At 40.7% G+C, this 115,343-nt stretch carries 97 protein-coding genes and 9 pseudogenes (1 of these 106 running past the window's edge); 56 read left to right on the forward strand and 50 right to left on the reverse strand.

Translation table 11 applies throughout. The features are described from left to right. The first annotated feature begins 334 nt into the window (after positions 1-334). From ACE3JL_RS01745 to ACE3JL_RS01765, 5 genes are all read left to right on the forward strand, one after another. On the forward strand, positions 335-1,042 hold the full coding sequence (locus ACE3JL_RS01745) for a phage tail tip lysozyme (RefSeq protein WP_375328708.1): 708 nt from the start codon (positions 335-337) through the stop codon (positions 1,040-1,042). Between the two features lie 298 nt (positions 1,043-1,340). Next, positions 1,341-1,613: a hypothetical protein gene (locus ACE3JL_RS01750; RefSeq protein ID WP_375328709.1), complete on the forward strand. Its 273-nt coding sequence runs from the start codon at positions 1,341-1,343 to the stop codon at positions 1,611-1,613. 68 nt (positions 1,614-1,681) lie between these two features. Further along, positions 1,682-2,473 (forward strand): N-acetylmuramoyl-L-alanine amidase, encoded by a 792-nt coding sequence (locus ACE3JL_RS01755; protein WP_375328710.1) that lies wholly within the window; start codon positions 1,682-1,684, stop codon positions 2,471-2,473. A gap of 38 nt (positions 2,474-2,511) precedes the next feature. After that, positions 2,512-3,072: a hypothetical protein gene (locus ACE3JL_RS01760; RefSeq protein WP_271990297.1), complete on the forward strand. Its 561-nt coding sequence runs from the start codon at positions 2,512-2,514 to the stop codon at positions 3,070-3,072. A gap of 243 nt (positions 3,073-3,315) precedes the next feature. After that, positions 3,316-3,558: a hypothetical protein gene (locus ACE3JL_RS01765; RefSeq protein WP_375328711.1), complete on the forward strand. Its 243-nt coding sequence runs from the start codon at positions 3,316-3,318 to the stop codon at positions 3,556-3,558. Positions 3,559-3,618: 60 nt separating this feature from the next. On the opposite strand, the gene ACE3JL_RS01770 is transcribed toward ACE3JL_RS01765, so the two are convergent. Then, positions 3,619-4,311 carry a pirin family protein gene (locus ACE3JL_RS01770; protein WP_375328712.1) on the reverse strand — a complete coding sequence of 231 codons (693 nt, stop codon included), beginning with the start codon at positions 4,309-4,311 and terminating at the stop codon, positions 3,619-3,621. A 263-nt stretch (positions 4,312-4,574) separates the two neighbouring features. On the opposite strand from ACE3JL_RS01770, the gene ACE3JL_RS01775 reads away from it, so the two are divergent. The 7 genes and pseudogenes from ACE3JL_RS01775 to ACE3JL_RS01805 all read left to right on the forward strand — a co-directional run bounded on the left by ACE3JL_RS01775 (position 4,575) and on the right by ACE3JL_RS01805 (position 13,771). Then, positions 4,575-6,311: an IS1634 family transposase gene (locus ACE3JL_RS01775; protein WP_375329570.1), complete on the forward strand. Its 1,737-nt coding sequence runs from the start codon at positions 4,575-4,577 to the stop codon at positions 6,309-6,311. Positions 6,312-6,682: 371 nt separating this feature from the next. Continuing rightward, positions 6,683-8,034 (forward strand): annotated as a pseudogene (locus ACE3JL_RS01780) (ISNCY family transposase). An 808-nt stretch (positions 8,035-8,842) separates the two neighbouring features. Continuing rightward, positions 8,843-10,000 (forward strand): annotated as a pseudogene (locus ACE3JL_RS01785) (ISKra4 family transposase). A 310-nt stretch (positions 10,001-10,310) separates the two neighbouring features. Beyond that, complete coding sequence (locus tag ACE3JL_RS01790) at positions 10,311-11,903, forward strand: hypothetical protein (RefSeq protein WP_375328713.1); 1,593 nt, start codon at positions 10,311-10,313, stop codon at positions 11,901-11,903. 284 nt (positions 11,904-12,187) lie between these two features. Then, a complete protein-coding gene (locus ACE3JL_RS01795) occupies positions 12,188-12,826 on the forward strand; it encodes a DUF2834 domain-containing protein (protein ID WP_271989793.1) in 639 nt (212 codons plus the stop codon). Positions 12,827-12,956: 130 nt separating this feature from the next. After that, a complete protein-coding gene (locus ACE3JL_RS01800) occupies positions 12,957-13,250 on the forward strand; it encodes a hypothetical protein (RefSeq protein ID WP_002733401.1) in 294 nt (97 codons plus the stop codon). Positions 13,251-13,252: 2 nt separating this feature from the next. Beyond that, entirely contained in the window at positions 13,253-13,771 is a 519-nt protein-coding gene (locus ACE3JL_RS01805; protein ID WP_271989796.1) for a low molecular weight protein-tyrosine-phosphatase, read from the forward strand. A 14-nt stretch (positions 13,772-13,785) separates the two neighbouring features. Here the strand turns inward: ACE3JL_RS01805 and ACE3JL_RS01810 are convergent, their stop codons facing one another. After that, on the reverse strand, positions 13,786-14,442 hold the full coding sequence (locus ACE3JL_RS01810) for a response regulator transcription factor (protein ID WP_271989797.1): 657 nt from the start codon (positions 14,440-14,442) through the stop codon (positions 13,786-13,788). A gap of 261 nt (positions 14,443-14,703) precedes the next feature. Between ACE3JL_RS01810 and ACE3JL_RS01815 the strand changes: the two genes are divergently transcribed. Both ACE3JL_RS01815 and ACE3JL_RS01820 read left to right on the forward strand, forming a co-directional pair. After that, positions 14,704-15,819 carry a branched-chain amino acid ABC transporter permease gene (locus ACE3JL_RS01815; protein WP_375328714.1) on the forward strand — a complete coding sequence of 372 codons (1,116 nt, stop codon included), beginning with the start codon at positions 14,704-14,706 and terminating at the stop codon, positions 15,817-15,819. Between the two features lie 97 nt (positions 15,820-15,916). Next, positions 15,917-16,669: an ABC transporter ATP-binding protein gene (locus tag ACE3JL_RS01820; protein ID WP_375328715.1), complete on the forward strand. Its 753-nt coding sequence runs from the start codon at positions 15,917-15,919 to the stop codon at positions 16,667-16,669. On the opposite strand, the gene hisH is transcribed toward ACE3JL_RS01820, so the two are convergent. The 4 genes and pseudogenes from hisH to ACE3JL_RS01840 all read right to left on the reverse strand — a co-directional run bounded on the left by hisH (position 16,658) and on the right by ACE3JL_RS01840 (position 19,311). Then, a complete protein-coding gene (gene hisH, locus ACE3JL_RS01825) occupies positions 16,658-17,296 on the reverse strand; it encodes an imidazole glycerol phosphate synthase subunit HisH (RefSeq protein ID WP_271989804.1) in 639 nt (212 codons plus the stop codon). The genes ACE3JL_RS01820 and hisH overlap by 12 nt on opposite strands. Positions 17,297-17,448: 152 nt before the next feature. Beyond that, positions 17,449-18,417, reverse strand: a complete 969-nt coding sequence (gene thiL, locus ACE3JL_RS01830) for a thiamine-phosphate kinase (RefSeq protein WP_271989806.1) — start codon at positions 18,415-18,417, stop codon at positions 17,449-17,451. A 95-nt stretch (positions 18,418-18,512) separates the two neighbouring features. After that, positions 18,513-18,620: pseudogene (locus tag ACE3JL_RS01835) on the reverse strand (IS982 family transposase); the annotation flags it as partial. A 130-nt stretch (positions 18,621-18,750) separates the two neighbouring features. Continuing rightward, entirely contained in the window at positions 18,751-19,311 is a 561-nt protein-coding gene (locus tag ACE3JL_RS01840) for a hypothetical protein (RefSeq protein WP_271989808.1), read from the reverse strand. A gap of 111 nt (positions 19,312-19,422) precedes the next feature. Here ACE3JL_RS01840 and ACE3JL_RS01845 point away from each other — a divergent pair. Further along, positions 19,423-19,743 (forward strand): annotated as a pseudogene (locus ACE3JL_RS01845) (IS982 family transposase); the annotation flags it as partial. Here the strand turns inward: ACE3JL_RS01845 and ACE3JL_RS01850 are convergent. Continuing rightward, entirely contained in the window at positions 19,716-20,402 is a 687-nt protein-coding gene (locus ACE3JL_RS01850) for an MBL fold metallo-hydrolase (protein WP_375329571.1), read from the reverse strand. The pseudogene ACE3JL_RS01845 and the gene ACE3JL_RS01850 sit on opposite strands and share 28 nt — an antisense overlap. Positions 20,403-20,506: 104 nt before the next feature. Between ACE3JL_RS01850 and ACE3JL_RS01855 the strand changes: the two genes are divergently transcribed. The 3 genes from ACE3JL_RS01855 to cax all read left to right on the forward strand — a co-directional run bounded on the left by ACE3JL_RS01855 (position 20,507) and on the right by cax (position 23,888). Beyond that, positions 20,507-21,991: a site-2 protease family protein gene (locus tag ACE3JL_RS01855; protein WP_375328716.1), complete on the forward strand. Its 1,485-nt coding sequence runs from the start codon at positions 20,507-20,509 to the stop codon at positions 21,989-21,991. A gap of 157 nt (positions 21,992-22,148) precedes the next feature. After that, on the forward strand, positions 22,149-22,772 hold the full coding sequence (locus ACE3JL_RS01860) for a YdcF family protein (RefSeq protein WP_271989812.1): 624 nt from the start codon (positions 22,149-22,151) through the stop codon (positions 22,770-22,772). A 27-nt stretch (positions 22,773-22,799) separates the two neighbouring features. Continuing rightward, positions 22,800-23,888, forward strand: coding sequence for a calcium/proton exchanger (cax, locus tag ACE3JL_RS01865; protein WP_271989814.1), 1,089 nt, complete (start codon positions 22,800-22,802; stop codon positions 23,886-23,888). Positions 23,889-23,890: 2 nt separating this feature from the next. Here the strand turns inward: cax and rsmG are convergent, their stop codons facing one another. Further along, the gene (rsmG, locus tag ACE3JL_RS01870) at positions 23,891-24,568 is read right to left on the reverse strand and encodes a 16S rRNA (guanine(527)-N(7))-methyltransferase RsmG (protein WP_271989816.1); all 678 of its coding nucleotides are present in this window, start codon (positions 24,566-24,568) and stop codon (positions 23,891-23,893) included. Between the two features lie 114 nt (positions 24,569-24,682). Continuing rightward, a complete protein-coding gene (locus tag ACE3JL_RS01875) occupies positions 24,683-25,330 on the reverse strand; it encodes an ABC transporter ATP-binding protein (RefSeq protein WP_375328717.1) in 648 nt (215 codons plus the stop codon). Positions 25,331-25,415: 85 nt separating this feature from the next. On the opposite strand from ACE3JL_RS01875, the gene ACE3JL_RS01880 reads away from it, so the two are divergent. Next, a complete protein-coding gene (locus ACE3JL_RS01880) occupies positions 25,416-26,330 on the forward strand; it encodes a Sll0314/Alr1548 family TPR repeat-containing protein (RefSeq protein WP_271989821.1) in 915 nt (304 codons plus the stop codon). A gap of 610 nt (positions 26,331-26,940) precedes the next feature. Beyond that, positions 26,941-27,981: a fatty acid desaturase gene (locus ACE3JL_RS01885; protein ID WP_375328718.1), complete on the forward strand. Its 1,041-nt coding sequence runs from the start codon at positions 26,941-26,943 to the stop codon at positions 27,979-27,981. An 89-nt stretch (positions 27,982-28,070) separates the two neighbouring features. Here the strand turns inward: ACE3JL_RS01885 and ACE3JL_RS01890 are convergent, their stop codons facing one another. Then, a complete protein-coding gene (locus tag ACE3JL_RS01890) occupies positions 28,071-28,790 on the reverse strand; it encodes a heme oxygenase (biliverdin-producing) (protein ID WP_271989825.1) in 720 nt (239 codons plus the stop codon). A 511-nt stretch (positions 28,791-29,301) separates the two neighbouring features. Between ACE3JL_RS01890 and ACE3JL_RS01895 the strand changes: the two genes are divergently transcribed. Further along, positions 29,302-30,042, forward strand: coding sequence for a response regulator transcription factor (locus ACE3JL_RS01895; RefSeq protein ID WP_052278494.1), 741 nt, complete (start codon positions 29,302-29,304; stop codon positions 30,040-30,042). 180 nt (positions 30,043-30,222) lie between these two features. Here the strand turns inward: ACE3JL_RS01895 and ACE3JL_RS01900 are convergent, their stop codons facing one another. Together ACE3JL_RS01900 and ylqF are read right to left on the reverse strand one after the other, a co-directional pair. Then, a complete protein-coding gene (locus ACE3JL_RS01900; RefSeq protein WP_271989828.1) occupies positions 30,223-31,707 on the reverse strand; it encodes a glutamate synthase subunit beta in 1,485 nt (494 codons plus the stop codon). Positions 31,708-31,868: 161 nt separating this feature from the next. Continuing rightward, positions 31,869-32,708, reverse strand: a complete 840-nt coding sequence (gene ylqF, locus ACE3JL_RS01905) for a ribosome biogenesis GTPase YlqF (RefSeq protein ID WP_271989830.1) — start codon at positions 32,706-32,708, stop codon at positions 31,869-31,871. A 107-nt stretch (positions 32,709-32,815) separates the two neighbouring features. Here ylqF and ACE3JL_RS01910 point away from each other — a divergent pair, with 107 nt between their 5' ends. Beyond that, complete coding sequence (locus ACE3JL_RS01910; protein ID WP_375328719.1) at positions 32,816-33,358, forward strand: NUDIX hydrolase; 543 nt, start codon at positions 32,816-32,818, stop codon at positions 33,356-33,358. Between the two features lie 134 nt (positions 33,359-33,492). After that, the gene (locus ACE3JL_RS01915; RefSeq protein ID WP_375329572.1) at positions 33,493-34,434 is read left to right on the forward strand and encodes a hypothetical protein; all 942 of its coding nucleotides are present in this window, start codon (positions 33,493-33,495) and stop codon (positions 34,432-34,434) included. Positions 34,435-34,639: 205 nt separating this feature from the next. On the opposite strand, the gene ACE3JL_RS01920 is transcribed toward ACE3JL_RS01915, so the two are convergent. After that, a complete protein-coding gene (locus ACE3JL_RS01920; RefSeq protein ID WP_375328720.1) occupies positions 34,640-35,581 on the reverse strand; it encodes a TIGR04168 family protein in 942 nt (313 codons plus the stop codon). A gap of 383 nt (positions 35,582-35,964) precedes the next feature. On the opposite strand from ACE3JL_RS01920, the gene ACE3JL_RS01925 reads away from it, so the two are divergent. Further along, positions 35,965-36,162, forward strand: coding sequence for a hypothetical protein (locus tag ACE3JL_RS01925; protein ID WP_052277213.1), 198 nt, complete (start codon positions 35,965-35,967; stop codon positions 36,160-36,162). Position 36,163: 1 nt separating this feature from the next. On the opposite strand, the gene ACE3JL_RS01930 is transcribed toward ACE3JL_RS01925, so the two are convergent. After that, a complete protein-coding gene (locus ACE3JL_RS01930; protein WP_271991967.1) occupies positions 36,164-37,330 on the reverse strand; it encodes a cysteine desulfurase family protein in 1,167 nt (388 codons plus the stop codon). Positions 37,331-37,518: 188 nt separating this feature from the next. Here ACE3JL_RS01930 and ACE3JL_RS01935 point away from each other — a divergent pair, with 188 nt between their 5' ends. Continuing rightward, positions 37,519-39,624 (forward strand): NACHT domain-containing protein, encoded by a 2,106-nt coding sequence (locus ACE3JL_RS01935; RefSeq protein ID WP_375328721.1) that lies wholly within the window; start codon positions 37,519-37,521, stop codon positions 39,622-39,624. Between the two features lie 184 nt (positions 39,625-39,808). Here the strand turns inward: ACE3JL_RS01935 and ACE3JL_RS01940 are convergent, their stop codons facing one another. From ACE3JL_RS01940 to ACE3JL_RS01955, 4 genes and pseudogenes are all read right to left on the reverse strand, one after another. Beyond that, positions 39,809-40,063 (reverse strand): type II toxin-antitoxin system RelE/ParE family toxin, encoded by a 255-nt coding sequence (locus tag ACE3JL_RS01940; protein ID WP_271991964.1) that lies wholly within the window; start codon positions 40,061-40,063, stop codon positions 39,809-39,811. Positions 40,064-40,208: 145 nt separating this feature from the next. Then, positions 40,209-41,717 (reverse strand): IS1634 family transposase, encoded by a 1,509-nt coding sequence (locus tag ACE3JL_RS01945; RefSeq protein ID WP_375329573.1) that lies wholly within the window; start codon positions 41,715-41,717, stop codon positions 40,209-40,211. Between the two features lie 373 nt (positions 41,718-42,090). Continuing rightward, positions 42,091-43,339, reverse strand: a pseudogene (locus ACE3JL_RS01950) (ISNCY family transposase). A 38-nt stretch (positions 43,340-43,377) separates the two neighbouring features. Next, positions 43,378-44,592 carry an ISL3 family transposase gene (locus ACE3JL_RS01955; protein ID WP_375328722.1) on the reverse strand — a complete coding sequence of 405 codons (1,215 nt, stop codon included), beginning with the start codon at positions 44,590-44,592 and terminating at the stop codon, positions 43,378-43,380. Between the two features lie 475 nt (positions 44,593-45,067). On the opposite strand from ACE3JL_RS01955, the pseudogene ACE3JL_RS01960 reads away from it, so the two are divergent. The 4 genes and pseudogenes from ACE3JL_RS01960 to ACE3JL_RS01975 all read left to right on the forward strand — a co-directional run. After that, positions 45,068-45,629: pseudogene (locus tag ACE3JL_RS01960) on the forward strand (ISNCY family transposase); the annotation flags it as partial. A 1,140-nt stretch (positions 45,630-46,769) separates the two neighbouring features. After that, positions 46,770-48,018 (forward strand): annotated as a pseudogene (locus ACE3JL_RS01965) (ISNCY family transposase). 1,091 nt (positions 48,019-49,109) lie between these two features. Then, positions 49,110-50,228: a SpoIID/LytB domain-containing protein gene (locus ACE3JL_RS01970; RefSeq protein WP_375328723.1), complete on the forward strand. Its 1,119-nt coding sequence runs from the start codon at positions 49,110-49,112 to the stop codon at positions 50,226-50,228. Between the two features lie 605 nt (positions 50,229-50,833). Continuing rightward, a pseudogene (locus ACE3JL_RS01975) lies at positions 50,834-52,048 on the forward strand (ISL3 family transposase). Between the two features lie 631 nt (positions 52,049-52,679). Here ACE3JL_RS01975 and ACE3JL_RS01980 read toward each other — a convergent pair. After that, positions 52,680-53,231 carry a PEP-CTERM sorting domain-containing protein gene (locus tag ACE3JL_RS01980; protein WP_375328724.1) on the reverse strand — a complete coding sequence of 184 codons (552 nt, stop codon included), beginning with the start codon at positions 53,229-53,231 and terminating at the stop codon, positions 52,680-52,682. Between the two features lie 384 nt (positions 53,232-53,615). On the opposite strand from ACE3JL_RS01980, the gene ACE3JL_RS01985 reads away from it, so the two are divergent. From ACE3JL_RS01985 to ACE3JL_RS02005, 5 genes and pseudogenes are all read left to right on the forward strand, one after another. Beyond that, positions 53,616-53,786, forward strand: coding sequence for a hypothetical protein (locus ACE3JL_RS01985; RefSeq protein ID WP_271991943.1), 171 nt, complete (start codon positions 53,616-53,618; stop codon positions 53,784-53,786). Between the two features lie 45 nt (positions 53,787-53,831). Further along, positions 53,832-54,272, forward strand: a complete 441-nt coding sequence (locus tag ACE3JL_RS01990) for a Fur family transcriptional regulator (RefSeq protein WP_004268517.1) — start codon at positions 53,832-53,834, stop codon at positions 54,270-54,272. Between the two features lie 58 nt (positions 54,273-54,330). Beyond that, positions 54,331-55,971 carry a DUF3685 domain-containing protein gene (locus tag ACE3JL_RS01995; RefSeq protein WP_375328725.1) on the forward strand — a complete coding sequence of 547 codons (1,641 nt, stop codon included), beginning with the start codon at positions 54,331-54,333 and terminating at the stop codon, positions 55,969-55,971. Positions 55,972-57,028: 1,057 nt separating this feature from the next. Continuing rightward, positions 57,029-57,241: pseudogene (locus ACE3JL_RS02000) on the forward strand (DNA cytosine methyltransferase); the annotation flags it as partial. A 41-nt stretch (positions 57,242-57,282) separates the two neighbouring features. Further along, the gene (locus ACE3JL_RS02005) at positions 57,283-58,206 is read left to right on the forward strand and encodes a lysylphosphatidylglycerol synthase domain-containing protein (protein ID WP_375328726.1); all 924 of its coding nucleotides are present in this window, start codon (positions 57,283-57,285) and stop codon (positions 58,204-58,206) included. A 65-nt stretch (positions 58,207-58,271) separates the two neighbouring features. Here ACE3JL_RS02005 and ACE3JL_RS02010 read toward each other — a convergent pair whose 3' ends face one another. Together ACE3JL_RS02010 and ACE3JL_RS02015 are read right to left on the reverse strand one after the other, a co-directional pair. Beyond that, positions 58,272-58,508 (reverse strand): hypothetical protein, encoded by a 237-nt coding sequence (locus ACE3JL_RS02010; protein ID WP_271989659.1) that lies wholly within the window; start codon positions 58,506-58,508, stop codon positions 58,272-58,274. Between the two features lie 117 nt (positions 58,509-58,625). Beyond that, positions 58,626-58,982 (reverse strand): hypothetical protein, encoded by a 357-nt coding sequence (locus ACE3JL_RS02015; protein WP_271989658.1) that lies wholly within the window; start codon positions 58,980-58,982, stop codon positions 58,626-58,628. Positions 58,983-59,096: 114 nt separating this feature from the next. On the opposite strand from ACE3JL_RS02015, the gene ACE3JL_RS02020 reads away from it, so the two are divergent. Next, entirely contained in the window at positions 59,097-62,423 is a 3,327-nt protein-coding gene (locus ACE3JL_RS02020; protein ID WP_375328727.1) for an AAA-like domain-containing protein, read from the forward strand. A 267-nt stretch (positions 62,424-62,690) separates the two neighbouring features. Here ACE3JL_RS02020 and ACE3JL_RS02025 read toward each other — a convergent pair whose 3' ends face one another. The 18 genes from ACE3JL_RS02025 to lysA form a co-directional block, all read right to left on the reverse strand. Next, positions 62,691-63,824: a hypothetical protein gene (locus tag ACE3JL_RS02025; protein ID WP_375328728.1), complete on the reverse strand. Its 1,134-nt coding sequence runs from the start codon at positions 63,822-63,824 to the stop codon at positions 62,691-62,693. After that, a complete protein-coding gene (locus tag ACE3JL_RS02030) occupies positions 63,824-65,035 on the reverse strand; it encodes a hypothetical protein (protein WP_375328729.1) in 1,212 nt (403 codons plus the stop codon). Before ACE3JL_RS02030 ends, ACE3JL_RS02025 begins: the two co-directional genes overlap by 1 nt. A gap of 34 nt (positions 65,036-65,069) precedes the next feature. After that, a complete protein-coding gene (locus tag ACE3JL_RS02035; RefSeq protein WP_375328730.1) occupies positions 65,070-65,873 on the reverse strand; it encodes a hypothetical protein in 804 nt (267 codons plus the stop codon). Beyond that, the gene (locus tag ACE3JL_RS02040) at positions 65,870-67,567 is read right to left on the reverse strand and encodes a YfaP family protein (RefSeq protein ID WP_375328731.1); all 1,698 of its coding nucleotides are present in this window, start codon (positions 67,565-67,567) and stop codon (positions 65,870-65,872) included. The genes ACE3JL_RS02035 and ACE3JL_RS02040 overlap by 4 nt, the downstream gene beginning before the upstream one ends. Beyond that, a complete protein-coding gene (locus tag ACE3JL_RS02045; RefSeq protein ID WP_375328732.1) occupies positions 67,564-69,195 on the reverse strand; it encodes a PrsW family glutamic-type intramembrane protease in 1,632 nt (543 codons plus the stop codon). The genes ACE3JL_RS02040 and ACE3JL_RS02045 overlap by 4 nt, the downstream gene beginning before the upstream one ends. Before the next feature lie 40 nt (positions 69,196-69,235). Continuing rightward, entirely contained in the window at positions 69,236-69,415 is a 180-nt protein-coding gene (locus ACE3JL_RS02050; protein ID WP_375328733.1) for a hypothetical protein, read from the reverse strand. Between the two features lie 47 nt (positions 69,416-69,462). After that, a complete protein-coding gene (locus ACE3JL_RS02055; RefSeq protein WP_375328734.1) occupies positions 69,463-70,704 on the reverse strand; it encodes a DUF1036 domain-containing protein in 1,242 nt (413 codons plus the stop codon). Next, the gene (locus ACE3JL_RS02060; protein WP_375328735.1) at positions 70,701-70,913 is read right to left on the reverse strand and encodes a hypothetical protein; all 213 of its coding nucleotides are present in this window, start codon (positions 70,911-70,913) and stop codon (positions 70,701-70,703) included. Before ACE3JL_RS02060 ends, ACE3JL_RS02055 begins: the two co-directional genes overlap by 4 nt. A gap of 126 nt (positions 70,914-71,039) precedes the next feature. Then, entirely contained in the window at positions 71,040-72,347 is a 1,308-nt protein-coding gene (locus ACE3JL_RS02065; RefSeq protein ID WP_375328736.1) for a PP2C family serine/threonine-protein phosphatase, read from the reverse strand. Positions 72,348-72,359: 12 nt separating this feature from the next. Further along, a complete protein-coding gene (locus ACE3JL_RS02070; protein ID WP_375328737.1) occupies positions 72,360-73,055 on the reverse strand; it encodes a VWA domain-containing protein in 696 nt (231 codons plus the stop codon). 57 nt (positions 73,056-73,112) lie between these two features. Continuing rightward, a complete protein-coding gene (locus tag ACE3JL_RS02075) occupies positions 73,113-74,444 on the reverse strand; it encodes a protein kinase (RefSeq protein WP_149108043.1) in 1,332 nt (443 codons plus the stop codon). Positions 74,445-74,802: 358 nt separating this feature from the next. Beyond that, positions 74,803-75,633 (reverse strand): Ycf66 family protein, encoded by an 831-nt coding sequence (locus ACE3JL_RS02080; protein WP_375328738.1) that lies wholly within the window; start codon positions 75,631-75,633, stop codon positions 74,803-74,805. A gap of 34 nt (positions 75,634-75,667) precedes the next feature. Further along, entirely contained in the window at positions 75,668-76,852 is a 1,185-nt protein-coding gene (locus ACE3JL_RS02085) for a lipid-A-disaccharide synthase-related protein (RefSeq protein ID WP_375328739.1), read from the reverse strand. 7 nt (positions 76,853-76,859) lie between these two features. Continuing rightward, positions 76,860-77,372: a cobalamin biosynthesis protein gene (locus tag ACE3JL_RS02090; protein WP_271990015.1), complete on the reverse strand. Its 513-nt coding sequence runs from the start codon at positions 77,370-77,372 to the stop codon at positions 76,860-76,862. A gap of 131 nt (positions 77,373-77,503) precedes the next feature. Then, entirely contained in the window at positions 77,504-77,818 is a 315-nt protein-coding gene (locus ACE3JL_RS02095) for a DUF1825 family protein (protein WP_002738222.1), read from the reverse strand. A 240-nt stretch (positions 77,819-78,058) separates the two neighbouring features. Next, complete coding sequence (locus ACE3JL_RS02100) at positions 78,059-78,808, reverse strand: isoprenyl transferase (RefSeq protein ID WP_271990017.1); 750 nt, start codon at positions 78,806-78,808, stop codon at positions 78,059-78,061. Beyond that, the gene (gene cdaA, locus ACE3JL_RS02105; RefSeq protein WP_271990019.1) at positions 78,805-79,725 is read right to left on the reverse strand and encodes a diadenylate cyclase CdaA; all 921 of its coding nucleotides are present in this window, start codon (positions 79,723-79,725) and stop codon (positions 78,805-78,807) included. Before cdaA ends, ACE3JL_RS02100 begins: the two co-directional genes overlap by 4 nt. A 22-nt stretch (positions 79,726-79,747) precedes the next feature. Then, positions 79,748-81,151, reverse strand: a complete 1,404-nt coding sequence (gene lysA, locus ACE3JL_RS02110) for a diaminopimelate decarboxylase (protein ID WP_375328740.1) — start codon at positions 81,149-81,151, stop codon at positions 79,748-79,750. A 228-nt stretch (positions 81,152-81,379) separates the two neighbouring features. Here lysA and ACE3JL_RS02115 point away from each other — a divergent pair, with 228 nt between their 5' ends. Then, positions 81,380-82,105 (forward strand): GUN4 N-terminal ARM-like repeat domain-containing protein, encoded by a 726-nt coding sequence (locus tag ACE3JL_RS02115; protein ID WP_375328741.1) that lies wholly within the window; start codon positions 81,380-81,382, stop codon positions 82,103-82,105. A 35-nt stretch (positions 82,106-82,140) separates the two neighbouring features. Here ACE3JL_RS02115 and ACE3JL_RS02120 read toward each other — a convergent pair whose 3' ends face one another. The 3 genes from ACE3JL_RS02120 to ACE3JL_RS02130 all read right to left on the reverse strand — a co-directional run bounded on the left by ACE3JL_RS02120 (position 82,141) and on the right by ACE3JL_RS02130 (position 83,837). Next, positions 82,141-83,088, reverse strand: coding sequence for a TIGR01777 family oxidoreductase (locus tag ACE3JL_RS02120; protein WP_375328742.1), 948 nt, complete (start codon positions 83,086-83,088; stop codon positions 82,141-82,143). A 170-nt stretch (positions 83,089-83,258) separates the two neighbouring features. After that, positions 83,259-83,618 carry a photosystem II reaction center protein Psb28 gene (psb28, locus tag ACE3JL_RS02125; protein WP_002753287.1) on the reverse strand — a complete coding sequence of 120 codons (360 nt, stop codon included), beginning with the start codon at positions 83,616-83,618 and terminating at the stop codon, positions 83,259-83,261. Positions 83,619-83,723: 105 nt separating this feature from the next. After that, a complete protein-coding gene (locus ACE3JL_RS02130) occupies positions 83,724-83,837 on the reverse strand; it encodes a PetM family cytochrome b6-f complex subunit 7 (protein WP_002731506.1) in 114 nt (37 codons plus the stop codon). 293 nt (positions 83,838-84,130) lie between these two features. On the opposite strand from ACE3JL_RS02130, the gene ACE3JL_RS02135 reads away from it, so the two are divergent. From ACE3JL_RS02135 to ACE3JL_RS02185, 11 genes are all read left to right on the forward strand, one after another. Next, on the forward strand, positions 84,131-84,652 hold the full coding sequence (locus tag ACE3JL_RS02135) for a DUF192 domain-containing protein (protein ID WP_271990031.1): 522 nt from the start codon (positions 84,131-84,133) through the stop codon (positions 84,650-84,652). A gap of 363 nt (positions 84,653-85,015) precedes the next feature. Continuing rightward, positions 85,016-85,210, forward strand: coding sequence for a DUF2949 domain-containing protein (locus ACE3JL_RS02140; RefSeq protein WP_002732568.1), 195 nt, complete (start codon positions 85,016-85,018; stop codon positions 85,208-85,210). A gap of 175 nt (positions 85,211-85,385) precedes the next feature. After that, a complete protein-coding gene (locus tag ACE3JL_RS02145; RefSeq protein WP_375328743.1) occupies positions 85,386-86,258 on the forward strand; it encodes a flagellar assembly protein H in 873 nt (290 codons plus the stop codon). Beyond that, complete coding sequence (locus tag ACE3JL_RS02150) at positions 86,255-87,175, forward strand: flagellar assembly protein H (protein WP_375328744.1); 921 nt, start codon at positions 86,255-86,257, stop codon at positions 87,173-87,175. The genes ACE3JL_RS02145 and ACE3JL_RS02150 overlap by 4 nt, the downstream gene beginning before the upstream one ends. Continuing rightward, complete coding sequence (locus ACE3JL_RS02155) at positions 87,172-88,050, forward strand: flagellar assembly protein H (RefSeq protein ID WP_375328745.1); 879 nt, start codon at positions 87,172-87,174, stop codon at positions 88,048-88,050. The genes ACE3JL_RS02150 and ACE3JL_RS02155 overlap by 4 nt, the downstream gene beginning before the upstream one ends. A 71-nt stretch (positions 88,051-88,121) precedes the next feature. Then, on the forward strand, positions 88,122-90,746 hold the full coding sequence (alaS, locus tag ACE3JL_RS02160) for an alanine--tRNA ligase (RefSeq protein ID WP_375328746.1): 2,625 nt from the start codon (positions 88,122-88,124) through the stop codon (positions 90,744-90,746). A gap of 70 nt (positions 90,747-90,816) precedes the next feature. Then, positions 90,817-92,283, forward strand: a complete 1,467-nt coding sequence (locus ACE3JL_RS02165) for an AAA family ATPase (RefSeq protein WP_271992386.1) — start codon at positions 90,817-90,819, stop codon at positions 92,281-92,283. Then, positions 92,276-93,031: a hypothetical protein gene (locus tag ACE3JL_RS02170; RefSeq protein ID WP_271992388.1), complete on the forward strand. Its 756-nt coding sequence runs from the start codon at positions 92,276-92,278 to the stop codon at positions 93,029-93,031. The genes ACE3JL_RS02165 and ACE3JL_RS02170 overlap by 8 nt, the downstream gene beginning before the upstream one ends. Before the next feature lie 292 nt (positions 93,032-93,323). Next, positions 93,324-95,081, forward strand: a complete 1,758-nt coding sequence (dnaB, locus tag ACE3JL_RS02175; protein ID WP_271992448.1) for a replicative DNA helicase — start codon at positions 93,324-93,326, stop codon at positions 95,079-95,081. Between the two features lies 1 nt (position 95,082). Next, positions 95,083-96,660, forward strand: coding sequence for a glycosyltransferase family 39 protein (locus tag ACE3JL_RS02180; protein WP_271992389.1), 1,578 nt, complete (start codon positions 95,083-95,085; stop codon positions 96,658-96,660). A 92-nt stretch (positions 96,661-96,752) separates the two neighbouring features. Further along, the gene (locus ACE3JL_RS02185) at positions 96,753-98,069 is read left to right on the forward strand and encodes a family 10 glycosylhydrolase (RefSeq protein ID WP_375328747.1); all 1,317 of its coding nucleotides are present in this window, start codon (positions 96,753-96,755) and stop codon (positions 98,067-98,069) included. Between the two features lie 72 nt (positions 98,070-98,141). Here ACE3JL_RS02185 and ACE3JL_RS02190 read toward each other — a convergent pair whose 3' ends face one another. Further along, positions 98,142-98,303: a hypothetical protein gene (locus ACE3JL_RS02190; RefSeq protein WP_153245607.1), complete on the reverse strand. Its 162-nt coding sequence runs from the start codon at positions 98,301-98,303 to the stop codon at positions 98,142-98,144. Positions 98,304-98,646: 343 nt separating this feature from the next. Between ACE3JL_RS02190 and ACE3JL_RS02195 the strand changes: the two genes are divergently transcribed. Beyond that, positions 98,647-99,438, forward strand: a complete 792-nt coding sequence (locus ACE3JL_RS02195) for a hypothetical protein (RefSeq protein ID WP_375328748.1) — start codon at positions 98,647-98,649, stop codon at positions 99,436-99,438. Between the two features lie 484 nt (positions 99,439-99,922). Beyond that, complete coding sequence (locus ACE3JL_RS02200; protein ID WP_271992395.1) at positions 99,923-100,606, forward strand: DALR anticodon-binding domain-containing protein; 684 nt, start codon at positions 99,923-99,925, stop codon at positions 100,604-100,606. A 129-nt stretch (positions 100,607-100,735) separates the two neighbouring features. Here the strand turns inward: ACE3JL_RS02200 and ACE3JL_RS02205 are convergent, their stop codons facing one another. Next, a complete protein-coding gene (locus tag ACE3JL_RS02205) occupies positions 100,736-101,566 on the reverse strand; it encodes a hypothetical protein (RefSeq protein WP_271992396.1) in 831 nt (276 codons plus the stop codon). Positions 101,567-101,974: 408 nt separating this feature from the next. On the opposite strand from ACE3JL_RS02205, the gene ACE3JL_RS02210 reads away from it, so the two are divergent. After that, on the forward strand, positions 101,975-102,469 hold the full coding sequence (locus ACE3JL_RS02210) for a hypothetical protein (protein ID WP_271992398.1): 495 nt from the start codon (positions 101,975-101,977) through the stop codon (positions 102,467-102,469). A gap of 703 nt (positions 102,470-103,172) precedes the next feature. On the opposite strand, the gene ACE3JL_RS02215 is transcribed toward ACE3JL_RS02210, so the two are convergent. The 4 genes from ACE3JL_RS02215 to ACE3JL_RS02230 form a co-directional block, all read right to left on the reverse strand. Beyond that, positions 103,173-104,174 carry a pentapeptide repeat-containing protein gene (locus tag ACE3JL_RS02215; protein ID WP_271992400.1) on the reverse strand — a complete coding sequence of 334 codons (1,002 nt, stop codon included), beginning with the start codon at positions 104,172-104,174 and terminating at the stop codon, positions 103,173-103,175. A 198-nt stretch (positions 104,175-104,372) separates the two neighbouring features. Further along, on the reverse strand, positions 104,373-104,507 hold the full coding sequence (locus tag ACE3JL_RS02220) for a hypothetical protein (protein ID WP_375328749.1): 135 nt from the start codon (positions 104,505-104,507) through the stop codon (positions 104,373-104,375). Positions 104,508-104,566: 59 nt separating this feature from the next. Beyond that, a complete protein-coding gene (locus ACE3JL_RS02225) occupies positions 104,567-106,231 on the reverse strand; it encodes a hypothetical protein (protein ID WP_375328750.1) in 1,665 nt (554 codons plus the stop codon). Between the two features lie 24 nt (positions 106,232-106,255). Further along, the gene (locus ACE3JL_RS02230) at positions 106,256-108,493 is read right to left on the reverse strand and encodes an MASE1 domain-containing protein (RefSeq protein WP_271992404.1); all 2,238 of its coding nucleotides are present in this window, start codon (positions 108,491-108,493) and stop codon (positions 106,256-106,258) included. Between the two features lie 228 nt (positions 108,494-108,721). Here ACE3JL_RS02230 and ACE3JL_RS02235 point away from each other — a divergent pair, with 228 nt between their 5' ends. Together ACE3JL_RS02235 and ACE3JL_RS02240 are read left to right on the forward strand one after the other, a co-directional pair. Further along, a complete protein-coding gene (locus tag ACE3JL_RS02235; RefSeq protein ID WP_150977682.1) occupies positions 108,722-109,354 on the forward strand; it encodes a response regulator transcription factor in 633 nt (210 codons plus the stop codon). Between the two features lie 119 nt (positions 109,355-109,473). Further along, positions 109,474-110,226, forward strand: a complete 753-nt coding sequence (locus ACE3JL_RS02240) for a Uma2 family endonuclease (protein ID WP_375328751.1) — start codon at positions 109,474-109,476, stop codon at positions 110,224-110,226. 78 nt (positions 110,227-110,304) lie between these two features. Here the strand turns inward: ACE3JL_RS02240 and ACE3JL_RS02245 are convergent, their stop codons facing one another. Together ACE3JL_RS02245 and ACE3JL_RS02250 are read right to left on the reverse strand one after the other, a co-directional pair. After that, positions 110,305-111,369: a pentapeptide repeat-containing protein gene (locus ACE3JL_RS02245; RefSeq protein WP_375328752.1), complete on the reverse strand. Its 1,065-nt coding sequence runs from the start codon at positions 111,367-111,369 to the stop codon at positions 110,305-110,307. A 163-nt stretch (positions 111,370-111,532) separates the two neighbouring features. Then, positions 111,533-112,426 (reverse strand): ferritin-like domain-containing protein, encoded by an 894-nt coding sequence (locus ACE3JL_RS02250; protein ID WP_375328753.1) that lies wholly within the window; start codon positions 112,424-112,426, stop codon positions 111,533-111,535. 302 nt (positions 112,427-112,728) lie between these two features. Between ACE3JL_RS02250 and ACE3JL_RS02255 the strand changes: the two genes are divergently transcribed. The 4 genes from ACE3JL_RS02255 to argH all read left to right on the forward strand — a co-directional run. Next, positions 112,729-113,064 carry a hypothetical protein gene (locus ACE3JL_RS02255; protein WP_271992411.1) on the forward strand — a complete coding sequence of 112 codons (336 nt, stop codon included), beginning with the start codon at positions 112,729-112,731 and terminating at the stop codon, positions 113,062-113,064. Then, a complete protein-coding gene (locus ACE3JL_RS02260) occupies positions 113,061-113,672 on the forward strand; it encodes a class II aldolase/adducin family protein (RefSeq protein ID WP_271992413.1) in 612 nt (203 codons plus the stop codon). The genes ACE3JL_RS02255 and ACE3JL_RS02260 overlap by 4 nt, the downstream gene beginning before the upstream one ends. A 92-nt stretch (positions 113,673-113,764) precedes the next feature. Further along, complete coding sequence (locus ACE3JL_RS02265) at positions 113,765-113,968, forward strand: hypothetical protein (RefSeq protein WP_150977677.1); 204 nt, start codon at positions 113,765-113,767, stop codon at positions 113,966-113,968. 169 nt (positions 113,969-114,137) lie between these two features. Further along, a protein-coding gene (gene argH, locus ACE3JL_RS02270; protein ID WP_045361287.1) for an argininosuccinate lyase crosses the window boundary here: on the forward strand, positions 114,138-115,343 show its 5' portion. 183 nt of this gene lie beyond the right edge of the window; the window shows 1,206 of its 1,389 coding nt (coding positions 1-1,206); it begins with the start codon at positions 114,138-114,140; its stop codon lies beyond the right edge, outside the window.

The raw sequence follows: 115,343 nt of genomic DNA on the forward strand, positions 1-115,343 counted from the left end.
CGGTGAGAACAGTTTTTCTTGATTTTTCGTTACAAAGATTGACAAATTTATCCTTTTATTTTGGCGATAATAATAATGGCGTTGCTTAACCGAGGTATAAATACTATAGCAGTTCTCACACATGTGTGGCACAACTAAACCTTTGCTGAGTAAGCTTTTCAACATCGATAATGTACCTCTTGCAAACAGGAAACGCTATAATTTGGCACATATCCACAAGTTAGCTTAGTCCGAGGTTTTAAAAATTGCCTAGAGGACAATTCATAGTTAAAATCGGCAACACCTCCTCCCAATACTGATTTTCAATAATCTTTTCTTAAAGAGTTTATTTCTCATGACACATCAACATATCCTTCTCAAACTCAATGATGGAATTTTCGATACTAAACCAGAAGTCGTTAACGAAGTCAAACGCCTGCAACAAACCCTAAAAGATTGGGGAACTTTAGCGGCGAACGAATCAATAGATGGAAAGTTCGGACTTAAAACTGACGAAGCCGTTAAGCGTTTTCAAGAGAAACACTCTCTCACACAGGATGGTGTAGTGGGTCGAAATACCTGGGCGGCACTCTTGAAAGTTCCACTATCAGAAATAGATATTATCCCTCGCCCCAGTGGTGGCCCAGGTCAGGGGAATTCACCATTTTCAGGAAATAAAGGGATAATTCACAATGAGCTGATAAGTCATGGATTTTCTGCCGTACAATGTGCAGCAATTCTGGGTTGTGTACAGCAAGAATCTTCATTTAATCCCCATGCAAAAGAACAAGGACCTCCGCGTCAGGGGTTAGGATTATTTCAATGGAGTTTTGACCGAAAAAAAGGAATGCCTCCAATCACGAATAATGTTGCTACTGACATTCGCAATCAAGTCAATTATTTCATTCACGAATTAGAGACCACAGAAAAAAAAGCTGGAAACACTTTACGTTCTGCCACAACCCTACCGCAAGCAATGCAAGGAATGAAAGAATATGAACGATTCGGAATTGCGGGAAATCGCGAAAAGTTTGCACAACAAATCTTAAAGGAACTCACATAGTCATCAGTAAGCGATGATCTGTTTTTGAAATTTTCTAGATTTGATTTGCTGATAAAACTCTAGGAGAGGGAGATAATGACATTGTAGTTTACGAGGAAATTAACTCTAGTTTTAACAAGGTTATTATCATCTTCTCCTGATAAGCGAAAAGTCAGAATATTACTATGATATGAAATCAACATTCCCTTTAACGGCAATTCTCATTTTTTTGAGTGTTCCGACCTTTTCCCTCAAATCACAAGCTGCTCCTCCACCTACTAAAGTAGGACAGTGTAGCAACACTTTTGTTTCTAAGGTAATGACTAGATTACAAGATGCAGTTACCAAGAAACCGATCTTGGGATCGGGAACATCAATTGAATTTACTAACGGAATCTATCTGGTTTCTTATGACACGGTTCCTGAAGCCGAATCTTCTAAGCCTAGAGATCCCGTAAAATTGTGTTTAATTTCAATTCCCCAAAACTGCCCTCCCGGTGACAATCGAGGAAAAGTTTATACCGTAACTAACCTCAGAACCAAAAAAACATTCACGCTTCCAGATTCTCAGCATAGTTGTGGAGGAGCATAAACAGGTTTATTTTTCAATCCTCTAAACTATTCTAATTTTAACTTACTCTAACTAAGGAGAACAAAAAAATGCCTTTTACTGCCAAAGTGATTACAACTAATGAATGGGGATCAAGACCAGCCGGTCCCTTTGATAAAACAGTGCCTAAATTTATCGTGATTCACCATACCGATAATCAGAATCCCCCTAACGATTCCTCAAAGGGAACAATAGATGGAGCTAAACAATTAGCTCGTGATATTCAAAAATTTCACATGGATAATAGAGGCTGGAGTGATTCTGGACATAATTTTCTGAATACAACTGGAGGAATTCTTCTAGAAGGAAGACATGGAACTCTTGATGCAGTCAAACAAGGAATGTGCGTTCAATCTGCCCATGCTCGCCAAGACGGAAACCGACTTGCTGGCGGTAATAAGTGTCCTGGAATTGAAAATGAAGGCAACTTCATGACTTTTCACATGGGACAAAAACAGTGGGATAGTCTAGTAGAATTATGCGTTTCTTTATGTAGCTCTTGCAACATTAGCCCCAAGAATATTCGAGGACATCGAGAGTTTAGTAATACTGATTGTCCGGGGGATTGGTTATTTAGTCAATTACCTCGTTTACAACAGGAAGTTGCTAATAAATTAGGTAGCACAGTTGAAGAAGATGAACCCTTACTTAAACTAGGTTCAATTGGTCAAGATGTTATTGAACTTCAACAAAAACTAACAGATAAAAGCTTTTCTCCGGGCGCAATAGATGGAGATTTTGGAGAAAATACCAAGCAAGCTGTTATTGCTTTTCAACGTTCTGTTGGACTAACTGCTGATGGTATTGTTGGACCTCGTACTCGCAAAGCTTTAGGTTTATAGGCTTAATTTGATGTGTAATTAATTCTATCGAGGTACTTATGACTAGAAAATTTATCGCCTGTAAACAACAAGTCTTCAATCGTGGAGTACCCCCTGATTCGTTTCTGAATGAATTGATCGATTGGGCCAAGCAAGCTCCAGATGAGATCTTCACGCCGAATGATAAACACGACATTTACTCCAACGTCAAACCAGAACTCGGACCTTGGCAAGGTGTCCTACACCGCAAGGCAGTCATGCTGGAGGTACTGAGGGTGCTTGGCGGCTTCGAGAGTTCATGGAACTGGAACGAAGGAAGGGACACGACGAATCCTGACTCCAACACCCCCTGCTCGGAAGAAGCTGGAATTTTTCAATGCTCAGGCGATTCGATGGATTTTGACCCTAGCTTGAAAAAGTTGCTCAAAGATACTTCTGGCAAGACGGATTGCGAAACGTTTATCAAAGTCTCGAAAAGCAACCACAAATTCGCTATCGAGTATTGCGCCAGACTTCTGCGGTTTACCGTCAACCATCACGGACCTGTAAAACGAAAGGAAATTAATCCTTGGTTGAAACGCAATGCGGTGGTGGAGTTTCAGGGTTTTCTATCTGATTGAATTTCTGTAAGGGGGTACTAACCCCCCTCAATTTCAAGCTGACGACAAGGAGACTACTCCATGAAAAATCGGCGTTGCTGAATCAAGGTATGAATGCCAACTGTGCAGGTTCCCGTACAAAAGTTAGTTTGGCTCTAGGTTTTAAAAATACTAGAAAAGAAGATTCATATCTCAAATCAGCAACTCCAGAAGTGGTTTAGTAGTGCCGAATTCTCGTTCCCAATCATTTAGGAGGTAGGAAAGATGACAATTTATGTCACCCGCGAGGGAGATAAACTGGTGGCCGATTCCCCACTGGAATTGGTAGAAAAATTACAACAATGTCAGGGTAAAATGACGGAAACAAGACAGGAATTCATGACTCGGATGGCTGCACAGATGGTAGCCAGCCAAGGCGTTACTATTCCTATCACCGATGCGGAGAATTTTATCGCCGAGTTAATCCACAACGATTTTCTGAGTGTGGTGGACAGTATTGATGGCTGAAAGTCGGCCGGGGAATTGGCGGCAAAACTTCGCTCCTAGGGTTCCTAACATTCAACACCACTACCCTAGGTCAAAAAGCAAAATTTCCGAGTCTTCTAGAGATTGAATAGCCAAATAAGTTTCCTCGCTAATTGCCGCTCCATCCCCCGCTAGTAAATGCACACCATTTAGGGTTATTTGCCCTCTAGCCACCTGTAACCAGCCATAACGACTGGGAGCTAAGGAATGGCTGAGGGACTGGCTTGGGGGCAAAATTCCTGCGTAGAGATTAACGTCTTGATGGACTTTAACCGCATTACCGGCGCCGGTGGGAGAGGCGATTAGTTGTAAGGTATGGGGAGAAAATGCGATCACTTTTTGTTCATAACTGGGTTCTAGATTTTTTTGGTCGGGAATAATCCAAATTTGCAGAAGATGCAGAGTATTAGTGGCAGAATGATTAAATTCACTGTGTTTTATCCCTGTTCCTGCGCTCATCCGTTGAATTTCACCGTGTCGAATCACGGAACCCGTGCCTAGACTGTCTTGGTGTTCTAGTTCTCCCGCCAAAACATAGGTTAAAATCTCCATATCGTGGTGTCCGTGGGTGTGAAATCCTTTTCCCCCAATCACTTTATCCTCGTTAATAACTCTGAGACTTCTAAAATTAATCTGTTGCGGATCATAATATTGGGCAAAAGAAAAAGTATGATAGGTATCCAACCAACCATAGTTAGCGTGGCCTCTTTCCTCAGCTTTGCGTATAGTAATCATCAGTTTTCCTCTTTTTTATTTCTATATTCCTAGTCTATAAAATATTGCCAAAAATGATAAGTAGGCACTTAAAAGTCAGATAGTTAGGGAGCATCTCACCTTTGCAATAACTGAACTTCCCCCATACATATATACTATACCATAATAGCCGAAAATCCTTATCCATCAATGGATGCACCCCCTTAACCCTTCTCAATATACCCATGTAATTTGTAATATTTCTTAATGGACAAGAATTCTCTCTATTTGCTAAAATGATAGCCATGTATATAGAAAAAGTTCCTAACCGTAATTCTCCCCCCGCTGTTCTTCTTCGAGAGTCCTACCGAGAAGGAGATCAAGTCAAAAAAAGAACCCTGGCCAATCTCTCAAAATTACCCGATGATATTATCGACAATCTAAAACTGGCTCTTAAAGGAGCAACACTGTCCATGAATGAAGGCATTCCCAATCATTTTGAAGTGATTAGAAGTCTTCCTCATGGTCATGTGATGGCTATTTTAGAGACGATTAAAAAATTAGGTTTAGATAAAATAATCAGTGAAAAATCCTCACGAATCAGAAACTTAGTGGTGGCAATGATTGTGGCAAGAATCATCAATCCTAAATCGAAATTAGCCACAGCGAGAGGGTTTAATAGCGAAACTTGCAGTCAGAGTTTAGGACAATTGTTAGACTTAGAGAAAGCCGATGAAGACGAATTATATAACGCCTTAGATTGGTTATTAGAAAAACAAGAGAAAATTGAGAAGCACCTAGCACTTAAACACTTAGAATCAGGAACATTAGTCTTGTATGATGTCACTTCTAGTTACCTAGAAGGAGATGGTTGTGAACTGGGAAAATATGGTTATAACCGAGATAAAAAGAAAGGGAGAACTCAGATAGTTTTTGGTTTGTTGTGTTCAGCTAAGGGTTGTCCGATAGCGGTAGAAGTATTTGAAGGAAACACTTCAGATGGTGCTACTTTAGGCGGACAAATTGAGAAAGTCAGAAAGGGTTGGGGGATTGAGAATGTGGTCTGGATAAGCGATAGAGGAATTTTAACCAACTCGAAAATCAAGGAATTAGTAAAACCCATAGAAGGATTAGACTATATTACTGGTTTAACTAAGCCTCAAATTCGGAAACTGGCTGAGGTAGAAGTGATTCAATTAGGATTATTTGAGCAGGTAAACTTGGTGGAATTTGAGAGTGAAGATTATCCCGACGAAAGATTAATTGCTTGTCGGAATCCTTTAATCGCCCAGAAAAATCAACTACAAAGAGAGGCATTATTAGAGGCGGTAGAGAAGGAACTAGATTTGATTGTTCAGGCGACTCAAAGGGAGAAAAGAGCTTTAAAGGGTCAAGATAAGATAGCTTTGAGAGTCGGTAAGGTTCTTAATCAGTTTAAGGTCAATAAATACTATAACTTAGAGATAACAGAAGAAGGCTTTTCTTATCAGCGTCAGCTGGAATTAATCGCTCAAGAAACGGCTTTGGATGGTGTGTATGTGTTAGGAATTTCTCTGGAGTCAACCTTGATGGATGCAGCGACGACGGTTAAAGCTTATAAAAGTTTGTCTCAAGTGGAGGAGGCATTTCGCTGTTATAAGTCAATTGATTTAAAGGTACGTCCTATCTATCATTATAAGGGTGATAGAGTCAAGGCTCATATCTTTTTATGTATGTTGGCTTATTATGTGGAATGGCATTTAAAACAGTGCTTGGCTCCTTTGTTATTTGAGGATGAAGAAATTGATGATGGTTCTCTGAATGTGATTAAAGCGAGTCGCAGTGAATCCGCTCAGTCTAAAGAGAGAAAAAAACGGAATCAAGAGAACTTTCCTGTGCATAGTTTTCGGACTTTGTTGGAAGACTTGGGGACGATTTGCTTGAATACAGTGGAATGTACGATTAGGGAGGGAAGTTATCGTTTTTCTAAGATAACTCGACCGACCCAACTGCAACAAAAAGCGTTAGATTTATTGGAAGTTTCCCTGATTTGTAGCCAGTAACGGGGCGCTGGAAATTTTCTTAATCCTTTCTACAGCACAGGTTATGGCTTTTTGTCAACGGGGAAGTCCAGTTATCAGCAATTCTCATTTTGAAATAAATAGAGCATTAACCCCGATTTTGGCAGGGAAAATATAGTACGAAGCAACTATTTTCTAGAAGAGGCGAACAATAAAAAAAACAATTGGCTAGACAAATTAAGTATAAATACTCAAGCAATCAAAGAGGTTGGCTGAGAACGAACAGGGTTAAATCAGGAAGATAGTTCTGTTTTTAGAATAGAGAATTCAAGGGAAATAAAAATTTATAATTATTGTCAGCTAAGGTAAAATGGGTGAGATAGAAATCCACCAGCACGTCAAATTATTCCAAGATGGCTCAAAAAGCGGCAACCCTAGAAATTTCGGAATTAATGCAATTTTTCCATCAAGAATTAGATGATTTACCCGATGAGAGGAAACCTGGAAATAATAGAAAATATGAGATAAAAGATGCCGTGATGGCTGCATTTTCAGTCTTTTTTACTCAGTCGCCGTCTTTTTTAGACCATCAACGTTTAATGAAAAGCAATAAGGGAAAAGATAATGCTGAAAGTTTATTTTCAATTAAAAAAATTCCTGGGGATAATCAAATAAGAAATTTGCTAGATACAGTGCCAGCATCTAATATCTCTAGGACTTTTCAAAAAGTCTATGAATGGTTAAAAGAAAAGGGAGTTTTGAAAAAGTTTCTCTACTTAGATGGAGAAATATTAGTGGCGTTAGATGGCACAGAATATTTCTCATCCAAGAAAATTAATTGCCCTCATTGTAACTGTCGTAATCATCGAAATGGAACTACAACTTATTTTCATGGCTGTGTCACACCGATAGTAGTTTCTCCTAAGCAAAAACAAGTAATTAATTTAGAGCCAGAATTCATTAAAAAACAAGATGGACATCAAAAACAAGACTGTGAAAATGCGGCCGTTAAAAGATGGTTAAATAGGAATCATAAAAATAAGTACCTAAGCAAAATTAATTACACATATCTAACCCCCTCTTGCCTTTTGCCTCTTGCCTTTTGCCTATCTTTACTAGGAAATTAATTTTGCACGACTACTTAAGTATGGTTATCCTGTAACTCTTTTAGGAGACGACTTATATTCTCACGAACCTGTTTGTAAATTAGCGGTAAAACAAGGTTATAATTTTATTTTTGTTTGTTTGGAAACGTCGCATAAAACTTTATATGAATGGCTAGAATTTTTAGAAAAAAGTGGCGAAGTTAGGACCGTTGAAAAGAAACAATGGGATGGACGAAAAAATCTAATTTATCGTTATCGTTATGCTTCTAGAGTTCCCTTAAGAGAGGGGGACTCAAGTCTCGAAGTTAATTGGTGTGAAGTGACTGTTATTAATGAAAAAACCCAGAAAACTATCTACCAAAATAATTGGATAACTAATCATAAAATCACGGAAAATAATGTCGAAGAAATTGTCAAAGCTGGACGTAGCAGATGGAAAGTTGAAAATGAAGGCAATAACGTTCTTAAAAATCACGGTTATAATTTAGAGCATAACTTTGGTCATGGTCAGAATCATTTGTGCGAGTTCTTATTGTCTTTGAATTTACTAGCTTTTTTATTTCATACCGTGTTGGATTTAGTTAATTACACCTATCAAAAGATTCGTGAGCTATTAGTAACTAGGACTTCTTTCTTTAATGATATTCGTACCCTATTAAAATTTATTTGGTTTAAGAATTGGTCGGAATTTTTCTCATTTATTCTAACCGAATATGTCCCATTTAAAAAAGTAAATTCTAGTTAAAAATGTCAGAACTCTTGAAGAAAAAAAAGAAAGTTGTTCATAAAAAAAACTAAAAATTTTGTTAGAATTTTATCCAGATTTATGAGTTGAAATCGATTTTTTGTGGACAAATTTCTTAAAACCTGTCTATCTCCAGCTTTGGATGATAATTATCTGTCAAAAAATCATGCTTCTACACAAGTTCTCTATTTAAATAAGAGAATTTTATCTGATTTTTTTCAAAATGAGAATTGCTGTCCAGTTATACCAAATTTCTAAATCCATGACAGACATCCACGCTCGAATGCTTGCCAAGCCTGTATTCGTTGTGACCCAAATAAAGAAAAATGGTATTAGGCAATTCAGCGTATTTGAGAGTAAACCCGTAGGATTCCGCAGCCTTTTTCGCGGCAATGTTAGACTTCAGTAAATAGTCATGGATGGACGTGTATTCCTCCGACAATCTTGTTTGAGTTTTATCTTTTTCTTGCAAAATCTCTGAGCGGATCATAAGTTGTTCTCCTCTTTGAACAGTTCAAGTGGTGTGACAATTTCAGGTGTTGACAAGCTAAGACGGGCATTGATAAGGCAAATATGCTTGGGAGCATCTCACTTATGCAATAAGTATTAATACTTATAACCGTCAAAAACTAGAAAATCTTCAACTTGATCACAAAGAGAAATGAGATTATAATGGTTATAACTTACAATTCAGAATAGCTCTCGATGGGAGGAATAATTCAATGTTATCAGAAAATGAAAAAAGAATTAAAGAGTTATGTCAAGAGTTAGGGCAATGTCTCTATGAGCAATCCCAAATTAAGAAATTTAATAACTTGGGAGAGATAGAGGAGACTGTTAGAGATTTAATGATTCATTATGTTAACCCAGAAATCGGTATTTTTTTGTCAAAACAAGCACAGAAGAAACCGCCGGTCGGACGAGAAAAGTGAAAAGCATTTTGGGGGAATTACCAATTACAGAAAAACAAGCGAAGAAGTTAGAAGTAAAGCCTCGGACTCAGATGAGTCCAATGTTAGAGAAGAACTGTTTGCTATTAAGTGGCGATGAATCCTACGAGAAATCGGCGCAGAAAATCAAATCATTGACAGGGATTGCTGTTTCTCACAGTACCCAACAACGCCTCGTACATCGCTATGCTTTTGAAGAATTACCGTCTAACCCAGAAGTGGAAGTGGAAGAAATGAGCCTAGATGGCGGTAAGGTACGACTAAGAACTGCCAAGGGAAAAGCCTTAATTTGGCGTGATTATAAAGCAGTGAGTTTTCATCAACTGGGGGTAGCGGCTTTTTTTCAAGATAACTCAGCTTTATTATAGCGTTTCCTGTTCGCAAAAGGTACATTATCGATGTTGAAAAGCTTAATCAGCAAAGGTTAAACTGTACCAAACAGGTGTGAGAACCGCTATAGATTTGGTTAATTCTCAAGTTTTGGCCAAGCCTTTAATTTGTTTAGGAGATGGACATGATGGTATCTGGAATTTATTTCGTGAGATCGGAGAGAAACAGGAAAGAATTGAAATATTGGATTGGTATCATTTAATCGAAAACCTCTATAAAGTTGGCGGGTCATTCCAGCGAATTGAGGAGGTAAAATGTTTTCTATGGAAGGGGGACGTGGACGCCGCTATCTCTTGTTGTGAAGGATGGTCAGAGCCGCAAGTTGAGAATTTTATTACTTATTTGAACAAGCATAAACATCGAATTGTCAATTATGGTTATTTGCAGGCAGAGGGCATTTCTATCGGCTCTGGCTCTGTTGAATCAAAAATTAAACAAATTGCTCATCGTCTCAAAATTACTGGTGCAAGTTGGGAATCTGGTAATGTACCGCAAGTCCTTCGTCATCGCTGTGCTTATCTAAATGGTTGCCTTTTTTAACTTTTTTATTGATCTCATTAAGCATTTCTACTTATTGCAAAGGTGAGATGCTCCCAATATGCTTCCGTTTGTTAGCATTTGTGTTAATCTGCGACTTACCGACTTATAATAAAAATGTTCTTGCTAAAGAAGCTGTAGCTAACTACTTAACTGAATCTGCTAGGATGCTATCGCAGAATAGAAGACCACATCTCTTAATTGCCGAGGCAGAACTAAGTTTAACCGCTCTTTTTTAACCACTTCTATCGCTTTGGGTTCAAAAAATTAGGCGTTTTCGGTTTACTATAGTCAAAGTGTGCTTTCTAGGCTAATGACTTTGACTAAAACCCCCGTGATCAGAAACCGTCGTTTTTCCCTACGCAATCTCTTTGAGACTTGCATGGCCCTGTTGGTGTTATGTAATTATATTCTGGTTATTTTCGATTTAACCTACATTCCCCTGCGAGATTTTTGGTTACAGGGACGCTTGCAAATAACTTTATTAAGATTTAATGAACCAATAAAACTCGGGCCGATTTCCTTTCAAGAATTACAAATACCTCCCGACAACCCCCTAGAAATTCCCTTTGTTAAAGGAATCGCTAATTATGATGTGGTGAAAGGAATTAAACCCTATCGCAGTACCAGTGAATATTTAGCTACGGTTGATAAACTTAATGAAATAATTAATCAAAAGGTATTTAACCCAGAGTTTAATCTGCAAGAATATCGCCAAGAGATCGAGAAAATTTTAGCTAATTTACGCCAAAAAAGTGTCGATATGATCGATAATAATCCCTTTGCCTCGGCCGAGAAAACTGGGACTTTAGAGAAGATTAAAAATAGAATGCGCTTGCGGGTTTTTCAAACGGAAAATGTTTCCGCAAAAGCAGCCTTTCAGAAGTTTTGGAGTTGGGATTATCTCAGTCAAAATGGCTGGGAAAAAGAGTTGAAATTTTTCAATCAAGAAATTCAACCTTTAATAGAAACTAATTATTTTCGTCCCCTGGGAGAAGATGGGAGACCGATAGATAACTTTGAGGCGATCGATTTTTTATTTGGTACTATCTTTTTCTGGGAATTTATGCTGAGAACTTGGTGGATTGCCCGCACTCATAAAGGTCTGCGTTGGCGCGAGGCTATGTTATGGCGATGGTACGATATTTTTCTGTTTATTCCTATCTGGAGATGGCTGCGATTTATTCCTACCGTTATTCGCCTAGATCAGGTTAAAATTATTAACTTAAGGGTGATTAAAGAGCAGGCAGTTAAAGGCTTAGTTGCACTAATTTCTAAAGATATTACTGAGATAATATTCCTGAGAATTGTTAATCAAATACAGGAATATATTCGACGGGGACAAGTGGAGAAATTTCTTGATCGATCCCTTAATGGTGGCTATAATAATCTCAATGATACTAATGAAGTTATTGAAATTTTTCGGTTAGTAGTTAATAGCACCGTTGACAAGGTTTTACCGCAAGTTAAACCAGAAGCAGAAGCTTTAATTAAATACAATATCGAGAAAATTCTCAGTCAAACTCCCGCTTATCAGAGCTTATTGCTATTACCCGGCATGAAGGGGCTAAAAACTGACTTGAGCAATCGCTTATCTAGTCAATTATATCAATCCTTTGTTAATATAGCTGAAAAGATTACCCAAGAAGACGAAGTTTTTGAGCGTTTATTACAGCAATTAGTCCAACGTTTCGGGCAATCTCTCGCCGGGGAATTACAATCCCGTCACAGTCTAGAAAGAATTGAGATGTTATTAATTATCTTCCTAGAAGAGGTCAAATTAAACTATGTACAAGAATTCTCGGATGAAGACTTAGAAACTATCCTCGAACAAACTCGCTTACTCCACTCTAAAAGTGCAGAAATTACCCCAAGAGAAACCATAAATCCTCGTCGTCTTCCCTAAAAATTAAGTAGCTGGTTATAATTAAATTAAAAATGGATTTTAGGTTCGATCCCCCCTGCCCCCCTTGATAAGGGGGGTGCCGATAGGCGGGGGGATCTACCCTTGATAAGGGGGGTGCCGATAGGCGAGGGGATATCCCCTTAATAAGGGGGGCATCTGATAATTTTTAACGCCTAGCTACTTAGTGATCATTGATTAGGTAATCTTGCTTGATCTTTTGATCACTTTTCTACTAAAATATCTGCTGAACTGCCATTACTCAATTAACCTAATTATCCCCTCCCATGTTAACAAAAATTATTCTCGGTTTACTTTGGTTGTGCTTCGGATTATACGCTTTTTTACTAGCACCCCCCGACCAACCAGATACAATAAATTTAATTATCAATCTTTCCACTGGCAAATGGCAAGATATTAACCCGTTAATTATCGCTCTTTTCAACCTGATGGGAGTTTGGCCACTTATCTACACTAGCCTTTTAATTATCGATGGTCGTGACCAAAAAATCATCGCTTGGCCCTTTGCTTTTGCCTCCTTTGCTGTGGGTGCTTTCGCTATTTTACCCTATCTAACCCTCCGTCAACCCAACAGCAATTTTACCGGTAAAAAAAATCTGGTCATTAAACTTTTAGACTCACCTTGGTTAGGAGTAATTGCCCTAATTACTGCGGCAATTTTAATCGCTTACGGATTAATTAACGGCAATTGGTCTGATTTTTGGTATCAGTGGCAAACTAGCCGTTTTATTCATGTTATGAGTTTAGATTTCTGTCTTTTAACCCTATTATGTCCAATTTTGCTGCAAGATGATCTAACCCGACGGGGATTAAAAAATCCTTTCCTGTTGCCGGTAATTTCCCTTTTGCCTCTAATCGGTCCGGCAATTTATTTAATTATTCGTCCTCGCTTAGGGGAGAATTAAGGGTAAATTGTCTTGAGCAAACTTAACTATTTCTTGACAAGAGAAGTTCATATTTGACAGAAATTATGCTGGGGTTCCCCTAAAATATCAGGAAACAGATTAATGTCCAGATTAGAAGGAGTGTTTAACCTTGTTAGAGAGTCAAAAACCACCTCGGATTTACTGCTTTCAAGCTGATTATCTTGCCTCCCAACAATTTAACCCCCAAGAGATTCCCGCTTGGTTATCCTTAGAGGTAAACTGGCAGGGTTATAGAATTCATACCCTACCCTGGGTAGCAGACGTAGCTAGGGTATTAGGATTATTAGCGATTGAAGATACCCCCCAAGGGTGGCAAGATTATTTAGAAAGCTTGGGATTAGCCAAAATTAGGTTAATGGACAGCGAGGAGTTTTTTGAGGATAAATCTTTATCGGGATGTTAAAAATGCCCTATAATTGGCAATTTAGTGATGATTCTACTGGTCAATTTATGCCCTACAAACTACTCTTTGTCTGTTTAGGAAATATCTGTCGTTCTCCCGCTGCCGAGAATATCATGACTTATCTGATTGAACAAGAAGGATTAGACAATAAAATCCTCTGTGATTCTGCGGGGACTGCTGGTTATCATATCGGTTCTCCTCCCGATTCTCGCATGAATACGGCCGCCAAAAAACGCGGTATTCCTCTGCAAGGGACAGCTAGACAATTTACCCGCGAAGATTTCGAGAATTTTGATCTAATCCTAGCCATGGATAAAGCCAATTATCAAGATATTTTATCCCTAGATCGGACAGGAAAATATCAAGAAAAGGTCAAATTAATGTGTGACTATGCTCGTTATCACCCAGAAAAAGAAGTTCCCGATCCCTACTACGGTGGTCGTGAAGGTTTTGACCGCGTAATCGAGCTACTTTTAGACTCCTGTGGCAGTCTTTTGGAGGAAGTAAAAAACAAAATTTAAGTTTTTTATTTCAGCTAATCGATTAATCTATGTTCGAGGGAAAAACGAACCAATTCGGCACGATTGTTAGTAGTTGTTTTTCTGAGTAAACTACTAACATATTTTTCGATCGTGCGAGAACTGAGATGCAGTTTTTGCCCAATTTCACTGTTAGAAAGTCCCCGGGCTAAATGTTCTAACACTTCCCGCTCGCGATTAGTTAACTTAAAATCGTCCTGTAAAGAAGAAGTTAAAACATCCCTAGTTGCGGGGCTTTCTTCTGGTTTTAATTTCTGATATTGACGTTCACTTTGCACCATTTGTGATCGCTCTAAAAGATTGCGAATAACTGCTTTTAATTCCTCCATCTCAAAAGGTTTAGGAAGATAGATATCACAACCCACTTGATAACCGCGAATTCTTTCCTCTGTTGACCCTCTTTCGGTTAAAAAAATTACTGGTAATAACCTAAATTCTGGCTGTTGCCGCACCTTAGTCACCAAAGAATAACCGTCTAAACGCGGCATTTTGATATCCGATACCAAAAGATGGGGATGATAGGTATCCAATAAATTTAAAGCTTCCAAACCATTACTCGCCGCTACCACACTATAACCTGCTAATTCTAAATAGTCTTTGACCGCTAGGCGGATACCGGGGTCATCATCGGCAATTAGAATCAAAAGAGGCATAGAAATTAACAGGACAAGGTTTTTTCGGTATTAATAGCCTAGCACCCTCCGCTCGTCACAATTGTCCATCAAGCTACAGAGGCCGTTTTAACTGATATTATACTAGCAGTAACCAGCTTGTTCAGTGATCAGATGTGAGTTTTTAGCTTTTTTCTCCTCCTCTCCCCACTCCCCCCACTCCCTCACTCCCGACTTCATAATTCATAATTCATAATTGATAATTCCCACTCCCCCCAACCCCTTTTTTACTTTTTACTTAAGATGACAGACTATTTGGTTTCCCTGACAATTTGGGCGGGTATTTACGCAATTTTTGCCCTCGGTTTAAATCTACAATGGGGATTTACTGGCTTAATTAACTTTGGTCACGTTGCTTTTGCCACTTTAGGGGCTTATGCCACGGTTTTATTGACTTTACAGGGTGTGCCGATGATTTTTGCCGCCATTGTCGGGGCGATACTAGGGGCATTGTTGGGATTAGCCATCGGTTTTTCCACCCTGAGATTAAGAGCCGATTATCTAGCGATTGTCACCATCGGGGTGTCTGAGTTAATTCGTTTGCTGGTGCTTAACGAGGATTGGTTAACGAAAGGCAGTTTCGGACTACAACGTTATCCCCTACCTTTGGATATAAATCCCGGTTTTCCCGTCAAATTGTTAATTATTGCCCTGTTTACCCTGCTTGCTATCTTTGCTCTCTGGCAATTGGGGCGCAATCTGCAACGACAATGGCGAGAAGCGGGGCAAATTAGCGGCAAAAGCTATCAACCGACGCAAAAGAGAGCTTTAATCTTTTGGGGGTTGTTAGGGGCGATAATCCTGCTTTTTCTGTATATAAACGGTGTAATTGCCCTGAATGACTATAATTACAAAGCTGGGTTGATGGTGGTAGTTTTAGTCCTCCTCGCTCTCGTTTATACTGGTTTAGAATTACTTTTGCGATCGCCTTGGGGACGCATCCTCAAAGCTATCCGGGAAGATGAAGAAATTCCCCGGGCCTTGGGAAAAAATGTCTTTTGGTATAAGTTACAATCTTTGATGTTAGGCGGTGCGATCGCTGGTTTAGCCGGGGCTTTTTTAGCATGGCAATTAACCACTATTTACCCGACTAATTTTGAACCGTTATTGACTTTTAACGCTTGGATTATTATCATTCTCGGTGGCTCCGGTAGCAATGCTGGCACCTTACTAGGATCAATAATTTTCTGGGCTTACGATTCCCTGACTCGCTTTATTCTGCCCCAATTAGATATTTTTAATGATAGCCAATTAGGTGCTTTACGGATTATGATTATCGGTCTGCTGCTCATGGTTTTAATGATCTGGCGCCCCCAGGGTATACTCGGCAAAAAAGAGGAGTTAACTTTAGGAAAATAATTTCAGTTATCAGTTATCAGTTATCAGTTATCAGTTATCAGTTCACCGATTACTGTTAACTGATAACACTTCATAATTCATAATTCATAATTCATATATGTTACTTTCTGCCAAAGGATTATCGAAAAGTTTTGGAGGCATTCGCGCCGTCAATAATGCTTATTTGGAGGTGCCGCAGGGCAGCATCACCGGGTTAATCGGTCCCAATGGAGCCGGCAAAACCACACTTTTTAACCTTTTATCTAATTTTATTCGCCCAGATCAAGGAGAAGTTTTTCTTGATGGTCAGCCAATTCATCAGCTGCCTTCTTATCAAATTGCCCTGAAAGGATGTGTGAGAACTTTTCAAGTAGCACGGGTATTATCCCGATTAACGGTGTTAGAAAATATGCTCTTAGCTAGTCCGAGACAAACGGGAGAAAATTTTCTCAAAGTCTGGTTTCAGGGGGCAAAAATTCGCCAACAGGAACAGGAAAATCGTGCCAAAGCTTTGGACATATTAGATTCGATTGGTCTAGGGGAGAAAGCGCAGGATTATGCGGGAGCTTTATCGGGAGGACAGCGTAAATTATTAGAGATTGGCCGAGTGCTAATGACCGAGCCAAAATTAATTTTATTAGATGAACCGGCCGCCGGAGTTAATCCCACTTTAATCGGTCAAATCAGCGACCATATTATCGAGTGGAATCGTCAGGGAATTACCTTTTTGATTATCGAGCATAATATGGATGTGATTATGTCCCTTTGTCACCACGTTTGGGTATTAGCAGAAGGGACAAATTTAGCCGATGGCATTCCCAGCGAAATCCAAAAAAACGAGCGGGTTTTAAAGGCTTATTTAGGAGACTAAAGCTAATTTTTGCACCTGTTCAACAAAGTTAGCCAGAATTTTTAAGCCATTAGTGGAGGATTTTTCGGGGTGAAACTGCACCGCCACCAAACGCTCACGGGCGATCGCTGCCGTCACCGTTTGACTGCCGTGGGTGACGGTGGCGGCAGTTAGATGACTATCAAGGGGATCGACATAATAGGAATGGACAAAATAGACGTGAGGGTGCGGGGGTAATCCCTGCCAAAGAGCATGATCTGGCTGGGTGAAGTCTAATTGATTCCAACCCATGTGGGGAATGGTAATGCCCGGTTCTGAGCGAAAACGGCGCACTGTCCCCGGAATAACCCCTAAACCCGCCTCTTGACCCTCCTCTGATGAGTCAAAGAGAATTTGTAAACCGAGACAGATACCGAGAAAGGGTTTACCATTAGCGATCGCAACTTTGATCGGTTTTTCGAGATGACGGCTGCGAATTTGCCGGACAGCAGGATCAAAAGAACCGACTCCGGGTAAGACAATAGCGTCAGCTTTTTCGATATCCAGGGGAGAATCGGTAATTTTCGGCACTGCACCCACGGTTTCCAGTCCTTTACAGGCAGAGTGCAGATTTCCCATGTCATAATCGATGACAGCGATTAAGGTCATTGCTATATACTGATCAGGCGATGACCTTATTTTAGAGCAATCACGCTGTTAAATTAGGTCTTCACCCAAAGGTCGTCAATTCAAAAAGGAAACGCACCACCGCTCAAAAGTTGATGAAAAAGGCTGATCAGGTCATATCTGGTCATTATCCACTAAAAATGTTGAAATCCAGAGCTTAAACTGAGGTTTCTCCCGTCGGCTAATTTTATCTCTTTCCCCCGGACAATTTGACCAATTATCGCCCCCTCTTCCCCCACTTTCTCCAGCAATTCTCTGGCACTGTCCGGGGGCAAACACAAAACTAACTCAAAGTCTTCACCGCCGTATAAAGCCCATTCTAGAGCTTTTTCGGCTCCTACATATTCTTTCAGGCTTGGATGCAGGGGAATCCTCTCGATTTCAGCACCAACCCCACTACAGCGACAAATTTGGATGATGGCATCTGCTAACCCGTCACTGCTATCCATGCCCGCGATGGGAAATTGCTTGACAATTTTTTGTAAATGTGGTATGCAATCGAGTCTCGGTCGCGGCCGTTGATGAGCTTGGATTAAGCGCTTTTTTTGGGCGGAATTTAAATTACTCCCGGTTTCAGGGTGGAAGAGTAACTCTAATCCAGCCCGCGATAAACCGTGATAACCTGTAATAACGATACTATCGCCCACTTTTGCATTAAAACGTCTAATTTCTTCATTTTTTGCCACTTGTCCCAGGGCGGTGATGCTGATGTTAATCTCCGTGGCCCGACAGACATCGCCACCAACGATCGCCGTCTGATATACTTGCAGACAAGAGCTAAGACCCCGATAGAGTCCTTCTAGCCAATCGATGGCTAGATTGGGAGTTAAAGCCAATCCTACCGTAATTCCCAGGGGTTCTGCCCCCATAGCCGCTAAATCGGATAAATTAGCCGCCGCCGCTCGCCAGCCCACATCTTCGGGAGAGGTAGTAAGATCGCTAAAGTGGACGTTATTGACTAAAACATCAGTGGTGACAACGAGAGAGTAACCCTCTTTGAGGGATAAAATCGCCCCATCATCACCGATAATCTCCGCAGGACAATATTTTTGCAGAATCGGTAGCAATCCCTGTTCACCCAAGTCTTTAACGGTTAAATTCATAATTTCTGGGAATTGAACGATGCAGCTTCTAAAAAGTCTTTAGTTACGGCTGGCTGAATAATGGTAAAACCCTTTTAAAATAACCCCAGTTCGGGTTAAGCAGCGGGGAGTAAAGACCATTCCATCTTCAAGGAGGGTTTTTTCGTCTGGTGATAGTAAGCAATCAAACCACAGAGAAGATTAACGCAAAAATAGTTTAGGGGTTTCTGATTTTATCAAAAAGTCCGATCAGTACCATCAAGAGTTAATGGACAGAGCGATTAATGATTTACGATCATAATCTCTTTCAATCTTTGACGATCAAAACGAATATTATGAAAAAAACGATGGCGCTTAAATAGGCTCAGTCAGAGTTACACAGTACAATTGTGAGCTAATTTCTGAGCGTTCAGGTATCCAAGGCTCGGGCGTTGGAGAAGGTGATGAGGTGTCACCTAATAATTTTTTTGCATCATTAATTGTTTGATCACTAGATTTTATTACTTGATTAACATCATCTGCAAAACGTTTTTGAGATTCAAATAATTCATTAGAATTCCAGACAACAAATTTCCATGTTTTGACAATTGAAAAATTAGATGAACTTAAGTATTTTATTTTAACTAAAAACTCGATGTAAGATGAATCTGGATCGGAATCATAAGTTTTGTGCGTTTTTTCGATAATCTTCCAATCTATTATCTTTTTAATTTGTGATAAATAACTATCTGAAACCGAAACTTCTTTCAAGCATTTAAACTCTTGTTGCCTTTGAGTATTATTTTCCTGTATAGCTACTAAATAGTTTTTTAGCGCACGTTCGGGAGAATTATATATTTGCAAGGCTAGACTGCACGATGGAAGGAATCCTAGAAACAACAAAATAGATAAGTGTCTAATTATAGTTTTGTTCATCGCTCTAAAATCTCAAATTATTAAATAACGTCAGTTCGGGATAAGGGTGGAAAGAAAAGGCGGGGGCTAGTAAGCTGAAAAATATATAAACTAAGCACCCCCAACACATCTATGTCTAGTCTAGAAGCTCTTTTCTGTTATGTCGATGACTTCTGCCGTGTATTTGAACCTAAATTAGAACAGACAAGGCTTTCAGCCGATAATAAAGCTCGTAAACGTGGCAAAATCTTGACTTTAAGCGAAATTATGACCATCTTGATCGCTTTCCATCAAAACCACTACCGCAATTTTCAACATTTCTACCTCGACCATGTTTGTGTCCATTGGCGACAAGAGTTTCCCCAACTGCCTAGCTATCAACGTTTTATCGAATGGATACCCTCGACTCTCATCCCTTTGTGCGTTTACTGGAAGCATTGTTTTGATTTTTGCAGGAGATCTATTTTTTCGTAGGCGCGATCGATAATTCCCCGACCGCGCAAAAAGCCGGTATTAGCCCCCGGACAAAGATAGGAGAGGGTTTCCGGGCTAAAACGGTCTAAAATGGCCTTTTGCGATCGCAATTGCCGCAGCCAGTGGAAAGTTTTCGCAGTCTGTAGGGGTTGCGGTTGACCCTTAGTGTCGGGGAGAAGATGACGACCGGTAAATAAAACCCCCCCGTGACGCTGCCAGTAGAGACAGGAGGAGCCGGGAGAATGGCCAGGAGTCCAAAAACCGCTACAAGTGGGAGATAACTGGATTTGCTGCTGAAAAACGGTAATTTGACGGTGAGGAAGCAGATAGGCTTCCTGTTCCTGTAGAATAATCTCACAATCAAGTAAACTTTGCAGAGAATCGCTCTGTTTACCCTGACCCCCGCGATGGGTAAAAAATAGGTAACGGACACCCTTTTCTAGGAGAAAATCTCGCTCGCTCTCCTCACAGCTAGGACAATCCACCAGAATATTGCCGGTATTTTCTACAATAAGATAAGAGGTTCCCCCTAGGGTTTCCCGATTAGGCGAGAAAGCGTATAAACCTTCTAGAATTAATCGAGGGGGTTTTGTGGTTTTGCTAACCTCTAAAGGAGACGATTCGGTTTCCGATCGCATGGTTTGCCTATCCAAATCACAATCAATGCGGTTTATAACTTAGCACGATCGATGACCGGACCGGCTGAAATTAGCCGCTTTTTATTCAAGAGAAAAGAGCCGATATGGAAATGTGGTTGTTATTAGGGATTCTTGGCGGTTTTACTTATTTTATCGTCAAGCGTAGCGTGGCCAAAATCACGACAACACCAATATGGTTAATTTGGTTAGTCCTGATGACTCCGGCTCTAATTTGGACCGGCTGGACGTTAATCTATGGGGAGGATACTCCCATACCAGCATTTTTGCTCATCGGTCCTTTTGTCATCTGCCCTTTTTTGTATTGGTGGCTAGTACAGGCGGGTCGGGTTACTCCCCAAGAAAGTCCCCCATCACCACCAGAAAAGGTGAATTTAGTCCTAGAAAATATCGATAGTCCTGCACCTAAAAATGATTTAAAACCGATCACTGCCGAAGAGGAAAAATCCCTAAGAGATTGTTTTCCTTGGGGTGTTTATTATCTGCAAAATATCGATTATCGTCCCCAAGCAATTCTCTGTCGGGGGAAATTGCGAGCAGTTCCCGAAGAAGCTTATCAAGTGATTAAAAACAATGTAGAAAAGGTTTTTGGCGATCGCTTTTTATTGCTTTTCCAAGAAAGTTTTCAGGGACAACCTTTTTTCGCTCTTGTGGCTAATCCCTGGCAGCAAAAAACAGAAACTATAGAAACTGAAAAAGTTACTCGCCCCCTTCTTGCCCTGGGTTTATTGTTATTAACTATCTTAACCACCACAGTGGTCGGTGCGGGATTAAGTGGCATTACTGCCCAACAATTAGAAAATAATCCTAGTTTATTATTACAAGGTTTACCCTACAGTTTAGGCTTAATTGCTATTTTAGGACTGCACGAATTCAGTCATTATTTTACAGCAGTTAAATATAAAATTAAAACTACTTTGCCCTATTTTATCCCCTTTCCCTTCTTCCTCGGAACCTTCGGGGCTTTCATTCAAATGCGCTCCCCAGTCCCCACCCGCAAAGCTTTATTTGATGTGGCGGTAGCCGGTCCTTTGGGGGGTATAATCATCGCTATTCCTTTACTATTTTGGGGATTGTCCCTCTCGGAAATCGTTCCCCTAACTAATCAAAGCAGTTTATTAAATTTTCAGGCCTTAAATCCGCAGTTTTCTTTTTTCTTGTCTATCGTAGCTAAACTAGCTCTCGGCAGTGATTTAATCGCAGGAAAAGCCATCCATTTACATCCTTTAGCGGTGGCCGGTTATGTGGGAATTATCGTTACAGCCCTAAATTTAATGCCCGTAGGTCAATTGGATGGTGGTCATATTGTTCACGCTATGTATGGACAGAAAACCGCCATAATTATCGGTCAATTAACTCGATTATTCATGTTTATTTTAGCCCTAGTGCAGCCAGATTTTTTACTCTGGGCGATTATTCTCTTATTAATGCCAGTCAGTGATCAACCTGCTTTAAATGATGTGACGGAATTGGATAATAAACGAGATTTATTAGGTCTATTTTCCCTAGCTTTGTTATTAAGTATTTTGCTACCCCTTCCCGAAGCGGTGGCCCGTTGGTGGGGAATGTAAGCGACCGCATCAATCAACCTGAGGTCTAGGAAAATTATCGGTCAGTTAGGGAATAAAATCCCCATCTCCCACGTCAATGTGAGTTCAATGATCCTCACCCTCGATCACTTTAATCCACAAAGCTGAAGGCTGACAACTGCTCACCGATCACTGTTATATGGTTCTCAAGGCTAATTCTCAGAGAAAAAAGCGAGTTTCTCCGCAAGGGAAGTTAGGCAAATCTAGGTTAAAATTGCTGGCTATTCCGCTAATTTTGGCGAGTTTAGGCTGGTTATACCTCGATTTACGTCAGCAGTGGCTAAAACCGGAAGCGATTTTTGTTTTGGGAGGTCATGCCGATCGAGAACGTTTTGCGGCAAAATTAGCTAAGGAATATCCCGATCTACCGATTTGGGTGTCTTCCGGTAGTCCGCGACGATATGTGAAAAAGATTTTTAAAAAAGCGGGAATTCCCCCAGAACGTCTTCATCTAGATTACAATGCGCGAGATACTGTCACTAACTTTACTAGCCTAGCCGATCAACTGAAAGCCCAAGGTATTGATAGCGTCTATCTAGTCACTTCCGATAATCACATGAGAAGGGCGCGATTAGTGGGAGAAATTATTTTTGGTAGTCGCGGAATCGTGATTAAACCGGTGACTGTTCCCTCCCAATCACCCCCCGAACCCCTAGAAAAGTCGCTCAGAGACGGTTTTAGGGCAATATTATGGATAATAACCGGTTCTACTGGGGAATTTTGGCTAGAATCCGATTCTAGTCCCCATCTCCGATCAAAATAAAATTATCTTGACAAAATTACCCACTTTATGTTAAACAAAAACACCATTTTCGCCATCTTATTAATTTTTGTACCGCTATCGATCGCCGGTTCCCTGTTACACTGGGGCGGAACAGTTGTTTTTATCACCGCTTGTCTAGCCATTATCCCCCTAGCGGCCTACATGGGGGAAGCCACGGAAGCGATTGCGGTGGTGGTTGGGCCAAATATTGGCGGTTTGATGAATGCCACTTTTGGCAATGCCACAGAATTAATTCTCGCCTATGTCGCCTTGCGGGAAGGTTTTATCGATGTGGTAAAAGCGACGATTACTGGCTCAATTATCGGTAATTTACTCTTAGTTATGGGATTATCGATGTTTTTAGGCGGTTTACGCTTCAAAGAACAGGAATTTCAACCGATAACCGCTCGTTTAAATGCTTCAGCGATGAATTTAGCGGTAGTGGCGCTCCTTTTACCCACTGCTGTGCAATTTACCTCCACGGGAGTCGGGGAAATAGTCCTACAGCGTCTATCCGTGGCCGTGGCAGCGGTGTTAATTTTCGTCTATGGTTTAAGTCTCTTATTCTCCATGAAAACCCACACCTATCTCTACGATGTCGGGGTTGCTGGTATCGAGGAGGAAAGCGCTGGAGAAAACCCCGCAAAGCCGAAAATCTGGTTTTGGTCTTTGATTTTATTGATCGTTACCATCGCTGTGGCCGTAGAATCAGAATTATTAGTGGCATCCCTAGAGGAGGCTACGGAACAGTTAGGTTTAACGGCGCTGTTTACCGGGGTGATTCTTTTGCCTATTATCGGTAATGCGGCCGAACACGCTACGGCCGTCACCGTCGCCCTTAAGAATAAAATGGATCTATCGGTATCTGTGGCCGTCGGTTCCAGTATGCAGATCGCCCTGTTTGTGGCTCCGGTTTTGGTTATCATGGGTTATATTATCGGTCAGCCCATGGATCTAAATTTTAATCCCTTTGAGTTGGTGGCAGTGGCTGTGGCGGTGTGGTTAGCTAATTCGATTAGTAGTGATGGGCGATCGAATTGGTTGGAAGGAATGTTACTCTTAGCTACCTATACTATCCTGGCCTTGGCTTTCTTTTTCCATCCTCTCACCGCTTAGAGTTATCCCTTGCCGATATATAGACAATGACGGATGCTTTGGCTCAAGGGAGTGGTAAAACTGGCAATTTCGAGGATTTTACCGCCAGCTTTCCCCAGATTCTCCTCTAAACTTAAACTATCCTCCGACGACCACTGACCACGATAGAGAATAGTGATTCCGGTCTTTTTCAGGAAAGGCAAAGCATAGTTAACACAGATATCCACATTACCTACCGCTCGCAAACAGACGATATCGTAAGCAGAGTTATGTTTAAGGTTTTTCCCGACGATTTCCGCCCGACCTAAACGAGTTTTCGTGTTATTTAACTCTAATTTGTCAATAACTTCTTCCAGAAAATTAATCTTTTTTTGGGTGGAATCTAAGAGAGTCACCGACCAATGGGGATATGCGATCGCAATTGGCACCCCCGGAAACCCGGCCCCCGTCCCCAAATCAATGACTGATAGGGATTTTGTCAATAGATCTGGCTGGGATTTTTCTAACCAAGCTAAACCCGATAAAGAATCCCAAAGATGTTTTTCCCAAAACTCCTCCGGTTGGGTAATTCGGGTGAGATTAAAACGTTGATTACCCTCTAAAATCAACTCATAAAGTTGTTGAAATCGCGCTTGTCTGGCCCCATCGGGTTGCCATTCTAGGGTTTCTTGCCAAAGGTCAAATAATTCAGGAAGGATCATTAATTCAGTTATCAGTTATCAGTTATCAGTTATCAGTTATCAGTTATCAGTTATCAGTTATCAGGTATGAGGGGAGTGGGGAAATTTCAACTAATACCCCAAAACCCTAAAACCTCAACTATCTGTTTTTTCATTTTTCACTTCCCTCAAATGTCCTTGTTCAATTTTCCAGTGACGGTCAGCGATAGGCAATAATTCGCCAGCATCGTGACTAACTACTAATAAAGTCCAGTGTTGTTTGAGACTAGCGAGAAGTTTAGCCAATTGACGACGCATCGACCAATCTAAACCGGCCGTAGGTTCATCGAGAAGTAACAGATTAGGCTGCCGGATTAACTGAACAGCGAGGGATAAACGACGCTGTTGACCTCCACTAAGATTGTGGGGAGAAGTATCCAGAGGAGTATTTTCTAATCCTACCTCCTTTAAGGCCGCTGTTAGGCGATCGCTTTTAATTTCTGGATGACCGAGACGCAACTCCTCAAGGATGGTTTTACCGCAAAAATGACGTTCGGGAAACTGAAAAACGATTCCTCCTAATTGTTGCAGGTGCAGCACCGTTAATTCTTGGTCCCGCCAGTGAATCGTCCCTGCTGTTTTATCGGCAAAGCCTGCTAAAATTTCCAAAAGAGTCGTTTTTCCGGAACCACTGGGGCCAACAATCAGACCTAATTCCTGGGGTGCTAATTCGAGATTAATCCCCTGTAAAATGGGATTGAGGGCAGCGGGGGGATGATAAACCACATCTTTGAGATAAAGCATTGACAAGAAAATAACTGGAAATTAAGTCTAGAAACCCGTTTCTATTGTGACAGATTTTTTCATTCGCTCAAGGAGACTTTTGACCATGGTGCTGAGGTTAGGTTTAACGAAAAAAATGGCGATCGGTGCTTCGCTGGCTGTTATGGTAGTGGTTAACTGGATTAGTCCCGGGTTGGCCGGAGATCCTTTCCGCAAAACCAATCCCCGACCGATTGGTGATAAGACCGAGGCCGCTTTTAACGCTATTTTTAAACAAGGTAATTATCTAGAGGCAAAAAAATTAATTGTTGAGGCCACGGAAAAGGAACCCCAAGAACCTTTGTCCCATGCTATGCGCGCCTCTCTTGCTTTTACCGACCAGGATTGGAACACCCTCAAAACCTACTCCGAGAAAACTAAGGCAGCGGCCAAACAAATGCAGGACAGCGACCCTTTAAGGGGAAATTTGTATCTTGCGGTGGGGAGTTTTTTGGAGGGAACCTACGTTTTTCAAACCGAAGGAGCAGTATCGGCTATCCCCAGACTACAACAGGTGTTTCAGTATTTGGAAACCGCAGAAAAGGTTAGTCCTACGGATCCGGAATTGAACCTATTAAAGGGTTATATGGATTTGATTTTAGCGGTTAATCTGCCCTTTTCTAGTCCCCAAGAGGCAATTCAACGGCTAGAAACTTATGGAAGTCCTGATTACTTGGTCGATCGAGGTATCGCTCTAGCTTACCGGGATTTAAAGCAGTATGATCAGGCTTTGCGGTTTATCGATAACGCTCTGGAAGCGACCCCCGATAATCCAGAATTAATGTATCTAAAGGGTCAAATCCTGAGAATTCAAGGCAATACGGATAAAAATACTGGCTCTTTGAAACTGGCACTAGATTACTTTAATAATGCCCTAAAAAAACAGGAACAACTCCCCGAATCAGTTAAAAAACAGTTAAATCGCGAACACCGTAAGGTACAAGAGGAGATTAAATCCCTAGAAAGCACCGCTAATCGTTAAAAAACGCCTAAAAATAGTCAATATTTAGGGGTTTTTATCAGTTATCAGCTTCTGAAGGCAAAAGGCAAGAGGCAAAAGGCAGCCGTCAAGGCTGCATCTCAGATTTGCAGGAATACCGACAATCAGCAATTATCAGTGACTCTTAGATGATGACAAATGTATCAGCAGCTGCGTGTAAGCATCCCACCGAAAAACTAATGCGCTCCGGGGTTTGGGGGCGGCACTTCGACACATTTCGACAGGCTCAATGTAAAGGCTCAGTGACCGCGCCACGCCCCCAACGGGGGGTTTGGGGGGTAGAACCCCCCAAAAGCTTGGATTGAGTGGTAAAATCAGAAACAACACCCGATTTTAGCAGGGGGGTTTCCCCGTAAAAATCCCAATTGGTAGATTTACAAAAATGAGATGCACCCGCCGTCAAATTTTGCCAAAACAGAAAATCTCCTCTTATGGTATATAAAGTAAAGGATTATTAAGCTTCGCGGAAGTTTATTAATTAAAGTTAAAAATATATTGACAAAAAAGATGGCTTGTGGTAGTGGGCAGAATTTAGCCAAACCTCCTAGCTGATTTATTGTCAAGGGTTCACCTAAGTGTAATTGGAGATTTCATGACGGCAACGACGGATAAATTGCATGGGGAGTTGATCACCTCGATCGAGCCAGACTTTAAACTGAAAGATATTATTCAAAGCATTCCCAAAGAATATTTCCAGAAAGACCCGGTTAAAGCTTGGTTTGGTGTGATTACGAATATTTTGGCGGTCATTGCCGGTTATGTAATGCTAGTTTATTCTCCCTGGTATTTACTGCCTTTAGCTTGGATTTTCACAGGTACAGCTTTAACGGGATTTTTTGTGATCGCGCATGATGGCGGTCATCGGTCTTTTTCTAATCGACGCTGGGTTAATGATCTTGTCGGTCATATTTTACTCTTACCGCTTATCTATCCGTTCCACTGTTGGCGTTTCCTCCATGATCGCCATCATGCTAAAACTAACATGGTAACGATAGATAATGCTTGGGATCCGTGGGAATTAGAAGCTTTTAACTCGGCCAATCCCCTAGTGCGTCTCTTTTATCGCGGTATTCGCGGACGTTTCTGGTGGCTCGGTTCGATCGCCCACTGGGCTATTCTACACTTCAACATCGAACAATTCAAAGAGAACGAACGGGAAAAAGCCCGCTTTTCGATGATTGTCGTCCTAGTTTTTGCCGCTATTTTTTTCCCAACCCTCATTTTCTACACTGGTGTCTGGGGATTGGTTAAATTTTGGGTGGTGCCTTGGTTTGTCTATCATTTTTGGATGAGTACCTTTACCCTTGTCCATCACACAGACCCCGATATTCAATTTTACTATCCCGAAGAGTGGAATCAAGCTTTAGCGCAACTAGAAGGAACAGTTCACTGTAGCTATCCCCGTTGGGTAGAAATTCTCTGTCACGATATTAATGTCCATATCCCCCATCATATTTCGACGGCGATTCCCTCCTATAACCTCCGCAAAGTTCACGCTAGTCTCAAAGAAAATTGGGGTAGTCACCTGAAAGAAACTAAGTTTTCTTGGGCATTAATGCAGCGAATCGTTGATTATTGCCATATTTTCGACTCCGAAACCGCCTATAAAACCTTTAAGGAAACCCGCGGTTAAATCAGGAGACAGCCGAACGGAGTCAGTATTGACTACGGACTCTGTTCGGCTGACCCCACGAACAAACTTTTTGCCGCAAACCCTAACTACTATTCGGCCGTTGCTAATCCAGTTTCGGTGCCGCCGTTGCTGCGACGACGGGTAAGAGTATTAAAGAGCATAATTCCGATCGCTTTGATCAGATTACCTTCCAACTCTTGGAACATTTTCATGTTCATGCCAAAAGCGGCGTTAGCTTCGGCAACAATGCGATCGGCTATGACTTGATCTACTGGTAACTGGTCGAGGGTTTGACGATAGTGGTTTTTATAGGCTTTTTCGTCGGGAATATCTTTAAAATCATAGAAAGCTGTGCCGCCAGTTTCCAGATTCATCGCTTTTTCGGCGATTTTTTTCAAGATTTGCCCCCCGGACAGATCGCCGAGATAACGGGTATAGGAATGGGCGACTAATAATTCGGGTTCTGTTGTGGCGATTTCCCGAATCCTGTCAACGTAGGCCTGACCTGCGGGAGATAAAGCGATCTCGTTGCGCCAATTAGGACCGTAATAAAAATATAAATCCTGTTCCAGCGCATTTTTGCGATTGAGTTCGGGAAAACAGATTTTAGAAACGACGGGATGACTACGAAGTTTTTCCATCTCCTCTTCCATGGCCGAATAGACGAAGTAGAGGTTAGCCACCAGTTTGCGATAGGAAGTTTTTTCCACTACACCCTTGAGAAAACATTTGACAAAACCGACGTTTTCTGCCATGGTGTGGGATTTTTTCGTGCCTTCTCGCAGTTGAGTTGATAAATTAACGCTCATATTTATGATCACCTGTTGGGATGAGTAGAATGGATCGGGTTCGTTACAGATGCTTACTAAAACCGCCTATTTTGGTAGATTAAACTGAATCGATCGGTAATTTTATTAAGAATTTTTACAGTGCCGCTGGGGAAGCTTAGGGGGGAAATTTAGATATAGAAGGACTTAACCGCCAGTTAAAACCGGTATCCATCGAGATGGCGTAATTGTAAAGATTAGTGAAAAACTGCTCCCTAGTTGATCTTTAGGCAGGAGAGGGTGTAACTTAGCACCAATATCAATTTTCGACCAACACTGTTTACACTTCTTAAAAATTCTTAACATTTAGGAGACTTATATCGGCAAAATTTCACAAATTGAAACCGAATTTAGCAATCATGCTTATAATCAGTACAGGATTCTTTATGTTGTGCTAAACTCAAGCCCTTGAGAGACAAAGCCCTAGTCGCAATGTCAGTAAGAACACATTTAGTAACCCTCTACCCCAACCCTTAGTCATAACACTCTGGTAATGCCCCGAATACTTGTAATCGATGATGATCCTGCAATCGCGGAATTAGTCTCCATCAACTTGGAGATGGCGGGTTATGACGTTAACCCCGCAGAGGACGGGATTAAAGGCCAGGCCTTGGCCGTCCAGTTACAACCCGATTTAATTATGCTGGATTTAATGTTGCCCAAAGTCGATGGTTTTACCGTCTGTCAGCGTTTGCGACGAGATGAACGCACGTCCGACATCCCGATTTTGATGCTCACAGCCTTAGGACAAACCCAAGATAAAGTGGAAGGTTTTAACGCCGGTGCTGATGATTACCTGACCAAACCTTTCGAGGTGGAGGAAATGTTAGCTAGGGTACGCGCTCTCCTCAGACGCACCGATCGCATTCCCCAAGCAGCTAAACACTCAGAAATACTCAGTTTTGGACCTTTAACCCTGGTTCCCGAACGTTTTGAGGCGGTCTGGTTTGAAGGTGTGGTCAAGTTAACCCATCTAGAATTCGAGTTACTCCACTGTCTTCTCCAACGTCACGGTCAAACCGTTTCCCCCAGTGATATTCTCAAGGAAGTCTGGGGATATGATCCCGATGATGATATCGAGACTATTCGCGTTCATATTCGCCATCTGAGAACGAAACTAGAACCCGATCCCCGCCACCCTCGCTATATTAAAACCGTTTACGGTGCGGGTTATTGTCTGGAATTACCCACCAATGAACAGGTGGTGCTTGATTCATCGGTGGCAACAGTTTAAACAGGGAGCGGATAGGCAATAGGGACAATTGTTTCCTCGCTCCCCCTGCTGTTCAGATTGAGAAGGTTTGACTCGCGGTTGGGTTTTGATGGCTATGGCTGAGGCCTCTTTTTGTCCCTGACGATAACGAGGGGAAAACACCCCCAGCAAGTCAGGACAATGGTGGGAGTAACTACTGGTTTACGGTAAATCCGTCGCCCCCATCAAAAAGCGATCGCATTCTCTGGCGGCCCCGCGGCCTTCATTAATCGCCCAAACCACCAAACTTTGACCACGACGACAATCCCCCGCTGCAAAGACTTTCGGTAAGCTAGTGGCAAATTGACCGTGTTCGGCCTTGATATTGCTGCGGGCATCCTTTTCTAGTCCCAAATCATCGAGTAAAGGCTGTTCTGGTCCTAAAAATCCCATGGCCAATAGAACCAATTGCGTCGGGATGACTTTTTCCGTTCCTGCCACCGGTTGGGGGATAAACTGCCCTTTTTCGTTGCGTTGCCATTCCACTTGTACGGTATGAATCCCCGTCACGTTACCCTCGCTATCCCCCTCGAATTTGGTTGCTGTGGTGGTATAAACCCGGGGGTCATCGCCAAAACGGGCGGCTGCTTCCTCTTGTCCATAGTCCAGACGGTAAATTTTCGGCCATTCGGGCCAGGGATTATCGGTGGCCCGTTCCCGGGGCGGTTGCGGCATAATTTCTAATTGGGTGACGCTACGGCAGTTATGACGCAGGGAAGTCCCCACACAGTCGGTTCCCGTGTCGCCACCGCCGATAATTACCACGTCTTTACCCGCAGCCGAGATAAAATCCTCCCCAGGCTGTCCGTCTAATAGTGCTTTTGTATTAGCGGTGAGAAACTCCATGGCGAAGTGAATACCCTTTAATTGGCGACCTTCGATGTTTAAATCCCGGGGTTTGGTGGCTCCGGTACAGATAACCACGGCATCATATTCGTTTAATAGGTCTTGGCTGCTGATATCCTTACCCACTTCCGTGTTACAGACCATTTTTACCCCTTCCTGTTCGAGCATCTGGAGACGACGCAGAACCACTTCTTCCTTATCTAACTTCATGTTGGGGATACCGTACATCAACAGGCCCCCGGGGCGATCGGCCCGTTCGTAAACCGTCACCCAGTGACCAGCTTTATTTAACTGGTCGGCAGCCGCTAATCCAGCAGGTCCGGAACCGATTACGGCCACTTTTTTGCCGGTACGGATTGCGGGGGGATTGGCAGTAATCCACCCGGATTCCCAACCCTTGTCGATAATCGAACATTCAATATTTTTGATCGTAACGGGGGGATTATGAATACCGAGAACACAGGAACCCTCACAGGGAGCGGGGCAGACTCTACCGGTAAATTCGGGGAAATTATTGGTTTTATGGAGGCGATCGAGGGCTTCTCGCCACAATCCTCGATAGATTAAATCATTCCATTCGGGAATCAGGTTATTAATCGGGCAACCACTGGCCATGCCACTAATTAGGGTTCCCGTGTGACAAAATGGTGTACCACAATCCATACAACGGGCGGCCTGATTGCGGAGTTTATCTTCTGGCATGGGAAGATGAAACTCATCCCAATTATGAAGGCGATCGAGGGGGGTAAGTTCGGAAGGAAGTTCACGCAGGAATTCGATAAAGCCAGTCGGTTTGCCCATAGTCTTTTTTATCTCTGTCGTTTATCCCCTATCTTCCTTCAGAGTTCGATCGATCCCTGCAACTTTACCGATTTCTTTAATCTTATCGGCAGCTCAGTGGACTAACAGGCGGTAATTTTGACAAATTGGGTAATTAACTATTGAGTTAAAAACAGGAGATTTCAAGAGGAAGGGGGCAATTCTAAGGGGATAGCCCCGATTATTCCCTTACGAAAATCATTGAGTAACTGCATGGCTGCCCTTTCTTTATCTTCTTGATATTTGAGATTGGCCAATTTTTCGATAAAATCCTCCCCGGTTATGTCTAGAGTATTCAACCCGTAACGAGATTGTAAAAGTCCTTCATACTGTAATTCTATTAATAAATCGACAAAAGCCGCCGCTATCCTTTGGTTATCATAACCAGCATCCCCAATATCCTCACAGATAGCTAATTTCACCGCATCCTTTTGATTTTCTAAACGGGAAGGAATCACCCCCGGTGCGTCTAATAATTCTAAGGTGTCGGAAATTCGCACCCATTGTAACTGTCGCGTTACTCCGGCCCTGCGGGCGCTGGCAACGACTTTTCGCCCTAATAAACGGTTAATCAGGGCAGATTTGCCCACATTGGGAAACCCAATCACCACGGCACGTACTGGACGCGGTAACATTCCTCTTAGTTGGCGTTTTTGGTTAATTTCATCACCAATTTTTTCCGCCGCTTTGATAATTGCTTTAACTCTTTCTCCCTGTTTAGCGTTAGTAAAATAGACGGTTTCTCCTTGACTTTTAAACCATGTTACCCATTGTTGCTGGGCAGATTCGGGAATCATATCGAGACGATTTAAGATTAATAAGCGCGGTTTATTGCCAATCCAATCCTCCACCTGGGGATGATGGGAAGCTAAGGGAATGCGAGCATCGCGCACTTCTAGGATCACATCCACGAGTTTAAGATGTTCCTTAAGTTTTCTTTCCGCTTTGGCAATATGACCGGGATACCATTGAATTAACGACATGGGAGATGGGAGTATAAAATTTAATTTTATCAGGAATAGTCCCTAGATAGCTATAATTATCTGAGAAAGAGTTTAGTAATTTCACTGCAATTATAACAGGATTGTCGATGACTAATTTAAAAAAATGGCAAATTATTAAGTCTGAGCTAGTTTTTCAGAATCGTTGGTGTCAAGTCCGTCAAGATGCGGTGAAGTTATCCTCTGGACAAGTTATCGATGATTATTTCGTTAATATTCGTCCTGAAATTGTGTTAGTTGTTCCAGTTACTGGGGATAATCAATTAGTTTTTGTTCGTCAATATCGTCACGGAGTTAAGGAAATTTTATTGGAATTTCCTGCCGGAGCAGTAGCTGCGGGTGAAGATAATATTACTGCGGCAGCGCGTCGGGAATTTGAGGAGGAAACTGGTTATCAAAGTGATTCTCTAATACCTCTAGCTGTTTTGTACGATAATCCTGTTAAAGATACTAACAGAATTCATATTTTTTTGGCTCTTAATGCTACTCCCACCGGTCAACAAAAGTTAGATATTACCGAGGAAATTGAAGTTATTCTGCGACCTTTACAGGAAATTAATCCCCAGGAAATTACTGTCTCTGGTAGTTTAGCAGCTTTCTATCTAGCTAGGGATTTTTTAAAGCAAAATTAAGGAGGTACAGCGGTTATATTGATGGGGAGCCAGTTGTCAGGAGATGAGATTATTTTTATTTATTCTCCCCAATTCATAATTCATAATTCATAATTCATAATTCATAATTCCCACTGTCTATGAGTAATTTTTTTATGATTGCTGGCTTTATCCTATCAGCTTATGCGATTGTTGCCAACGATTCCCTACAAACTTTAGGTACTTTTTTAAGTGCCAATGAAGAACGTCCCTGGTGGATTTTATGGCTGTATTCCAGTATAATCTTAGCCTCGATTTTTATCGCTGGTTGGTACATTAATCAGGGAGATGTGGCTTATAATCGACTAGAAATGATTCCCTTCCCAGAAAATTTTACTTGGATTTATATCGTTCCTCCCCTGGCAATTTTAATTCTCACCACTTGGGGAATACCTGTGAGTACAACCTTTTTGGTTTTAACAGTTTTTGCTCCCCAATCTCTAGATGAAATGTTAGTTAAATCTGCTTGGGGTTATGCTATTGCTGTTATAGTGGGGTTAGTAATCTATCGAATTATTTATCGATTAGAAAACTTTTTCCTAGAAACAGTTAATAAAGAACCTCAAAAAATCTGGGTAGTTTTACAGTGGTTATCCACCGGGTTTCTCTGGAGTCAATGGTTAATGCAAGATTTTGCTAATATTTTCGCCTATCTTCCCAGACAGTTAGCAGCAATATGGTTAGTTTTATCTCTAACAGTTATGCTACTCCTGCAAACCATCATTTTTATTAATCATGGTGGTCAAATCGAGAAAATTGTCACTAGCAAAACTAACGCCCATGATCTGCGTTCTGCAACAATTATTAACTTGATTTATGGCTTAATTTTACTGTTTTTTGTTGGCTATAATCATATTCCCATGAGTACCACTTGGGTATTTTTAGGTTTATTAGGAGGTCGAGAAATTTCTCTGACTTTAACCAGAGAAACCCCTAATTTAGCCGCCACGGGTAAACTGGTTTTAGGGGATGCCTTGAAAGCTTTTATCGGTATGGTTGTTAGTGTTGCTATCGCTCTTGCTTTACCTCTAATCGCTCAAAAAATTAACTATCTATAGGAAATTATGAATTATAAATTATAAATTATAAATTATAAATTATGAATTATAAATTATGAATTGGGAAGCTTTTTTTAGTAATCAGTAAACAGTTAACCGAAAACTGATAACTGATAACTGATAACTGATAACTGATAACTGATAACTGATAACTGATATTAGTGGTTGTACCGCATAAGATTAAGAAAAGGTCTATTGTCAAAACTTAAGAATAACAAGATTGGGGAGATAGGCGATCGATTGACGACCCAGAGTGATAAAGTTTTCTATTACTGATAATCTCGAAATTATCGTTCAACCAGATTAAAGATGCTTCTGTGACTAGACCTTCTTCAAGAGTGACTAGGGAAAAATTGCGAGATTTACCCCTATCAGAGTGGAGAATGCGAGGAACACTAGCAGCATTCAGATAAACAGTTCCCATCTCGGAAGTGACCACGGGATTGCGTAAACGGGAAGTAGTATGACGGAGACGGTGGTGCATATGACCGAAACTGACGAGAGAAACCTGTTTTCCTAATAGCTGTGCTTGTGCGATGGCCGCTGCTAAATCCGGATCCCCGTGGTCCCCTCCCAAAGGTTGCCAATCGCGACCACAGATAGCTTCCGCTTCCTTTCCCAGTCCAGCCGGACCATTGTGACCTAAAAAAATCAGGTTATTATAGGCAGTATCTTGAATATTAGCGATAATTTTGGCAGTAGATTCGGCAAAACTGCTGATGTTATAACGTTCTTGAAAAAATTCTCCATTTTTCCACTCGGAACCTCCCCAAGTAAAGGGACGACCCCCAACAATCGAAAGCTCTAAACTGGGTAGGTCTAGTTTTGAGTAACCCACATGAGCAACCCCTAATAATTCTAACTGGGCGGTGACACGATCTTCTTGATCGCGATCGTAGGGACATTGTTTTCGTCCCCAGGGGGTGGCGCTATACCAAGCGTCATGATTACCGAGAATAACGGCTTTTGGTAAGGACAAACTAGCAATCCGACCGACAATTTCTAGGGATTCATTGCCAAAATCCCCCACAAATAGGGCTAAATCCACTTGTAAAGCTTCTAGTGCTAAATTATCTTCTATTTCCCATTGGTCGTGAACGTCACCGATGACGGCGATTTTATAGGTGCGAGGGAAAGAACTTACCATTACCAGTTATTAACTATCATTTACCAGTAACGATCATAGCTAGGATTGGCCGAATAAATCTAAAAACCTTGTCGGATAATATCTTTAGGCTTTTTTGAAATCAAAAAAGTGCCGGTCATTGGCGTAATTGGCTCAATTTGGTCGAAATATCTAGAGGACATTTTGGGCGCACGCAGTTCGATTGGCGCAATAATATTATTGTAGGGGCGAATTGCATTCGCCCTCTTTGAATAACTTCTGCTGCTCACCTATAGGTGAGGGAAAGTCACAAATAGGAGATGCAGCCGATAATTTTCTAGAGATGTAAAGATTTAAAACAGAGTTACCCACAGTCATCGGTTTTTTTGTAAATTTAGATACAGAATTATCAGGGTGATCTGTGTATGTCCTTACTACAATCTCGCACTACTGCCGTTGTTACTTGTCCCCAAGCAAATACATGGGTACGACTAAGAATGCTTCCCTCTCCATACAGCTTTGATGAAGCACTACTACTCTGTGAACAGGATCAAGGCCGTTGGGTGGCATGGATTCCCGATTTTGGCGAAATTATCTTGATTGAAGGACAATTTGAGGCATAAACTAACTCTTGCTGACAATTAAAGCAGATAAACAGCGATCGATCACTTGTTTTAATACTAGAGCAGTCCAATCTATATCGGCTGCGCTGGTGTCCCTTCCCAAGGTTAAACGAATTCCCGCTAATGCCTCTCGATCGCTGTAGCCCATAGCTTTTAAAATTGGACTGGGGGAAAGTTTGCCACTATGACAGGCGGATCCAGAACTAATGCCGATTCCTGCTAAATTAAGCTGACGAACTAGCTGTTTTCCCGTGATGCGACTGTTATCGTCGGGACGGACAATAAAGCTGACGTGGTGGGGTAAACGATAGAATCGGTCCCCCGTGGGCAGCAGATAAGGATAATCGGCTAAGAGGTCAAATAATCGATCTCGCAGACCCATTAAACGCATTTTTTCGCTAATTAAGTCTTTTTGGGCTAATTCGGCCGCTAAACCAAAAGATGCGATCGCTGGTACGGCTTGGGTTCCCGATCGCAGGCCTTTTTCCTGACCACCGCCCCGCAGTAATGGTAAAATATCGACACCGGCTCTGATGTATAAAGCTCCCGATCCTTGCATTCCATAAATTTTATGGCTAGAAAGAGATAATAAATCTACGGGCAGTTTCCGCACATCAATATCGCATCTTGCCGCCACCTGCACCGCATCGGTGTGAAAAAGAACTCCCCTTTCTCTGGCAATGCTGCCCAATTCTTCAATCGGTTGTAGGGTTCCCACCTCACTTTGTCCGTAAATAATGGAAATTAAGACCGTATCGCTTTGAATTGCGGCTTTTAGGTCTAAAGGATTAACCCTACCTTGACGATTGACGGGAAGACGAGTAATTTGCCAACCTTGCTGCTCTAATTGTTTACAGGGTTCAGCGATCGCCGAATGTTCCACACTAGAAATAATTATATGACGGGGGCGGTTATACTGTTGAGCAACCCCGATAATCGCTAAATTATCGGCTTCCGTGCCGCCAGAAGTAAAGATAATCTGGTCTGGATTGGCATTAATTAACCCTGCTACCTGTTCTCTGGCCATTTCGATGACTGTCGCCGTATCCTGTCCCCAACTGTGTAAACTGGAGGGATTACCCCAATGATGCCGCAGAATAGTGGCAACCCGCTCGATTACTTGGGGATGAGTGGGGGTAGTGGCGCTATAGTCAAGATAAATTTGCATTATTTTACAATCTGAGAAATGAGAGTCAAGACAGGCAGCTATTCTCAGTTTAGCCGTTTAAGAGATTAGAAAACGGGTTTCTTTAAGAAACCCGCTTTCTGAGTTGTTGAGAAACCCGCTTTCTGAGTTGTTGGGAAACCCGCTTTCTGGCTTATACTAAGCGTCAGAGGATTTACAGGGGTTAAGTTATGACAGGAATTGAAACAACCATTGTAACGGCATTGACTAATAATTTTATTGGCCAAATCATTAAATCGGGGTGGGAGGGTATTAATAAAAATGAGTTATTGAATAAAGATGTCGGACAGCTTTTCAAAGAAGGAAAGTATCTTTTTTTGCGGGAATATACTCAACGTTACTGGGATCGGCACGGCATGATTAAGGTTTTAAAAATGTCTAAGCCTATGGATTTGGAGTCAATTTATGTTAATGTCAAATGTTTAGGAAATTTAGTCAGGGATTATTATGATGAAAATTTAGAAAATAAATATCGTGAGAGTAAGCAGCGACGATTTAACTTTAGGGATGATGGTAAAAAAGATGGTTTACTTTTGGCTAATCAAGAACAATATTTAATGGTACTTGGTGATCCTGGTATTGGTAAATCTACATTTTTGCGAAAAGTTGGTTTAGAAGCTCTCAAGGGAAATAAAGACAGTTATCAGCATCCTCTAACACCTGTTTTACTGGAGTTGAAAAACTTTAAAGAAAACGAGATTAATATTCAGGCATTAATTGAAGAGGAGTTTAAAATCTGTGGTTTTCCCAATGTGGAAAAAAATATTAGCAATAAACTAGAAAAAGGGGAATTACTAATTTTATTAGATGGTTTAGATGAAGTGCCAACAGCTAATGTTTATAATGTAATCGAGAAAATTAAAGATTTTGTAGATAGGTATCATAAAAATCGTTTTATTCTCTCCTGCCGTACTGCTGCTAGAACTCATCTTCGACGATTTACCGATATTGAAATTGTCGAATTTGATGATCAGCAAATTCAAAGTTTTATTGAACATTGGTTTAGTTCGGAATTAGACCGCAAAAATGAGACGGCTAAAAATTGTTGGGAACTGTTGCAAAAGGAGGAGTATAAAAGTGCAAAAGAGTTAGCTCATACACCGTTATTGTTGACTTTTTTGTGTTTGGTTTATGATGAAAATCAATCTTTTCCCACAAATCGCAGTCGCCTTTATCAAGATGCGTTACGAATTTTATTGGAAAAATGGTCAGCCGAAAAACGTTTACCTAATCGCGGTTTAGTTTATGAAAATCTCAGTATTGAGCAAGAAGAAATTTTGCTATCTGAAATTGCTTATCAGAATTTTGTAGCAGATAAACTTTTTCTAGAAAAACGAGAAGTTGTTAAGCAAATTAAAGATCACCTTAAACAAAACTTAAATGCTCCGCAACATTTAGACGGAGAAAAAGTATTAAAAACCATTGAAATTGAACAGGGAATTTTAGTAGAGCGGGCGAGAGATGTCTATTCTTTTTCTCATTTAACCCTTCAGGAATACCTGACGGCTCAGTATATCTATGATAATGATTTGATTGAAGAAGCAGTTAAGAATTATGTAACAGAAACTCGTTGGGAAGAGGTGTTTTTGTTAGTGGCGGGTTTGATGCGAGGGAAAGCCGATAAATTGTTATTAGCAATGGAGAAAGAAGCCCATAATTATCTTAAAACGCCCCTCGGTCAAAAATTAGTGCCGATTTTGCAATGGGCAGATGAGATGACTAAAGATTCTGTTGATAGTCCGATTAAACCTGTAGGAAGAAGAGTGATCGCCTATTGGCTCGTCATCTTCTACACCTGCATCATCTACAGCTACAACGTCATCCACATCCCCAACGTCACCGCCATCATCCACAGCATCGTCATCGCCTACGCCTACGCCCCCGAGATCGCCTACTTAATCACCGAGATGTCCTTTACCCCCAACCTCATCGATGAGTTTGTCCAGTTAGTTAACTTATTTGCTCAGGATCGAATTGTTTCTAAGGTTAATTTTTCCCAATTAAGCGCTGATTTAGAAGCTTTCAAACAAATTATTCCTGATGATAAAGCAACTACAAAAGAACGTCGAGAATTTGCTGATCAATTCTTGAAAATGTGGAGTACTGCTTTTAATTTAACGCCTGAATTACTTAATTTATCGATCAACGAAATTAGCGAAATAGACAGGCATTATTTTTATATTAATCGCCGGATTCTCAAATGCCAAAAAGTGGCTGTTAATATTTCCCCTACCGTCTGGCAAGAAATCGAAGACCGAATGCTCCGCGTTCCTTAACTTCTACTTTTTTTCTCAAATCTTGCCTTTCCAATTGCATGAGATTAGCGAATATTAACACTAGGAGGATTGGGAGCTTCAAAAACCTTGCATTACCATTTTTATAGAACACAAATTAGTGCAAAAAAGAGGACAAAAAAGCCTGAAACTCCCGCTTCCTGACTGACTTCAACAACAAACTTTTTCAGCAAACCCTATTTATTGGCGGTAAGACAATAACTTGAGACTGACTATCATCAACGGTATAGATAACCCGATAGTCTCCAACGCGGAAGCGATACTTCCCAGCAAATTCTCCCTTTAATGCTTTAATTTGAGGATAATTTTTCGGTGTTTCTTGAAGGAGTTTTAAACACTTAGCAATCTTCTTTTTTAAGATTGGATCCGCTTCAGAATAAACTTTATTTGCTTTAGCTGTCAAACGGACTTTATAAGTCATCTCAGCTTTCCCAATCAATAAGGCAACCTGATTGTAAATCCATTTCAGCTTCTTTCAAATGTTCCATAATATTCCTGGACTTCCCCGTTGACAAAAAGCCATAATCTGTGCTGTAGAAAGGATTAAGAAAATTTCCAGCGCCCCGTTACTGGCTACAAATCAGGGAAACTTCCAATAAATCTAACGCTTTTTGTTGCAGTTGGGTCGGTCGAGTTATCTTAGAAAAACGATAACTTCCCTCCCTAATCGTACATTCCACTGTATTCAAGCAAATCGTCCCCAAGTCTTCCAACAAAGTCCGAAAACTATGCACAGGAAAGTTCTCTTGATTCCGTTTTTTTCTCTCTTTAGACTGAGCGGATTCACTGCGACTCGCTTTAATCACATTCAGAGAACCATCATCAATTTCTTCATCCTCAAATAACAAAGGAGCCAAGCACTGTTTTAAATGCCATTCCACATAATAAGCCAACATACATAAAAAGATATGAGCCTTGACTCTATCACCCTTATAATGATAGATAGGACGTACCTTTAAATCAATTGACTTATAACAGCGAAATGCCTCCTCCACTTGAGACAAACTTTTATAAGCTTTAACCGTCGTCGCTGCATCCATCAAGGTTGACTCCAGAGAAATTCCTAACACATACACACCATCCAAAGCCGTTTCTTGAGCGATTAATTCCAGCTGACGCTGATAAGAAAAGCCTTCTTCTGTTATCTCTAAGTTATAGTATTTATTGACCTTAAACTGATTAAGAACCTTACCGACTCTCAAAGCTATCTTATCTTGACCCTTTAAAGCTCTTTTCTCCCTTTGAGTCGCCTGAACAATCAAATCTAGTTCCTTCTCTACCGCCTCTAATAATGCCTCTCTTTGTAGTTGATTTTTCTGGGCGATTAAAGGATTCCGACAAGCAATTAATCTTTCGTCGGGATAATCTTCACTCTCAAATTCCACCAAGTTTACCTGCTCAAATAATCCTAATTGAATCACTTCTACCTCAGCCAGTTTCCGAATTTGAGGCTTAGTTAAACCAGTAATATAGTCTAATCCTTCTATGGGTTTTACTAATTCCTTGATTTTCGAGTTGGTTAAAATTCCTCTATCGCTTACCCAGACCACATTCTCAATCCCCCAACCCTTTCTGACTTTCTCAATTTGTCCGCTTAAAGTAGCACCATCTGAAGTGTTTCCTTCAAAGACTTCTACCGCTATCGGACAACCCTTAGCTGAACACAACAAACCAAAAACTATCTGAGTTCTCCCTTTCTTTTTATCTCGGTTATAACCATATTTTCCCAGTTCACAACCATCTCCTTCTAGGTAACTAGAAGTGACATCATACAAGACTAATGTTCCTGATTCTAAGTGTTTAAGTGCTAGGTGCTTCTCAATTTTCTCTTGTTTTTCTAATAACCAATCTAAGGCGTTATATAATTCGTCTTCATCGGCTTTCTCTAAGTCTAACAATTGTCCTAAACTCTGACTGCAAGTTTCGCTATTAAACCCTCTCGCTGTGGCTAATTTCGATTTAGGATTGATGATTCTTGCCACAATCATTGCCACCACTAAGTTTCTGATTCGTGAGGATTTTTCACTGATTATTTTATCTAAACCTAATTTTTTAATCGTCTCTAAAATAGCCATCACATGACCATGAGGAAGACTTCTAATCACTTCAAAATGATTGGGAATGCCCAGCAATTCTCATTTTGAAAAAAATCAGATAAAATTCTCTTATTTAAATAGAGAACTTGTGTAGAAGCATGATTTTTTGACAGATAATTATCATCCAAAGCTGGAGATAGACAGGTTTTAAGAACTTTGTCCACAAAAAATCGATTTCAACTCATAAATCTGGATGAAATTCTAACAAAATTTTTAGTTTTTTTTATGAACAACTTTCTTTTTTTTCTTCAAGAGTTCTGACATTTTTAACTAGAATTTACTTTTTTAAATGGGACATATTCGGTTAGAATAAATGAGAAAAATTCCGACCAATTCTTAAACCAAATAAATTTTAATAGGGTACGAATATCATTAAAGAAAGAAGTCCTAGTTACTAATAGCTCACGAATCTTTTGATAGGTGTAATTAACTAAATCCAACACGGTATGAAATAAAAAAGCTAGTAAATTCAAAGACAATAAGAACTCGCACAAATGATTCTGACCATGACCAAAGTTATGCTCTAAATTATAACCGTGATTTTTAAGAACGTTATTGCCTTCATTTTCAACTTTCCATCTGCTACGTCCAGCTTTGACAATTTCTTCGACATTATTTTCCGTGATTTTATGATTAGTTATCCAATTATTTTGGTAGATAGTTTTCTGGGTTTTTTCATTGATAACAGTCACTTCACACCAATTAACTTCGAGACTTGAGTCGCCCTCTCTTAAGGGAACTCTAGAAGCATAACGATAACGATAAATTAGATTTTTTCGTCCATCCCATTGTTTCTTTTCAACGGTCCTAACTTCGCCACTTTTTTCTAAAAAATCTAGCCATTCATATAAAGTTTTATGCGACGTTTCCAAACAAACAAAAATAAAATTATAACCTTGTTTTATCGCTAATTCACAAACAGGTTCGTGAGAATATAAGTCGTCTCCTAAAAGAGTTACAGGATAACCATACTTATTTTTATGATTCCTATTTAACCATCTTTTAACGGCCGCATTTTCACAGTCTTGTTTTTGATGTCCATCTTGTTTTTTAATGAATTCTGGCTCTAAATTAATTACTTGTTTTTGCTTAGGAGAAACTACTATCGGTGTGACACAGCCATGAAAATAAGTTGTAGTTCCATTTCGATGATTACGACAGTTACAATGAGGGCAATTAATTTTCTTGGATGAGAAATATTCTGTGCCATCTAACGCCACTAATATTTCTCCATCTAAGTAGAGAAACTTTTTCAAAACTCCCTTTTCTTTTAACCATTCATAGACTTTTTGAAAAGTCCTAGAGATATTAGATGCTGGCACTGGATCTAGCAAATTTCTTATTTGATTATCCCCAGGAATTTTTTTAATTGAAAATAAACTTTCAGCATTATCTTTTCCCTTATTGCTTTTCATTAAACGTTGATGGTCTAAAAAAGACGGCGACTGAGTAAAAAAGACTGAAAATGCAGCCATCACGGCATCTTTTATCTCATATTTTCTATTATTTCCAGGTTTCCTCTCATCGGGTAAATCATCTAATTCTTGATGGAAAAATTGCATTAATTCCGAAATTTCTAGGGTTGCCGCTTTTTGAGCCATCTTGGAATAATTGGCTCTTCGTTACCCTTTATGCTAAATCAACAGACAAGATGCCAAGATAACATACTTCTAACCCAAAAATTCCGAAAGTTTCTAAAGCCATAGGCTCTCCGTTTTATTAGTTTAAGTTTATTGTTGATTCCCTCGACCACCCCATTCGTTGTCCTTTGCTCGAAATAACTAATTATTTCTCCAAACCAGTTTCGGATTGTTTGACAACTCTTAGTAAAAACACTGGAGGATTTTGCCAACCATTCCGAGATGGATAGCAGTCCTTCTGTCGGATTCTCTGAGGTTTCATAAATCTTTCTAAATTCTTCCTTTAATTCCTGCATCTTTTTCAAATTTGGAAAATTTTCTTTGATAGCTTCTAGTTTAATTTTTTGGGTTTCCGTTAAATCTTTTTCATTTTTTAACAAGCTATATTTACTTCGCTTTAAAACTTCTAGCTTCGCTTCTTTTTCCGCTTTCTGTTTCTTATTTTTCTGCGCTTCTACGGCTCTTTTTTCTGCTTTTCTTTGTTCGTCTAACTCTTGATTAATTTGTTTCATTACATGGAATCTATCGGCGACTACCTCGGCCGATGGCATCAATTCTTTCACCAAATTTTTATAGGGCAACCAAAGGTCTATGCTGACTTCTTCAATTTGCTCTAATACCTCTTTTCCCCACCCTGTAAGCGTTTCCCTCAATTCTTCTTGTGTTCGCTTCTCTAGAATAGCTATTAGTTTTCCCGTATCTAAATTTACTAAAACCGCACAGTAATTTTTTTGTCCTTTGACTAGAGCGATTTCGTCAATTCCTAGTCTTTTTAATTTCGATAGGTCTGTCTCTGTAATTTCTTCAGCTATGTCCTCTATCATTCTTTGAATCTCTTCTTCCGTTACGTCATTTCTTCGGCTAACATTTAAAATATCTCCTGATTTTAATTGTTCGAGTATATTCTCGGCTAGTCTTTTCGTATAGGTTCGTTTCTTGCCGACAAAATCTAACTCTTCGCTAAAGGGTTTCTGACAATTACCGCACTTAAATTGACGACGATTAACTTGTAGGTACACTGGTTGTCCTGAGATTGGTAAATCTTTGACTAAATGTCGATGATTTTGGTGGAGTTTATCGCTCTCTAACCCACAACGAGGACAGATTGCTTTTTGATTTTTCGATTCGATTTGGAAAACTATACCGATATTTTCTAGGTGTAGATAGCCTTGAATAGAGGTTCCTTCTAGGTTCAAAAATTTGTCAAGTATCATAAGTAAAATACTCTGGTTTTTGGCTATTATATCAAATCTTAACTCGATTGTCTATCTTTTTGTATTAACCAGTTTATGCCTTAAACCTTTTCCTGTATGGGTTTCAGCTATTTTTGGGCGTAGGCTCTCTCATCGAATTTTATTTTAAGTTAATTATTTGCATAACAGTTACCGAAGAGCCGAATAATTTGACGTGCTGGTGGATTTCTATCTCACCCATTTTACCTTAGCTGACAATAATTATAAATTTTTATTTCCCTTAAATTCTCTATTCTAAAAACAGAACTATCTTCCTGATTTAACCCTGTTCGTTCTCAGCCAACCTCTTTGATTGCTTGAGTATTTATACTTAATTTGTCTAGCCAATTGTTTTTTTTATTGTTCGCCTCTTCTAGAAAATAGTTGCTTCGTACTATATTTTCCCTGCCAAAATCGGGGTTAATGCTCTATTTATTTCAAAATGAGAATTGCTGGTGAGTTAGCTCTAAAACAAGGTTATAATTTTATTTTTGTTTGTCTTGAAACTTCTCATAAAACCTTATATGAATGGCTAGAATTTTTAGAAAAAAGTGGAGAAGTTAAAGCCGTAGAAAAGAAACAATGGGATGGACGAAAGAATCTCATTTATCGTTATCGTTATGTTTCTAGAGTTCCTCTGAGAGAGGTCGAGTCAAGTCTCGAAGTTAATTGGTGTGAAGTCACGGTCATTAATGAAAAAACACAGAAAATTATCTATCAAAATAATTGGATTACCAATCATCAAATTACTGAAAATAATGTTGAAAAAATTGTCAAAGCTGGACGCAGCAGATGGAAAGTTGAGAATGAAGGAAATAACGTTCTTAAAAATCACGGTTATAATTTAGAACATAATTTTGGTCATGGTCAAAGTCATTTATGCGAGTTCTTGTTGTCTTTAAATTTACTAGCTTTTTTATTTCATACCGTTTTAGATTTAGTTAATCATACTTATCAAAAGATTCGTGAGTTATTAGTTACTCGCACCAGTTTTTTTAATGATATTCGTACTTTATTAAAATATTTTTGGTTTAAGAATTGGTCAGAGTTTTTCTTGTTTATTCTTACCGAATATGTCCCGCTCAAAAAAATAAATTCTAGTTAAAAATGTCAATTTTTCGAGAGAAGGAAAGATTATTTTATTCATTGAAAAAACCACAAATTAGGTCAGAATTTCAGCTAAATTTATGAGTTGAGATAAGTTTTTTATGGGCAGATATTTTAAAACTGTCTCTTGAAGCTAATTATGATGATTATCTTGAAAAAAAATGATAATTAGACAGAAGTTCTCTATGTGAACAAGAGAACTTTATCTTCTTTTGTTTTCAAAATGAGAATTGCTGTTAACCACCTACCCTTAAATTAGCTGAATCTCTCCTAACCTAGTTGAATCTGCGGGTAAGTCGGCCAAAATAATTCATGCACTTTTTCTGTCAGTCTTCTCAGAAGGAAAACACCCTTTTCCCTTTCGAGAGTGTCGATTGCCCAAACATTTTATCTGCCCAAGTCTTAACATCTACAGACGTAATAGTTTCCACGGCTTGTTTGACTAAATTAGCCGTGAAATTTAGGGTAGCTAAAGGAATAGTTGTAGTCATTTCAGATAAGTCTGATACACTCTAGCTCGACAAAATCCTTATGAACTCTGGGATTGATAAGCTGTTCGTAATTTAAATTGCTTGTTGAGATCAGACTGTCGGCAGTCGGCAGGAGAAAAAATCGAATATGCAATTTAGATTCAAAACAGCGGTTATTCGTTACTTGGTATGGTTCGATAGGGGGAGATAAATCGGCTAAATCCTTATCTGGTCAGAGACTTAATTGATTAGTTCACTCTAGATCAAAAGCAATTGACAAAAATCGCAGCAATTCTCATTTTGAAATAAATAGAGCATTAACCCCGATTTTGGCAGGGAAAATATAGTACGAAGCAACTATTTTCTAGAAGAGGCGAACAATAAAAAAAACAATTGGCTAGACAAATTAAGTATAAATACTCAAGCAATCAAAGAGGTTGGCTGAGAACGAACAGGGTTAAATCAGGAAGATAGTTCTGTTTTTGGAATAGAGAATTCAAGGGAAATAAAAATTTATAATTATTGTCAGCTAAGGTAAAATGGGTGAGATAGAAATCCACCAGCACGTCAAATTATTCCAAGATGGCTCAAAAAGCGGCAACCCTAGAAATTTCGGAATTAATGCAATTTTTCCATCAAGAATTAGATGATTTACCCGATGAGAGGAAACCTGGAAATAATAGAAAATATGAGATAAAAGATGCCGTGATGGCTGCATTTTCAGTCTTTTTTACTCAGTCGCCGTCTTTTTTAGACCATCAACGTTTAATGAAAAGCAATAAGGGAAAAGATAATGCTGAAAGTTTATTTTCAATTAAAAAAATTCCTGGGGATAATCAAATAAGAAATTTGCTAGATCCAGTGCCAGCATCTAATATCTCTAGGACTTTTCAAAAAGTCTATGAATGGTTAAAAGAAAAGGGAGTTTTGAAAAAGTTTCTCTACTTAGATGGAGAAATATTAGTGGCGTTAGATGGCACAGAATATTTCTCATCCAAGAAAATTAATTGCCCTCATTGTAACTGTCGTAATCATCGAAATGGAACGACAACTTATTTTCATGGTTGCGTCACGCCAATTGTGGTTTCTCCTGAGCAAAAACAAGTGATTAATTTAGAACCAGAATTTATTAAAAAACAAGATGGGCAGCAAAAACAAGATTGTGAAAATGCGGCTGTTAAAAGATGGTTAGATAAGAATCATCAAAAGAAGTATGGTTATCCTGTAACCCTGTTAGGAGATGACTTATACTCTCGCCAACCTATCTGTGAGTTAGCTCTAAAACAAGGTTATAATTTTATTTTTGTTTGTCTTGAAACTTCTCATAAAACCTTATATGAATGGCTAGAATTTTTAGAAAAAAGTGGAGAAGTTAAAGCCGTAGAAAAGAAACAATGGGATGGACGAAAGAATCTCATTTATCGTTATCGTTATGTTTCTAGAGTTCCTCTGAGAGAGGTCAAGTCAAGTCTCGAAGTTAATTGGTGTGAAGTCACGGTCATTAATGAAAAAACACAGAAAATTATCTATCAAAATAATTGGATTACCAATCATCAAATTACTGAAAATAATGTTGAAAAAATTGTCAAAGCTGGACGCAGCAGATGGAAAGTTGAGAATGAAGGAAATAACGTTCTTAAAAATCACGGTTATAATTTAGAACATAATTTTGGTCATGGTCAAAGTCATTTATGCGAGTTCTTGTTGTCTTTAAATTTACTAGCTTTTTTATTTCATACCGTTTTAGATTTAGTTAATCATACTTATCAAAAGATTCGTGAGTTATTAGTTACTCGCACCAGTTTTTTTAATGATATTCGTACTTTATTAAAATATTTTTGGTTTAAGAATTGGTCAGAGTTTTTCTTGTTTATTCTTACCGAATATGTCCCGCTCAAAAAAATAAATTCTAGTTAAAAATGTCAATTTTTCGAGAGAAGGAAAGATTATTTTATTCATTGAAAAAACCACAAATTAGGTCAGAATTTCAGCTAAATTTATGAGTTGAGATAAGTTTTTTATGGGCAGATATTCTAAAACTGTCTCTTGAAGCTAATTATGATGATTATCTTGAAAAAAAATGATAATTAGACAGAAGTTCTCTATGTAAACAAGAGAACTTTATCTTCTTTTGTTTTCAAAATGAGAATTGCTGTTAACCACCTACCCTTAAATTAGCTGAATCTCTCCTAACCTAGTTGAATCTGCGGGTAAGTCGGCCAAAATAATTCATGCACTTTTTCTGTCAGTCTTCTCAGAAGGAAAACACCCTTTTCCCTTTCGAGAGTGTCGATTGCCCAAACATTTTATCTGCCCAAGTCTTAACATCTACAGACGTAATAGTTTCCACGGCTTGTTTGACTAAATTAGCCGTGAAATTTAGGGTAGCTAAAGGAATAGTTGTAGTCATTTCAGATAAGTCTGATACACTCTAGCTCGACAAAATCCTTATGAACTCTGGGATTGATAAGCTGTTCGTAATTTAAATTGCTTGTTGAGATCAGACTGTCGGCAGTCGGCAGGAGAAAAAATCGAATATGCAATTTAGATTCAAAACAGCGGTTCTTCGTTACTTGGTATGGTTCGATAGGGGGAGATAAATCGGCTAAATCCTTATCTGGTCAGAGACTTAATTGATTAGTTCACTCTAGATCAAAAGCAATTGACAAAAATCGCCAAATGCCTTTCCATATAAAGGTGGAACCCTTATAATCCCCGTCCATTGAATAACAGAAACCGAAGAGCCTTTTGTTCTAAAATATTTCGGGATTGTTGTCGGCATTCTAGTTTACATATCATTTAGGCACACTATAACAGTTATCATGATTTTTTCGGCTTTTATTGACTATTACAGCCTAATTTGTCCTAACAAGCTCAAAAATAAGAGAGTTTTTGTCTAGAATTGCCCGGCCTGAGATGGGAATGATAAAGTTAGATAAGAAAATTAAAGATGGTGTGATTAAAATGAAATTTACTGCTAGTGCCTATTTTTCCCTGCTGCGCCATTGTGCTGTTCCTTTGCTGTCGATCGCTACTTTTACCCCAATTCTCTTAACTTATTTAGCCAAGCAAAAACCAGAAACCCCACAACCGCAGGCAAATCTAGAGACTGCTGCCTTTCCTTCCCCTATTATTCCATCTCCGATCGCACCCTTAACCGCGCCATCGCCAAAACTATTCCCCTCTCCCCAATCCTCCCCCTCCGCGCCGAAAAAATTAGCACCATCGGTTCAAACTTCCCCCAGTACTTCCCCCGTTGTCGCAGCCAAACCGGTGACTAGACAACCTTTAGCGGTTCCCGCTAATTATAGGCCACCAGCCGTAGAAATTCGCGTGGCGATCAAAAGAGATGTGGCCAGTGTTTTGATTGGAGTTAACGGACCTGCGGTAATCACCGATCGCCAAGGTCATGGTTTAAAAACGATTGCCACTAACGAGGGTTTACCAGTCATTGTCAGTGCCAATGGCTTAAAAATGGGCGATTTATCGCTGCCAGAGGTGATTTTTGTGCAGCCCACCAGTGCCGATGGTTTAGTTTATGTGGATGATAGTTGGTATCGGGGTAAAGTGCTGCTGGTTGCCCAAGGCGATCGCTTATTGGTAGTCAATCATGTTAATTTAGAGTCCTATCTTTATAGTGTGGTGGGTAGTGAAATGCACTCCACTGCGCCAATGCAGGCTTTAAAGGCACAGGCGATCGCCGCTCGTTCCTATGCTTTAGTACATATAATCCGCCCCGCTAATCCTTGGTTTCATCTGGGCAATAGTCAACGCTGGCAAGTATATAAAGGTATTCGATCGGAGTATCAATCGACTCACCAAGCGGTTAATGCCACTGCTGGGCAGATTCTCAGCTATAAAGGGGGTGTAGTTGAGTCTCTTTATGCTGCCACCGATGAAATTGTCGCTTGGGCTCACGGTGGCCGCGGCATGAGTCAAACTGGGGCTTATAAATTAGCGGAAAAAGGCCTAGATTATCAACAAATTCTCGGTAATTACTATCCCGGAGTTGGTTTAGCTCGTCTAGTTGTACAAAATTAGATTGATTGGCTTTCTCGATAGTCAGCCAGCTTTATGTACTACGATAGCTGAAAACCCTTATCCATCAATGGAGACACCCATTAACTTTTCTGAATTTACCCCTGTTTACTGAAGGATTTATCAATAAACGGGTGGGAGAAGTTTAGGCGAAATTAGATTTATTAACAGCACGGGTTATGGTCTTTTGTCAAGGGGAAAGTCCAATAATTAAATCTCTATTTTTTAAAATACAAATCGACTATTAGAAGTAAATCCGTAGTCAATTACTCATAACTTCGGTAGCCGATTGTAACCTTTAAGGTGTTTGTCCAAAGACCATATATAGACGCGGCGGCTTGGATTTTGATCACAAATTCTTTGCCAATCATGAATGATAGAAAGGTCTCCCAGTCCCCTACGTTGCATCGCTTGATCAGGAAACTCTGGCTCTTCGGTAACTGTTATGCAAATAATTAACTTAAAATAAAAATCGATGAGACTGCCTACGCCCAAAAATAGCTGAAACCCATACAGGAAAAGGTTTAAGGCACAAACTGGTTAATACAAAAAGATAGACAATCGAGTTAAAATTTGATATAATAGCCAAAAACCAGAGTATTTTACTTATGATACTTGACAAATTTTTGAACCTACAAGGAACCTGTATTCAAGGCTATCGACACCTAGAAAATATCGGTATAGTTTGACCAGTCGAATCGAAAAATAAAAAATCAGCCTGTCCTCGTTGTGGGTTAGAGAGCGATAAACTCCACCAAAATCATCGACATTTAGTCAAAGATTTACCGCTCTCAGGTCAACCAGTGTACCTACAAGTTAATCGTCGTCAATTTAAGTGCGGTAATTGTCAGAAACCCTTTAGCGAAGAGTTAGATTTTGTCGCCAAGAAACGAACCTATACGAAAAGACTAGCCGAGAATATACTCGAACAATTAAAATCAGGAGATATTTTAAATGTTAGCCGAAGAAATGACGTAACGGAAGAAGAGATTCAAAGAATGATAGAGGACATAGCTGAAGAAATTACAGAGACAGACCTATCGAAATTAAAAAGACTAGGAATTGACGAAATCGCTCTAGTCAAAGGACAAAAAAATTACTGTGCGGTTTTAGTAAATTTAGATACGGGAAAACTAATAGCTATTCTAGAGAAGCGAACACAAGAGGAGTTGAGGGAAACGCTTACAGGGTGGGGAAAAGAGGTGTTAGAGCAAATTGAAGAAGTCAGCATAGACCTTTGGTTGCCCTATAAAAATTTGGTGAAAGAATTGATGCCATCGGCCGAGGTAGTCGCCGATAGATTCCATGTAATGAAACAAATTAATCAAGAGTTAGACGAACAGAGAAAAGCAGAAAAAAGAGCCGTAGAAGCGCAGAAAAATAAAAAACAGAAAGCGGAAAAAGAAGCGAAGCTAGAAGTTTTAAAGCGAAGTAAATATAGCTTGTTAAAAAATGAAAAAGATTTAACGGAAACCCAAAAAATTAAACTAGAAGCTATCAAAGAAAATTTCCCAAATTTGAAAAAGATGCAGGAATTAAAGGAAGAATTTAGAAAGATTTATGAAACCTCAGAGAATCCGACAGAAGGACTGCTATCTATCTCAGAATGGTTGGCAAAATCCTCCAGTGTTTTTACCAAGAGTTGTCAAACAATCCGAAACTGGTTTGGAGAAATAATTAGTTATTTCGAGCAAAGGACAACAAATGGGGTGGTCGAGGGAATCAACAATAAACTTAAACTAATAAAACGGAGAGCCTATGGCTTTAGAAACTTTCGGAATTTTTGGGTTAGAAGTATGTTATCTTGGCATCTTGTCTGTTGATTTAGCATAAAGGGTAACGAAGAGCCAGATGTATTTTAACCGCCTATCCTGCCTGTTGCCTCATCTCAACAAGAAATTTAAATACTTAACAGCTTATACAAGGCACATCTGTCTCCCGATACTAAGCGATTCGACTGACTTTAAATAGAGCTTACAAGCTTTTTTCCCAATCCTAGTTAATCAGCTTTTAAAAAATAAGTAAAAGTTATAACTTTAAGATAAAAAAATAAAATATTTAAATATTTTGACCGATTAGTTAAATGTAAAAAGTAAGTTACAAGATTTTGATTTTCCCAGAATTTGCCAAAATTTGGCTGTAAATCGGGGTTGCCTACATTTATTAATCTGGTATGATCATGGTATGCTGTGGGCTTAGTTTGAGCATTAAACCTTAAATCAACGCAAAACCAAGACAATCAGGGTACTGTATCGATTCTCTTGCCCAAAAAAGCCCCTAGTGGTGACATTTTTTTGTGTGACAATTTTTTAAGTTTTGTAAAGGCTATTGACTTAAAGCCAGAATTGTGTAATTCTCCCCGCTCCCAAGTCTGGCACTCATAGACAGTCAACAGCTAATCAAGTTGGGAATTAGGAGTTGACTTCTCCTCCTAGTCCCCTGTTTTTTGGGATATCAATTGCGATTAAGGTACTTCAGTCCAGCGCCTAAGCCTCCCAACACCAGCAAACTCAGCACAGTTGACGGTTCGGGAATCGGGGCAGAAAAGTTAGAAATCGTCACACTAGCCCGTCCGAGGGTGTTGTCTCTAGTGAAAATACGGAAACCAAAGCTGTCGCCAGCTAGGACGTTAAACGTCGATGTCCCGTTTTGGACAACACCTCCCCCATCGTCAGTTACTTGGATGAAGCTGCCGTTGAGCAGATATCCGAAGGGATCGAAAAAAGGCCCATCAATATCATTAGTCGAATAGTTCCAATTAAACGTCACCGTCCCAGCCGCAGCCGCAGTGGTGGTGTAGTTTGTGGTTCCAGAACTGGCAGAATCATTGTCCCCCCCAGTCAGGCTAATAGACGCGGGAGCGCCGCTGGTATTGACCGACCCGTCGGCATTACTATTGGCAAATGTCCAGTTAATGGGAGCGTAAGGAGTTTGGAAACCGAACACTGTCGCGGCACTAGCACTAGAAGCAGCGGCTAGAGTGAGGCTAACAGTAGTGACAGTCATTGCGGTCTATGACCGCAATGACTCGAATAATTTTGGCGATTTGGTGGCCATGGCCCTAAAAATAAATTAAATTACAGCCCGACTGTACAATCGGTCAAAATATTTTTCAAGAGGATTTGTATAGAAATATTACGATCATATCTATATAGATAAGTAAATGCTTGGTTCTCTTATTCTTTGTGTGATCAGTTCAATTTATAGCATTTCTGATTCACAAGAGGTACAGTCTCGATCCTGAACAGCTTAATCAGCAAAGGTTTAACTGTGCCGCACAGATGCGAGAAACGCTATATATAAGTACCTAAGCAAAATTAATTACACATATCTAACCACCTCTTGCCTCCTGCCTTTTGCCTTTTGCCTATCTTCACTAGGAAATTAATTTTGCACGACTACTTAGTAGCGATCGATCTTTGTGTCCTTTGTGCCTCTGTGGTTCTTTCCACTCATTCCCCCGCAAATCTACTCAAATCTGGCGCTGCTGATTTTTTATCTCAGTTTGAAGAGGGGCTGAAAACTGGGGCAATGTGGACATCGATCGAAAGACTAAGCTAAACTGGTAATGACTATGTATTAGGGCGGAGGTCAACGGACGCAACTATGGACAATTTGGAGGTAAAACAAAAACCGATCCGGTGTTTAGAAGATGCGATCGAAAGGTGTCAAACTTTAGGAATGCGGGTTAGTCGTCAGCGTCGCTATATTTTAGAATTGCTGTGGCAAGCGCAGGAACACCTATCAGCGAGAGAAATTTACGATCGTCTCAATCTGCAAGGAAAAAACATCGGTCATACCTCAGTGTACCAAAACCTAGAGGCCCTATCGGGTCAAGGCATTATCGAATCTGTGGAACGCTGGGACGGCAGACTCTACGGCAACATCAGCGATTCCCACAGTCACGTCAATTGTCTGGACAGTCAAGAAATTATCGATGTGCATATCCAACTTCCCCCGGAATTAATTAAACAGATTGAGGCATCGACGGGGGTAAAAATTACCGATTATCGCATCGATTTCTATGGCTATAAACAAAACAAATGAGCCAGATCACTGTATAATTGACCCCGTGAATAGTATTCGTTGACAGGCTGCAACTCTTGTGATTGATCGCCCTCTCACCCTAATTATCATCGATAATGACCCGATTTTCCGCTTGGGTCTGGTGCAGGCTTTGTCGCAGATAGAAAATATTAGTATCATCACCGAAGGGGATTTAGAAACAATTTTCGCCTTGACTCTTAATCCGGCCCCCGAAATTATTATTATTGATCCTCTCTTTGATTGGTCTCACTGTGAAATTCTCCACTCTCGCTATCCCGAAAGTAAAATTGTTCTATTAACCTTTCCTCTCGACTCCCGACAGCAACTAATCGCCAGGGAATTAGGCATCGCCGGTTATATTCCCAAAGGCACAAACCTAGAGCAATTTATCACTATTTTAGGGCAAATCTCCCGGGATGAATCCCACGATGTTGTCCCTTCTCCTCTCACAATTGCTACCCGTGCAAGTTTAGCTCCTAGCCATTGGTTAATCAGTGCTGGCAAAACGGGATTAAATCGCATCGAAAGTGAATTACATTTGATTGATCTCCATCTTAATCAACAGTCTTTATCCGGCTTTGATCGCTTTTACTGGCAGGGGAGAAAACGAGAACTTTTAGCGGCTCTATGGCTAGTGAGAAAACTAATTCCCCTGGAAGGTAGCTATTACAATTCAGCTTCAGTGACACCTCCGATAATAATTAACAATATCGATCGAGAATTACCAATTTTAAGCCGCGAGCGTCCCCTCTGTGTTTCGGCGGTTTTTGAGTCCACTTTAGCAGTCATTCGATCGCCTTTAATTAATAAGACAAATGTTACTTTTGAAATTGATATTTTACAAGACAGTCGTAAACGGGAATTATTATACGTAGTTCTCGACGAAATTCGCAAAAATGTTGATGAAATGAGATATTTACAAGTCAGTAAAGGGGAATTAACCAGTCGCTTAAACCTGATTGTCTCTGATATCTGGCAAAAAGCTACTCAGAAATTTTTAGAAATTAATGCCCTACCCTCTGCCAAAATTAATGAAATTAAACTTAACGAAATTATCCAAGAAGAAAGAGAGGCAATTCAAACAGAAATCCTCAATAAAATTCCTTTTCTTCTTGACTTATTTTCCTATTTATTGTATGAAGATAGTTTAACTATTGATGGAGTAGAATACCGAGCTAATGCTCCTGAAACTATTGCCAGAGCCGAAATTCTCCTGCAAAATCTCATTCATAATATTGCCAATGCGGTGACGGTAATTATTCTGAATAACTTCTCGGAATACGAAAAAGTTAAACAAAAACTTTACCGCACAGAGTTTCTCGTTTCTAGAGAATTAGCAAAAGTTCGCAATGAATTATCTTGGAAATACCGACTACAACAATATTGGCAAGAACCTAAATATATCTTTGAAAGTCAATATCAATTATTTCACTATGTCGATGGAGAAATCCAATCTCTAGCCATTTATTCCCCCCGACAGGAGGAATTAGATAGTTTAACAGGTATAGCTTGGTTAGTTTCGATCGCCTTAGAATTAAGAGACTCCTTATCTCCTCGTTTACGCGCTTTTTTTCGGGTGGTGGGTAAGGGAGTAGTCTATATTCTCATCCAAGTTATCGGTCGTGGTATCGGGTTAGTAATTCGCGGGGTTTTACAGGGAGTCGGTAACACTTGGCAGGAAGTCAAAGGGAAAAAGTAAGTGACTCAGAACAAGAGGTAATAAGTGAGTGCATCTCATTTTTGTAAATCTACTAAGCTGTTCGTAATTTAAATTGCTTGTTGAGACGAGGCAAAAGGCAACAGTAAAGGGATTGGGGGAGGTTCGGCTAATTTAAAAATAAGCGGTTTAAATGCGTCTTAGCTTAAGTTGGAATTTTTAAGAGGAAACTCTCTTTTAGCCCACATTCTGCACTTCAGTTTATAACATAAAAAGTTACAAACAAAGGAAAAGACTAACTAAATACAAATACTCAAAAATTACTCCACCAAAACGTGAGGCAATGGGAAAAATACTAATTATCGAAAAAACACAAGAAATATCTGCTTCAGAAGAAATACAAATTAAAAATATAGGCTATTTAGGGGTTGCTGAAAAAGTTTTTCCTGGGGGCAGACTTCGACGGTGAGATCAGGGTTCAACCGAGCGTTCGACTGAGCTCACGGCCGAAGCCTCTTGCATGAGTGCCTATCCTGATATGTTACCTATACTCAACGGATTTAGTATTATTGCTTAACTTTCTTGTAGCTGAGTTGCTCAGGGAGTCTGGCATTGTACCGCTATCTATTCAAGATGATCTGCCTATACACAGCAATTCTCATTTTGAAACGATTTTGCGTTGTTTCAGCGATCTATAGATTCGTTAAGAATTATTAACCCCTCTAGGTGCAAGGGTTTTAATGTCATGAAACCTTAAAATGAGAATTGCTGGCCTATACAAGGTTTACATGACTCTTTTGAGGCTGCTGCTATTCTTGCTCAAGCATTACTTTGGCAACTATTATTCGTGAGCAGTCTTCTCTCAATCACTTTGCCTGTTCATGAATACCAGAATAACTCCTGACCCCGACATATTGAGGGGATATAGCAATTTTAGAGGTTTTTAACGCTATCGGTGAGTCAATTTCAGTAGTTACTGTGCCAATTTCAGCGATTAAAACCCTACAGGCCAATGAAATATTTACCGTCCGCTCTTTGGTGAAAGTTGAATAAGTTAAAATCAAAGAGAATATCCCTATCGCTATAATCTCAACTATCGATGAATCTCCTGAAAGATAATAAAAAAATTCGTTTTATTGACCTTTGTTGTAGTTTGGGAGGGTTTCGAGTGGCGATTGAACAAGTTTGTCGCCCAAAAAACTTAGAATCTGATTGTGTCTTTTCCTGTGATATAGATAAAGATGATCGGGCAATTTATCAGGCTAATTTTGGTGACCAACCCCAGGGAGATATTACCGAAATCGCTGCCCTAACAGAAGCCAGAAGAACCAAAAGTAATTAGTAAAAAATAAGATGTATAAAAAAGTCCTGCGTTTTGCTCCTGTTATCCTCTCTTTGAGTTTATTTATTCTAGCGGTTTGGGCAATTAGTCAAGAATTTAAACACTACACTTTTGCCCAACTCTTGGCTAGTTTAAATCATATTACCACAAGTCGTAAGCTAGAAGCTGTTTTTTGGATGGCTTTGGGTTATTTGTCGATGACGGGTTATGATCGCCTAGGTTTTTATTATATCAATCATCCCTTAGCTTCAGGCACTATTATCCGCACTGCTTTTATCAGTTATGCTCTTGGTAATACCATTGGTTTAACCTTATTTTCTGGGACGGCGATCCGTTATCGTTTCTATACTCCTGCGGGGGTGGGGGTGGTGGATATTGCCAAAGTCATCACTTTTACCCATTTAAGCTTTTGGTTAGGAATGTTAGGCATTGGTGGTGTAAGTTTCCTCCTCGATCCCCAACGGATTCCTCAACTTCTAAAATTACCTTTTTTAACTACTAAACCTTTAGGAGTAATTTTTTTATTGCTGGTTACTGGCTATTTTTTCTTGACTCTCACTTATAAAAAACCGATAAAAATCGGCAAAGAAAATATCTATTTACCCTCTTGGAATCTTTCCCTGGCTTTGATTTTGTTGACTTTTATCGATTGGATATTAGCCGCTAGAGTTCTATATCTTCTTCTCCCGGACAACTATAATACTTCGTTTTTAGGATTTTTCGGTCTCTACGTATTTGCCATGACAGCAGGGGTATTAAGCAACGTGCCGGGGGGAATAGGTGTTTTTGAGTTTATCATGCTCAGATTGCGCCCAGAATATGTATCTAATGCCGAGCTTTTCGGTTCTTTAATCGCCTATCGAGCTATTTATTATTTCCTGCCTTTAATTGTCGCTTTTGTCTGGTTATTGGGTTACGAGGCGCGCAGAAAATAAGGTCTGCAAATTAGCTTAAACGGACAGAAAAAGTCCCCATGCCGTCATAGCTGGGGAGCATCAATCTAGTAGGCTAAAGTTTCTAAAGTTTCCCGTAGATAGGAACAAATGCGAGCATCGGCATCGTCTCTATTTTTACCTGATTCTAGTTGTTCTTGCTGCCAACGCCGAAAACCGGAACTGGCGGCGATGGCTTGTTTTAAATGCTCCCAAGTTTGATGATCTTTGTGAAGTGGGGTTTCAGAAAACGTGGTAGAGTTGCCCATCTTTACCTCTGGTGGTAGGGTTGCACTTTTTAACATAACTTAAAAATCGCTGAAAATTCTGATAACTGGGACACAATTAGCCAGAAAAAGGTGTTGCCTAGGTGGAAATCTACGGGGATGCCAACACCTTTTTTGAGGAAATCTAGGGGATTTTCAGGAGATTTTGCTGGTTTCTGCCGCTTCTTCCACCTCCACTGCCTGATTTAAAGCTGCGGGGGGAATGGGAATAGAAAATACCGACGGCAGGTTAGCGGTGGCATCTTCAGGAGGCTGCCCAGGGTGAAAACGACGGTAGGTTAAAATACCGGCTACGGTGATTGCTCCTGTGGCGGCGGCAACCCCTAAAATAAGTTTGTTAGGATCCAGATGGAAGGTGGTATTGCTGCCAAAAATGCTTTTACCTTGAGCGAAAGCACAAGCGGAGGCACTGCCGGCATCAAGAGTACCTAAAACAATACCACTGACGAGGGTGGCACTGACGGCGATGGAGGTGAAAAAAGTTTTCTTCATAATTGCCTTGGGGATAGGTTGTCAATAGCGATTATCCTTGCATTATAGATATCTAAATCACAATTGTCTATTTTATTTCTTTTGGTGACATTGAAATAATTTTGTTTAAGAATCATGAATTATCAATATCGTGTCGGGGGTAGTCTTGCTTATAACCATCCTACCTATATCGAGAGAAATGCCGATCAAGAACTGTTAACGGCGTTGAAAAATGGTCAATTTTGCTACGTTTTTAACTGTCGTCAGATGGGCAAATCCAGTTTAAGGGTACGAGTAACTCATATTTTACAGCAATTGGGCAGGGATTGCGCGTCCGTAGATATAACCAGTCTTGGTAGTAATGATAATTTATCCCAATGGTATAACGGCGTGATCACCCGTTTGTTTTTAGGATTTAATCTGACGGGAAAAATTAATCTTAAATCCTGGTTGCGCGAGCGAGAGGATTTACCCCCCGTGCAGCGTTTGGGACAATTTATTGAGGAAGTTTTATTAGTTTATTGTCGGGGAGAGAAAATATATATTTTTATTGACGAGATTGATAAAATTCTCAGTTTACAGTTTTCTCTAGATGACTTTTTTTCCCTGATTCGTTATTGTTATAACCAAAGAGCGGAAAATTCCCAGTATGAAAGAATTACTTTTGCTTTATTCGGTGTGGCTACCCCAGCAGATTTAATTCGCGAAAAGACGCAAACATCTTTTAATATCGGCCAGGCGATCGAATTAACGGGATTTAATCTTGCAGAAATTGCTCCTCTAGCTGCGGGATTATACGGTCAAAGTAATTATCAACCCGACTGCTTAGAAAAAATTATTTTTTGGACGGGAGGACAGCCATTTTTAACCCAGAAAATCTGTCAGCTATTGCTGGAAAGTAATTTAGATATTGAGACGCTGATCAAAGAGAGAATTATTAATAATTGGGAATCTCAAGATGAACCAGTGCATCTGCGAACTATTGCCGATCGCTTGTTAAGAAATCAAGACAAAGCGGGTCGTTTGTTAGGTATCTATCAACAAATTTTAGAAAAGGGATCAATCCTGTGCGATGATAGTCCAGAACAAGGGGAATTAAGGTTATCGGGTTTGGTGGTAAAAAAGGATAATCAGTTAGTAGTTTATAATCCTATTTATCGAGAAATATTTAATCTCAATTGGGTGAAAAAACAATTAGAGCAATTGCGTCCCTACTCAGAAGCGATCGCCGCCTGGCAACAGTCTAATTATACCGATGAATCGCGGCTTTTACGCGGAAAAGCTTTAAATAATGCCCTCGATTGGTCTCAGGGAAAAAGCTTAAGTAATCTTGATTATCAGTTTTTAACTGCTAGTCAAAATCTCGATAAAAGAGAGGCAGAAATTAGTCTAGAAACTCAGAAGCAAGCTAATAAAATTCTAGCAATTGCTCACCAAAAAGCCACCAAAAGAATTCAAATTGGCTCGGTAATTTTAATTGCTTCTCTTTTGGGTTCTCTCTTAGCTTTTATTCAAGTAAAACAAGCATGGCAGCAAGTAGAAACCGCTCAACTAGGTATTCAATTACAGCGCAATGGTGACAGTTATTGGCAACAATTTAAATTTGAACAATTAGAATCTTTAATTGCGGCGATGCAAGCAGTCAATAGTTTAAAAAATATCGTTACTGATGGGCAAACCTTGAGTAAATATCCCGCTACCAGTCCAATTATTACCCTGCAACAAATTTTAGATCGTATTCAAGAAAAAAACCAACTGCAAGGACACCGGGGAACTATTTATAGTGTTAGTATTAGTCCTGATCGTCAAAAAATAGCCACTGCTTCTCAAGATGGAACGGTAAAAATTTGGAATCAAAAAGGTGAGAATATTCAAACTTTGACAGGTCATCAGGGAGCAGTTTATAGTGTTAGTTTTAGTCCCGATGGTCAAAAAATTGCCACCGCTTCCGAAGATAAAACCGCCAAAATTTGGAACTTGCAAGGACAAAATTTAGTCACCTATCCTGACCATCAAGAATCAGTTTATAGTGTTAGTTTTAGTCCCGATGGTCAAAAAATTGTGACTACTTCCAGGGATAAAACCGCTAGATTATGGAATTTATCAGGTGAAACTTTACAGGTATTTAAGGGACATAAAAGATCGATAGATGCAGCTAGTTTTAGTCCCGATGGTCAAAAAATTGCCACCGCTTCCCGGGATGGTACGATTAAAATCTGGGATTTATCAGGTAAAATTATCTTGAGTTTAGGTCAAGATAATATTGAGGCTTTTTATAGTGTTAATTTTAGTCCCGACGGTCAAAAAATTGCTGGGGCAGCGGCCGATAAAACTGCTAAAATCTGGGATTTACAGGGAAATTTAATAGCTACTTTCCGGGGACATCAAGATTTTGTCAACAGTGTTAATTTTAGTCCTGATGGCCAGTTTATAATTACCGCATCTAGTGACGGTAGTGCTAAAATTTGGGGACTGCAAGGGGAAGAAATAACTACTCTTAGAGGACATCAAGAATCAGTTTTTGCTGCTGTATTTAGTCAAGATGGAAAACAGGTGGTAACTGGATCGAGTGATGAAACGGCTAAAATTTGGCAGCTGAACAATTTAAATCAAACTAGGGCCGATAATACCAGTGTTAGCATTAATTCCCAGGGCAATATTATCGCTATTGCTAATAAAGATGGTCAAATTACTTTACTCGATTCCCAGGGGAAAAAAATTAGAGAATTTACCACAAAAATGCGTTCAATCTATAGTATAGCTTTTCATCCCGATGGTAATCAGATAGCGATTACAGGAAGAAACGGAAAAGTCCAAATCTGGAGCAAAAAAGGAACAATGCTCCAAGAATTTACCGCTAGTCAAGTACCAATTTATAGTCTTGCTTTTAATGGAGAGGGAACAGCAATAATCACGGGAACAAGCGATGGAAAAGTTCAAGACTGGCATTTAAGTAATCATCCACCTCAATTAATTAATTCTTGGACAGTTGATAATAGTATTATCTATGATTTGGTGTTTTCTCCTGATCATCAAAAAATTGCTACCGCTACTCGGGGAAAGATTAAAATTTGGGATTTACAGGGCAATCTTTTAAAGGAGATTAAAACCGATTCTTTTCCCGTTTATGGAGTTAGTTTTAGTCCTGATGGTGAAAAAATCGCCGCTATTTCAAGGGATGGTACAGCTAGACGCTGGGACAGGGACGGAAATTTGCGCTCCGAGTTTAAAATAGAAGAAGATATCGTCTATGGGATCGCTTTTAGTCCTGATGGTCAAGAAATTGTGATTATTTCTAGGGATGGTCAAAAGCATCGCTGGCCCTTAGAAACAGAATATAATTATTTACAAAAATTGCTCGATCGAGGTTGTTTTTGGTTAGAAGATTATCTCAGGACTCGTCCCGAAAAACGAGAAGCTCTATCCCTGTGTACTGGGAAAATAAAACCATTCACATTTTAAACTTGGTTTGACTGGGTGGGGGCAAAGGTTAAATTAATTAGTTAATTTCTTGATCTCTTCGGTTTGTCTTATGCAACGGACAGGGTTATAAGGGATGAAACCCTTATAGAAACAGACATTACTGCGATTTTTGTCAATTGTTTGCGATTTGGAGCGAACTAATCAATTAAATCTTTTGCCAGATCAGGATTTAGTCGATTTATGCCTCCCTATAGAATCATACCAAGTAACGAAGAACCTAACATTTTTGGTTTTAACGCTAGAATTTTATCTAAACTTTGTCACTTTAATGAATTCAGATGCTGTAATTTTTAACTCTCCATCCAAGTTTCTCACGGTGTACGATCTGAGTTCTCTTTGGGTTGAACCATCGGGATAAACATAAGTATTTTGTCCTATAAAGTTTATCGAAGTATCTGTTCTCGAAGTAACTTGTAAATCTTCGACAGTTACTCTTTCAAATTGACTGAAGAAGCTAGGAGAAAATGACTCTGCCAATTGTGAGCTATATAAAGACCTTGCCTGATCGAAGTTTTTTTCTGAAAGCGCATAGTACAGATTTTCAATCAGGGATATCGCTTCGCCTTCGTTGATATCTTGATTGACACTTTCACTAGGAACAAAAGTTTCTGATTTCTGACGCGCTGCTTCCAGTCGGGCTTCTGCTTCTTGTCTCCTTCTTTGTTCTTCTGCAAGTTGTTGTTCTGCCTCTTTTCTTCGACGTTCGGCCTCTTCTCGTTGGCGCTGTTCCGCTTCCAGACGTTGTTCTTCTCTGGCTTTCAATTCGGCTATTTCTCGATCGCTCGCCTGTTTTTGCTGTTCTTGAAAATGCACTACACTGCCCGCTAATGCCAAAACTCCTACTGAGCTAATAGCGATCGCAATCTTTGTCCAATTGTTTGAAGGTGAAGGCGGCGTTGGCGGGGGTACTGGCTGAGAAGGAATGGTGACGGGATTGACAGGCAGTTGGACGGGGATAGTTGAAGAAACCGAGAAAGAGGAAGTTGGTTGCCCGGCAGAATCTGGTACAGGAGTCGGGATTGGCGTAGGAACTGGTGGATCCGATGAAGGGTTGGTTTTAAGGTCATTGCTTGAAATCACCCCCAAAGCTAAAGCCCAGGATTCCACTGCCCATCTAGCGGCCTCTTCAGCTAACCCCAGATTATCTTGCAGTTTTTTGGTTAGTCGTGCTAAAAATACCACTGGTGGCGTACTATTTTGCGAGGCCAGTAAATCGGCGGGGACTCGTTCTTTCAGTGCGCCTACGAGAACGGCAATTTCCTTCTGATACTTTCCACATAAGTCTCGTAGCAGTCCCTCACAGCGTTGTGGTTCATCACATAGAGAACGACCATATTGAATAATAATTTCCTTGAGTTTTTGACGGGGTAAATCATTCATCAGCAAATTTCTCCTGCTACTGAACCAAAGTTGATTTTTGTTGCAGCCGCTAATTTAATGTTGCGTCCGGGATCGATCTGCTTTTGCTCTCCACTTGGAAGTGTTGCTATCCAAGATCGACAGGAACAGTTTTTTAAGCCTAAAATCGTTGGGTCTTTAGGATTATGACTGACTTCAGCCACTATATTATCAGCGTTCTGAGGTTCTAATCCCGGAATTTCCTGTGGGCTTAATCGAGTCCCATCTGTTAAGGCAATAACTCTGCGCTTCAGGCGTAGGGAAAATTGATTCTGAGATTGCAAGACTGTCTGGGAAGGATATTGAGAGGCTAAGTCTGGGGAACTGCTAGCAAGCTGGGGTGAAGCAGCTGCAGCACAAACGACAATCGCGATCGCTCCGACCATTTGTTGGTCTCCCGGTCGCACTGTGTGGGTAGTCCCAGCAGGGATGTCTTCACAGAGAATTTGCCCCTGAGTAAGTTGGTAACGCAGGGCAACAGGTGGCGCATTGCGAGCGTAAACGGTACAGATATTGGGGTCGCCACCGATGCTGACAGGCTCAGAGCCAAGGCTGACTGTTCGACTTTCTTTGGGGTTATAACGGATTTCCAGCCACACTTCTCGGAAAGCTGTCTCAATAATCGCAATCATCAAACCAATGCAAAAGCCAATGGCAGCACTGCCCAACAAGCGGGCTGCTGTCTCGGAACTCCCACTGACGACAGCTAACAGGACAAATAGACCTCCACCTAATATACCGCCCGCTAAACCGCCTCCCATGCCGCGAATTTGCCCTAAATTGGGGATGCGGAAACTCAAACCCAGTCCTAGTAAGACTCCGGCGATGCCCCAACAGATAATTCGTAAGAATTCAGTCGGTCCAATACTGGAGTAGAGGTATTCAGCGATTCCCCCTGCGATCGCTCCTGCTAGGAAACCTACCCAGATACCATCTCGGATAGCCTTGCCTAGTTGTAGTCCTCGTTTGAGATACTGAAAAGAGGCACTCAGTAAAGCAATAGCAATGCCCGCACCAATCAGTCCAAACCAGATACTGGATGTAAAAACTTTCGCGCTTAAGGAGTTATAAGCTTGCTGTATCATCAGAACAAAAAAAGGTTCAGCAATTAAAGCACCAATGGCTCCGCCCCCTGCAGCCCAGATGGCAAACTGTATCGCTTTTCCGAATCCGGCTATGATATTTTTATTCATGGCTGTCTTTCCTCCTAATTCATTTAATTCAAAACTACATTTTGGTTATTTTGTGATAAGCAAAAGTTCCTTGAACTCCTTGCCAGAAAAAATAAATAAAGGCAATAGATACTATTAAACCTAGCGGATCTCCTTTTAATATTTCCCACAAAAGTATTTTGCTAAAAATAAAATAACCAAACATAATAACAGCACAAATTCTACTTTTTTTATAAATCCCGAAGGAAAGTCCAAAAGTTAAGACAACATCTATAAACAGATCTGGAATGTTCAAGAATAAAGTTCCAAGCAAGGTCATTACTCCCGAAATAGTGCCAGTTATCCAAGCGGTTTTAATTTGGTTGTTAGCTTTTTTTAAACCTAAGGTATTTTCCGCTGCTGTATCTGTTTCTTTCCTCGAAACAATGTTGTTTGGTAGAGAAGACAAATTATTGGAAGTTACAGGTATTTGGTTGACATTTTCTTGCCGATATTGAGGAGGAACTTGAGGAGGTGGAGAAGACGAATCAACTGGTGCTGTATCTGCTTCTGAAATCACTCCCAAAGCTAAAGCCCAGGATTCCACTGCCCATCTAGCGGCCTCTTCAGTTAACCCTAGATTATCTTGCAGTTTTTTGGTTAGTCGTGCTAAAAATACTACTGCTGGCGTACTATTTTGCGAGGCCAGTAAATCGGCGGGGACTCGTTCTTTCAGTGCGCCTACGAGAACGGCAATTTCCTTCTGATACTGTCCACATAAGTCTCGTAGCAGTCCCTCACAGCGTTGTGGTTCATCACATAGAGAACGACCATATTGAATAATAATTTCCTTGAGTTTTTGACGGGGTAGATCATTCATGAGCAAATTTCTCCTTCAACTGAACCAAAATTAATTTTCGTTCTAGCCGCTAACTTAATACTACGCCCTGATTCAACCTGCTTTTGCTCACCGTTAGCTAAAGTTACAGTCCAAGCTCGATGGGAACAGTTCTGTAGCCCCAATACACTAGGATCTTTAGGATTAGGATTCACCTGTGCTACCACACCATCAGTACCTTGAGGTTCTAATCCCGGAATCTCTCTTGCACTTAAGCGAGTTCCATTCGTTAGAGAAATGACTTGTCTTTTAATGTGCAAGGAAAATTGGGTCTGAGGTTGAGAATAGGAAAGGGAAGACCTATCCTGATAAGCTTCTGGAGAAGCACGATTAAGATCGCGGTAGGCTAATTGATCTGGTGCATCGGCACTGTGAACAAAGACGGTAAGATTGCCCACTCGCTGATTATCCCCTGGTTGGAGTGGCTGAGTTACCCCAGTGGCGATATCTTCGCAGAGGATTTGACCTTGGCTGAGTCGGTAACGCAGGGCAACAGGTGGCGCATTCGGGGCGTAAATAGTACAAGCTTTGGCATCGCCACCAATACTGACGGGTTCGGCTCCCAGATTGACTGTGCGGCTCTCTTTGGGATTGTATTGAATCTCCAGCCAAGCTGTACGAAAAGCGACTTCAACAAAAACGACCATTAAGCCGATAAAAAAGCCTAAAATAACCGCTCCAACCAAACGACCAGAGGCATCACCGGCACTCTGGGAAACCAACAAAAAGGCTAAAGCACCAAAAAATCCCCCCATCGCGCCAGCAATAGTCGCTCGTTTTGCTTGTAGGTTAGAGATGAAAAAGCCCATCCCCCTTCCCAAAAGCCCTCCCAAAAGCGTCCAGCCAGCGATCCAGCCAGCTTTAGCGAGGATTTCTGACTGGGCAACTAAACTCAACAGTGCTTGAGCAGAACCACCAGAAACGAGGCCTGCTAATAGCCCTCCTGCAAGTAAGATAGTGCCTTGACGAGTGGATAAAAACGGACGATGAAGATAGAAGTTTTGCCCGATTGCTAGGGCAAGAGATAAGCCAATGGCAAGCAAGGCTGTCCATAGACCGACAATAAACACCATATACCAAAACTGCTGGGCGTTAGGCTGCTGTTGTGCTGGTTTTGCTTCAATGGTGAATTCATAAATGGGTCGCTTTGGTTGACCATGAGAAATAGAACCAGAAAATTCTTGACTATTCCCCTCTACTAATACACCGACCGTAAAGGCAGTTGGGTCAGCATCGCCATGATTGGCATAATGATTGACAAACACCTGATATTTTCCTTTTGGTGCGCCTCCAGCAGGCCAGTAAATGTTTTCTACTGGCTCTTTTGATTGCCGTCCACTTGCGTTCATATCAACGTCAAGTTCGCCTCCTGATTGCGATCGCTTGTGCGAGTAATAAATCTCCTCTCCTGATGGATCGATACAATGTATATCTAAATCGTTGTAGTTATTCCATAACAGAGAAAGCTGAACATCCCCTGTTTTAGCTCCCTCTCTTTGCAGTCGTTTAGTCAGTTCTGGATTAAACACAAGTGCAGGTGTCGAGGCTTCTTGTTGTGCTTGTGGCAGCATTGTCCAAGATAAGAACCATTCACCCAATAACCATCCGATTAGGCAACCAAAAGCCCCTAATAAGCCGAATAAGAGAACCTTTTTCCAACTTGATGATTGTCTCATGATCGCACCTCTCCTTCAACTGAACCAAAGTTAATTTTCGTGCCAACCGCAAGCTTGATGCTGCGCCCAGGATCGATTTGCTTTTGCTGCCCGATAGGTAAAGTAGCTATCCAAAATTGATTGGAACAGTTTTGCAACCCTAAAATGCTGGGATCTTTGGGATTAGCATTTACTTCAGCGACTATTCCATTAGCACTTTGCGCCACCAACCCAGGAATTTCCCCTGCCTGCAACCGAGTCCCGACAGTTAAAGGAATTGTCTTCTGCTGAATCCGCAGCGAAAAGGGAGCTTGAGGTAGGATAGGTGGATTGTAATACTGAGTCGCCCAATTCTGAGAACGAATTGGTGAAAGTTGCCGAGCTTTCAGAATGGCTGCCATTAAGAAGGCATAAGCTAAAATTCCGGCAAAGGCAGTGACGAGATTGCTGATAGCACCAGAAGCGTTCCAAAGGGCGTGCAGTGCTGATGCTGTCAAGTAGCCTATAGCCAAGATTGACCAACTTCTAGACGGTTTCAGGACGCTTAAGCCAATGAAATAACCAAAATAGCCGCTATAAGCCATGTGTCCGGCTACAGAACCAATAATTCGAGGAATGAGTAATTGTATCCCGATTAATTCTCCTGCGCCTTCCCCGGCCTGAGTTGCTACCTGCTGAACGATCCCTGGCACATATTGTCCCAGGGTTTCTAGGAGGGTAAAGCCAGCAGCAGAGGCAGTTGCTAAGAGAATGCCATCAAGGGGTTCCCAGACACCCACTCGCTCTCGCCAAGGGGTTCTGAGCATTCGTCCTATCCCCAGCGCAAGGAAGACAGGTATGGCTTTGAGGAGTTCTTCTGCCATGCCTGCACCAAAAAAATAGTGGATAAACGAAGAAAGAAATCCTATTTCTGTTCCTTCTGTCGGTATTTCTCCTGGCAGGATTTGACGGAAAACCAAGATAAATAGCGACCAAATAGGACTGAGCAAGAGTAAAACGGTAGTTATTGCCGATCCTATCAGCAACCACCAGGGTTTTTGTTTGCCGCCCAATTGATAGACGAAGTAGTAGCCTGCCCCAATCAGATAGACTGCTAATAGGGCATTGAATAGGTCAGGATTACCGATCGCAGCAAATAGTCCGACGACTAATAAGACGGTAAGGACACCTGGTATCAGGTAAGCTTTTTTAAATAAATCCTGCCTTGTCGCGATGATGGGCAGCATTTGACTTAAATGAAGGGAGTCGCCGGGTTGGATATTTAAAGGACGACCAGGAAGTCCTGGATTGCTAACTTGACATTCAAAGACGAATTCTACACCCTGCTGACCGAGAGAAATGCGATCGCCTAATTGTAATGTCCGACAGCCTTGCAATCGCTGGTTATTAATATAAGTGCCATTGGAACTCCCTAAATCACAGATTTGCCAAGAAGGGGGACTTCCTGAAGGCATGACGGGACGAATTTCTAGATGGCGACTAGAGACTCCTGGATAGTTGGTGGAGTTGAGAACAATTTGACAGTTTGGCTCTCGTCCAATGACAAGAGATTGATGGGTTGATAAGGGATGATGAGTAGGTGTAGTGTGGGCGGCTGCTTTAGGGTAAATTTGTCTTAAATAAGCGTTGTACTGAGGTTGTTGTGTCATTGGATTTGCCTATTTTCATTGAGGTAAGTGAGGTATTTCTTTATAAATAAAAAATTGGTAATGGCTGCAAAGGACAATTTAATTTAAGGACAGAAATTTCTTTCCGGTACTGCCCACAAAAAACCTTGAGTAGAGCTTGACAAAGTTCAGGATCGTAGTAAACTGAATGACTGTACTGGGTAAAGATTTCTTTGATTTTTTGTCCTGGTAAGTTGTTCATATTTTTTAACACTCAATTGAAGATTAGTGAAATAGTGAAGTAGAAAATTATTCTGTATAATTTTTATAATCTTTAAACTTATAGTCATTGACTCCTGGGAAAACCAAAAACTTAATGGCATTAACCTTATAATTATCACCAGAGCATTCCATTTCATCAGACTTTTCAAATTCAAATCTTGTGTTGGTAGCACAAAATGAAAAATCATCAGATTCCCACTTAATATTGTTTATTTGTCCATGAATGTAGATATCTCCTCGCTCGTTAAAATCTACCAAAACTTTTGTACATTCTCCTTTTTTAATATTCCACCATCCTCTTGATTTCCATCCGTCTCCGTCCCAATACATAATTGCAGCATCAATTATGTCATTAGAAGTTTGATTGCAAAGGTTTAAATAAGTATCTCCAGATATATTAAGATTATTCTCCAGATTATTCTCAACATTTTCTAGAGTATTTTGAAAATTTTGTACTTGATTATAAAGCAAATTTCTCTTATTTGTAATATTCTCAACTTTTTGATTATGTTCAGTTATAATATTCTCAACTTCTTGATCATGTTCAGTTGTCAGGCTCTTGATTTTTTGATTATGTTCAGTGATCAAATTTTCAGTTTTTTGATTATACTCAATTGTAAGATTGTTCAAATTTTCAGTAAGATTGCCCATTTGTTGATTTTTTTGATAAGCATAAATTCCAAGTAAAAAAGCTGCTAATGCTGAGATGCCAGCCAATATAGAAACAAAATTGGCAGCAAACTTATGGGCTGATTTCTGATTAATATTTTGCTGTTGTCTGGCTGTTGTTATTGCTTCATTTAGCTTGCCTACTTCTTGTTTCCATTGCTGTATTTCTTGCTGAGATTGATCTAATTTTTTTTCATATTCTTCTCTTTGTTTTTGCTCTTTTTCTGCTTGTTGTTGTCGTTCTACAATTAATTGCTGTTGACTCTGAAAGTCATTTTTAGTTCGTGGTTGGGAAATCACCCCTAATGCTAATCCCCAAGAATCTACAGCCCAGTAAGCAGATTCCTCAGCTATTCCTAGCTCATCTTGTAATCGCTTTGTAAGCTTGGATAAAATAACTGCTTGAGGAATCTGATTCTGGGATTTTAGTAACTCGGTAGCCACGCCTTTTTTAAGAGCATTCACTAAAAGAAAGACTTCCTTGCTATATTGCCCACAAAAGTCCTTTAGTAATCCTTCACAGCGTTGAGGGTTGTCAGAAACATCCTGTCCGTACTCGGTAATAATTTCACAAAGCTTTTGTCGAGGTAAGTCGTTCATAGGTCTTTTCCTGCGCTCAGGTTTTCGATGTAACAACTAATTTGAGCTTTAGTTCCACACCAAGGACAGGTATGAGTATCCTGTTCCCCTCCACAAGACACTTTATTACAGCGAGAGAATAAAGAACTCCCGCATTTAACAAAGCTCTTTTGTTCGCAGTAAGGACAACCTGGATAAGTATCATCTACCACGATATTAGGAGTAGTCATGGGGTTTCTCTCATTTTCAGTCTCTAGCATTAGGCCTTAAGAATAAATAAACTTTACAGATAAAACTCTTTCTACCCTTTTGAGAAAAGCTGAAACATGATTAAGTGTAAAACTTATTTATGCTTACTACGGTGGAATAGGTGTTGGTACTTGGGATGGTGTTGTTTCTGGTGGGGGAGAGGAGGTATTGGAAGGACTATTGAGAGGTTGAGATTGACCTTTCTCTCCGCTCTTTGGCTCTTTCAGTTCATTCAACATCTTCTCAACCTTATTAAGACGAAAAAAAAGGTAACTACTGAAGGCATTACTAATTAAAAAAGTACCCATTATTAAACTAAAGCCCCATATAAAACCCCAATAAACGGCCTTTTGAATTGTGTATTGTTGTTGTTTTAGATCATTTACCTTACTCTCAAATACCGAGATATTCTCTTGTTGTCTCATGTTGGACTCCTCAACTAATATAACTTTCCTATCTAAATCTTCTACACGGTCTGTTAGATAATCCCGATCATCGGTTTCAAGTCTTTTAATCATGCCTAGAGTGATGTCATCTCCGCTGCCTTTTTCTGAAGTCTCTTGAAGAAATCCTTCTAATTTTTGTCGGACTTCTTCAGTCAGATTTGACTTGAACATCTGTCGATAATCTTGACCAATTTTAAAAAATCCTTCATCAGTAGAAAAAGAATTAGAATAGCCATCAGTAGAAACCAGAATTAAAGCAGGTATTTCTTTGGGCGTACCTTGTGGATACAGTTTTATATGAACCTGAAATTCATTCCATGCCTTATTCATACAGAGTGAAGTTGTCTCATTGGCAATTAGGTTGGGATCCCGCTCCAAAGGTCGAGTCGTATTTCCCTTAGAATCCACCTCAAGAATGTCCCCATCACCTAACTGAATATAGACAATGAAAAACTCGGTAACTAAAACTGCCAAGACGGTGGCCCCATAAGCGAGAAAATAATTATTTTCAACGGCTTGCCAAGCAGCTTCTCCATCTTTATCAACAAGAATCTGTTTCTCTTCATCAGTAAAGTTGGGTTTATTAGTTAATTTTTCTTCATCATTTTCTGACAAACCCAAATCTTTGTTGACAGCTTTTCTCCACTCATTGACAAGTCGCGGTGGTAGAAGTCTTTGGGCTGCATCTTTCAGTGCTGAGAAATTAATATCACTCGATTGACTGCTCAAGAAAAATTCTTGAATTACTTTAATTGCCGTTTCAACAGCAAAACGAGAGCCTCTATCGCTGCGAAAACTTTTGGCACTGCCATGGCCATCTGATACAGCCAAAATCAATGGCAAACCGATGCCTGATTCTGGAAACCAGCGAATGGCATCCTGATTGGGCAATCCAGAACGCACATGAGAGGCTCCTTTGACAGATTCACCAATGCACCGCCATTTTAGTTGGGGTATATTTTCTTTCATGAGTCCTCCATTTCACCAGACATCAGATGCACTATCGATAACATTTTGAGGCACTGGAATTGGGACATTTCCGCCTCCCAAATTAGAGTTTTTGGCTTGACTGCTAGGAGAAGACGCAGCTTTTAAAACAACAGTAGAAACCCATTTAATCTGTTTGACTAGATTTTCGGGACTATTAGATTGAAGAGGCCTTAGTTCTGAGTGTCCAATAAACTTCTGCAATGGTTCATGATCTGCATCTCCACCAACTGCGATTGCAATTCGTACAGCCTTCTTGCCCCAAGGCTGTTCCATCAAGTGTCTCAGTCCACTGCTAAAGTCGTCAGTCGGCTGACCGTCAGAAATCAGCACTAAAACAGGGGGAAGCGCCCGGTCAGTCATGGGCGGTATTTTAAGTTGGTCTGCAACCATAGAAAGGGCTTTACCCATATCTGTGACACCATCAGCGGTCAAATCTGTCCACTTAAAATTTTCAACTGGTGTAGGTTGAGCTATGTGCCACTGCGCTCCACTAGAAAATTTAAGGGTGCGAACTAATACTTGTGCATTGGGATTCTCATTTGCTTCTTTTTGCATTAAGGGAATTGCTTCACGAATGGCTGTATTGAGAACCTGGATTTTGCCGTTTACAGACATAGAACCAGAACAATCACAAATCCAGATAAAATGTAAGGGGCGGCTTGACAACCCTTCACCTGGTAGTGGCATATTCAATATCTCCTTGATTCAGTAAAAAAAGTGGATTTCTAAACAGGGAATAACATTTCAAAGACGAATCTCACCTTCTGCTTTGCCGAAGTTGATCTTTGTTCCTACAGCCATAGTTGCACTGCGTCCTGGTTCGACATCCTTAACTTGATTATCAGCCGTAGTACAGAGCCATTTTTCTTGCATAAGATTTTTAATTCCCCAAATATTAGGATCATTGGGATGTCGAGTGACTTCAGCGACTGGTTGAGAAAAGTCAAACAATTTTACATTAATATGATGGGGAAATAGCTTGGTATCATGATTCAACATAATGATATTTTTGTCAATGCGAATTCGAGGGGGCAAGCGAATTTCTTTCTGACATGACCAACAAGGGTTAGGTTTACCGCCTGATGCTTTTATTACATCAGGATCGTAAAAGTTCTCAGCACCACAGTGAGGACAGTAGATGATAGAATCGCGCAAGTTTACCATTGCTCCCCGCCACTCTGACTCCCTGACGCGGCCATTTTCTGGGTCTTGAATACCTTTGGTAAATGCCTTGGTAAACAGTTCGCGGAGAAATTGTGGATAAATAGGCCAGAAGGCAAGGGCATTATCATGGTAGCCACGTACTGGTGCATTGGAATTGTCTTTGGGGTCAAAAATGAACACCGCCTCAGTCCCATAAAGCTTATTCATCGCTGGAGCGTCCAGACATTTGATTTCGGTTTCTTTCTTTCCTTCCAAGGGGTGATGGATCATTAACATATAGAACAGTAAAACTGCCAAAGAGTACAAATCCGTTTGCGTACTCGGTCTCGCTTGTTCAGTAATGATTTCTGGTGCTATAAAGCGTGGTGTTCCCATAACACCACCTTCTTGATCCCCATTGATGGTGACGTTATCGTTATCACAGATTAAAACATCCCCAGTGTTGGGATTAAAGAAAACATTACCGAAAGAGATATCGCGGTAACATAACCCTTTGGTATGAAGTTGAAAAAAGCCATCGGCCAGTTCAAATCCTGCGGTTGTTAAAGCTCTGAAGGTGGGTTCTGGTTTAATGCGCCGTTTCATTAGATCGACAAAGCCTTTATATTGAAGTTCTCGCAATGGCATGACATAGCCAAACCCTTCTATGCCAGGCTCTGATACAATATCTATAGGCCACAGAAAGCGATCACTCGGTGCGCCAGAATGGATCGCCGCCTCAAGCCGTTCGTACTGGCGAGGATCTGCCTGAATGGAGTGGGAGTAATACCATTTCAGCGCTACAGGCTGACCGGCTAAATTAGCTCGATAGACTTCTCCTTGACCGCCACCGCCAAGTAATTGCTCTACCGTGCAAGGGGTTTGAGAAGATTCTGTATGAACTGTCTGTCCAGATTTGAGTAGGTCACTCACCTTGTTCCTCCTTTTTAGGGTAACTTAAGCAAATGGAATGTTTTTGAAGGTGATTCTTCTTTCTTGTAGCTCAAGTAAATATAATTAATTCACTCCTGTTACATTTTTTTACTAAAAATTTGGTTCTTCGGTTTGTGTTATGCAATGGACGGGGGTTATAATAAATGTAACCCTTATATAGAAAGACATTTGGCAATTTTTGTCAACTGTTTTTGATCTAGAGCGAACTAATCAATTAAGTCTCTTGTCAGATCAGGATTTAGTCGATTTATGCCCCCCCTATCGAACCATGCCAAGTAACGAAGAACCATTTCTTGGGTAATTATTGCCTAACCTACCCGCTCAATAGTCTTAACTTTTAATCCGATGAGGGGGGATTTTCTGCGCTTGGCGATCGAGTTTCTGGGGGAGTATCTTCTCCGATAGTTTCTTCTGGGGGCAAATCTTCCTCGGTAACTTCAATAATCACCGTTTCGCTAACAGCAATAGTTTCGACTTCAACAGTTGTGACAGGTTCAGTCGGGGGAATTTCTGGGGGATTTTCAGAAGGGTTGATCTCTTTTGTTGCCAAATCAAAATCATCGAAATCATCGAAATCATCGAAAGTTTCATCATCATCAATAATTTCCGCAGCTTTTTCCTCAATTTCTGTCACTGATTCTGTAATAGTTTCCACGATAGCTGCCGCTGTTTCGACAACGGGGGCAACCGTTTCTTGAGCTTTTTCCCCAATTTCTGTCACTGATTCTGGAATAGTTTCCCCGATAGCTGCCGCTGTTTCGACAACGGGGGCAACCGTTTCTTTAACCGTTTCTTTAACTTTTGCTGCTACTTTCTCAGGTTTAGCTTTAGTTTTAGGGGATTGAGAGGGAGTAACTTTCCCCAGACGATTGCCTAACCAACCGACAATAGTAAATAATTTAACCGGTTTGTCGGGATAAAAAAGTGCTTGTCTGAGTTTGAGAGTTTGCCAAGCGAAAGCAATAAATAATATGGTTGCGGCAGCTTGTCCGAGGAGGATAGCGCCTGTAATCCTTCCCGCGCACAACCAGAGGACAAGGGCATAGAATAATCCTACCGCACTCCAGAGAAAATCATCTTGACGGTGGCGATCAGGGGCGATAAAAGCGGTGGTGAGGAGGTATAGACTACTTAATCCCACAACAATCGCTAGGATATAGGGCAACATTTGCGATTCTCCTTTGACATTTCCTTCTGAATCCTTACCTTAACACAGTATCTACGTTCATATAAATTTCCTCGGCAATATTTTTGCTACCTCCGGATTCTCCCACTCTGATTTTACCATTCTCTAAACATTTGTGTAAATAACGATAATCTGCCAAAATATCAATAATTTTAACTGCAGCATTTTTAAATAAATTCACCTCCGTGGGTTTTTGTCCAATGGTTAGCACCGATTCCCCTAATAAGCGCATTTGTGCCTCAGCAAAGGGGTAGGTAAATTGGGGACCAAATCCGGGTATTTGTATGACGGGTTTTCCTAATCCTACCGCTTGTTCTACTGCTGTACCCGCCATTGCTAAACAAGCGTTACAATTATGTAAAATATCAGCAAAAGCATCACTATAACAGCACAATAAAGCCCCATTTTTCTCTAATTTTCCCGCTCCTAAATAATGCCATCCCTCTTGTTTAGCTAAAGTTTCTAAGTCGGTTTCTCTGATACTAGGAACGATAGCAGCCCGAAACTGCATTGGTTTAATTTTAACTATTTCCTCACAGACTTGTAACTGTAAAGCTAAATTACTCAAAGCTTCGGGTAAACGACTCCCTGCTAATAAAGCGAGCATGGGAATTTGACTATCCAATTCTAAATCTTTACCCATTGGTGTTAAGACATCCATAATCGGATAACCGGCAAAAATCGCTTTTCTAATACCCCGATTTTGTAAATCTGTTGCTGTATATTCATCCCTAGTGAAAACCATTAAACACTTGTTTGATCTTAAACATAACTCTGTAAGAAAAGGTAATTTAATTGTACCTTCATAATAACTGGAAGTAGAAACAATAAAAGCCATAAAAGGACGACCAGTTAAACGAGCGATGGTAATCGGTACTATATCCCCCACTGCTATCAATAAATCACAATTCTTGCTAACTCTAAAAGCTGCCTGAATTTGCTGAATAGTTAGACTAATTAATCCCGCACCAATATCCTTAATCCAATTAAAAGGATTGGTATAAATAATTCCCCCCGATGGCATAGTGGCAGTAGGGGCAATAATGGGTACTTGCAATTTTTGATAAGCTTTTCCCTCTCCCACTAAAGGCAAAGCAGCTATAGATAATTGAGGCTGAATTTTTTGTAATTCCGCCAGAATTAAACTAGCATTTAAATCCTCGCCATGACCATTACTAAGAAATAAAACCTGTTTAAGCATCGATTGGTTATCCTCTATATTCCCTTGCTGCCAAAGAAACCGCCACAGTCACCGATTTTGCTTCTATTTGCTTGCTTACTAGCAAAGTCTCCCCCATTTTTAAAGCGGCAGCTTCAGCGACGCTAGGAGTTCCCCCTTTCTTGTTGACAATGGCTGAGGGATTGGGGACATTAACATATCTTAACTCCTCGGCAGCAAAGGTTTTTAGAGGCCATCCTTTCTCTTGACAGTAGGCAATTAAACCCTGTTCATCAGCTTTGATGTCAAGGGTGGCGACACCAGCAATAGCGGCCAAAGAGAGGTGATAACGCTGAAAAACATCCCTAATTGCCCTATCTATAACTACTTTCTCCGTCCCACGGATACAACCTATTCCCAACCACAATACTCGTCCATAGCATTGCACTTTTGCTGGGGAAGAATCGGGGGAAAAATGAGGTTGCCTAAAACCAGTCCACAGAGGACTGATCCCGATTAAATCGATTGCGGGTAAGTAGAAAGCAGCGGAAGCACTATTCATCAGCTAACCTAGTTAAAATTATTAGAGCATCGTTCTCGAAAACCCGCAGAAACCCCAATTTTCCGAGCAGTAAACAGCGAAAGACCATCATCGGGCAGAAGACAGCCAATACCCGATAAATAGCGGCAATTTTAGCGAATTTCCGCTTTCATCCGCTCAAGGGTTTGCTGCATTTGGTCGAACATCATTTGCGGAGTCATACCAAATTGACCTAATTGGGTTTTTAGCTGTTCTACGGTCATTTGGGCGGAGAAATCCTCAGATAACTCAAAACGCTTCATAAATATCTTGTAGCGTTCCATTAACTCCTCCATCCTATCGATAAAGATGATTTTACCCTCTCGATCGAATTTCCCGTACTCGCTGCCCAGTTGTGTGAGGGACTGGTAATCCTCAAATAGCTGTCTAGCTTCCTGTTGAACCACTTCTGAGTCAAAGAATCCCATAATTTTAAAACTGCTTATCGTCGATAGTTATTTTCCATCCTATTTTATTTTAGCCGGGGAAAAAGTCTAGCTCTGGCCGATTTACGGATTACCGTATTGGGGAAATCGAGAGGATCACAAACGTCCCTCTCGTCCCGGTTTAACCGTTGCCCCAGGGAGTTTAAGATAAAAAGTGAAAATCAAAAATTGTCCTTTAACTGCCCCACAAGGGCTATTTCGCTAAATTTGGGCTGTAGGCCCTTATAATTTACCAAAACGACGATGACGACCCTGATAATCTTTTAAAGCGTGGTGAAATTGCACTCGATCGAAATCGGGCCAGAGGGTGTCAGTAACGTAGATTTCTGCGTAGGCCATTTGCCATAGTAAAAAATTACTAATTCGCATTTCCCCACTACTGCGAATTAACAAGTCTGGGTTAGGAATCCCGGCAGTATAAAGATACTGTGCAAAGAGAGATTCATCGATCGCTTCTGGGGAGACTAAACCCTGTTGCACCTGACGAGCGATCGCCTGACAAGCTTGCACAATTTCCTCTCGGCCACCATAATTAGTAGCCACCGTAAACTGAATACCGGAATTTTTGCTAGTTTCTGCTTGAGATTTAGCAATTTCCCGTCTTAAAGACTCTGGCAAGGCTGATAAATTACCAATAAAGCGAATTTTAACATTTTGCTGCATCATTTCTTCTAATTCCCGCCGCAAAACTCGCTCGAATAGAGTCATTAAAAACTCTACTTCCTCCAAGGGACGACCCCAATTTTCCGTCGAAAAAGCATAAGCAGTTAAAGCGGGAATCCCCCAGTCACTACAACAGCGCAGCAAGTCTTTGAGTGCATCTACTCCCCGTTGATGGCCCATAATCCGGGGTAAACCACGATTTTTCGCCCAACGACCGTTCCCATCCATAATCACTGCGACGTGCTGAGGCAAACGGTTTTTATCTAAATCCGTAGGTAATTCTGGTGATAAGCTCGGTTTAACAGTCATTTTCTATCTTTCGGGGTTGCGCTGGGCGAACGGGAGAATTTTTCTAAGATTAGACGACCTTTTAAGCCAATTGTACGCCCTAAACGTCCCCAACTCGGTGCGACCACTTCCCCCTCTCCCGACGGAGAAAACTTCGCTTCGAGCAGCTCTTTTAGTTTACTACTGGTTAAAGGCCGATCCAAATTACCCCCCGACGCGAGGGAAATCGAGCCAGTTTCCTCAGAAACCACAATACAGATACAATTATCTAGCCTTTCGGTAATGCCCATGGCTGCCCGATGACGAGTGCCTAATTGCCTAGAGGTACTGCGCTCCGATAGGGGTAGAATAACACCAGCGGCCACCACTCGATCGCCGCGGATAAAGACAGCCCCATCGTGTAGTAAAGTTTTAGTTTGAAAAATAGTTTGAATTAATTCCTTAGATACTTGGCCATTGAGCATCACCCCCGGATTGACAAACACCTTGGTGTCGAGATTGCCACTGGTTTCTAATACCATCAGCGCACCGGTGCGATTTTGAGATAGATCCTTCACCGCGTCCACTAACTCATCAATGACATTATCGGTCTTGGGAGTGGGGGAACTTTTTTTAAATAATTCCCACACTTGACCTTTGCCCAATAATTCTAAAAAACGGCGAAATTCCGACTGAAAAATCACAGCGATGGCCACTGCTGCCCCCAAAATCAATTTTTCTAGGACCAACCCCAGCAAGCGCAATCCTAGAGCATCGCTAATCACCGAGGCCAGCATTAAGTAGATTAGTCCTCGCACCATCCAAAAGGTACGCCGCTCGCCGATAATTAGCAGCAGCATATAGGTAAGGAGGAGAACTAACCCAAAGTCTAGGAATGACAGACCATGGCTGAGAATCCAAGACAATAACCGGCGAAGGTCCAGAAAAAAACCCGACATGGGGGGACAATAGCGATGAGGTTTATATTAAGGAGAGTCGAGTGGGTAAGCGGTCTTGACGCAGCAAATCCGCCAGATTTTCCCGTTCGAGGATCAGATTAGCTTCTCCATTTTGGACAATTACCGCCGCCGGACGGGGTAAGCGGTTGTAATTAGAAGCCATACTGTAGTTATAGGCTCCCGTGGCTAAAACCACTAAAATATCCCCCGGGTTGGTTTTCGGTAGCGCAATATCCTTAATTAGAATATCGCCAGATTCACAATGTTTTCCAGCTATTGTCACCACTTCTTGACATTCTTGACCCATTTTATTGGCAACAACGGCCCGGTAAACTGATTGATAGGTAATCGGTCGGGGATTGTCGGACATTCCGCCATCGACGGCGATATAGGTGCGGATTTCGGGGATTTCTTTGCGATTACCCACTGTATAGGCCGTTACGCAAGCTGTGGCTATCAGAGAGCGTCCCGGTTCGGCAATGAGCAGCGGATAAGCGATACCTCTTTCCTGACAAGCTTTGGCCACTGCTAAGGACACCGCTTGCACCCACTCCTCGATACTTGGGGGGTCATCACTTTCGAGGTAGCGAATCCCTAAACCACCACCGACGTTTAATTGCTCTAGGGGTAAACCCCGTTCTAAACCTAATTTAAACCAATCTGCCAACACGGCGGCTAAGTCTTGGTGGGGTTGACGTTCAAAAATCTGGGAACCGATGTGAGCGTGTAAACCCAGACAATTCAGCACCCGATGAGCTAAAACATAGTCAAATACCGCTTCGATTTGATGGGGGTCAAAACCAAATTTACTGTCTAAGTGACCCGTGCGAATATATTCGTGGGTGTGGCACTCGATACCGGGGGTTAAACGCAATAGGATCGGAATGGGGGTATCAGGACGGTTTTCGCCTAATTTAACCAGATTTTCTAACTCTAGCCAGTTATCAACGATAATAATGCAGTTATGCTCGATCGCATATTCTAACTCGGTGATCGATTTGTTGTTACCATGAAAGTATATCGGCACATCGGTTTTATTGCTCTGGTCTAAAGCGGTTAACACTGTGTGAATTTCTCCGGCCGACACCACATCAAAACCTAATCCCTCCCTAGCGATCACGGCCGATAGGGCCAGGCAATTCCACGCTTTCGAGGCATAAATTACCCTAGATTCTCCGGGATAATGAGTCTGGAAACCTTGCAGATATTGACGACAGGCAGTGCGGAGGGTGACTTCATCGACAATATACAAGGGTGAACCGAAACGTTCCACTAGGGTGGTCACATCGCAACCACCGATTTCTAGACAATCGCGGTTATTAACCTTGGCTGTCAGGGGTAACAGGGTTTGATTCGGCGATAGACAATCTTGATAGGCTAAATATTTTTGTCCGGAATTGCTGATTTTAGGTTCGGTTGATAGCATGATCGGTGTTTTTTGTCAAGAAATCGATAATTTTTGTTACAATCTCCGCGCATCCCCGATTCAGTTGAGGGAATTTTGACCGTCGGTGATCTAGATAACCAAAATAGTTCTCTCTTTCAGTGTACGATCAACCACCCGCTAAAAGTCCCTTTTTTGTCGGGAAAAAATCGAGCAGTGACCCCGAAATAGTGGTAATAGTATTGAAGGAGTGGTCTTAAAAGTGATGATATGACTGACCAGAATGGCGTGTTAGTAGAAGAACAGAGCGAGGATATTACCCGTAAGATGAGTCAATTAGCCACCGAGTCGCCGAAAAATCAATTACAGATTCTGACACAATTAGCTGGAAGCGGAGAAGCTGGCCTAACTGTGTTGAGAGATTTTTTATTAGCCGGGCGCCCGACTCCTGTTAATCTGGTGACAGGTAAGGCCTATCAATTGCTATACCAAGATAATAGCGCTCAGAGCAAGGAATTTTTAGCTAATTATTTCCCCACGGGTGTTGTTCCCCTCGATAGTGCTAAGGGTATCGATTATCGACTTTTACAGGAATTATTGGCTAAACAGGATTTTCAAACTGCCGATAGTCTCACCCGTCAAAAACTCTGTGAATTAGCAGGAGAAGGAGCAATACAGAGGAAATGGGTCTATTTTACCGAAGTAGAAGCTTTTCCGAAGGTTGACATTCAGACTATTGATAATCTTTGGTTAGTTCATTCGGAAGGAAAATTCGGTTGGTCGGTGCAGCGCAAATTATGGCTCGGTGTCGGTCAAGATTTCCCGAAACTTTGGCCGAAAATTGGCTGGAAAAATGGCAATAATTGGACAAAATACCCCCAAGAATTTATCTGGGATTTAAGTGCTCCCGTCGGTCATTTACCCCTGTTAAATCAACTGCGCGGGGTGAGAGTGGCTGCCTCTTTATTCTCCCATCCCGTCTGGGTTGAAAAATAGATTGAGAACACTTGTCCGGCTAGTCTATCAGATTTCTACATTTTCGGGACAATTTCCTCTAAGGCCGCTTCTAGATTAGGATAACGATAGTCAAAACCGATCGCTTGGGTGGCTTTTGGCAGCACTTCTTGACCTTCTAGGACAATTTTGGCTCCTTCTCCCAAGAGAATTTCGAGGGCAAAATCTGGCACCGGCAACCAAGAAGGACGCTTCATTACTTCCCCTAAAATCTGACAGAATTCTTTCATCCGCACGGGATTGGGTGCAGTAGCGTTGAAAGTGCCGCTAATTTCTGGGCGATCGAGACAATAGATAATTAAATTAATTAAATCATCCCGATGAATCCAAGAAAACCACTGACGACCGCTGCCAATCGGGCCGCCGGCAAAAAGCTTGAAGGGTGGGATCATTTTCCCTAAAGCACCCCCATTGCCTAAAACAATACCAGTGCGAAGAATGACTAAACGAGTGCCGTAATCTTTAACTTTTTGGGCTGCTGTTTCCCACTTTTTACAGACATCTGCTAGAAAATCACCCCCGGGAGGACTATTTTCGTCAAAACTAGCGGTTTCACTGGTTCCATAGTAACCGATCGCCGAGGAGTTAATTAAAACTTTCGGTTTCTGGGCGGCAAGTGCGGTCGCAACGCGCTCGCTACGCGAGATCGCCTCGACAATTTTCTCGGTGCCGATTTGCCGACTAGCGACGATTGCTCGTTTTGCTTCACTGGTCCAGCGTTCCGAAATCGGTTCTCCCGCTAGATTAACCACCGCATCACATCCGGAAATCTCTTTTTGCCAATCCCCCGATTCTGTGGCGATATAAGGGATAATCTCTATCTTAGGATAGATTGACTTTGGGTACATTCTTCGGGCTTTATCGGGATTGCGCGTCAAAATTAGAATATCATCGCCGCGATCATAGAGTTTGACCAGCAATCGACTGCCCACAAATCCCGTCGCCCCAGTAATCGCTATTTTCATGGTTTCTTGACTAAATTTATCCTTATTTTAGCTGGTTTTTAACTATCAGAGTTCAATGTTCAGAAGTCAGTATTCAGGAGTCGGTCGTCAGGAGATTATTTTTATTTATTCTTACCCCTTCCCAATTCATAATTCATAATTCATAATTCATAATTCCCAGTCCTGTCTTCTCACTTATCCTGATACCCCATCCCGTTGGCTGCCGCGTAACGATTCATAAAGCGCATAAAACGCTCCCAGTGTTCATCGGTGATTTCAAAACCACATTCTACCCGTTGAATTTCATCCCCTTCGTCCCCTCCAAAAATAAATTTAGTCGAGTTGGGGATAACTGTAATCACTCCTTCCTCATCGGTGAGACGGAGATCGCCGTAGGTACGGGTGGTGAAACTTTGGAAACGTTCGATCGCTTTCAGGGTTTTAAAAGTCATCAGGACATTGCGAATCCCGGTATTTTTATTTTTGCGGAGACTAACACCGCTTAATTCTTCTGATAAACCGACAAAAAACTCGATCGTGGGAGTGGTCATAGGTATAGCTATAAAATTTTAGTTATTGATTTTCTCTTAATTACTTTTGATCAGAAAAAAATAGTTCATGATTACTAATAAAGTAACCATGAACCGAAAAACAAGCTATTCCGCTTCTCCACCTTGGATTTTGAGGAGGAGAAAACCCCAAGCTAATCCGACAAGGACGAGAACGATCGCCACGATCGGCCCGTTAAATAACATACTTTCTGCGGTCATGCTGATTGCTCCTGAGCCTACAATAATCAATCATATAGATAAGTGGTATTTTAACCTACGAAGGCGATCGACTGCTGCCAGACTGGGGCAAAATTGAGGGGGAAAATCGGCCAATAACTCTGAGAACTTTTTTAGTATATATGTTCTAACAATCCTCAAGGAAGGATGCTCACCCCCATGCTAGATATTCTTAATACTATCTTTATATTTTTTATCGCTACTTTGTGTTAGTGTCTTATCTGCGTTAATTCTTCACTTACCCTGGAAAAATTAAGTATTGATAACTATTGGTGATGACTGGTAAAAAATCATTTATGCTCAAGATCAAGTTAATACTATTTTTAGGTTTGTTGCTGCTGAGTTGTCAATCGACCAATCTCAATGGTAATAATAGTTCGATGGCTCAGATTACAACTGAGAATCAAGGGCAAATATTACCGATCACGGCCAAAGCAGATATTAATGGTGAGATAATTGAGTTAGAAGTGGCTCAAACCAGCGAACAACAGGCCAAGGGTTTAATGTATCGCTCGTCTTTGGAGAAAAATCGCGGTATGCTATTTCCCTTTGCACAACCTCTGATAGCCCGGTTTTGGATGAAAAATGTCTCGATTCCTCTAGACATGATTTTTCTAAAAGATGGTATAGTAAAGGCAGTTTTGCTCAATGTTCCCCCTTGTGCTGTGGATCCTTGTCCTGTCTATGGGCCAAACACCATGGTTAATCAAGTGATCGAACTAGCTGGGGGTCGAGCGAAAGAATTAGGAGTGAAAGAAGGAAATAAAATTAAGATTGAGTTTATCTCAAGACCTTAATTTTTGAAAATGGTGTTAACTTTCTTATAAAAAGTGTCCCTTGTCTGGAAATATAAGTATGGCTGTTATAAGCTATTACGCATTTATACTGTTTAAGATATAACCATATCGATTAAGATTTTTATAGTCTATCAAGTTATAGATTGAATAATCTTTACCCTTGCTATAGATTAAACAGAGACAAAATTCTACTGGAGCTAACGGGACTATTTGTAAGAGAGCCAGCGATTTTTAGAAAAGCACTCTCTATCACCGAGATAGCTTAGATACAGAAAAACGGTCGCAGGACTAACTGTCCTTGAAACCGATCAGGTGGTGTTTTATTGAAATTACGAGATATACTATTGAGGAAAAAGTCGCCCTATGTCCACGATTGCCTATTCCCAATTCCGACAATTTCTACAAGAGGAATTGTCCCTTCCCCAAGAATCGATCGCTATGGCCGAGCGATCAATCCAATCTGATAAAATTCATTTACCGATGATTCTTTGGCAGTACGGTTTAGTAACCTTGGAACAACTAGACAAAATTTACGATTTTCTCGAAGAGGTAGTCTAATCTTACAATTGCTCACTATTGATAAGGAGAATAATTGCTATGGCTGCCCATAGTTTCTGGCACAATTTGAAAATTCAGATTCCAAAAACTACTAATCATCACTTGAGAAGTGGGTTATTTGAACCCACTTTTTTAATAACTATAAATTGAGAATTATCGATTAACTGCTCACTCCATGAAACCCCATGACCAATTTGCCAAAAATTACCTTGAACAATTACTTTCTCCCCTGGGAATCGTCGAAATCAGCAAAGAAGTCAGCGACGAAACCCGACAGATAGATGTATTTTTTTCCCCCAATCCCGAACCAAACCGCAATTATCTGGGATTATTAGGCAGAATTGTCCTTAATACTGTCTTAATTGAACCCTATCGCAATCCTCCCAATCGTAGCGAGATTCGTAATTGTTTAGCGAAACTTTTGACCATTTTAGCCGAACTGCAAAGACAAGCTAAACGGGAAAATCAGAGCTACAATGAAGACAATGCCCCTCGTTTGTGGATTTTATCCCCTTCGGCTAGTCTGACTCTTGTAGAGAGTATTGGGGCAAAATTAGACCCAGATTGGCCAGAAGGAGTCTATTTTCTTCCCTCGCTTTATCGCACGGCAATTATCGCTATTAATCAATTGCCTGTGACTGCTGAGACTCTCTGGTTAAGATTATTAGGACGGGGAAAAACTCAAAACCAAGCGGTGCGAGAATTGTTAGAATTACCTCAAGGTAATGCTTTCCGGGAAAATGTCCTGGAATTATTGATTAGTTGGCGGGTTAGTATGGAAATAAATAACATCCTAGAAACTGAGGATAGAGAGGTGTTTATGACCTTATCTCAAACCTATCAGGAATGGAAGGAAGCAACTAAACGGGAAGGACTCGAACAAGGACTAGAGCGAGGACTCGAACAAGGACTAGAGCGAGGAAAACTAGAGGCTAAACTGGAATCTATTCCCCGTTTGCTTGCTTTGGGTTTAAGAGTGGAACAAATCGCTCAAGCTTTGGATTTAGACTTAGAACAGGTTCAACGAGCTATTCAAGAAACTCCATGAAACCCCATGACCAATTTGCCAAAAATTACCTTGAACAATTACTTTCTCCCCTGGGAATCGTCGAAATCAGCAAAGAAGTCAGCGACGAAACCCGACAGATAGATGTATTTTTTTCCCCCAATCCCGAACCAAACCGCAATTATCTGGGATTATTAGGCAGAATTGTCCTTAATACTGTCTTAATTGAACCCTATCGCAATCCTCCCAATCGGAGCGAGATTCGTAATTGTTTAGCGAAACTTTTGACCATTTTAGCCGAACTGCAAAGACAAGCTAAACGAGAAAATCAGAGTTACAATGAAGACAATGCTCCTCGTTTGTGGATTTTATCCCCTTCGGCTGGTAGCACTGTTTTAGAAGGATTTGGGGCAAAATTAGACCCAGAGTGGCCAGAAGGAGTCTATTTTCTTCCCTCGCTTTATCGCACGGCAATTATCGCTATTAATCAATTGCCTGTGACTGCTGAGACTCTCTGGTTAAGATTATTAGGACGGGGAAAAACTCAAAACCAAGCGGTGCGAGAATTGTTAGAATTACCTCAAGGTAATGCTTTCCGGGAAAATGTCCTGGAATTATTGATTAGTTGGCGGGTTAGTATGGAAATAAATAACATCCTAGAAACTGAGGATAGAGAGGTGTTTATGACCTTATCTCAAACCTATCAGGAATGGAAGGAAGCAACTAAACGGGAAGGACTCGAACAAGGACTAGAGCGAGGACTCGAACAAGGACTAGAGCGAGGACTCGAACAAGGACTAGAGCGAGGACTCGAACAAGGACTAGAGCGAGGAAAACTAGAGGCTAAACTGGAATCTATTCCCCGTTTGCTTGCTTTGGGTTTAAGAGTGGAACAAATCGCTCAAGCTTTGGATTTAGACTTAGAACAGGTTCAACGAGCTATTCAAGAAACTCCATGAAACCCCATGACCAATTTGCCAAAAATTACCTTGAACAATTACTTTCTCCCCTGGGAATCGTCGAAATCAGCAAAGAAGTCAGCGACGAAACCCGACAGATAGATGTATTTTTTTCCCCCAATCCCGAACCAAACCGCAATTATCTGGGATTATTAGGCAGAATTGTCCTTAATACTGTCTTAATTGAACCCTATCGCAATCCTCCCAATCGGAGCGAGATTCGTAATTGTTTAGCGAAACTTTTGACCATTTTAGCCGAACTGCAAAGACAAGCTAAACGAGAAAATCAGAGTTACAATGAAGACAATGCTCCTCGTTTGTGGATTTTATCCCCTTCGGCTGGTAGCACTGTTTTAGAAGGATTTGGGGCAAAATTAGACCCAGAGTGGCCAGAAGGAGTCTATTTTCTTCCCTCGCTTTATCGCACGGCAATTATCGCTATTAATCAATTGCCTGTGACTGCTGAGACTCTCTGGTTAAGATTATTAGGACGGGGAAAAACGCAAAACCAAGCGGTGCGAGAATTGTTAGAATTACCTCAAGGTAATGCTTTCCGGGAAAATGTCCTGGAATTATTGATTAGTTGGCGGGTTACTATGGAAATAAATAACATCCTAGAAACTGAAGATAGAGAGGTGTTTATGACCTTATCTCAAACCTATCAGGAATGGAAGGAAGCAACTAAACAGGAAGGAATCGAACAAGGACTAGAACAAGGACTAGAGCGCGGACTAGAGCGCGGACTAGAGCGAGGAAAACTAGAGGCTAAACTGGAATCTATTCCCCGTTTGCTTGCTTTGGGTTTAAGTGTGGAACAAATCGCTCAAGCTTTGGATTTAAACTTAGAACAAGTCCGACAAGCGGCGCGAGAGTAAAGGTGGAGAGTTAAAACGCAAAAATGCCACAATGGATAAAATAGGCATTTTCTGACTAACTGACATCTTCTATGAGTAACCACCTAAGCGGAAGCGAGATTCGCCAGCGATTTTTAGACTTTTTTGCGGCCAGAAACCATAAAATTCTCCCTAGTGCCTCTCTAGTACCAGAAGACCCCACCGTTTTGCTGACCATTGCGGGAATGCTCCCTTTTAAGCCAATTTTCTTAGGGCAAAAGACCCCAGAATTTACCCGCGCTACCACTTCCCAAAAATGTATTCGCACCAACGATATCGAAAATGTCGGCCGGACTGCTAGACATCATACTTTTTTTGAGATGTTGGGCAATTTTAGCTTTGGTGATTATTTTAAAGAACAAGCGATCGCCTGGGCCTGGGAATTGTCCACAGAAGTTTTTAACCTTCCCCCCGAAAGATTAGTCGTTAGTGTCTTTAAAGAGGATGAGGAAGCTTTCGCTATCTGGCGCGATAAAATCGGTATTCCTGCCCATCGTATCCAAAAAATGGGCGAAGCGGATAACTTTTGGGTATCGGGCCCCACGGGTCCCTGTGGTCCCTGTTCGGAAATTTACTACGATTTTCACCCGGAATTAGGGGATAAAACCATCGATTTAGAGGATGATAGCCGTTTTATCGAGTTTTATAACCTCGTCTTCATGCAGTATAACCGCGATGCGGACGGCAATCTAACACCCCTAGCGAATAAAAACATCGATACGGGGATGGGTTTGGAACGGATGGCGCAAATCCTGCAAAAAGTCGCTAATAACTACGAAACTGACCTAATTTTCCCGATTGTCGCCGAAGCAGCCCGGTTAGCAGCCATAGACTACCAGAAAGCGGACGAAAAAACGAAAGTTTCCCTAAAAGTCATCGGCGATCATGTGCGTTCGGTAGTACACATGATAGCGGATGGTATCTCAGCATCGAATACTGACAGAGGTTACGTCCTGCGTCGTCTGATTCGCAGAGTAGTACGGCACGGACGTTTAATCGGTATTGAAGGTCAATTTATCAGCAAAGTGGCGGAAGTTGCGATCGCTCTTTCTGAGTCCGTCTATGGCAATGTTCGGGAACGAGAAACGGTGATCAAGGCAGAATTAGAGCGAGAGGAAGCGAGATTTTTAGAAACCCTAGAAAGAGGCGAGAAACTGCTCGAATCGATTCTAGAAAAAGAAAAAAGCCAGATTTCGGGAGTCGATGCCTTTACCCTTTATGATACCTATGGCTTCCCCTTGGAACTCACTCAAGAAATCGCTGAGGAGCAGGGTTTAAGCGTCGATACGGCGGGTTTTGAGCAGGAAATGAAAAAACAGCAGCAAAGATCAAAAGCCGCCCACGAAACCATAGATTTGACGGTACAGGGTAGTTTAGATAAGCTGGCAGAACATATTCACCCGACGGAATTTCTCGGTTATACGGATTTGCAAGCAACCGCAACAGTAACGGCGGTTTTAGTCGCTGGTAAAACGGTGGAATCGGCCGCAGCAGGCACTGAGGTGCAGGTAGTTCTCGATAAAACTCCTTTTTATGCCGAATCGGGTGGACAAATCGGTGATAAGGGTTATTTAACTGGCGATAATCTGCTTATCCGCGTGGAGGATGTGCAGAAAGAATCGGGGATTTTTATCCATTTTGGTCGGATTGAGCGGGGAATTGTCACCACCGGCGATACAATTAATGCACAGATTGACCGTTCCTGTCGTCGTCGCGCTCAAGCTAATCATACCGCCACCCATCTGCTACAATCGGCCTTGAAAAAGCTTGTCGATGGGGGGATTTCCCAAGCAGGTTCCCTCGTCAGTTTTGAGCGCCTCCGTTTTGATTTTAACTGTCCTCGTCCCCTGACTGGTGCTGAATTGCAACAGGTGGAAGAACAGATTAACACTTGGATTGCCGAAGCGCATGACACCGAGATAGCGGTGATGGGATTGGAAGAAGCGAAGCAAAAGGGAGCTATTGCCATGTTTGGCGAGAAATACGGCTCAGAAGTGCGAGTAATCGATATTCCTAGCGTTTCTATGGAATTATGTGGGGGAACTCACGTTAAAAATACCGCCGAGATCGGTTTATTTAAAATCATCTCCGAGACGGGAATCGCCGCGGGAATTCGTCGCATCGAAGCAGTGGCTGGCCCTGCCGTGTTAGCATACCTGAATGAACGGGATCAGGTGGTGCGGGATTTGTGCGATCGCTTTAAGGTCAAACCTCTGGAAATTCCCGATCGCATTACGGCCCTACAATCAGAGTTAAAGGGGACACAAAAGCAGTTAGAAGCGGTTAAACAGGAGTTGGCGCTAACTAAATCGGATGCTTTGCTATCTCAAGCCGAATCTATCGGCGAATTTAAGCTATTAGTCGCTTCTTTGGGCGATATTGATGCTAATGATTTGATGGCTGCGGCCGAAAGACTACAGCAAAAATTAGGGGAAGGGGCAGTGATTTTGGCCTCGACTCCCGCAGCTGATAAAGTGAGTTTAGTGGCCGCTTTTAGTCCCCGGGTGATTAAAGATCGGGGTTTACAAGCGGGTAAATTTATCGGTGCGATCGCTAAAATCTGCGCCGGTGGTGGTGGTGGTCGTCCCAATTTAGCTCAAGCTGGGGGACGGGATGCTAGTAAGTTAAGCGAAGCTTTAGCTAAGGCCAAAAGTCAGTTAACTAGCAGTTTACAATAGTTTTAAGGGTGGGCATTTTGTCCACCTTTAAAAAATTAGTTATTCTCTCGGTGTGATTGGTAAAAATAATATGGAACTACTGATCAAGAATTTGGGATCAATTAGAAATAATAATCAAGCTATAGATTTAACCAAGAAGTTTTATACTTTTATTGGCTACAACAATAGTGGCAAAACCCTAGTTTCTCAGCTTTTGTGGACAATTTTTAATGATGACAATATTAGAAAGTTTTCCGAAAATACCCAAATTGATTCTTTAGTAATTGACTCTAAAAAACCTATTAAGATTAATCAAGAGTTAATTGATGAGATTCTCAATAAATTTAGCCGATTTATTGAAAAAGAAGTTGTTAATACTTATAATCTTGATGCCAGTATTAAAGAAACGATTATTAGTTCCAATAAATTAATTTTTCAAGCAGATATTAAAGAATTTAAAGAGACGAAATTTAAAACAACTTTTTTGGTTCGTGTTGCAGGAAATAATGATCTGGAGTATTTACAGATTAGCAAGAGCAAAGGTAGCCTAACAATAAATATAAAAGAACCTAATATACCTGAAAAAGTATTTGATAAAATACCCAGAGACTTTTTTGAGAGAGCTAAACCATACAAGGAATCAGTAATTATTCCGTCAATAATAAGAGTGCTTTTGTCTCATGCAGAAGATACTTTTTTTATCCCCGCTAGTCGTAGCTTTTTTCCTGTTTTCTACCAGTACATTTATGAGATAGAGAGAAATAAAAGAAGTGAGTATAATCGTCGTTTACAAGAATTAATAGAAAATATTGATGATGATGGTGATACTAATCGGGATATATTCAAACGTCTTCAAGAACAATTACCCAAAAGGTCTTACACAGAACCAATGAATAAAGTGATTGAGTCGCTTTATTCTCTCAATACCAAGAAAGAAATTAATTTAGTTTATAATTCTCTGATTGAAAAAATGATCGGATTAATGGGAGGAGAAATCACCATTTCTAGTCTAGAATCGATCGCACCTATTCAATTTTCTTTTAAATTCGATGAAAGCAAAGATTTACCCATGTATCTAGCTTCATCTTCAGTCAATCAGTTGACTGTCTTGTATCTTTACCTCAAATATTGGGCAAAGGAAAAAAACAATTTTTTGATGATAGATGAACCAGAGGTTAATTTGCATCCCGAAAATCAAATTCGCTTAATGGATATTTTAGTTCAATTTGTCACCGAGCATGATAATCGGGTTTTGATCACCACCCATAGCCCAATTTTAACCGATATTCTCAACAATTATGTTTATCTTCATACCTTAAAAAGTTATGATGTTGATGTCACAAAAATCATTGAAGATAATCAATTAAAAAATTTAAATCCTGAAATTTCACTTGCTAAAGAAGACTTAGGAGTTTACTTTTTCACGGGTGATAAAATTATTGATTATGGAACCAGTGAATATGGTGTTTATTTTCGTAACTTTAAAGAAGTTATCAACTCTGTGCAGAAATCTGGAGAAATTTTAACCAATCATATCTATTTAGCAGAGAATGAGTAAGTCTAACTCAAAAAAAGAAATATTTTCCCTTAGACAAGAGTTTCATCAAGCTTTAGAAAAATCGGGTTTTATTGAAGAAATCTGCCTTAGTCAGGATGAGTATATTCAAATTCTAGAAACAAATAAGAGCGATTTAAAGAAAGTAGTTATTAATCACTTACAGTTATCGTCTAAAAATGACAAAAATATATCTACAGAAGTAGATAAAATCTGGGTTATCAATTTAGAAAAAGAGTTACCCGGTATCTCTGCTTCCGGCAAAACCCCTGAAAAAGCTATATTAGTTTTACAGAGAAAAGTCGATGATGGGGGTAAAATTCTCAATTATCATCTGCAAATTTGTTTAATTGAACTCAAAGCATCCCTACAGGCAAAAAAAGACAAAGAAAGCACATTAAAGCAGATTGCTGGTAAATTTCAAAGCGGGATGAATAGAATCTATATGCTTCTGACTCTCAATAATCATGCTAATCCCCAGAAAAACTATCAAAATGCACAAATATTTGTGCAATTCAGAGGAATTATTTTTTATAATCGCAACGAAATTAGTGATCTTGCCAAAGAAAATGAGCCAGACTATAATTTGAGCGAGAGTACCTTATATAAAATTCTCTCTCAATCTACAGAATCAAATTTATTAACCCTAGAAACCCTCTTAGAAGAACGAGATAAAATCGTCGTTAGGTTTATCCAAAATCCCAATCAAAACCAAAATTATATCACCATAGGACTGAAAGAATTACTCTGAATAAATGCTGCTTCTCTGCAATCTTGACAAGCTTTTTAGACATCAGTATTTAATCAGATATGAGTTTTCATTTCACTGTTTACTGTTTACCGATTACTGGAAAAAATACCGCCACGCTCCTATACCTTTTCAACAGGATTTAGTATAATTTTGATGGGCAAAAGAAGTGTGGGGATTAGTTTTGGCTGGCAAATAGGTTCTCTTGTACTAGCGAAGGGGATATTTTTCAGCACGGGAAGACGGTAGGATGAAACTGATTATAATTAATGATAAAGCACGGTCAGCATTGACAATGATTAGCGATCAATCCCTCCCCCCCCAAAATATCGAAGCGGAAGAATCTATCTTAGGTGGTATTTTGCTAGATCCAAAAGCGTTAGGTAGAATCAGTGATTTTTTAATTCCAGAAGCTTTTTATGTGAAAACCCATCAAGATATTTATCGTGCGGCACTTGCTTTACAAGGGAAGGGAAAACCGACGGATTTAATGACGGTTAGCAGTTGGTTACAGGATAATCATCTGCTGGAAGAAATCGGGGGAATGCCGCGATTGTTACAATTAATTGAGCGCACTGTCTCGGCTGCTAACATCGATCGCTATGCTGAATTAGTGATGGATAAATATATGCGTCGTCAGTTAATTTCCACCGGGGGAGAAATTATTGAGTTAGCCAGGGATACGACGCTAGAATTAGAAAATGTTTTCGATGAATCGGAACAAAAGATTTTTCGTCTCACCCAAAAACGACCCCAGGAGGGTTTAATTTTTCTGGGGGATACTTTAATCGAAACTTTTAACGAGATTGAGAAAATGCAGGAGACGACCACTCTACCTGGTATCGAAACTCAATTTTATGATCTCGATGCCATGACCAGTGGTTTGCAACCCTCGGATTTAGTTATTATCGCGGGTAGGCCTTCCATGGGAAAAACTTCTTTTGCTCTTAATATTGCCTATAATATCGCTCAACAGAATTTACCTGTGGCGGTTTTTAGTTTGGAGATGTCTAAGGAACAATTAGCCCAACGTTTGTTATCGAATGAGGCTAAAATCGAAAGTAATCGGATTCGCTCGGGCCGTTTGGGACAAAATGATTTAGAGAAGGTTCTTGAGGGACTAGATAAGTTATCAAAGTTGCCCATATATATCGATGATAGTGCCAATTTAAGTGTAATTCAAATGCGTTCCCAAGTGCGTCGTTTACAGGCAGAAAAAAAGGGACAAATAGGCTTAGTTTTAATCGATTATCTGCAATTAATGGAAGGGGGGGGTGATAATCGCGTTCAGGAAATTTCTAAAATTACCCGCAGTCTTAAGGGTTTAGCGAGGGAAATTCATGCTCCAGTAATTGCTCTTTCTCAGTTAAGTCGCGCTGTGGAATCTCGCAATAATAAAAGACCGATGATGTCTGATTTACGCGAGTCGGGATGTTTAGCGGGTGATAGTTTAGTTGAGTTAGCTGATCCTCGTGCTAAAGTGCCAATTCGTCAGTTAGTGAATTGCTCTAATTTTACGGTTTTTGCTCTTAATGAGGAAACAATGAAATTAGAAAAAGCACTGGTAACTAAGGTCTTTTTCACAGGATTTAAGCCAGTTTTTCGATTAACAACTCGTTTAGGTCGCACGATTAGAGCTACAAGCAATCATAAGTTTTTGACTGTCCACGGTTGGCAAAGATTAGATGAATTAAATATTGGTAATGATATCGCTTTACCTCGCTCTCTGAGTAATTCAGACCTAACTTTTAATTGGGATGAAGTTATGGCAATTCAAGCGGATGGAGAGACAGAAGTGTATGATTTAACAGTAGATAAATTGCATAACTTTATTGCCAATAACATCATCGTCCATAACAGTATCGAACAGGATGCGGATTTAATTATGATGTTATACCGAGATGAATATTATAACCCCGATAGTCCCGATCGAGGTGTGGCTGAAGTAATTATTACTAAACATCGTAACGGTCCCACTGGCACAATTAAACTACTTTTTCAACCAGAATTTACTAAGTTTCTCAATCTTAAACAAAGTCGCTCTAATTATTAAAATGCAAGCAAATATGAATTATAAAACTTACAATTGGCTCTTAATACTTTTGCTAATTATCCTAACTCTTGGTGTGTTTTTTCGCTTGGCAAATATCGATAAAAAAATCTATTGGCATGATGAATCCTACACCACCATTAGAACCACTGGTTATCAAGCAAAGGAAATCGCCGATACTATCTTTCAAAATCGTCTTTTATCTACGACAGAATTAGGAAAATTTCAACAACTGAAACCCGAAAGTAATGTTTTTGATACGATAAAATCTCTGGCTAAAGAAGACCCTCAACACCCACCTTTATACTTTATTATCTCTCGCTATTGGGAAAAAATATTCGGTTTTTCTCCCGTTTCTTCCCGCAGTTTAGCGATTATCTTTAGTCTGCTCTCCCTGCCATTTATTTACTATTTATCCCTAGAATTATTTGCGTCAAAGTTAACGGCAATTTTAGCTATAATTTTATTAGCACTCTCTCCAGTTGATATAATATTTGCTCAAATATCCCGTCAGTATAGTCTTTTAGTTATGTTAACGATAGTTAGTCAATTAATGCTGTTAAAATGCCTCAAAAAAAGAACTCTTGTTAATTGGTCTTTATACACTCTCTCTAATACGCTCGGACTCTACACCCATCTCTTTTTTATTCTTAACTTATTTGCTCAAGCATCCTTGATACTTTGGTATCTTGTTATGAAACCAGAGCGAAAAAATAACTTGATATTTTTCCTGTTATCTGGGTTAACAATGATAATTTTATATATACCCTGGTTACAGGTTTTTTTAACTAACTCTCAAAGAGCCTTTAACTCCACCAGTTGGGCTGCCGTTAAATATCTCGATTGGGGATTGTTCGGTAAATTATGGCTCTTAACTTTTACTTGTCCATTTAGCGATAGCGATTTTGGTTTTAATAACATCTTCACTTATATATATAGAATAATTTTTTTAATCTTAATTATCTATGCTTTTGAGCGAGTTTATCGCTACAATAACCCGATAGTTTTTACTTTTCTGATTACCTCAACCCTAGTACCTTTCCTAGCTTTAGTCATTCCCGATTTAATTTTTATCACCACTAGATCAACTGTCACCCGTTATCTAATTGCAACCTTTCCCACTATCTATATAACTGTAGCTTTTTTCTTGTCACAATTGCTTAGTCAAGGTAAAATTTTAGGTAAAATTATCTTGACTTTTTTGTTAACTGCTAGTATAATATCGAACTTTAATAATGCTCTTTCTGAAACAAGTTGGGCAAAAGTTCCTAGTTATTGGAATGGCGAAGTTGCCAGAAAAATCAATGCGGTACCCAATGCCATTATTATTAGCGACGAAGGTAATGACTGGACTAACTTAGGTGATTTGCTTTCCCTTAATTATCGTCTTAATGCTGATGTACAATACTTTCTAACTACCACAAACCCCGATACCGATAAGTTAAAAGAAGTCCTAGAAATTCCCCAAGCTAACTTATTTCTTTTTCGTCCTTCCAATCGGTTATTACTGGCCCTAGATCAATTCGATATTCGTCTTGATGATTTCTATCCTCAAGGTCAATTGTGGCGAGGAAAGAAATAGGTAAATATATATATTGGGTCAATCTAGCCTCAAAGAGTTGGGCAAAGCTGTTATTATAACCAGTTAAAACCGTTAATTCTCACCCTAAAGAAATGACTTTTCTAATTCCGACTAGCGTTTGGCGGCAAATTCTGAAAAAGCTCCCTATACTACTATTCTTAACATCTTTTCTTATAGTCCTACTCTTAGGCTATTTTTCCGCCGCTTTTTCTCAAAGTCGGGATGCCGATATCCGCGGTGTTTGGATCACCACCAATGATACTGCGATGCTGATGGACAGGGATAAACGACAACAGGCGATCGAGCAATTAGTTAATCTTAATTTTAATGCTATCTATCCCGTGGTCTGGAATTCCGGTTATGCTCTCTATCCCAGTGCGATCGCCCAAAGGGAAGGAATACAGCCTTTTTTGCCTACGGGAGCGCAGGGACAAGATATTTTGGCAGAATTGGTCGAACAAACCCGTGGAAGGGGATTATTGGTCATTCCTTGGTTTGAATTCGGATTTATGGCCCCTCCTACCTCAGAATTAGCCTTAAAACATCAGAACTGGTTAACCCAAAAACGCGACGGGGGGACTACTTGGGTAGGAGCAGCCGGTGAGGTGGTGTGGTTGAATCCTTTTCGTCCCGAGGTGCAGAATTTTCTGCGGGAATTAGTCTTGGAAGTAGTGAAACAATATGATATTAACGGCATCCAATTCGACGATCATCTGAGTTTACCCAACGAATTCGGCTATGATCCCTATACTATCGCTCTTTATCAACAGGAAACCGAAAAAACGCCCCCAGCTAACCCCCGGGATCCCGAATGGACAAAATGGCGGGCCGATAAAATCACCGCTTTTTTAGCTAATCTCAAAGAATCAATTGAGGCAATTAAACCGAATATACTGCTTTCGATCGCCCCTAATCCCTACGAATTCGCCTATAATGGTCATTTACAGGATTGGCTCGCTTGGGTGCGACAAGGATTAGTCGATGAGTTAATCGTACAGGTTTATCGTCCCGATCTGCCCAGTTTTCTCAAACAAATAGAGCGTCCCGAAATTCAGGAAACCCAGCAAACTATCCCCACCGGTGTGGGAGTTTTAACCGGTTTACGCAACCGACCAATTGCCCTACCCTTGATTGAAGAAAAGGTAGTGGCTGCTCGTCAACGGGGTTTAGGAGTGATTTTCTTCTTTTATGAAAGTCTCTGGCAGCAAGCTTTGGAACCTCCAGAAACGAGAAAAGCAGCAATTCAAGCGATGTTTTCGCAACCCATCACTCCCCGTCTTCCCGTGGTGGAAAATATTCCTCTAGTTAGTACACCTGAACCTATTAACCAGCCAAGACTAACTCCCACACCTCCCCCCTTAGCGCCGGACGGTATCGAAATTCCTGTAATTCCCCCTCCGGGTAGTTAGTAGCAATTTTTGCCCACAAAGTCAATGCTACTGGTCGCTTGACCCCCACCCCGAACGGGGACAAAATTATTTTCATTCTTCGCGTTTTGGTATCCTGTCAAGATAATAATCGTGTTGTTCGGCTCCGTCAGTGGGGAGTTGAGCGATAATTTCTGGCGGAACATCAGCCATAATTTCCTGAGCGATTTGCCAGGTGGGTTGACGAGTTTCAGGATATTTTTCTGATTTTCCCAAGTTAAGGATTTTTGCAGGAGAAGGGATTCGAGGAATTTTGGTGACTTTTTTCTTAAGTTCCTAAACTTCGGTTGTGTTGAGAAGCAGGAGAAAATATACTGGGCTAGAAGTTATAAATTGTGAAGTTTTTCGGCTCTTCTGGTTTCTGTGTGGAAACAAGGTCTATACTGATAGTCTATTCTGCGGCTCGACTGAGCGTCGCCAAACGTCAAAATAGCCCTAAAAGTCTTGCCCAATAAGCATTTTACGACTCCAGAAGCAAGAATTATCATACAAAGTCGAGAAAGGCCGTTTTTCTTAATGTATAACTTCTAAGTACCATAAATTATTGAGGGTAAATTCAATGATATTGAATCCGAAATCCGAAAATCCGAACAAGAAAAATTTGGCATTTTTAACGGGGATGATTGTTTCCGTTTTGGCAATCTTAGTTCTTACCGTTGGTAATACTGCTTTTGCTCAACCTGTTTTTACAGACAAACTCGATTTAGGTTTAACGAGCTTTTATCCAGATGCGGCTTCTCAACAGAAGAAAGTTGATACATTAAAGAACCTTAACTACAACATCTCTGTTCCCCTTAACGTGGAAGATATAAAAGATAAACTAGGTGATGGATCATTTCAGAGTGCCGACCTAGATTTTAGTACAACCCAGCCCACTGTTCCAGGTAGCAATATTCGTATTTCTTTCACCGGTCCTATTAGTGCAACTAACGGAGTTGCTGAAACTTCTAAACTTTATGCTGTTGTCGCAGGAAAGCCCAAATTAAACACTTGTCCCGTTGAAGTTCAGGAAACACAGATTGCATTCTTCAATCAGAAAGATGATGCAAATACAAAAGCTCAGGCTCTTTCCGACGAAGGATATCTGGTTTATGTTACTGCTAATACTGCTGTACAAAACAAAGCCAGAGAGAAAATTATAGAACTCAACTGTCAACCTAATGCTCAAGGAGTAATTGTTAATGGCAAAACACAGAAAGTTACTGTAGATTTTACAGATATTTTCAACTTACTACCGCAAAATTTACAACAGCCTGCAAAAAATTCACCTTTTGTTTATTCACCAAAAAGTGATTCCATTTATTTAGTCAATGCCAGAAAAGAATATGATCCCACTAACCCTACAAAATAAACTTCTATAAAACATCTCGTGTAGGAATGGGGATTCAATAAATCCTATTACTGTGAAGAAGATATCTGATGATAAAAATATCTTCTCCACAGTTTGCTTAATGCTTGACTATAAATTTAAGTGAGTTCTTTTCTTCTTCCATGAATTCTGGGCTAATCATGTTTTCAATGAGTGCTTTGCTTCTAATTATGACCCTTAAACTATATTATTGTCTTTGAGTAAAAAATGCAAGTTGTAGCCGTGCAAAGTATATACTGAATCTGGTTATTAAAAACTGATTATTTATTCCCCCTTTTGCCTCTTGCCTCTCCTGATAACTAGCCTGTACTCAAAGGATTTAGTATGAGTGCCTCTCCTCCATAAGTAGCCTATACTCATAGGGATTTAGTATTAAACTGTTTGCGTCCATAATGTAACATGATGAATATTTTTCACCCAATGTTCAAAAGAGCCATTTGATAAGACTAAGTTTACCCTTCTGAGTATGAATTTTATCTGCAATCACCCCTCGATCGAGCATTATTTAAAACAACAATTAATTAATATTTTTCCAGAAAATAACTATAAACTAACTCTCTATCGTTGTCCAAAAACTGATAGTATCCTCTATCGTTCACCTCTGTTTTATTATTTTACGCCCGCTCAATGTCAAGCAATATTTAACCGTTTAATCACCTTTTTTCCACAAATTCAGCTTAAGGAAGGATGGCTAGAATTATTATTAGATCAGCAATTTTTGTCCTTTTGGTTACTGAAACTAAACGATTTAATCGATCAGTTTTTCTCCGATCAGCTTCCTTTCCATCCCAGAGGAGAATTCTTCTTTTTATTTCAATACACTCACGCTCGCTATTCTAGTTTGTTACAACTGCTCAATCGGGAAAAAATTAGACTAACCGAGCTAGAACTATTATCATGGCATCATCCCGCCGAAATAGCCTTAATCCTGCAAATTTTAACCGTTTGTGATTGTTGGGAACACCAAAAACTCTATCCCTTAACTGCAAATTTTTGCGAAGCGATGCTCAATTTTGAGCGTAACTGTCGCATTATTGGAGAATCGTCCCCAATTCAGCGATCGAGATTAGTCCTGATTAGCGTCAGTCAAAAACTACTTAACCGTCTTCTCCGTCAAAAATGGCAACTGCTGCCGATGACGGAACTATAAAAATATTAACTTTTGTGAATTTAGTGGACAAAACCATCAGCCTATGATAGATTTTAATTAGTGTGAGGAGCGAACCAGAATAGAGAGCCGAGACGAAACATGGACAGTCGCCGGCTCTCTTTCTGTTGTTCAGTAATTATCTTTTTCCTGGCGATATTTAATAAAAGTGGGCAAATCAACCCGAAAAGAGGAATATTTCGGGGAAGGAGAGATAATGGGTGCCGGCCAATCCCTGTCTTTCTTATTTAAGGATTCTACTGGCTCAATTGTCTCTAATTCCGCTACAAACTCATCCATGGCAGCGACTTCATCGTTTTCTTGATTTTCTGTCTGAGACCAAGGCTTGATCGCAGCTACCTTGGCGACAATGGCTAAATCCGGGGGAGAATTGCGATCGCTACCGTGTTGGAAATACTGGGCCAAGGCCGCTTTATACTGAAGGGTGTAGCGTTGCTGACGTTGAAGACGGGTGCGTAATTCCCGCAATTGCTGGTCATAGTTGCACAGTTTTTGGCTTTTTTCCTGATAACTTTCCTGAATTAAGGCACATTCTCGCTCTAAACGGGCTAATTGTTGGCGCGTGCGGGTCAATTCTGCGGTCAAATTAGCAATAATCATCGGTTGTCGCTGTTCTGCTTGACGATACTGTTCGATTTCCCCTAAAGCTCGCTGTAATTGTTGCTTTTCGTATTGCAGTTCCTCGTTTTGCTGCTGGATTAGGGTATCGCAACTTTGCAAGCGACGATCTTGCTCGGCTAACTGCGATCGCAACTCCGCAAGAGCTTGCTCCCGTCGCCAGATCTCCGCTTGTAATTCTTGATTTTGTTGACGTAAATGAGAGGATAGAGCCGGCCAATCTGTCTCATCTTTTGATTGACTCTCATGCTCGACAATTTCAGCAGTAATGACAGTATCGGCATGGGTGAGATGATCGAGGTACAGGTCGGAATTATCGTTCATAAAAGCCAAGGGATGAGGAAACCTAGAAGTTCAGAGACGTTAAAAGCCTTCTATCGTTCCAAAAAAAAAGGAACCGCATTGTTAGAGACTGCCGCGCGGTTCCACTGCCGATCCTTGAGAGGAGAACACTATAAATAACTATAAGCTTATTAGGAATTTTTGTCAATACTTAATGAGAAGTTTTATCATTAAACTAAAGGGAAAGGGGGATCGACTAATACCAAACCCGTTTTTAATAGTATGATTAACTCCCAGTCCAACTTTAAAAACCCGCTCCCCACACCCCACAGCCTACGAAAAACTTTTTGCCGCAAACCCTAGATGTCTATTAATACAAGCGCCAGTTGAGCGGGTTAGCGGTTCGATGTGCTTCAATAATCCTATAGTTTTTATTTCTCTTGTCGTATCATGCCACGTCCCCCGAAGAAAACCCCTAGCACCCCTGAACCCCCCGAAGAGCCAATTAAATCCACTCCTCCCCTACAACCTCTACAAATTATTAAAAAGGGTTCTAGGGCTGCAGTACCCCCCAAACCCCCGGAAACCTCTCCAGAAATAATTGAGGAAAAACCGGCGGCGGAAACGGTAAAATCCGTCAGTAGTGAGATAAAATCTCCTCTCCGTCCCCGTTTCGATTCGGCTCCTCCATTCCGAAAACCGATTCCCAAAGCAGAAATTCCCGTCATCGAAAAAGCGACGGGAGCTAATGGCGAAGTATTTAATCTGACCGATTCTGTCCTCATTACCGAACCTTTCGGTACTCGTATTCCCGCTATTATCGATAGTTTTTATGCCGATGATCAAGGCGAAATCTGGGCGCGACTCAAACCCGTGGAAGTTAATCCCGATTGTCGCTGGGAACAGGCCTGTATTCGCTCTCAGGGTTTGGTAAAAGCTGAGTAAAACAGTTATCAGTTATCAGATTTGATTTGTAAGTATCTAAGCACAATTAATTACACATCTAAGCCACTACTCCGTCAGACTTCTGCTGTGATCAGTAAACAGTGAACTGAAAACTCAAATCCGATCCCTAATAGCTGTATCCCGTCTCCCCACTCCCAACTCCGGCACTCCCCACTCCCAATTCATAATAGTTCTGGTTCTTCGATTTGTGTTATGCAATGTCTGTCAACTGTCTTCGATCTAGAGCAAACTAATCAATTAAGTCTCTTGCCAGATAAGGATTTAGTCGATTTACGCCACCAGATCAAAACATACTAAGTCGGGTCTGCTGAAAAAGTTTTTCGTGGGGGTAGGGTGTGAGCTCAGCGTTCGACAAAAGCGTTCGACAAAAGCTCACGGCCGAAGCCTTTTGCCTATCTTCACTAGGAAATTTATTTTGCATGACTACTTATGTAAGTTAAACTTATCACACAGAACCTAAAAGAACCACGAAGAACCATTCATGATTCATCATTCATAATTCATCGTTGCCCCTCAAAAAAACCACGGTTATAAGTACCTAAGCAAAATTAATTACACATATCTAACCACCTCTTGCCTCCTGCCTCTTGCCTTTTGCCTATCTTGACTAGGAAATTAATTTTGCACGACTACTTAGAAGTCTTGGCGGAAAAGTCTCTACAACCGGGTTTTTCTAGGAATATTAGGAAAGGAGATTACCGCGACTACCGTTAGGAAGAATAGTTTCTTCGAGGGAAGCAGAAAGAAGATTATTTTCGGTTAAAATCGCCCCAATTAAGTTAGCTTGTTTGAGATTAGCTCGTTTAAGATTGCTTCCCACTAAATAACTCAAGAGTAATCCCGCTTGGTGTAGATTAGCACCGGAAAGGTTAGCGGAGGCTAAATTAGCGCCGAGCAGATTACAACCGGTTAAGTTAGCGTGGCGAAAATTGGCTTTATTAGCTTCAGTTTTGCTTAAATCGGCTCCAGTTAAGTTAGCTCCTTCAAAATCACTAGAATTGAGGTTAGCTCCCGTCAGATTAGCACCTTCCAAGTTAGCATAACGTAAATCTGCCCCTCGTAAATCTACCCCGCGCAAATCGGCATAGCTGAGGTCGGCGTATTGAAGATGGCAGTTTTCCAGATTAGCTTGATAGAGATAGGCTCGAATTAGGTTAGCCTCTTTTAAGTTAGCATGGCTAAGATTAGCAGAGCTAAGAATAGCACGAGTGAGAATAGCCCGTTTTAGGTTAGCTTTCGCTACCATAGCATGGGTTAAAGTGGCTGAGGTGAGATTAGCAGCTTCGAGATTTGCCTTGAACAGTTGAGCAAAAAGTAAGCTGCTGTGAATTAAACAGGCAGAACTTAAATCAGCCTTTTTCAGAACAGTATTACTCAAAATTGCGCCGCTTAGTTGACTTTGGTGCAAATTTGCCCCGGAAAGGTCGGCTTTAGTCAGGTTAGCATCGATAAGACAAGCTTTGCTTAAATTGACTTCTTCAAGGGCAGCAGCCTTGAAATTAGCGTTAATTAAACAAGCTTCGGCTAAATTGGCTCGTTTTAAGTAACTATGACTGAGGTTAATCTGGTTTAAACACTGTCTCTTTAAATTAACTCCGCTAAGTCTGACTTCCGCAAAGTTGCGTTCACCTCGATTATACAGTTCGATTAGACGTTCACGATTGGTTAAGGCATTGCTACTCATAAAATAACTAAATTGTTCTGGAAGCTGATTTCCAGAGAATGGGTTGGGGAAAACTACTGATGATGAAGTGGATTTCTAGGATTAGTACAAGGAGCAACTAGGGATTTTTGCGAATAAATAGAAATTTTCAACCAATTACGGGTTTAAAATCCCTATTGGCAATTACTAAAACTGGTAGAGAATGAAAAGAATCGCGGTTCAATACCAAAAACAGTTTCTACCTAAACCCGCCACTTGTTGCCAGCCAGGTCTAGGCATTAAATTAGAGAAGTCTTGTGCGTCAGTTTTTCTGACTGAATCTACTGCCTCGCCGATGTCTTGACTCGGTATCATACAGTTGAATTTGTTAGGTCTGCTTAGTCCGTCCAGTAAGAGGCTAAAACTCTTAATCATCAGATTTCGGGGACTCTCCAGTTGAGCGAGCATAAAACTCTGTAAAAGTCAATCCCTCTTAGGGATAAGCTACCCCATCCTATTCCCCGAAGCCTTAGTTTGTTAAGTCTATCAGGTTGTGGTCTGTTTTGGCAAGAGGGGTCAATGTTTTTTTTATCAATTCGCCAAAAGGCTTGATTTGCCGTAGGAGATAATTGTACAGACCGGTTATCTAAATATTGTCTGAGACTGGGGGAAGGATTGAGGAGATAAATATCGGTAAATTGATTTTTTAAGCATGGGATAGAAACTCTAATATCCGACTGAATAAATAAATACTTTGTCTTAGCATCAGTGGTATGAATAAGGGGCAAGGTATCTAACCAATGTTCTGAAATAATTAGAGGTTTTTGACTGCGATTAATCATTGTATAAGCGTTGGGAATATTACTACCATAACCCGTATATCTGTTTGCTGGCAGTGGATAGGGAATTTTGGCAATTAATCCGAAAACTAGCAATAATATTAAGAGAATTTTTGCCCAGATTTGGCGATGCTGTAGTCCCTTGCTTAGTAAAAAGGTAACTGCCAGAAGTATACCGAGAAAACTTGGTAAGTAAAATCTGCCCACAGCTGTGTAGCGAAATCCTTTGATTAGATCCCAAGCTAAAAGAGAGAAAAAGGGGATAATGGTCAGGAGAATAATCAGGGTAAAAACTTTTTTATCGGCTTTTTTAGCCAGATAAATAAAGGAGATGATGACGAGGATAATTAGGCAGTATTCAATAATAGGGATGCTGCTGGGATTAGCTAAACTAAAATTATAAAACAAACGAGCGATCATTCCTACCCATCTTTGCCAAAGTACCTCTAGGGGTAAACTGCCTTTTGACCATCCAAAGACAGTAAATCGACTGGTAAAAATCCGGGTTAACCAAATTGAATAAATACCTAGGGAAGCAAGTAAGCTGATGCTATAGTATTTTTTGGTTAAAGAGTTAAAAGAATTCAACTGCAGCAGAAAATATAGGCTATGAACTACTAGAACAAAGATAAAGAAAACATGGGTATATAAACCAGCGATTAGAGATAAACTATAGAAAAACCAATCTTTTTTCGGTTGCAAGGAATCAATAGCTTTGAGAAATAACCAGCTAGAAAGTATCGACAAGAAAACATATAGTCCATATTCCCAAATTCCCAGCGCATAACCACTAAAACGCGGGGAAAAGAAGATAAGTGTAGATGCAATTAAAGCGGCGTTTTTATTTTTAAATAAGGTCAAAGCCAAATGGTAAAAACTCCATAAAATGCCAAGCCAAATAATTACCGAAAATCCTCTTAAGACTAAATAAGAATTGCCTAATAATCTTGCTAAAAACCAGAGAAAACTGTAGTAGAGAGGTAGATCATAATTTGAGCTAGTATAAAGAGAGGCTAAGGTATCAGGAAAACCTTTCACGGAATTAACCCCTTGAAATTGCCAGAGTTGTTCTGTAGATTTAATTTGTCCATCGAACAGATAGTTAATTAACTGTTCAGGTCTGTTACCAGAAAGATGGAGTAAAACCAAAGATTCATCGTGCCAAACATAACTATAGTAAGCGAGATGGACAAAATAGAAAATATTGAAAATAATCAATAAACCTAAAGCAAATTTAATTCCAGATTGACGGGTAAGCATAATTATCTTGATCCTGTTAAAAAATCACTGATTACTATTGACTAAATCCTGCTTAATTAATCTGGAATTTTGATAGGCAATGGGCAAAGTAAACCAAAATTGTGAGCCAACCCGGGGGGTACTTTTTACCCCAATTCTCCCAGAGTGAGCCTCGATTATTTGCCGACATTGGTAGGAACCTAAACCAATTCCCGTTAGGTGTTGATTATGAAGATTTCTTACATATAAATGGAAAAGATGTTGACATTGTTCCTCATCCATGCCAATACCATTATCGCTTAAAGTGCAGTAGATCATGTCTTGGTCAATACGAGCATCTAAAGCTAATTGAATTGGTGGAGGATTATGTTTTAAGGCATTATTTAATAATTGCTCAAAAACACTTCTTAGCTGACAAGGATCAGCATTAATAGCAGGTAAATCATCGGGAAGAAGATTAATAAAAGTAGCTTGGTATAAATCAAAATCTTTTTGCCAATCTTTCAGCCAAATTTTCACCTGTTCTTTTAAAGATAGAGGTTGACGATGCAAGATTAAAGGCCGTTCTTCAGCAAAATGATTTTCTGATAAAGCATTAATTAAAGTTAATTGTCGATCACAACTACGCACCACCTGATCAAGCATTGCTCGCGAGATAGTTACCTTTTCTGTTGGCCGACACTGTAAATTTTTTAATAACATCACTAATCCCATAATTGAAGTGCGAAGATCGTGGGATACTGCCTGTAAAAAAACCGTTTTCATTTCGTATAAATGCTGAATTTCCCGGACTTTTTCCCGCAGTTCCAGGGTTCTTGCTGCCACTTCTCGTTCTAAATTATTATTCAAGCTTTGCACCTTCTGATATAGTTGCGCTTGGCCGATAGCGATACAAACTTGGGTAGCTAACTGTTCTAGTAATTTCACCTCGCTTTTTTGCCAATGACGGGGATGGGAATATTGATGGACCACCAAAGCACCTAAATGTTGATTATTAACCGTTAGAGGTAAAACTAAAGAGGATTTAACTTGCAGATATTCGTAATAACCCTTGAGAGTGGGTAGAGTTTGCACCTTAGCGGTATTATCAGCAATAATTAACTTATCTAAAGAAAACAACTGTCCCAATTCTTCCAGTAATTCTGGTTCGGGAAACCAACCCATCAGTGAAGGAATATCGGGACGACGGGACTCGACGATTACCTTAGACCAACCCCCCTCTTGACAGCGCCCGATATAGACTTGATCGGCATCGAGAAAATGTCTGATTTCCTCAACAATGGTATTTAAAACCTGATCTATATCCAAAGATTGATGGACTTTTAGAGCAACTTGTGTTAGTAAATGTTCTCTTTCTAAAGTTTCATTTAAAGCTCGATCGATCTGTTGTCTTTCGGTAATCGCCGCGGATAAAAACAGAGAAGTTGACATGACAATGACTAAAAAGATTTGTAAGATCAGGACACCTCTGGTATGGTCAGGAGCCTGTAGGATAAAAGGGCTGACTCCCCCGACCAATCCTATCAAAGCTAAAATAGATATCAAAAAATTGGCTATTACCGCTCCCCAAGTCTGAAAACGCATAGCAGCCCAAACCACAAAAGGAAAAGGCAGATATTCGAGGTACTGCACCATACTCCAGTCGGGGTTAAGAAAATTCTGTTGACCGCCAAAAACCACAGAAGTCACCCCCGTTAGCAAACTCAGACAAAGTAAGGCCTCGCCAAAGCGTTGGGGTTGTCGTGGTTCCCTTAGGGAGTGACGATTGAAGTAAAAACGCAACAGCAGCGGCGTGATCATTAATATACCTGTACTATCTCCGAGCCAGATCATGCCCCAAGACTGTCCCAATTGTCGCCAATCCCAAGTATTTAGCCAACTACGGGCAAAAGTATCGATAGTGGCATTAACTGCCGAGGCGCATAAAGCCGCTAAAAATACCAGTAAAAGGATATCGCGAATACGCTGTAAAGTGGCGGAAAATCTCAGATAATGCAGGAATTGCGCCCCTAACAGAGCCGATAAACTGCTACCGATCGCCGAAAATAGGGCTATGGGCCAACTGGCCCCTAAAAAGAAGGTCAGAAGCAAATCCCCGATAAAAACGCCTAAAACTAGCCTTTTTCCCCCTAAAAAAACAGCAGTTAAGCCAATACCAGCACTCATCCAAATTGGGGCAGGTCGCGACCCTAAATCTAAGCAGAGATAGCCTAGCCAACCAACACCCAGATAAACCAGGGCAACAAGCACAATTTTAGATCGATCTGACGAAATACGTAGCATTTTTAGGCTGCAGCAAGGGAAAGAGAAAGTTTTTGCAGTTATCTGAGCAATCAGCAATTAGTTATTAGTCAACAGGGATATGGGGAGAAAAAAGCTGAAGGCTAACGGCTAACGGCTGACTGCTTCAAGATCACTGTTAATCTATCTCCAGATTGCCTAAACTAGGAGTAGTTCTGCTTCATGCAGATGGGTGAAAACCGTACATTTTCCTTTTAGGAATCAAAGATCATGCGGATTTTAATTGTTGAAGACGATCCTTTAATGCAGTTAGGTTTAGAACAAGCGCTCGGTGAACAGCCAGATTTTGAGATTGTCGGTCAAGCGAGTGATGGTCTGGCGGGGGTACAATTGGCCCTATCCCTGCGGCCAGATTTAGTGGTCATGGACATCGGTTTACCCCGTCTTGATGGCATTGCGGCAACTAAACAGATTAAAGAAGGTTTAGCTAATGTTCATGTGGTTATGCTCACTTCCCACACTCTGCAACAGGAAGTGATCGCAGCTCTGGCCAGTGGCGCTGATGCCTATTGTATCAAGGGAGCGAGTCTCGATCGCCTTTTAGCCGCTATTGAAGCAGCTAAGGATGGGGCCACCTATTTAGACCCTCAAATTGCCCGTTTAGTCATGGATAATCTCAAAGCGCCGGCAGTGCAACCTAATCCCAATCTAGCACTTTTATCAGAGCGAGAAATGGAGGTTTTAAAGTTAATTGTCGAGGGCAAAAGTAACGCTGAAATCGCCGAACAACTTTATTTAAGCACCAATACGATTAAAACCCATGTGCGGGGAATTATGAATAAATTGGCCGTGGACGACCGAGTACAAGCGGCAGTAATTGCCCTGCGATCTGGTATTGTTTAAGGGAAAAATGACGATTTACCCACAGGAATATTCTACCTCAATTGCTACTGCTACAATTGCTCAAAAAATCCCTTCAATGATTTATAATAAGTTGTTGACCTATCTCTGTTGGACTAACCATGACTATCGCTCAAAGCCTACCCCTAGTCGAGTCTCATGTCAACCCTGAGATAATCTTCCCAGAAGGCGATTTTTGGAGTGATGAACCACCCTTGGAAAGTAATCTACATCTACAACAAATTATTTTATTAATTCAGTGTTTAGAATGGTGGTGGCGCGAGCGAGAAGATTATTTTGCCGCCGGCAATTTAACCATTTATTACAGTCCCAACCAGAAAAAGTCAGAATTCTTCCGTGGTCCGGATTTTTTCGTCGTTTTGGGGACAAATCCCAACCCCAACCGCAGAAGTTGGGTAATTTGGCGAGAAGAGGGCAAATATCCCAATTTAATTATCGAAATTCTCTCCGATAGTACCGCCAAAGTTGACCGAGAGGAGAAAAAACAAATTTATCAGGATATATTTCGCACTCCCGATTATTTTTGGTTTGACCCAGAAAGCTTAGAATTTCAGGGATTTACCCTAATTAGCGGTCAATATCAACCGATTGCTCCCAATCCCCAGGGATGGCTCTGGAGTCAACAATTAGGCTTATATTTGGGTTTATCTGCCAATAAATTGCGCTATTTTACCCCCGAAGGGGAATTAGTCCCCACTCCCGCAGAAGCGGCACAACAGGCAGAAAATCGGGTTTTAGAGGCAGAAAATCGGGTTTTAGAGGCAGAAAACCAAGTCGAGCAAGAAAAGCAAAAAGCGGCGAAATTAGCGGCTAAACTGCGGGAATTAGGCATAGATACCGAGGAAAATCTCTAATCTTCTTTTGTTATTTAATAACGCTATTTTCGGTGAGAGGTGAGGGTATTTGATGTCATTTAGAGGCTGAATAGTTGACTAATCGCAGAAAGCTCCGCGCAAGCGTAAATTTTCCCGCAATTCCTCAGTCATACCCACATTATCGGCAAACTTTGCCCCCTGCACTTTTGCCCCGCTCAAATTCGCTTGAGTGATGTTGACTTCAACCAAATTAGCTCCCTCTAAATTAGAGCCAATTAAATTAGCTAAAGCCAAACTAGAACGGTAAAAATCAGCATAACTTAAATCGGCATTAGCTAATAAGGCTCCGCTTAAATCCGCTCCCTTAAAACTAGCATGACTGCCGTTAATTTCACTTAAATCAGCATCGGTTAAATTGGCCCCTCGCAGATTAGCTTGATAGAGATTAGCCATACCTAAAGATCTACCACTTAATTCCGCTGCCAGGAGATTTGCCCCAGTAAAATCCTTTAGGGGATTAAGTTCAGCTAATTGGGCTAATTCCAGAAAATCATCACTAACAGCAGCATAAATTCCCTCGATTTGTGCCTGCAATTTCTCTAAATTTTCTGATGATGCTGGTTGCGGTTCAACCAGAACATTATCTAATTCCACCTGCGATGAACCCAAAGAAATACGACTTAAAAAAGCATCAAATTGATTTTCTATCAGGAAAAATGCTAACTTTCGCTCTAAAATACTATGTTTATTGGGACTTAGATCGTGTTTCCATAATCCCGATGTTTCCGTGATACAAATATCGGCAGCTGTCAGGGAAAATTGCACCGTGAGATGATAAGGTTCTTCCTCCACACTGACGGTTCCTAGGTTAATCCTTTCGATCGCTCCTGTAAATATTGACTGAGGACTTTTGAAAGATAACCGCCATTGATGATTATTAATACGATTTATGTATAACTCTTGACTAGAAAGAGGATTAGGTGTTAGGTGACAATTAACTAAAAGAAAATCTAATTTTCCTCCTTTTAGTCCCCATTTAATTTCCCCACCGAGGAGAGATTGAATTTGAGCTTGTAGGTGTAAAGTTAAATATAAATCAAATTTTTGCGAGTCGGTGGCTACTGGTTCTAGGGTTAACGATACACTATCGGGATAGCGATCGAAGGCAGCTAAAAGACGCATAATCTAAAAGAGAAAAGCCAAAATAAACAGTAAAAAAGTGGTGTTTCTCTGGCCCTAAAGCCGAGAACTCACCCCTATTTAAAACAATAGCTGATTTTCTCGATCCTCGCTGAACATTTATTGGGCGATCGCTGAAGGATTGCCCCCGAAAATCAAGGTTAAATTAGTTGACTTTCTCTTTTTTGCCGATATTGCCGTCCGCGTTAAAAAACATCGGTAAAAAGCGTTCCATAAACATTTGTGGATCACGGTTCCAGGCTTTTTGAGCCGCTTCTACCCGGAATAATTGCAATTTCGGGTCGAGAAGGGATTGGGGTAAACGTTCCATCAGATATTGAGGACGTTCCCAGAGCGGCATACTGGCGGCGATTTCCATTAAATGACCGACGCGGCGTAATTCTGCCCCCAGAGTGATATCCATACCCGATTCATAGGCGGCCTGTTCGATCGCTGAGTATTTGGCCTTCGCTTTTTCGACTTTTTGCCGATGTTCGGGGCTTTTTTGGGCAATTTTGGCTAACCAACGATTGCCCCAACGCACATGGCCCGCTTCTTCGGGAAAGATTTTGGCGATCGTTTCCTGAATTTTCAGATTTTCCGGGGTTTGTTCCCCTGCTTTGAGAGCATAAATATGGGCGGCAAAGTATTCGCATCCCCGTTTTTCCGTGACGTTAATTGCCGCTAGGGCCGCAATCAGTCCATCTTCCCTTTGTTCTTCACCTTGGAATTGATCTTGATCGAGAAGACGTTCAAATTCATCGATATAGGACAACCCCGGCGGTTTCCCCACATCGGCCCCCAATTCGATCAATAAATCGGTTAACCAGTAGGCATGGCGGGCCTCATCGGCGACGTGACGGGAAAGCTCCTGGATCAGTTCTTTTGGTTGTCCGTCTAGGGTTTCGATCAGTTCGGTCAGGTCTTTACAGCTACGTTGTTCGTTGTAGCGGTAACGGTTGAGGGTGACAAGATGAATTTCGCGATCGCTAATGACACGCTTCATGATGTCGCGAGCGCTCATCGTCTTCTTGAATTTACGAGGGTAAGCAACGGTCATGATTTTGTATCGTTTTGTAAACGGCTTCCCGTATTCTAACGGAGTTTTTTCCCGATCTGGCAAGGGAGCGGCAAGTGACAAGCTTTTTTCAGTGTTGCCAAAGGCACGGCGTAGCCGTCCAGTAAACAGTAATCAGTGACCAGTGAAAGATAAGCTGCCCGCGCATTTAAATTGCTTGTGGAGATGAGATACTCTTTACTGTTGGCTCTTGCAAGAGTAAAGAGATTGGGGGAAGATTCGGCTAATCTAAGAATAAGCGGTTAAAATGCGTCTTAGCTGATCGAGGAAAACTAGAATTGTCTATGAACACATTCACTCCCCATCAAATTGTTAGTTTATTCTGCAAAAATCGAACTTTATACGGAGAAGTAATTCAGGTGATCGAAAGTCGTTCGGCTCTTTGGGTGCGTCCTCTTTGGTTAATTGTAGCCGATAATTTTGAGACCATTGATGTGCGGGAAGGTTCCGATTTAATCCTACCGATCGAGTTATTTAAACCCGCCTTAGATACGGAGGTTTTGCCCCTATTTTCTCAAGTAATTAAAGATAATTATATCGCCAATATTTCCTATCCTCTCCAGGAATTTGTGCAGAAAGTTTGTCAAAATTATCCCGAATATTTTCGGAAAAATCTATGATTGATGAAGGCTACGTTAAATACAATTGTACTTGGATTCCTGACCGTCCCTTAATAAGCTCAGAGATTGCGGAATTAAATTATTGGCGCAATCGCCTCTATCAACTGGGATTAATCGGTCAATACGATAACGGAATCGGTTTTGGGAATGTGAGTCAACGAGGAAAAATAAACAAAGAAATCATTATTTCTGGCACTAACACTGGGGGAATCCCAGTATTAAATGAATCCCACTACACCACGGTTATAGACTACGATTGGAAAGAAAATCGTGTCACTTGTCGGGGAACAATCGCCGCTTCTTCAGAAACTCTCACTCATGCAGCGATTTATGAAGCGAATCCCCAGATTAATGGGGTGATTCATATTCACCATCGCCCCCTGTGGCAAAATTTGATGTATCGAGTGCCGACCACTCAAGAAAATATCGCCTATGGAACCCCAGAAATGGCCACAGAAATTATCCGTTTATGTCAAGAAGATCGTCTAGAGCAGCAACAAATTTTAGTGATGAGTGGTCATGAAGAAGGGATTATCGCCTTTGGGCAAGATTTAGAAAAAGCGGGTAACTTATTATTATCCTATTACCAGCAATCTCAATCATCTTGAAAGTGACCTCCTTTCCAACCCACCGCCAAGAGTACAAAAGTCGTTTTCATGTTAACTTGTTCTGTAGATTTTCGTCTTTGAGGAATGCCATCGTGATCGACATCTTCCATCATCTATCTGTCTCGATCGATTTTTCGCCTCTTACCAATGTCTTGATGACTATTTCCCAGCAAGACGTGGATATCATCGGCAATGTCCAGAAATTTTTCTCAAATTTCGTCAAAACCGGGCAAGCATGGGCCCTATTAATCGGTTTGATTATCGGTTATATGTTTCGAGGTTTTACTTCTTATTAGCTTTTCGCCTATCAGCCTTCAGCCAGAGCGAGCAATTCTTGCTATTCTTATGTTTGTAGGGTTGGAGATTTTTCTAACCTAAAGCGGTAATACTATCAGCGCCGGATTATTTCCCAAAATTGTTCAGCATATTTTAGTTAACTTTATCCACAATCATCTAACGAAAACAGTGACAGCAAAGAAAACTTGGAGCGATCGCTTTGAAGGTAGTCTCCATCCTACGATCGTAGAATTTAACGCCAGTATTGGCTTTGATATCGAATTAATCGAGTATGATCTCACCGGATCGATCGCTCACGCTAAAATGCTCGCCTATACGGGTATTATCAGCCCCGAAGAAGCAGATAGTCTCGTCTCTGGATTGGAACAAATTCGTCAAGAATACCGCACCGGCAATTTTAACCCCGGCATCGATCAAGAGGACGTGCATTTTGCCGTAGAACGTCGTTTAACCGAGATTGTGGGAGATGTGGGCAAAAAACTGCACACAGCCCGTTCACGGAATGATCAGGTAGGAACGGATATACGTCTGTATCTTAGACAACAAATTGATGATATTAGGCAAGAAATTCGCAATTTTCAGCAAGCTTTAGTCAATCACGCTGAAAACCATCTGGAAACCCTGATCCCCGGTTATACCCACCTACAGCGCGCTCAACCGATTAGTTTAGCCCATCATCTCCTCGCTTATTTTCAAATGGCCGAACGGGATCACCAAAGATTAGGAGAAATTCGCGCCAGGACTAATATTTCGCCCCTAGGATGCGGCGCTTTAGCGGGGACGACTTTTCCGATTGATCGTCATTACAGTGCCAATTTACTCGATTTTGAGCAGGTGTATAACAATAGTCTCGATGGAGTCAGCGATCGAGATTTTGCTATTGAATTTATGACGGCCGCTAGTCTGATTATGGTACACCTGAGCCGTTTGAGCGAAGAAATGATTCTCTGGTCTTCCCAAGAATTTAGTTTTATCACTCTCACCGATAGTTGTGCCACGGGATCTAGCATTATGCCCCAGAAAAAAAATCCCGATGTTCCCGAATTGGTGCGCGGCAAAACAGGGCGGGTTTTTGGGCATTTACAGGCGTTATTGACCTTAATGAAGGGTTTACCCCTAGCCTATAACAAAGACTTGCAGGAGGACAAGGAAGCGTTATTTGATGGCGTTAAAACCGTGCGGATTTGTTTGCAAGCGATGACGGTACTTTTAGCCACCGGGATTCAATTTAAAACTGACCGATTAGCTAACGCGGTGGCGGAAGATTTTTCTAATGCGACGGATGTGGCGGATTATTTAGCCAGTAAGGGGATTCCCTTCCGAGAAGCTTATAATTTAGTCGGGAAAGTGGTTAAAAGCAGTTTGGCAGCGGGT

Origin of the sequence: Microcystis sp. BLCC-F210, from assembly GCF_042134685.1 — a bacterium.
Classification (GTDB): Bacteria; Cyanobacteriota; Cyanobacteriia; order Cyanobacteriales; family Microcystaceae; genus Microcystis; species Microcystis aeruginosa_D.

What these genes read in the sequence shown, in the direction of transcription:
- ACE3JL_RS01930 (WP_271991967.1), bottom strand. Translation starts at nt 37,330, where the DNA reads ATGCAAATTTATCTTGACTATAGCGCCACTACCCCCACTCATCCCCAA.
- ACE3JL_RS01885 (WP_375328718.1), top strand. Translation starts at nt 26,941, where the DNA reads ATGACGGCAACGACGGATAAATTGCATGGGGAGTTGATCACCTCGATC.
- ACE3JL_RS01790 (WP_375328713.1), top strand. Translation starts at nt 10,311, where the DNA reads ATGACTTTGACTAAAACCCCCGTGATCAGAAACCGTCGTTTTTCCCTA.
- ACE3JL_RS02145 (WP_375328743.1), top strand. Translation starts at nt 85,386, where the DNA reads ATGAAACCCCATGACCAATTTGCCAAAAATTACCTTGAACAATTACTT.
- ACE3JL_RS01935 (WP_375328721.1), top strand. Translation starts at nt 37,519, where the DNA reads ATGACAGGAATTGAAACAACCATTGTAACGGCATTGACTAATAATTTT.
- ACE3JL_RS01760 (WP_271990297.1), top strand. Translation starts at nt 2,512, where the DNA reads ATGACTAGAAAATTTATCGCCTGTAAACAACAAGTCTTCAATCGTGGA.
- ACE3JL_RS01875 (WP_375328717.1), bottom strand. Translation starts at nt 25,330, where the DNA reads ATGCTTTATCTCAAAGATGTGGTTTATCATCCCCCCGCTGCCCTCAAT.
- ACE3JL_RS01900 (WP_271989828.1), bottom strand. Translation starts at nt 31,707, where the DNA reads ATGGGCAAACCGACTGGCTTTATCGAATTCCTGCGTGAACTTCCTTCC.
- alaS (WP_375328746.1), top strand. Translation starts at nt 88,122, where the DNA reads ATGAGTAACCACCTAAGCGGAAGCGAGATTCGCCAGCGATTTTTAGAC.
- ACE3JL_RS02045 (WP_375328732.1), bottom strand. Translation starts at nt 69,195, where the DNA reads ATGACACAACAACCTCAGTACAACGCTTATTTAAGACAAATTTACCCT.
- ACE3JL_RS02230 (WP_271992404.1), bottom strand. Translation starts at nt 108,493, where the DNA reads ATGCTACGTATTTCGTCAGATCGATCTAAAATTGTGCTTGTTGCCCTG.
- ACE3JL_RS02115 (WP_375328741.1), top strand. Translation starts at nt 81,380, where the DNA reads ATGACTGACCAGAATGGCGTGTTAGTAGAAGAACAGAGCGAGGATATT.
- ACE3JL_RS02065 (WP_375328736.1), bottom strand. Translation starts at nt 72,347, where the DNA reads ATGAAAGAAAATATACCCCAACTAAAATGGCGGTGCATTGGTGAATCT.
- cax (WP_271989814.1), top strand. Translation starts at nt 22,800, where the DNA reads ATGTTAAACAAAAACACCATTTTCGCCATCTTATTAATTTTTGTACCG.
- ACE3JL_RS02220 (WP_375328749.1), bottom strand. Translation starts at nt 104,507, where the DNA reads ATGATACCGAGTCAAGACATCGGCGAGGCAGTAGATTCAGTCAGAAAA.
- ACE3JL_RS02135 (WP_271990031.1), top strand. Translation starts at nt 84,131, where the DNA reads ATGACTGGTAAAAAATCATTTATGCTCAAGATCAAGTTAATACTATTT.
- ACE3JL_RS02015 (WP_271989658.1), bottom strand. Translation starts at nt 58,982, where the DNA reads ATGAAGAAAACTTTTTTCACCTCCATCGCCGTCAGTGCCACCCTCGTC.
- dnaB (WP_271992448.1), top strand. Translation starts at nt 93,324, where the DNA reads ATGATTAGCGATCAATCCCTCCCCCCCCAAAATATCGAAGCGGAAGAA.
- ACE3JL_RS02255 (WP_271992411.1), top strand. Translation starts at nt 112,729, where the DNA reads ATGAACACATTCACTCCCCATCAAATTGTTAGTTTATTCTGCAAAAAT.
- ACE3JL_RS02165 (WP_271992386.1), top strand. Translation starts at nt 90,817, where the DNA reads ATGGAACTACTGATCAAGAATTTGGGATCAATTAGAAATAATAATCAA.
- ACE3JL_RS01915 (WP_375329572.1), top strand. Translation starts at nt 33,493, where the DNA reads ATGATTGCTGGCTTTATCCTATCAGCTTATGCGATTGTTGCCAACGAT.
- ACE3JL_RS01770 (WP_375328712.1), bottom strand. Translation starts at nt 4,311, where the DNA reads ATGATTACTATACGCAAAGCTGAGGAAAGAGGCCACGCTAACTATGGT.
- ACE3JL_RS01745 (WP_375328708.1), top strand. Translation starts at nt 335, where the DNA reads ATGACACATCAACATATCCTTCTCAAACTCAATGATGGAATTTTCGAT.
- ACE3JL_RS02240 (WP_375328751.1), top strand. Translation starts at nt 109,474, where the DNA reads ATGACTATCGCTCAAAGCCTACCCCTAGTCGAGTCTCATGTCAACCCT.
- ACE3JL_RS02205 (WP_271992396.1), bottom strand. Translation starts at nt 101,566, where the DNA reads ATGAACGATAATTCCGACCTGTACCTCGATCATCTCACCCATGCCGAT.
- ACE3JL_RS02260 (WP_271992413.1), top strand. Translation starts at nt 113,061, where the DNA reads ATGATTGATGAAGGCTACGTTAAATACAATTGTACTTGGATTCCTGAC.
- ACE3JL_RS01940 (WP_271991964.1), bottom strand. Translation starts at nt 40,063, where the DNA reads ATGACTTATAAAGTCCGTTTGACAGCTAAAGCAAATAAAGTTTATTCT.
- ACE3JL_RS02225 (WP_375328750.1), bottom strand. Translation starts at nt 106,231, where the DNA reads ATGCTTACCCGTCAATCTGGAATTAAATTTGCTTTAGGTTTATTGATT.
- ACE3JL_RS02170 (WP_271992388.1), top strand. Translation starts at nt 92,276, where the DNA reads ATGAGTAAGTCTAACTCAAAAAAAGAAATATTTTCCCTTAGACAAGAG.
- ACE3JL_RS02210 (WP_271992398.1), top strand. Translation starts at nt 101,975, where the DNA reads ATGCCACGTCCCCCGAAGAAAACCCCTAGCACCCCTGAACCCCCCGAA.
- ACE3JL_RS01755 (WP_375328710.1), top strand. Translation starts at nt 1,682, where the DNA reads ATGCCTTTTACTGCCAAAGTGATTACAACTAATGAATGGGGATCAAGA.
- ACE3JL_RS02120 (WP_375328742.1), bottom strand. Translation starts at nt 83,088, where the DNA reads ATGAAAATAGCGATTACTGGGGCGACGGGATTTGTGGGCAGTCGATTG.
- ACE3JL_RS01955 (WP_375328722.1), bottom strand. Translation starts at nt 44,592, where the DNA reads ATGATACTTGACAAATTTTTGAACCTAGAAGGAACCTCTATTCAAGGC.
- ACE3JL_RS01840 (WP_271989808.1), bottom strand. Translation starts at nt 19,311, where the DNA reads ATGAACAAAACTATAATTAGACACTTATCTATTTTGTTGTTTCTAGGA.
- ACE3JL_RS02130 (WP_002731506.1), bottom strand. Translation starts at nt 83,837, where the DNA reads ATGACCGCAGAAAGTATGTTATTTAACGGGCCGATCGTGGCGATCGTT.
- ACE3JL_RS02040 (WP_375328731.1), bottom strand. Translation starts at nt 67,567, where the DNA reads ATGAGACAATCATCAAGTTGGAAAAAGGTTCTCTTATTCGGCTTATTA.
- ACE3JL_RS02055 (WP_375328734.1), bottom strand. Translation starts at nt 70,704, where the DNA reads ATGAACGACTTACCTCGACAAAAGCTTTGTGAAATTATTACCGAGTAC.
- ACE3JL_RS02060 (WP_375328735.1), bottom strand. Translation starts at nt 70,913, where the DNA reads ATGACTACTCCTAATATCGTGGTAGATGATACTTATCCAGGTTGTCCT.
- hisH (WP_271989804.1), bottom strand. Translation starts at nt 17,296, where the DNA reads ATGACCTTAATCGCTGTCATCGATTATGACATGGGAAATCTGCACTCT.
- lysA (WP_375328740.1), bottom strand. Translation starts at nt 81,151, where the DNA reads ATGCTATCAACCGAACCTAAAATCAGCAATTCCGGACAAAAATATTTA.
- ACE3JL_RS02020 (WP_375328727.1), top strand. Translation starts at nt 59,097, where the DNA reads ATGAATTATCAATATCGTGTCGGGGGTAGTCTTGCTTATAACCATCCT.
- ACE3JL_RS02070 (WP_375328737.1), bottom strand. Translation starts at nt 73,055, where the DNA reads ATGCCACTACCAGGTGAAGGGTTGTCAAGCCGCCCCTTACATTTTATC.
- ACE3JL_RS02235 (WP_150977682.1), top strand. Translation starts at nt 108,722, where the DNA reads ATGCGGATTTTAATTGTTGAAGACGATCCTTTAATGCAGTTAGGTTTA.
- ACE3JL_RS02150 (WP_375328744.1), top strand. Translation starts at nt 86,255, where the DNA reads ATGAAACCCCATGACCAATTTGCCAAAAATTACCTTGAACAATTACTT.
- ACE3JL_RS01855 (WP_375328716.1), top strand. Translation starts at nt 20,507, where the DNA reads ATGGAAATGTGGTTGTTATTAGGGATTCTTGGCGGTTTTACTTATTTT.
- ACE3JL_RS01805 (WP_271989796.1), top strand. Translation starts at nt 13,253, where the DNA reads ATGCCCTATAATTGGCAATTTAGTGATGATTCTACTGGTCAATTTATG.
- ylqF (WP_271989830.1), bottom strand. Translation starts at nt 32,708, where the DNA reads ATGTCGTTAATTCAATGGTATCCCGGTCATATTGCCAAAGCGGAAAGA.
- ACE3JL_RS02195 (WP_375328748.1), top strand. Translation starts at nt 98,647, where the DNA reads ATGATATTGAATCCGAAATCCGAAAATCCGAACAAGAAAAATTTGGCA.
- ACE3JL_RS01850 (WP_375329571.1), bottom strand. Translation starts at nt 20,402, where the DNA reads ATGCGATCGGAAACCGAATCGTCTCCTTTAGAGGTTAGCAAAACCACA.
- ACE3JL_RS02155 (WP_375328745.1), top strand. Translation starts at nt 87,172, where the DNA reads ATGAAACCCCATGACCAATTTGCCAAAAATTACCTTGAACAATTACTT.
- ACE3JL_RS01910 (WP_375328719.1), top strand. Translation starts at nt 32,816, where the DNA reads ATGACTAATTTAAAAAAATGGCAAATTATTAAGTCTGAGCTAGTTTTT.
- ACE3JL_RS02215 (WP_271992400.1), bottom strand. Translation starts at nt 104,174, where the DNA reads ATGAGTAGCAATGCCTTAACCAATCGTGAACGTCTAATCGAACTGTAT.
- ACE3JL_RS01945 (WP_375329573.1), bottom strand. Translation starts at nt 41,717, where the DNA reads ATGGCTATTTTAGAGACGATTAAAAAATTAGGTTTAGATAAAATAATC.
- ACE3JL_RS01810 (WP_271989797.1), bottom strand. Translation starts at nt 14,442, where the DNA reads ATGCCTCTTTTGATTCTAATTGCCGATGATGACCCCGGTATCCGCCTA.
- ACE3JL_RS01925 (WP_052277213.1), top strand. Translation starts at nt 35,965, where the DNA reads ATGTCCTTACTACAATCTCGCACTACTGCCGTTGTTACTTGTCCCCAA.
- ACE3JL_RS02180 (WP_271992389.1), top strand. Translation starts at nt 95,083, where the DNA reads ATGCAAGCAAATATGAATTATAAAACTTACAATTGGCTCTTAATACTT.
- ACE3JL_RS02245 (WP_375328752.1), bottom strand. Translation starts at nt 111,369, where the DNA reads ATGCGTCTTTTAGCTGCCTTCGATCGCTATCCCGATAGTGTATCGTTA.
- ACE3JL_RS01895 (WP_052278494.1), top strand. Translation starts at nt 29,302, where the DNA reads ATGCCCCGAATACTTGTAATCGATGATGATCCTGCAATCGCGGAATTA.
- ACE3JL_RS02030 (WP_375328729.1), bottom strand. Translation starts at nt 65,035, where the DNA reads ATGAATAAAAATATCATAGCCGGATTCGGAAAAGCGATACAGTTTGCC.
- ACE3JL_RS01920 (WP_375328720.1), bottom strand. Translation starts at nt 35,581, where the DNA reads ATGGTAAGTTCTTTCCCTCGCACCTATAAAATCGCCGTCATCGGTGAC.
- psb28 (WP_002753287.1), bottom strand. Translation starts at nt 83,618, where the DNA reads ATGACCACTCCCACGATCGAGTTTTTTGTCGGTTTATCAGAAGAATTA.
- ACE3JL_RS01795 (WP_271989793.1), top strand. Translation starts at nt 12,188, where the DNA reads ATGTTAACAAAAATTATTCTCGGTTTACTTTGGTTGTGCTTCGGATTA.
- thiL (WP_271989806.1), bottom strand. Translation starts at nt 18,417, where the DNA reads ATGAATTTAACCGTTAAAGACTTGGGTGAACAGGGATTGCTACCGATT.
- ACE3JL_RS02200 (WP_271992395.1), top strand. Translation starts at nt 99,923, where the DNA reads ATGAATTTTATCTGCAATCACCCCTCGATCGAGCATTATTTAAAACAA.
- ACE3JL_RS02005 (WP_375328726.1), top strand. Translation starts at nt 57,283, where the DNA reads ATGTATAAAAAAGTCCTGCGTTTTGCTCCTGTTATCCTCTCTTTGAGT.
- ACE3JL_RS02010 (WP_271989659.1), bottom strand. Translation starts at nt 58,508, where the DNA reads ATGTTAAAAAGTGCAACCCTACCACCAGAGGTAAAGATGGGCAACTCT.
- ACE3JL_RS02185 (WP_375328747.1), top strand. Translation starts at nt 96,753, where the DNA reads ATGACTTTTCTAATTCCGACTAGCGTTTGGCGGCAAATTCTGAAAAAG.
- ACE3JL_RS01880 (WP_271989821.1), top strand. Translation starts at nt 25,416, where the DNA reads ATGGTGCTGAGGTTAGGTTTAACGAAAAAAATGGCGATCGGTGCTTCG.
- ACE3JL_RS01890 (WP_271989825.1), bottom strand. Translation starts at nt 28,790, where the DNA reads ATGAGCGTTAATTTATCAACTCAACTGCGAGAAGGCACGAAAAAATCC.
- ACE3JL_RS01775 (WP_375329570.1), top strand. Translation starts at nt 4,575, where the DNA reads ATGTATATAGAAAAAGTTCCTAACCGTAATTCTCCCCCCGCTGTTCTT.
- ACE3JL_RS01815 (WP_375328714.1), top strand. Translation starts at nt 14,704, where the DNA reads ATGACAGACTATTTGGTTTCCCTGACAATTTGGGCGGGTATTTACGCA.
- ACE3JL_RS02035 (WP_375328730.1), bottom strand. Translation starts at nt 65,873, where the DNA reads ATGAATGATCTACCCCGTCAAAAACTCAAGGAAATTATTATTCAATAT.
- ACE3JL_RS02025 (WP_375328728.1), bottom strand. Translation starts at nt 63,824, where the DNA reads ATGAATGATTTACCCCGTCAAAAACTCAAGGAAATTATTATTCAATAT.
- ACE3JL_RS01970 (WP_375328723.1), top strand. Translation starts at nt 49,110, where the DNA reads ATGATAAAGTTAGATAAGAAAATTAAAGATGGTGTGATTAAAATGAAA.
- ACE3JL_RS01820 (WP_375328715.1), top strand. Translation starts at nt 15,917, where the DNA reads ATGTTACTTTCTGCCAAAGGATTATCGAAAAGTTTTGGAGGCATTCGC.
- rsmG (WP_271989816.1), bottom strand. Translation starts at nt 24,568, where the DNA reads ATGATCCTTCCTGAATTATTTGACCTTTGGCAAGAAACCCTAGAATGG.
- ACE3JL_RS01750 (WP_375328709.1), top strand. Translation starts at nt 1,341, where the DNA reads ATGACTAGATTACAAGATGCAGTTACCAAGAAACCGATCTTGGGATCG.
- ACE3JL_RS01990 (WP_004268517.1), top strand. Translation starts at nt 53,832, where the DNA reads ATGGACAATTTGGAGGTAAAACAAAAACCGATCCGGTGTTTAGAAGAT.
- ACE3JL_RS01860 (WP_271989812.1), top strand. Translation starts at nt 22,149, where the DNA reads ATGGTTCTCAAGGCTAATTCTCAGAGAAAAAAGCGAGTTTCTCCGCAA.
- ACE3JL_RS02090 (WP_271990015.1), bottom strand. Translation starts at nt 77,372, where the DNA reads ATGAATAGTGCTTCCGCTGCTTTCTACTTACCCGCAATCGATTTAATC.
- ACE3JL_RS02095 (WP_002738222.1), bottom strand. Translation starts at nt 77,818, where the DNA reads ATGGGATTCTTTGACTCAGAAGTGGTTCAACAGGAAGCTAGACAGCTA.
- ACE3JL_RS01765 (WP_375328711.1), top strand. Translation starts at nt 3,316, where the DNA reads ATGACAATTTATGTCACCCGCGAGGGAGATAAACTGGTGGCCGATTCC.
- ACE3JL_RS02085 (WP_375328739.1), bottom strand. Translation starts at nt 76,852, where the DNA reads ATGCTTAAACAGGTTTTATTTCTTAGTAATGGTCATGGCGAGGATTTA.
- ACE3JL_RS02100 (WP_271990017.1), bottom strand. Translation starts at nt 78,808, where the DNA reads ATGACTGTTAAACCGAGCTTATCACCAGAATTACCTACGGATTTAGAT.
- ACE3JL_RS02050 (WP_375328733.1), bottom strand. Translation starts at nt 69,415, where the DNA reads ATGAACAACTTACCAGGACAAAAAATCAAAGAAATCTTTACCCAGTAC.
- ACE3JL_RS02140 (WP_002732568.1), top strand. Translation starts at nt 85,016, where the DNA reads ATGTCCACGATTGCCTATTCCCAATTCCGACAATTTCTACAAGAGGAA.
- ACE3JL_RS01980 (WP_375328724.1), bottom strand. Translation starts at nt 53,231, where the DNA reads ATGACTGTCACTACTGTTAGCCTCACTCTAGCCGCTGCTTCTAGTGCT.
- ACE3JL_RS02080 (WP_375328738.1), bottom strand. Translation starts at nt 75,633, where the DNA reads ATGTTGCCCTATATCCTAGCGATTGTTGTGGGATTAAGTAGTCTATAC.
- cdaA (WP_271990019.1), bottom strand. Translation starts at nt 79,725, where the DNA reads ATGTCGGGTTTTTTTCTGGACCTTCGCCGGTTATTGTCTTGGATTCTC.
- ACE3JL_RS02250 (WP_375328753.1), bottom strand. Translation starts at nt 112,426, where the DNA reads ATGACCGTTGCTTACCCTCGTAAATTCAAGAAGACGATGAGCGCTCGC.